At 52.0% G+C, this 115,343-nt stretch carries 66 protein-coding genes and 1 pseudogene (2 of these 67 running past the window's edge); 18 read left to right on the top strand and 49 right to left on the bottom strand.

The window, feature by feature from the left end; translation table 11 throughout:
• Positions 1–271, bottom strand: the 5' end (the start) of a protein-coding gene (locus tag CSR04_RS10270; protein WP_102796195.1) for a LysR family transcriptional regulator. Its footprint begins 623 nt before the window's first position; 271 of the gene's 894 nt are visible here — the first part of the coding sequence; it begins with the start codon at positions 269–271; its stop codon lies beyond the left edge, outside the window.
• A gap of 89 nt (positions 272–360) precedes the next feature.
• Here CSR04_RS10270 and nhaA point away from each other — a divergent pair.
• From nhaA to CSR04_RS10250, 4 genes and pseudogenes are all read left to right on the top strand, one after another.
• Positions 361–1,584: pseudogene (gene nhaA / locus CSR04_RS10265) on the top strand (Na+/H+ antiporter NhaA); the annotation flags it as partial.
• Between the two features lie 25 nt (positions 1,585–1,609).
• The gene (locus CSR04_RS10260; protein WP_102796193.1) at positions 1,610–1,978 is read left to right on the top strand and encodes a hypothetical protein; all 369 of its coding nucleotides are present in this window, start codon (positions 1,610–1,612) and stop codon (positions 1,976–1,978) included.
• 15 nt (positions 1,979–1,993) lie between these two features.
• Positions 1,994–2,653: a Bax inhibitor-1/YccA family protein gene (locus CSR04_RS10255; protein ID WP_102796192.1), complete on the top strand. Its 660-nt coding sequence runs from the start codon at positions 1,994–1,996 to the stop codon at positions 2,651–2,653.
• 150 nt (positions 2,654–2,803) lie between these two features.
• Complete coding sequence (locus CSR04_RS10250) at positions 2,804–3,028, top strand: hypothetical protein (RefSeq protein ID WP_102796191.1); 225 nt, start codon at positions 2,804–2,806, stop codon at positions 3,026–3,028.
• Between the two features lie 142 nt (positions 3,029–3,170).
• Here the strand turns inward: CSR04_RS10250 and CSR04_RS25210 are convergent, their stop codons facing one another.
• The 4 genes from CSR04_RS25210 to CSR04_RS10230 form a co-directional block, all read right to left on the bottom strand.
• The gene (locus tag CSR04_RS25210) at positions 3,171–4,817 is read right to left on the bottom strand and encodes an amidohydrolase family protein (protein WP_102796190.1); all 1,647 of its coding nucleotides are present in this window, start codon (positions 4,815–4,817) and stop codon (positions 3,171–3,173) included.
• Between the two features lie 99 nt (positions 4,818–4,916).
• Complete coding sequence (locus tag CSR04_RS10240; protein WP_102796189.1) at positions 4,917–5,663, bottom strand: carbon-nitrogen hydrolase family protein; 747 nt, start codon at positions 5,661–5,663, stop codon at positions 4,917–4,919.
• A gap of 211 nt (positions 5,664–5,874) precedes the next feature.
• Positions 5,875–6,621, bottom strand: coding sequence for an SDR family oxidoreductase (locus CSR04_RS10235; RefSeq protein ID WP_102796188.1), 747 nt, complete (start codon positions 6,619–6,621; stop codon positions 5,875–5,877).
• A gap of 29 nt (positions 6,622–6,650) precedes the next feature.
• On the bottom strand, positions 6,651–8,105 hold the full coding sequence (locus CSR04_RS10230; RefSeq protein WP_102796187.1) for an amidohydrolase family protein: 1,455 nt from the start codon (positions 8,103–8,105) through the stop codon (positions 6,651–6,653).
• Positions 8,106–8,268: 163 nt separating this feature from the next.
• On the opposite strand from CSR04_RS10230, the gene CSR04_RS10225 reads away from it, so the two are divergent.
• Positions 8,269–9,594, top strand: coding sequence for a LysM peptidoglycan-binding domain-containing protein (locus CSR04_RS10225; RefSeq protein WP_245921519.1), 1,326 nt, complete (start codon positions 8,269–8,271; stop codon positions 9,592–9,594).
• A gap of 46 nt (positions 9,595–9,640) precedes the next feature.
• Here the strand turns inward: CSR04_RS10225 and CSR04_RS10220 are convergent, their stop codons facing one another.
• Positions 9,641–11,269 carry a polysaccharide deacetylase family protein gene (locus CSR04_RS10220; protein WP_102796186.1) on the bottom strand — a complete coding sequence of 543 codons (1,629 nt, stop codon included), beginning with the start codon at positions 11,267–11,269 and terminating at the stop codon, positions 9,641–9,643.
• 358 nt (positions 11,270–11,627) lie between these two features.
• Between CSR04_RS10220 and CSR04_RS10215 the strand changes: the two genes are divergently transcribed.
• Complete coding sequence (locus CSR04_RS10215; protein ID WP_102796185.1) at positions 11,628–12,800, top strand: cellulase family glycosylhydrolase; 1,173 nt, start codon at positions 11,628–11,630, stop codon at positions 12,798–12,800.
• Positions 12,801–12,937: 137 nt separating this feature from the next.
• Here CSR04_RS10215 and CSR04_RS10210 read toward each other — a convergent pair whose 3' ends face one another.
• From CSR04_RS10210 to CSR04_RS10195, 4 genes are read right to left on the bottom strand one after another with little or no spacing between them, the layout of a single operon-like run.
• The gene (locus tag CSR04_RS10210; protein WP_102796184.1) at positions 12,938–13,294 is read right to left on the bottom strand and encodes a DUF2867 domain-containing protein; all 357 of its coding nucleotides are present in this window, start codon (positions 13,292–13,294) and stop codon (positions 12,938–12,940) included.
• A gap of 5 nt (positions 13,295–13,299) precedes the next feature.
• Positions 13,300–13,788: a pyridoxamine 5'-phosphate oxidase family protein gene (locus tag CSR04_RS10205; protein ID WP_146027146.1), complete on the bottom strand. Its 489-nt coding sequence runs from the start codon at positions 13,786–13,788 to the stop codon at positions 13,300–13,302.
• Positions 13,789–13,801: 13 nt separating this feature from the next.
• On the bottom strand, positions 13,802–14,257 hold the full coding sequence (locus tag CSR04_RS10200; RefSeq protein ID WP_102796182.1) for a hypothetical protein: 456 nt from the start codon (positions 14,255–14,257) through the stop codon (positions 13,802–13,804).
• Positions 14,258–14,289: 32 nt separating this feature from the next.
• Complete coding sequence (locus tag CSR04_RS10195) at positions 14,290–14,511, bottom strand: hypothetical protein (protein WP_102796181.1); 222 nt, start codon at positions 14,509–14,511, stop codon at positions 14,290–14,292.
• Between the two features lie 101 nt (positions 14,512–14,612).
• On the opposite strand from CSR04_RS10195, the gene CSR04_RS10190 reads away from it, so the two are divergent.
• Positions 14,613–15,134, top strand: coding sequence for a TetR/AcrR family transcriptional regulator (locus CSR04_RS10190; protein ID WP_102796180.1), 522 nt, complete (start codon positions 14,613–14,615; stop codon positions 15,132–15,134).
• 6 nt (positions 15,135–15,140) lie between these two features.
• On the top strand, positions 15,141–15,554 hold the full coding sequence (locus CSR04_RS10185) for a hypothetical protein (protein ID WP_102796179.1): 414 nt from the start codon (positions 15,141–15,143) through the stop codon (positions 15,552–15,554).
• On the opposite strand, the gene CSR04_RS10180 is transcribed toward CSR04_RS10185, so the two are convergent.
• The 9 genes from CSR04_RS10180 to CSR04_RS10140 form a co-directional block, all read right to left on the bottom strand.
• Positions 15,551–16,324 carry an alpha/beta fold hydrolase gene (locus CSR04_RS10180; RefSeq protein WP_102796178.1) on the bottom strand — a complete coding sequence of 258 codons (774 nt, stop codon included), beginning with the start codon at positions 16,322–16,324 and terminating at the stop codon, positions 15,551–15,553. The two genes, CSR04_RS10185 and CSR04_RS10180, sit on opposite strands and share 4 nt — an antisense overlap.
• 2 nt (positions 16,325–16,326) lie before the next feature.
• Entirely contained in the window at positions 16,327–17,604 is a 1,278-nt protein-coding gene (locus CSR04_RS10175; protein ID WP_102796177.1) for an O-acetylhomoserine aminocarboxypropyltransferase/cysteine synthase family protein, read from the bottom strand.
• Between the two features lie 51 nt (positions 17,605–17,655).
• Positions 17,656–19,557, bottom strand: coding sequence for a hypothetical protein (locus CSR04_RS10170; RefSeq protein WP_102796176.1), 1,902 nt, complete (start codon positions 19,555–19,557; stop codon positions 17,656–17,658).
• A gap of 213 nt (positions 19,558–19,770) precedes the next feature.
• The gene (locus CSR04_RS10165; protein ID WP_102796175.1) at positions 19,771–20,253 is read right to left on the bottom strand and encodes a cupin domain-containing protein; all 483 of its coding nucleotides are present in this window, start codon (positions 20,251–20,253) and stop codon (positions 19,771–19,773) included.
• A gap of 209 nt (positions 20,254–20,462) precedes the next feature.
• A complete protein-coding gene (locus tag CSR04_RS10160) occupies positions 20,463–21,017 on the bottom strand; it encodes a cohesin domain-containing protein (RefSeq protein WP_102796174.1) in 555 nt (184 codons plus the stop codon).
• Positions 21,018–21,032: 15 nt separating this feature from the next.
• Complete coding sequence (locus tag CSR04_RS10155; protein WP_102796173.1) at positions 21,033–24,917, bottom strand: ExeM/NucH family extracellular endonuclease; 3,885 nt, start codon at positions 24,915–24,917, stop codon at positions 21,033–21,035.
• Between the two features lie 338 nt (positions 24,918–25,255).
• A complete protein-coding gene (iadA, locus tag CSR04_RS10150) occupies positions 25,256–26,428 on the bottom strand; it encodes a beta-aspartyl-peptidase (protein WP_102796172.1) in 1,173 nt (390 codons plus the stop codon).
• The gene (gene yfcC, locus CSR04_RS10145; protein ID WP_102796171.1) at positions 26,425–27,921 is read right to left on the bottom strand and encodes a putative basic amino acid antiporter YfcC; all 1,497 of its coding nucleotides are present in this window, start codon (positions 27,919–27,921) and stop codon (positions 26,425–26,427) included. Before yfcC ends, iadA begins: the two co-directional genes overlap by 4 nt.
• A gap of 72 nt (positions 27,922–27,993) precedes the next feature.
• The gene (locus CSR04_RS10140; protein WP_102796170.1) at positions 27,994–30,927 is read right to left on the bottom strand and encodes a TonB-dependent receptor domain-containing protein; all 2,934 of its coding nucleotides are present in this window, start codon (positions 30,925–30,927) and stop codon (positions 27,994–27,996) included.
• A gap of 391 nt (positions 30,928–31,318) precedes the next feature.
• Here CSR04_RS10140 and CSR04_RS10135 point away from each other — a divergent pair, with 391 nt between their 5' ends.
• The gene (locus CSR04_RS10135) at positions 31,319–33,058 is read left to right on the top strand and encodes a cyanophycinase (protein ID WP_102796169.1); all 1,740 of its coding nucleotides are present in this window, start codon (positions 31,319–31,321) and stop codon (positions 33,056–33,058) included.
• Between the two features lie 50 nt (positions 33,059–33,108).
• Here CSR04_RS10135 and CSR04_RS10130 read toward each other — a convergent pair whose 3' ends face one another.
• A complete protein-coding gene (locus tag CSR04_RS10130; RefSeq protein WP_102796168.1) occupies positions 33,109–34,299 on the bottom strand; it encodes a GGDEF domain-containing protein in 1,191 nt (396 codons plus the stop codon).
• Between the two features lie 124 nt (positions 34,300–34,423).
• Here CSR04_RS10130 and CSR04_RS10125 point away from each other — a divergent pair, with 124 nt between their 5' ends.
• A complete protein-coding gene (locus tag CSR04_RS10125; RefSeq protein ID WP_102796167.1) occupies positions 34,424–35,278 on the top strand; it encodes an alpha/beta fold hydrolase in 855 nt (284 codons plus the stop codon).
• A gap of 124 nt (positions 35,279–35,402) precedes the next feature.
• Here the strand turns inward: CSR04_RS10125 and CSR04_RS10120 are convergent, their stop codons facing one another.
• The 3 genes from CSR04_RS10120 to CSR04_RS10110 form a co-directional block, all read right to left on the bottom strand.
• A complete protein-coding gene (locus CSR04_RS10120) occupies positions 35,403–37,046 on the bottom strand; it encodes a response regulator (RefSeq protein WP_102796166.1) in 1,644 nt (547 codons plus the stop codon).
• A gap of 115 nt (positions 37,047–37,161) precedes the next feature.
• Complete coding sequence (locus tag CSR04_RS10115; RefSeq protein ID WP_102796165.1) at positions 37,162–39,414, bottom strand: patatin-like phospholipase family protein; 2,253 nt, start codon at positions 39,412–39,414, stop codon at positions 37,162–37,164.
• 94 nt (positions 39,415–39,508) lie between these two features.
• A complete protein-coding gene (locus tag CSR04_RS10110; RefSeq protein WP_102796164.1) occupies positions 39,509–41,542 on the bottom strand; it encodes a winged helix-turn-helix domain-containing protein in 2,034 nt (677 codons plus the stop codon).
• Positions 41,543–41,697: 155 nt separating this feature from the next.
• Here CSR04_RS10110 and CSR04_RS10105 point away from each other — a divergent pair, with 155 nt between their 5' ends.
• The 4 genes from CSR04_RS10105 (at position 41,698) to CSR04_RS10090 (ending at position 48,844) form a co-directional block, all read left to right on the top strand.
• Complete coding sequence (locus tag CSR04_RS10105; RefSeq protein WP_102796163.1) at positions 41,698–43,953, top strand: CocE/NonD family hydrolase; 2,256 nt, start codon at positions 41,698–41,700, stop codon at positions 43,951–43,953.
• Positions 43,954–44,094: 141 nt separating this feature from the next.
• Positions 44,095–45,510, top strand: coding sequence for a 30S ribosomal protein S12 methylthiotransferase RimO (gene rimO, locus CSR04_RS10100; protein ID WP_102796162.1), 1,416 nt, complete (start codon positions 44,095–44,097; stop codon positions 45,508–45,510).
• Positions 45,511–45,684: 174 nt separating this feature from the next.
• The gene (locus CSR04_RS10095; RefSeq protein WP_146027145.1) at positions 45,685–47,616 is read left to right on the top strand and encodes a tetratricopeptide repeat protein; all 1,932 of its coding nucleotides are present in this window, start codon (positions 45,685–45,687) and stop codon (positions 47,614–47,616) included.
• 109 nt (positions 47,617–47,725) lie between these two features.
• Entirely contained in the window at positions 47,726–48,844 is a 1,119-nt protein-coding gene (locus CSR04_RS10090) for a PQQ-dependent sugar dehydrogenase (RefSeq protein ID WP_102796160.1), read from the top strand.
• An 87-nt stretch (positions 48,845–48,931) separates the two neighbouring features.
• Here CSR04_RS10090 and CSR04_RS10085 read toward each other — a convergent pair whose 3' ends face one another.
• Positions 48,932–51,130 carry a DUF6359 domain-containing protein gene (locus CSR04_RS10085; protein ID WP_102796159.1) on the bottom strand — a complete coding sequence of 733 codons (2,199 nt, stop codon included), beginning with the start codon at positions 51,128–51,130 and terminating at the stop codon, positions 48,932–48,934.
• A gap of 257 nt (positions 51,131–51,387) precedes the next feature.
• Between CSR04_RS10085 and CSR04_RS10080 the strand changes: the two genes are divergently transcribed.
• Positions 51,388–53,430: a bifunctional 2',3'-cyclic-nucleotide 2'-phosphodiesterase/3'-nucleotidase gene (locus tag CSR04_RS10080; RefSeq protein ID WP_102796158.1), complete on the top strand. Its 2,043-nt coding sequence runs from the start codon at positions 51,388–51,390 to the stop codon at positions 53,428–53,430.
• A 36-nt stretch (positions 53,431–53,466) separates the two neighbouring features.
• Here the strand turns inward: CSR04_RS10080 and CSR04_RS10075 are convergent, their stop codons facing one another.
• Positions 53,467–53,964 (bottom strand): DUF2059 domain-containing protein, encoded by a 498-nt coding sequence (locus tag CSR04_RS10075; RefSeq protein WP_102796157.1) that lies wholly within the window; start codon positions 53,962–53,964, stop codon positions 53,467–53,469.
• A gap of 144 nt (positions 53,965–54,108) precedes the next feature.
• Here CSR04_RS10075 and CSR04_RS10070 point away from each other — a divergent pair, with 144 nt between their 5' ends.
• Complete coding sequence (locus CSR04_RS10070; protein WP_102796156.1) at positions 54,109–54,738, top strand: DUF2799 domain-containing protein; 630 nt, start codon at positions 54,109–54,111, stop codon at positions 54,736–54,738.
• 15 nt (positions 54,739–54,753) lie between these two features.
• On the opposite strand, the gene CSR04_RS10065 is transcribed toward CSR04_RS10070, so the two are convergent.
• From CSR04_RS10065 to CSR04_RS09975, 19 genes are all read right to left on the bottom strand, one after another.
• On the bottom strand, positions 54,754–56,091 hold the full coding sequence (locus tag CSR04_RS10065) for a sensor histidine kinase (protein WP_146027144.1): 1,338 nt from the start codon (positions 56,089–56,091) through the stop codon (positions 54,754–54,756).
• Positions 56,092–56,200: 109 nt separating this feature from the next.
• Positions 56,201–56,995 (bottom strand): substrate-binding periplasmic protein, encoded by a 795-nt coding sequence (locus CSR04_RS10060; protein WP_146027143.1) that lies wholly within the window; start codon positions 56,993–56,995, stop codon positions 56,201–56,203.
• A 163-nt stretch (positions 56,996–57,158) separates the two neighbouring features.
• The gene (locus CSR04_RS10055; RefSeq protein WP_102796153.1) at positions 57,159–58,478 is read right to left on the bottom strand and encodes an amidohydrolase; all 1,320 of its coding nucleotides are present in this window, start codon (positions 58,476–58,478) and stop codon (positions 57,159–57,161) included.
• A gap of 110 nt (positions 58,479–58,588) precedes the next feature.
• Complete coding sequence (locus tag CSR04_RS10050) at positions 58,589–59,455, bottom strand: hypothetical protein (protein ID WP_102796152.1); 867 nt, start codon at positions 59,453–59,455, stop codon at positions 58,589–58,591.
• A 35-nt stretch (positions 59,456–59,490) separates the two neighbouring features.
• Positions 59,491–60,822, bottom strand: a complete 1,332-nt coding sequence (locus tag CSR04_RS10045) for an ATP-binding protein (protein ID WP_102796151.1) — start codon at positions 60,820–60,822, stop codon at positions 59,491–59,493.
• The gene (locus tag CSR04_RS10040) at positions 60,816–61,505 is read right to left on the bottom strand and encodes a response regulator transcription factor (protein WP_102796150.1); all 690 of its coding nucleotides are present in this window, start codon (positions 61,503–61,505) and stop codon (positions 60,816–60,818) included. Before CSR04_RS10040 ends, CSR04_RS10045 begins: the two co-directional genes overlap by 7 nt.
• A gap of 122 nt (positions 61,506–61,627) precedes the next feature.
• A complete protein-coding gene (locus CSR04_RS10035) occupies positions 61,628–64,750 on the bottom strand; it encodes an efflux RND transporter permease subunit (protein ID WP_102796149.1) in 3,123 nt (1,040 codons plus the stop codon).
• Positions 64,747–65,949 carry an efflux RND transporter periplasmic adaptor subunit gene (locus tag CSR04_RS10030; protein WP_102796148.1) on the bottom strand — a complete coding sequence of 401 codons (1,203 nt, stop codon included), beginning with the start codon at positions 65,947–65,949 and terminating at the stop codon, positions 64,747–64,749. Before CSR04_RS10030 ends, CSR04_RS10035 begins: the two co-directional genes overlap by 4 nt.
• Positions 65,946–67,415, bottom strand: a complete 1,470-nt coding sequence (locus CSR04_RS10025; protein WP_102796147.1) for a TolC family protein — start codon at positions 67,413–67,415, stop codon at positions 65,946–65,948. The genes CSR04_RS10030 and CSR04_RS10025 overlap by 4 nt, the downstream gene beginning before the upstream one ends.
• A gap of 67 nt (positions 67,416–67,482) precedes the next feature.
• Positions 67,483–68,412: a sterol desaturase family protein gene (locus tag CSR04_RS10020; protein ID WP_102796146.1), complete on the bottom strand. Its 930-nt coding sequence runs from the start codon at positions 68,410–68,412 to the stop codon at positions 67,483–67,485.
• A gap of 92 nt (positions 68,413–68,504) precedes the next feature.
• Positions 68,505–70,166, bottom strand: a complete 1,662-nt coding sequence (locus tag CSR04_RS10015; RefSeq protein WP_102796145.1) for a cyclic peptide export ABC transporter — start codon at positions 70,164–70,166, stop codon at positions 68,505–68,507.
• 33 nt (positions 70,167–70,199) lie between these two features.
• Positions 70,200–70,979, bottom strand: a complete 780-nt coding sequence (locus tag CSR04_RS10010; protein WP_102796144.1) for an amidohydrolase — start codon at positions 70,977–70,979, stop codon at positions 70,200–70,202.
• A gap of 5 nt (positions 70,980–70,984) precedes the next feature.
• Positions 70,985–71,677 carry a DUF3108 domain-containing protein gene (locus CSR04_RS10005; protein WP_102796143.1) on the bottom strand — a complete coding sequence of 231 codons (693 nt, stop codon included), beginning with the start codon at positions 71,675–71,677 and terminating at the stop codon, positions 70,985–70,987.
• A gap of 13 nt (positions 71,678–71,690) precedes the next feature.
• Entirely contained in the window at positions 71,691–72,926 is a 1,236-nt protein-coding gene (locus tag CSR04_RS10000; RefSeq protein ID WP_102796142.1) for an SDR family oxidoreductase, read from the bottom strand.
• A gap of 12 nt (positions 72,927–72,938) precedes the next feature.
• Complete coding sequence (locus CSR04_RS09995; RefSeq protein WP_102796141.1) at positions 72,939–73,703, bottom strand: SDR family NAD(P)-dependent oxidoreductase; 765 nt, start codon at positions 73,701–73,703, stop codon at positions 72,939–72,941.
• Positions 73,700–76,810, bottom strand: coding sequence for a PfaD family polyunsaturated fatty acid/polyketide biosynthesis protein (locus CSR04_RS09990; RefSeq protein ID WP_216362543.1), 3,111 nt, complete (start codon positions 76,808–76,810; stop codon positions 73,700–73,702). Before CSR04_RS09990 ends, CSR04_RS09995 begins: the two co-directional genes overlap by 4 nt.
• A gap of 19 nt (positions 76,811–76,829) precedes the next feature.
• Entirely contained in the window at positions 76,830–81,191 is a 4,362-nt protein-coding gene (locus tag CSR04_RS09985; protein WP_102796140.1) for a polyketide synthase family protein, read from the bottom strand.
• Positions 81,192–81,230: 39 nt separating this feature from the next.
• Positions 81,231–88,037 (bottom strand): type I polyketide synthase, encoded by a 6,807-nt coding sequence (locus CSR04_RS09980; protein ID WP_102796139.1) that lies wholly within the window; start codon positions 88,035–88,037, stop codon positions 81,231–81,233.
• Positions 88,038–88,363: 326 nt separating this feature from the next.
• Positions 88,364–90,769 (bottom strand): penicillin acylase family protein, encoded by a 2,406-nt coding sequence (locus CSR04_RS09975; RefSeq protein ID WP_172449310.1) that lies wholly within the window; start codon positions 90,767–90,769, stop codon positions 88,364–88,366.
• Positions 90,770–90,927: 158 nt separating this feature from the next.
• Between CSR04_RS09975 and CSR04_RS09970 the strand changes: the two genes are divergently transcribed.
• Together CSR04_RS09970 and CSR04_RS09965 are read left to right on the top strand one after the other, a co-directional pair.
• Positions 90,928–92,028 carry an alpha/beta hydrolase family protein gene (locus CSR04_RS09970; protein WP_102796137.1) on the top strand — a complete coding sequence of 367 codons (1,101 nt, stop codon included), beginning with the start codon at positions 90,928–90,930 and terminating at the stop codon, positions 92,026–92,028.
• A complete protein-coding gene (locus CSR04_RS09965; protein WP_102796136.1) occupies positions 92,021–92,743 on the top strand; it encodes a 4'-phosphopantetheinyl transferase family protein in 723 nt (240 codons plus the stop codon). The genes CSR04_RS09970 and CSR04_RS09965 overlap by 8 nt, the downstream gene beginning before the upstream one ends.
• Here CSR04_RS09965 and CSR04_RS09960 read toward each other — a convergent pair.
• The 5 genes in view from CSR04_RS09960 to CSR04_RS09940 are tightly spaced (at most 17 nt apart) and all read right to left on the bottom strand, a layout consistent with a single transcriptional unit that may run on beyond the window.
• On the bottom strand, positions 92,726–93,703 hold the full coding sequence (locus tag CSR04_RS09960) for a hypothetical protein (RefSeq protein WP_102796135.1): 978 nt from the start codon (positions 93,701–93,703) through the stop codon (positions 92,726–92,728). The genes CSR04_RS09965 and CSR04_RS09960 overlap by 18 nt on opposite strands.
• Positions 93,700–95,373, bottom strand: a complete 1,674-nt coding sequence (locus CSR04_RS09955) for a condensation domain-containing protein (protein ID WP_102796134.1) — start codon at positions 95,371–95,373, stop codon at positions 93,700–93,702. The genes CSR04_RS09960 and CSR04_RS09955 overlap by 4 nt, the downstream gene beginning before the upstream one ends.
• Positions 95,374–95,375: 2 nt before the next feature.
• Positions 95,376–99,899: a type I polyketide synthase gene (locus CSR04_RS09950; RefSeq protein WP_102796133.1), complete on the bottom strand. Its 4,524-nt coding sequence runs from the start codon at positions 99,897–99,899 to the stop codon at positions 95,376–95,378.
• Positions 99,900–99,903: 4 nt separating this feature from the next.
• Positions 99,904–106,401: a non-ribosomal peptide synthetase gene (locus CSR04_RS09945; protein WP_102796132.1), complete on the bottom strand. Its 6,498-nt coding sequence runs from the start codon at positions 106,399–106,401 to the stop codon at positions 99,904–99,906.
• A gap of 17 nt (positions 106,402–106,418) precedes the next feature.
• Positions 106,419–115,343 carry the 3' portion of a non-ribosomal peptide synthetase gene (locus CSR04_RS09940; RefSeq protein ID WP_102796131.1) on the bottom strand. It continues 3,678 nt past the right edge of the window, so 8,925 of the gene's 12,603 nt are visible here — the last part of the coding sequence; its start codon lies beyond the right edge, outside the window; the stop codon is at positions 106,419–106,421.

Raw genomic sequence — 115,343 nt, 5'->3', positions numbered from 1 at the left:
TGCCTGGGCTTTTTAAGCGCAACTGGCCCTGTAACTCTTCGCCCAGACTAAAGATCTCCTCCGCATACTGATATGCGGTTTTGCCCCTGGCATTGAGTACCAATCGTTTGCCCTTGCGCTCAAACAGCAGCCCACCCAATTGATGCTCAAAGGTGGTGAGCTGGCCGCTGACCGTCTGTGGCGTGACGTTCAGGCAGTGTGCGGCACGGGAAATGCTGCCTTCGCGGGCAATAACATAAAAATAGTGAAGATGATGGTAGTTAAGCTGCATTGGTTATCAGGTTTTAACTGATTAAAATTCAAATATATTCGAATTTATTTGTTATTGAAACTGCTCTATAACTCAAGGTTGAACAAACGGAGACAACTATGTCCCAGTTAAGACACATGGTGCAACAAGGCACATTGGGTGGCGTACTGCTGATTGTAGCGGCACTACTTGCCATGATTATTGCTAACAGCCCGCTGGCCGGGGCCTATCAGCGCTGGTTAGACGTACCTATTGTTGTCAGCATTGGTGGCTTTATCATCAACAAGCCGTTACTGCTTTGGATTAACGACGGTCTGATGGCGGTATTCTTCTTTGTGATCGGCCTGGAAGTGAAACGTGAAATCTTCGCCGGTCATTTATCTTCCAAAGATCAGGTAATGCTACCCGCCGTGGGGGCCGTTGCCGGGATCCTGGTACCCGCACTGATTTATGCCTTTTTCAATTATCAGCAGGCAGAAGCAATAAGAGGCTGGGCGATTCCGGCCGCCACGGATATTGCCTTTGCGCTGGGTGTTTTCAGCCTGTTTGGGCGTTCACTGCCGGTCACCCTGAGACTATTCCTGCTGTCGGTGGCCATATTTGACGATATTGGCGCCATTATCATTATTGCCCTGTTCTATTCGGGCGAGCTGGCCGAAATCTCTTTAATTATCGGTCTGTGTGGCCTGGCGATTCTGTTCGCCTTTAACCGCCTTGGCATCCGCAGCTACGGCCTGTATCTGCTGGTCGGCATCGTGGTCTGGGCTGCGGTACTTAAATCCGGGGTGCATGCCACCTTGGCAGCCTTTGCTGCTGCCTGGTTTATTCCGCTAGATGGCAAGGATGAAGACGGCCATAAAATGTTGTATCACCTGGAGCATAAACTTCAGCCCTGGGTCGTGCTGTTTATTCTGCCGGTTTTTGCCTTTGCCAATGCTGGAGTTTCGCTGATCGGCACCGATCCGGCCACCCTGCAGATGAATGTGATTATCGGCATTGTGGCCGGTCTGTTCCTGGGTAAGCAATTGGGCATTTTTGCGGCTTGCTACCTGGCCGTCAAGCTAGGCTTAGCCAGACTGCCCAAAGGTGTGAACTGGAAACAAATGTACGCGGTCAGCATGCTGTGCGGTATTGGTTTTACCATGAGCTTATTTATCGGTTCTCTGGCATTTGAAACCAGCCCGCCAGCTTACCACGCCAGCGTTAAGCTCGGTGTGCTGGCTGGCTCTGTGCTGTCTGCCTTGTTTGGTGCAATAGTGATCAAGTGGAGCTGCGGCGCGCCCAATACCGCGCCGATAAAGCCCACCAATCCGGCACCAGACAATGCGCATTAAGGTGTAAACACTTCTGGAGGTGACTATGCAGCTTATCATCAATGCGTCAAACCTAAATCTGAGCAAGCGGCTTCGCCGCTCCCTCAGCAACAGGATCGTCAAGGGGTTGTCCAAACTGTCGGGGAGAATACGCCGGGTCCAGGTGTCCATCACCGATATGAATGGCCCCAAAGGCGGAAACGACAAGCAATGCCAGCTTAAAGTGGAGATGGATGGCATGCCCAGCGTTCTGATTATCGAAAGACGCGCATCAATTCCCCAGGCTATCGCTCAGGCAGTGGTAAGGACGAGTATGGTATTGAAACGAAAACTGTCACGTGCCCGTCAGTTTGACCGCCGCGCCACCCACCTGGCAGTGGCGGACCTGACCAGCAGCCAGGCCATTAACGCTTAACATCAGGAGATAAACATGAATCAGAATACCGCCATCTTACAATCGGCTCAGAGTAGCCAATCCGTTTCGCACAAGGTATTACGCAATACCTATGCACTGCTCTCTCTCACCGTACTGTTCAGCGCCGGCGTGGCAATCTTCAGTATGGTCAATAACTTTGCTCATCCAGGCTTGCTGGTTACTCTGGTGGGTTATTTTGGTCTGTTGTTTTTAACCGTAAAAACCCGTAACAGCGGTTGGGGACTGGTCAGTGTGTTCGCCCTTACCGGCTTTATGGGTTACACCCTGGGCCCGCTGCTTGGTAGCTACTGGGCTGGCGCCCCCGCCGTTGTGGGTCAGGCACTGCTGGCTACCGGGGCTATTTTTGCCGGGCTGTCGGCTTATGTGCTGACCACCCGCAAGAACTTCTCGTTCCTCGGCAGTGCATTATTTGTAGGCATATTGGTGGCCTTCCTGGCAGGTTTAGGGGCGATGCTGTTTGACATTCCGGCCTTGTCACTGGCCGTGTCTGCAATGTTTGTGCTGCTTATGTCGGGCCTTATCCTGTACGAAACCAGCAATATTCTGCATGGCGGTGAGACTAACTACATTATGGCCACCGTCTCTTTGTATGTTGCTATTTTCAACCTTTTTACCAGCCTGTTGCAGTTGCTGGGCTTTATGCAATCTGAATAGCCAAAATACGCAGCTATCTTGTTCTGACACTTCCCAATCGTCAGTTTGCCCCGCATTGTTGCGGGGCTTTTTTATGCTTGCCAGGATAGATATTAAGGCTAATATTTATACCGACAAGGATTTTCCATTCTTTCAGATCAGGGACAGATAATGCTAAGCAACGCTGCAACCGACACCGCAATGCATTTTAATGCCACCCAAATCGGCACCTTTATCGGCATCCTGGCGGTTGTTGTCAGTTTACTGGTGCTAACCACTTTTTATGTACGCAACAGGCAGCTCCGGTTGTTTGAAACCAGTCTTTGCCTTTTGCTTGGCCTGTTTCCGCCACTAAATGTGCTGTATGCCGCCATTATCCTGCATAAGAACAAGTAATAAGGGCTCGACAGCCTTTCATTGTGTCAAGCAGAGGCCTGAAGCTAGCGTGCTATTCAGGCCCAAAGCCACCTATGTTAAGCACTTTGCAGATTGTGATATGCCTGCCTGATCGTAAATAGCTGGGCTGCTATGTTTCTGCTTATCGGAGCGCGGCCAGGCATTCCACTTCCACTTTGGCATCTAATGCCAGCCCGGCTGCAGCAAAGGCACTACGCGCCGGCAAAGCAGATTGAAAGTAGCTTTTATACACCTCAGACGCCTTGGCCCAATCGCCAATATCTGCCAGCATCAGGGTGCATTTCACCACGTCGTTAAATCCCAGATTATGTTCTTTAAGCACCGCGCCAATATTTTGCATGGTCTGATGCATCTGCATGTCGATGCCCTCTCCCGCCAGCGTCAGAGTGCCAGGGAAGTTGCCAATCTGCCCTGACATATACAGCATACCTGCCGCTTGCCGGGCGCTGACAAAAGGTAAGCGCGCATCATCACCGCGATAGACAAAATGGCCATGTTTGATCACTGCATAAATATCCCGGCTGTGCTGGATGTTCTGGCTGGGGTCCTGATTCAGCACCAATAAATTCGCCATTTTCCCTTTACCTATGCTGCCGATACTGTCCTGCATTCCCAACACTTTGGCACCATTCAATGTGGCCGCCTGCAAAGCTTGCAGCGGTGTCATACCGGCATCGTCCACCAGCAGTTGTAACTCGTGGTGCAGCATCGGATAAGGCAATCCGGCTTTATCCGCCTGAAAATCCGTACCCGCGGCAATGGTCACACCGGCCTGGTGGGCCAGCCTGGTCAGCATGGCGGTATGTTGGTAGACGCTGGCGCTGTTGTTATTACGGTCTTTTAACTGCTCAAATACGCTGATAGTGGCATCCAGGATGGTGCCTTTGTCGCGCAGGGTATTCAGCAGGTCGGTATAACTGGCCGATGCCAAGGATGCAGCCAGGGTATTATTATCTACCGGTAGATCTTTACGTCGCCAGTTTTCATAGTGTGGAATGATTTGTGCCGATAAATCCGGGGTATGAGAAATGGTTTCCACGCCAGCCTCTATCACGTCACTGGGCTTATCCGGGCCGATATAGGCATGAGACCAGACTTTTACGCCATGCCGTTTGGCCGCGTCACTTAACTTTCTGATCAGATGGGCCGGCACCTGAGCATAAATTTTAATGCCGGTGGCACCTGTACCCAGCGTGCGTTGCATCAGCGCGTCAAAATCGGTGTTGTCATCCACCGCGCGCATCCAATCCACTTGCCCTGGTATGGCACCTTTAGCGGACGCCTGAGTGCGCGGATCGCTAAAAAAGCTGGCGCCACCGATAATCACAGAGTAATAAATATCCGGCGATTGGATCTCGTCCAATTGCGCTAGGCGCTGCCAGTGACGCAACACACGAATATCGCCGCCCATATCCCGCACTGTGGTTACGCCACCTCTTAACAGCGCCTGCAGGCGGGATTTGGTGAGCTGGGGATTGTCTCCCCTTTCAGGCTCGGTGCCATGGTGCGTATGCGCATCGATAAGTCCTGGTAAAATGTACTTGCCGCTTAAGTCGACCCTGGTGGTGTCACTGTCCAGTTTAAGCGATTGGCGCGCCCCTAATGCCAGGATTTTGGAGCCTTCTATCACCAAAGTCTGGTCCCTGACCACCTCGAGGTTTTCCATATCCAGCAGGTTGAACCCCACCAGGGCAATTTTTTGCGCCTCAGCGCCATGGGCTGACAATAGCAGACCAGCCGCGAACAGTAGTGATGTGCAGGTTTTCATAGCGTTCTCGTTATTCTATTTTTCTTCAACTCCCTGCCACTTTACCGCGATGCACTCGTCATGAAAAAGCCACTTACCGCATCCAGCATTCTGTATGCATTAAATAGGCACGCGCCGGGCTGCGCTTTGTCCATCGCGAATATCACATAACACCAGACACGCACTATCATCAGCGGCAAAAACCTGTTTCCCCTGGCTGTTCCAGATGGCGCTTTGCCCACAAGCCTGCCAGCCGCCGGTTTGCCCAATATAGTTGGCCAGCAGCACCTGACATTGCCCTTGTTGCGCGATACCGGCGAGGATCTCGCTGTCAGCGGCGTAGCCACCCGCTGTAATCAGCGCACTGGCCAGATAAATGTCGATGTTGGCTTGTCTGGCTTGCTGAGCATGGCGCGGGTCGGCAAAATCGGCACAAATCGCCAGTGCCAGATTGTGGCCTTTAACCTCAAAATGGCAGGGTTGTGAGCCCGGTGCACAAAACTGTGCTTCGCCCTGGTGTAGATATTGTTTTTGGTAGCTCAGCACCCGCCCGTCGGCAAAACACAATAATGCACCAATATGGGCTTTGCCCTGCTGTGCTGGCATTGGACAACCCGTAATAACTAATACATTGTGTTCAATCGCGGCGTCAGACAGGGTCTGAACAATTTGATGCTGCTCGTTAATGGCCAGCTCAGCGGCCAGATCCAACTCATAGCCGGTTAAAGATAATTCGGGAAACATCACGACATCGGCCTGGTGCTGCGCCGATAAGGCAATAGCCCGCAAATGGGTTTGCAGATTAGCTTCCAACTGTCCGCGCAGACTCGCCATTTGCACCAGACTAATACATATAGAAGAACTCATATTTTTCCTTAAAGAATGCCACTTCTACATAGTCAGCAAAGATGACCAGGTAGTCTGGATGAATGTTTCACCACCCGCCGCAGTGACCGTTAAGAGGACTTAACATTTTTCTGCGAATACTCTGTTAGCTCTGCGGCTCAGCGGTAAAACTTTTCTGTAGTTCGTGGTTTTCGTGGTTTTCGTGGTTTTCGTGACCTGTATCAAACCGGCATTAGCGGCCGCCCGCCACATCCAACAAGCTACCTGTCATATACGAAGCCTGGTCGCTAAGTAAAAAGGCAATTACATTGGCCACTTCATCGGGATGGCCGCCACGTTTGAGTGGAATCGCACTTTTGACCCGTTCAATGCGGCCCGGCTCACCGCCATCAGCATGAATATCGGTGTCGATGAAACCGGGGCGTACCGCATTAACCCGAATGCCCTGCCCGGCTACTTCACCAGCCAGGCCTAGCGTCAGGGTATCCATCGCACCTTTACTGGCAGCGTAATCAATATATTCATTGGGCGAGCCGTATTTAGACGCCGCCGATGAAACATTGACAATAACGCCGCCCAAACCACCAAACTCCCTGGACATGCGTTTCACCGCCTCACGGCTACAAATAAAGGCGCTGGTTACATTAGTGGTCAGAATATGATTGATACGCGCGGCATCCATATCCACCAGCCGGCTTTGGTGCTTTAACACCCCCACATTATTGACCAGGGCATAGAGCGGCCCCAATTCCTGGTCGATACGCTGGAACATGGTCACCACCTGGGCTTCATCCGCCACATCAGCTTGTACAGTGAGCACGCGAGCACCGCTATCCTGCAGTTCTGCCGCCAGCGCTTCAGCCGCAGCGGCTTGCTGACGGTAGTTCAAACACAGATCATAGCCCTGCTTGGCCAGTAACCTTGCCGTTGCTGCGCCAATACCCCGGCTGGCACCGGTCACTAATGCAATAGGTCGCACACTTCACTCCTGTTGGTATTTAAGTTCGGTTATTGCGTAGCGGCCAGACTTTGCCTGTCGATGACTTCGCCGTGCAAAATAATCTTGTCCAGACTGTCGTAGGCCTGGATATTCTCAAGTGGATTGGCATTTAACAATAACAGATTGGCCACCTTGCCTGCTTCAATGCTGCCGTAGTCCTGGCTAAGGCCAAAAGCGCGGGCATTGTTGATGGTCGCGGCGGCAAGAATATCTTTGAGGCTGATCCCCACCTGATGCATATGCTTGAGTTCATTAAAGGTGGACAACCCAGGCTGGGCCACATAGGTGGGCGAAGACGGCGTGTCCGACGCCAGCACCATGGGATGGCCTTTGCCATAAAGGTACTTAATCACCCTTTCGCCTTGCGAAATAGTCTGCTGTTGAATCAGCGCAATCCGCTCTGCCGGTAATCCCTCAAAATCCCTTAACAGTTCCTGTTTAAACCACTGTGCAGGTTCACTGTGATACCAGGTCAGGATATCCGCCGGTACCACCTTGGTGTAGTTGCTATCGGCCAGGGCGTTGGGCAACATAATGTTGGTCAGACCGTCCATCACATTAAAGGTCGCCTGGTACGTCATGCCACTTTGCAAAACCTTATCCAATATCTGACGAATAGCATCGGGTACATCCTGTGCTGCCCGATACTGGTTCCAGTTCCACATACCATGGGCCATGATATCCAAATCCGCATCCACGGCGATTTTTTGCATATCAATGGCGTTAGCATGTGCCATCACCGGCAGATTATATTGTTTGGCGGCCTGCTTCACTCTGGCCAGCAACTCCGCACTGATATTCGGCCAGTCGCTGCGCGTTCCAAAACCGTCTTCAATAAACACTTTTACGCAGCTGGCGCCGTCTTCAGCCATTTTTGCAACCACGGCTTCAGGCGTATGCTCGGCTGGATTTAATCCTGCTGGAATAGGTTGCTGCACATCGGCCTGAATAATCATATAGCTGAATATTTTGCTGGCCTGCTCAGGGCCGGTAAACACCGTAGGGTAACCTCCCAAAATGGGCGTAGCGCCGCAGTGATAAATATCAGGGTGTTGTGGCTGACGCTTAAATGTGGCGAGTTGGGCAGCGGATTGCGAAGGGTCCAGCAATTGGGTTACGCCGAAATACAAGTAGCTACGCGGCTGCTGGATTTCAAACTGTTGCTGCAGGGCCTTAGGCTCACCATCTGGCAACAGGCCCGGCATTTGTGATACATGCACATGGCTGTCCATCAGGCCGGGGATAAGAAACTGATTGCTCGCATCCAGCCTGATTTCGCCTAGCTTTGCCTGAATCGGCGCGGATGACACCTGTGTAACCCTGCCATTTTCCACCCGCACATAAGCAGACGTCAGTGGCTGGTTTCGTTCTGGTGACAATACAGTGGCGTTTTCGATCAGCAACGACTGGGCTGATAGCGTCAGTGGCAAAAGCCCCATAAGGCCTAAAAAGCGATTTAGCATCGGTTGTCCCTTTATTTTTATTTTACTCAATCTTACCCGCGGCCATATTGCCAGCGTTACCAAGCAGTTGTAAGCAGGTATTGCACTTTGACGCTGCCTGTTCTGTTTAACATGACGACCATGCTATAGTCCCGCCTTTGCGATTTTAAAGCGGTAATAGATTTTGTTGTTAATCAAACGCTTAGCTATTTTTATGGGGTCAGGCTGGTTGCTGCTGGGGTGCCAGAGTACAGAAGTACCAGAGGTGCCCGTCAGTGTGAATCAACCTGAGACAGAAATTTATACAGCGCCAGCTGTTGTTGAAAAGCCTGAGCCTGCTCCAGTTGTACTAAGGCCAGAGCAAGTGGACGATGTGTGGCAACGAATCCGTATGCAACTGCAAATGCCGGTGTCGAAACACCCCAAAGTGCGCGAGCGCATAGATTGGTATCTGCAGCACCCCAACTATATGCAGGTGATCAGTGACCGTGCCGCGCCCTTTTTACTCTATATAGTGGAACAGGTAGAAGCGCGCGACCTGCCCCTTGAATTGGCGCTGATCCCTTTATTTGAGAGTGACTTTAATATCAAGGCTTGTTCTGCCGCCCATGCCTGCGGCCTGTGGCAACTGACGCCGCTGCTGGCCAAACATCATGGTATTGATATTGACTGGTGGTATGACGGCCGTTTGGATGTAGTGCAAGCCACGGATGCGGCGCTGAGCTTCTTTGAATACCTGCATGGCCGTTTTGATGGCAACTGGTTACACGCCCTGGCAGCCTATAATGCCGGTGAAGGCAGAGTGGCCAGGGCTATCGAACGTAATAAAGCCAGGGGCAAGTCCACCGACTTTTTTGCCCTGGACTTACCCCAGGAAACCCGCCGCTACGTGCCTAAATTACTGGCCGCCGCGGCCCTGCTAAAACATTCCGAAGACTACGGTATGCACTTCCCCGCCATTGCCAATCAAAAAGCACTGAGTAAAGTGGCCTTAGAGTACCCGCTGGATCTGAGCCTGGTGGCAACCCTGACAGGTATCTCCAATCAGCAATTAACGGCTTTGAATCCTGGTCATAAGCGATTTCCGGCGATGGCCAAGGACGCCAACCATCTGCTGATCCCGGCCGATAAAGAGCGCTTGTTTGCACAGCAACTGGACAACCTGCCGCCCATGCAGAATGTCAACTGGCTGAGGTATAAAATTCAACCGGGTGACAGCCTGAGTGTGATTGCCCAGCGCTACAAACTGGATATCCAGGACATTAAATTCCTGAACCAGTTAAAATCCAATCATATTCGCGCAGGCCGCACCTTGCTGCTGCCAATTCCGGCAGGTAGCAGTAGCCAGACGCTGGCTACCAATGAACTGCAGTATCAGGTGCAAAGCGGCGACAGCTTATGGAAAATAGCCCGCCGTCATGGGGTTAAAACCAACCAGTTAAAAAGCTGGAACAATCTGGATACTGACCACATTGCCCCGGGTAAAATTCTGATAATTTACCCGCAATAACCCGCAACACATCCCCGGCCAGGCCGGGGACAGTTCGCTAAAAGGTTCAGGGAGTCGTTTGCTTAAAGCGTACTTTCAGATTGGCATCCGCATTCACCGGTCCCAGGGTAAAGCTATTGGATGAACCTGGATGTGGTTGGATTATCCCATTGACCTCAACATAGTCCACCTCATAGCCTGAGTCAGGCACAAAGCTGAAAATTTGCGTCTGGCCTTCTTCCACCGCCACAGCTCCGGCAGGCGAAACACTGCCGTAATACTCAATCACTGTACCATTGCATGCTTCAATATGATTCCATGGGCCCCAACTGGCAGCGCCTGGCTCATCACCTTGAGTCCACCATTTGGCTTGCCAGATAGCATTACTGTGAGAGACTCTGCTGCCGCCCACATACACCGATGACGCACCCCAGGCCGGTTCAGTGCATTGATTACCAGGTACTTCGTGAGCAACTACTTCGGCCGACACCTGGTAATACACAGGTCCATTTGGATCTAACGCAACCGGGGTGCGCATCCAGTCCAGTAGTTGGTCATAGCGCACAAACCTGACTTCGGGTTTACTCATGGCATAATCGACAAATTCTGCAATAACTTCCCTACGCATGGCAGCGTCAGGACTGTTGCTGTCATTGTAGTAATCGGTGTGTGCACCAATCATCATCGGTGCCCTGTTACCTGCCAGCCGCACATCCAGGGTATGCTTGAATACCGCCAGCAACTCTTGCTTGTTAAACGGATAGAAATACATCAGGTTATAATCAAAGCCGGTAATCTTGCCGGTATTCACATCAAACCAGGACACTGCCGCCGCGGCTTTGTCACGTAGTGAATAATTGATGCCATACGCCGGTGCACTGGCATCATCAGGAACAATAAAAGGGTAAACGGGGATCTCCCAAAACCCTGGGTAAGTACTGATAGGCTCTGAATTCCCCCAGCCCACTTTCACTTCGTTACCAGGGCTACCAAAGTCCAATGTATATGGCCAATTGTGCTGGCCACCGCTTTGCCCAAACTGCCAGCCTTCTTCGATACTGCTGTCATAAGTGAAGCCCGCTTGCTGCATGGCTTTAAATGTATTGTCGTTAAACTCCAAAAAGGGCGTGCGGAAACCTTTTATCTGGTTAACAGGTACACCTATTCCCGAATTGGGGTTAATCGCCCCTGGCTGTTCATTGGCATCGAAAGGCGCGGTGAGAAATTGCTGACAGTCGTTTATCTGCTGTTGCCAGCCGGCCTCACTGCGGGTGCGCCCGCCAGTGGCATGGGTCATTGTGTGATTGCCAATCTCATGCCCGTCCGTATAGGCTTCGCGCCAGATCTTCTTCACATAGTAGGGACTTTCCACCGTAATGTTGGTGGCATAGCCACATGTCAGGAAAAACGTTACGCGCGCGGGCATACCGTCAAAGGTGCCCGGGTTACCAACGCCGGGCGGGTTGGTACGGTTTTTAAATAGCTCAATCGCCCATTTCATGCCGCCTGTGCCATTGCCGGCGGCAGGATCACCACTAAAGCCGTTATCATCAAAGCCAAATGAGACAAACATCGGGACTTCCTGGGCAATTAAGCCGCCAGGAGGCGCAACAGAGGGGGCAAGTTGATCGGCAGCCTGCAGGTTCGCGCAGATAGCCGCCCCGGCAAACATCAGTCCTTTCAATATCCTGTTCATTATTAATTCCTAAACAATGAGAGTGAAGACAGTGTCAAACGCATGGTTCAAACATGGTTTGATGAACCACACCGTGATTGGTGGATAATTAACCACCACGTGTTATATTTGAACAAGAAACACCTTTTGTAAATGTAATTTACAAATTAATAAAGAGAATGACGGAATGAAAATAACGTTATTAAACATATAGTAACAAATATAAACCGTTGTTTTTAAATGTTACTTTTCAAGTTGCAAATCGATAAGTTTACATATCAATAACACTTGGGATGATAGTCAGCTTTACCCTGAACTGATCTGAATGACACAGATGCCAGGGCTGAATACATGTCCAATATCAGAGGAAGGACTCACTATGTATCGTTACTGTCTTACTTTCATTTTAACCGCACTGCTTTATTCCACCGTTAGCTATGCCAGCCCTTGTACCAGCGATCTATGGCAAGCCCAGACCATTTACCTGGGTGGCGACAAGGCAGTATTCAACGATGTCGAATACCAGGCAGCCTGGTGGACACAGGGGCAGCAACCCGATCCGGACGCCCAATGGGGTGTATGGCGGTTTGTGCAGCAATGTGACACTAGCAATCCCCCAGACCCTGTTGACACTCCAGTACAGCGCCATGGCCAGTTACATGTCTGTGGCAACCAGCTATGTGGTGAAAATAATCAAGTGGTACAGCTGCGAGGCATGAGCACACATGGCTTGCAGTGGTATGGCTGGAATAACTGCGTAACCCCTGCCTCGCTGGATGCCCTCGCTCAGGACTGGCAGGCGGATATCGTCAGAATCTCCCTCTATGTGCAGGAAGGCGGTTATGCCAGCAACCCGGCCGCCTTTACCGCACAGGTGAATACCATTATTGACGAAGTAACGGCCAGAGGAATGTATGCGCTGGTGGACTGGCATCAATTGACGCCGGGCGATCCCAACGCCAATTTACAACTGGCGCAGCAATTTTTCACTGATGTGGTCACTACACATCAGAATAAGATTAATGTGATCTACGATATTGCCAACGAACCCAATAATGTGTCCTGGGCCGCGATTAAATCCTACGCTGAGCAGATGATCCCGCTGATCCGCCAGATAGATGCAGATGCGGTGGTATTGGTAGGTACCCACGGCTGGGCGTCAATGGGGGTGTCTGACGGTGGCTCGCCACAGGATATTATCAACAACCCCATCATGCAGCCCAATATTATGTATGGCTTCCATTTCTATGCGGCTTCGCATCAGCAGGTTTATCGCGATGCGCTGGCTTATGCAGCAGACCATCTGCCGGTATTTGTTACAGAATGGGGTTCACAAACCTATACCGGTGACGGCCAGAATGACTTTGTCATTGCCCAGTTGTACCTGGATTTAATGAAGCAAAAGAAAATCAGTTGGACCAACTGGAATTATTCGGATGATTTCAGAAGTGGTGCTGTATGGAAAACCGGCACCTGTTCCAGTGGCAATTGGACAGTGAATAGCCTCAAGGAAGCCGGAATTTGGGTGCGGGACAAAATCCGCAATCCTTAAAGGCAGGCATAGACTTATCAAAGCATGGAACACAGATTCAATTCATCGTTGCACTGTGTTCCATGCCCACTGAGTGGATGTAACAACCTCATTTTGCGCTGGCCAACTCTGATGCAGCTATGTGATAGGGTAGCAGATCAGGGATTTCTCTGACTGGGCTGGCGGCTGGCCTGCAACAGTACCTCATGAAAACGATTGGCTGCCAGGGTGAAGATCCCCACCCGCTCACCAATCTGATAGTCCGTGTCGATGCGCTGGCTATCCAGTGCACCCAACAGACCTAAGTCTTTCAAACCAAACATGGATACCAGTTTATTGCGCATCCACATCAAGCCATCTATCCAGGCGGGAGTCTGTGCGGCCATTTGTAAAAACAAGCTCAGCGCCGACTGGCCCTGATAAGCAATCATGACACTGTGGCAGTCTGCAAACCAAGACGTTTGCATCTCATCGCGAATCACTGCATCGCTTGGAAGGTTAAGCAAATCTGGCATAGGGGTTACAGCAATCCGTTGGTCATGGCACCAATTCTAACTGGCTCCACGGTATGAAAATGCAGTTCCCTAACCTGACACATGTCTTTCCACATCAGGTCATAGCCCTTAGTAAAAGACATGGCGTTTACCCGTTTAAACCAACGCTGACATTCGTCTTCCGTGGCGTCTCTGCGCTCTCCGGCTATCCCTTTCAGCCTTAACGCCGGCCAGCTGTCAAAACGGCCTTTGAGCAACGATTTCAGCCAAAACCAGCGGCCACTATTTACCGCCAGCACGCAGATATTGGCGTTGTGACTGATATTAATGGGTAGCTGGCGGGTAAACTTTTCAAAGAACAGGCCCTTGCCTGGCTCGGTGAGCATCAATGAGCCTATTGGCGTAACATGGGGTAAGCCGTCCTCCCCTACACTGGCGATGGCATAATGGGAGGACGAGCTGAAACTCTGGGCGAAGATCCGGCGAATCATCGCCCAGTCTTTATGAATATCCATTCTCAAAAAACCTCTATGTTGAGCGCAAGTAAGGCCACTGTTTTATCAGGCCAACACTGTACAAGCAGCCGATCGCCAGACATATAGACGAACTCACCAGCATAAATACCGGTCGTTCTAACACCTGCTCGAAGAACTTATAATCATCCACCACCACAATAAACAGACCATAAAGTCCGCGAAACAAATACACAAAGCTGATTAAACACATCGCCGTACGCAACAGGGGGAGTGGACGAATCCGTCCAGCGGCGCTAAACGCATAGGCTGCCCAAACACCCAATACCGCACTGATAGCCAGGGTTAACAAGGCAGGGTAACTGCTACCCTGCGCCGCCATCTGCGCCATTTGTTCACCTGCACCAAAGAAGCGGTACCAGTCAGGCCCACCCACAATGACCAGCAAATGAGTAATAGCGGCAATCAGGCTGGCGCTACCAGCCGCAATTAACAATTTATTATTCTTCATACTACGCATTCTGCTGCTTACCTCATCGCGACTCAACGCTTAGTTTGTATCAAAGCATTTGTGCGGGATTTTTGTTCTTGAATACAAGCAAGGTATGGCTTTACGCCATCTTTCCAGCCCTGGATCAAAAACAACAACATCAGTCCTCCAGGCACCAATACGGCCTTTAAAACCGGGCCGAGAATATAGCTGTAGAAGAACAGGAAGGGCAGAAACAACACATACCCAAGAATACGAATACAGAAACCCTTCATCACTTAACCTTTAAAAATGAGCGCGCTCATTAATGTATTTTGAGCGCGCTCATTTTTCAACTAGAATATGCAAAACCTGCGGCGCCAGACTGGAAGGAAAGATGGACAAAAAGCAGCAAACCCGTAAGCAAATAATGACTGCAGCCTGGCAACTTTTTGCTGAGCACGGCTATGCACAAACCAGTACCCGGCAGATTGCCAATGCCGCGCAGGTTGCGACCGGAACGATATTCTCTCACTTCCCCACTAAGTTGGATTTATTAAAAGAAGGCCTGCAGGACAAGCTGGATGCCACGCTGGCAAAAGCCGGGGAAACGGATGTAAAAGCTAACCCTAAAGACAGGCTGCAACATTACGCAAGCTATCTATATGATTTTTACCTTGGGCAACGGGAATTCAGCCGCGAATTGTTCAGGGAATTAATCTGGCAGTGGGATGAGCTGGAAGCAGAGCTGGAGGACTTTAAACATAAGTTGTTCTCTCGCACTCAGTATCATGCTATTGCCGCCAACCTGCTGATGGACTGCTACTTTATGACCCTGCTCGACGGCCTGCATGGTCAGCAAACCCAGGAAACCATGCTGACCAATCTGCGTGGCAAGCTGTCCTTAATTAAGCTGTAACCCAGTATGTTAGCCATAGATTTATTTTCCCTACAAAAGCATCAAGACGACTACCATCAGTGGCCCTTATCCTCTTTGCTATATTACCGGGGTAAAAGCCTCGGCATACTGATTCCAGGCTATGTTATCGAGCAGCAGTTTGAGCTAAAGGACTACTACCTGCTATTGCTCAGTTGGGACTGTCCCTTTGAAGAAGGCTGCGAGGTGATAGTGTTAAGTAAACAGCTAAAAGTGGTTGGCAAGTACAGCTTTACCCCTTTTCTGAACAGCTATGTGCTGAGCAGTATCAGGGAAACCGCAACAAACCACTTCCAACTGGTGTTTAAGACAGAATGTTTTTCACTGCGCATCGACTACCCAAAAGCTCACTGGTTTAGCCGTATTATCAGAGTCGAAAAAATCTCTACCGACGTAGGTTAAGTAAGCAAAAAACGTTTTACTACCGGTCCCACTATGTCTGGCGCTTCCTGATGCACGGCATGGCTGGCAAAGGGGACATTGCACAAATCGCTGTGCTGCAACCGCTCTGCCAACGCACAGGCTTCATGCAGCGAAAACAAAAAGTCCTTGTCGCCGCGGATCTGCAATACCGGACAGCGTACCTGCTCCACCAATTTATTGGGGTAACCGGATTCAGCACTATCCAGCCAGACCTCCTTGACCCTGTCGACCAGCAAATCAAAGTCAGGCTCTGGGTTAGCGCTTTGGTACCAGGTTACATCGCCTGCGAAGCGTTGACGCCAGAAATTCGCGGTTAAGCCCTTAAGGATCTCAATTGACGGATCGTCTGGCAAAAGCCGCCACTGCGCGCCGATAGCAATTAATCGCGCGACCCTGCCGGGATGGCTTGCAGCCAGACGATAGGCCACAATACCGCCGTCACTGAAGCCCAGCACGGAATATTGCTCAACACCCAGGTGGTTGAGTAAGGCTTCGGCATCCTGTTGATAACGGGCATAGCTCAGCGGTTGTTGCCCCAAGGTGGAACGACCATGGCCGCGAAAGTCCATGCTGATCAGTTGGTAGTCCTCGGCAACATGGGCCTGCAGGCAGGCCATTTCCCGGCTGGATCCCAAACCACCGTGCAATATCAGCAAGGCTTTCCCCTGCGGGTTGCCTGCCAGCTCATAATAAATCCGGCTGCTATCAACCTCCAAATAACGGCCAGACGGATTCTGCGCACAACTCACTGCTATTTACCTACCGCATCCAGCGCCTGAGCCACATCAGCAATAATATCGTCGATATGCTCGATACCTACCGAGATACGGATAAGATCGGCACTGACGCCGGCTTTTTTCAGTTCCTCGTCATTTAACTGGCGATGGGTGGTAGAGGCTGGATGACAGGCCAGAGATTTGGCATCGCCAATATTGACCAGGCGCAGGATCATTTGCAGTGCATCGATAAAACGCCCGCCCGCTTCTTTCCCGCCTTTGATACCAAAGCTCAGAATGCCGGAGGCTTTACCACCGGTGATTTTCTGACAGCTTGCCTGATAGGGGCTGTCAGCTAAACCGGCATAGTTCACCCAGGACACCTGTGGATGATCAGACAGATAGCGCGCCAGTTGCAGGGCGTTGTCACAATGACGATCCATACGCAGGCCCAGGGTTTCCAGCCCCTGCAGGATTTGGAAGGCATTGAAAGGCGAAATGGCCGCACCGGTATTACGCAGCGGCACCACACGACAGCGACCAATATAAGCCGCCGGTCCCAGCGCTTCGGTATACACCACACCGTGATAAGAAGGATCGGGTTCGTTTAATAGAGGGAAACGCGCCTTATTGGCTGCCCAGTCAAACTGACCAGAATCGACAATAATACCGCCCACGGCCACACCGTGCCCGCCAATGTACTTGGTCAGAGAATGCACCACAATAGCGGCTCCCTGCTCAATAGGACGGCACAAATAAGGCGTGGCCACGGTGTTGTCCACAATCAGCGGTACGCCATGACGAAGGCCGATTTCAGCCAGTTTCTGTATGTCCACCACGTTACCGGCCGGGTTACCGATAGACTCACAAAACAGCGCTTTGGTGTTTTCGTCAATGGCGTCTTCGAAAGCCTGGTAGTCGTCGTGAGAGCACATACGTACTTCGATACCCTGACGCGGGAAGGTATGGGCAAACAGATTGTAGGTGCCACCGTAGAGTTGGCTGGTGCTGACAATATTGCTGCCCACCTCACACAAACACTGAATCGCATAAGTAATCGCCGCCATGCCTGAGGCCAGGGCTAAACCACCAATGCCCCCTTCCATGACTGCCACACGCTGTTCCAGCACGGCCGTGGTCGGATTCATAATGCGGGTATAAATATTGCCCTGTACTTTTAAGTCAAACAGATCCGCACCATGCTGAGTACTGTCAAAGGTATAAGAGGTGGTCTGATAAATAGGTACGGCAGCCGCCTTGGTGGTGGCTTCAGATTCATAGCCATGGTGCAAGGCCAGGGATTCCAGCTTCATGCATCAACTCCTTGTCGGTTATATATAAACAAAGGGCGACATAGCGCCCTGTTAAGATTTTGGTTGGTCCAGGCTGTCATCGGCCGCGGACGGGTCTTCTTCGATACGTCTGAACGCCCCGGCTTCTTCCAGCTTTTGTTGCTTATCGGTATCCAACATCGGGGCGCGAGACGCCTGATTAACCTGGAAAATCGTTTCGGCGTTATGCAGATCTTTTTCATTGGTAATCGATGCGATAGCCTCGCGACCGCGCAGAAAGCCTTTGATTTCTTTGACGATGGTGTCCAGCTCGTCGGTATTTTTTGACAGGCTGAGTACATAACGGGGCATTTCCAGATTACGGGTGCCGCTGGTAGCAAAAGTAGAGGTGGTGATTCTGGAGGTTATGATCCAGGGGGTAATGGAGCTGCGCACCACCACGTTCTCTGAGCGGGTGGAATCATGTATGGCCATACCGGTAGAAATTTTGCTCTCTGTATAAGTGCCTTCGGTTTTCATCCACATCAGCAGGCTGGAAAACTGCATTTCCGACCAGAATAAATGCGTGCCTCGCTCCAGAATACGCCCTCCGGCCAGCACCGTTTGCCAACTGAAGAACAGCACCAGCAGCGATGACGCCAGCGGGCCAAACTCCGCCAGCACCGCCATCATTTGGCTGTCGGCCAGCCTGTCCAGATTGGTCAAACGTTCGCTGGCAAAGGCGTAAACCTCGTAAGCACTGCCAATCATAAAGTAGAACAGCAGGGCTGCCACGACAACCAGGGCCTGCCCAACCAGAGTGGACAGCATGCGAAACTGCTTAAATACATTGCTGTATTCCATTTCATGCACTTCGGGCTGTGTTTCAATTAACAACTGGCCGCGAAAGTTGCCCTTACCCTGGCTTTGTTCCTGCAGTACAGGCTCAAAGCCCTGATAAATGCGATTGGGAATTTCCTTGTAGCGGCGATTGGCCAGCACTATATTTTCGATATTGATAAAAATCTCATTGGGATGCACCGACTCCTGCAGATTCTCACGAAATTCCGCCACTTCGGTCTTGGGCTGAGCCAGAGTGAAGCGTTCGCGGATCATCATGGCTGATGCGGCAATCACCGCCAGACTGATAACAAACAGCAAAGCCAGATTACCCCAGGCGCTAAACACCAGCACATTGTCAAACCACAGCGCCAGTTCTTGGCGGGTTGCCTCACTAAACTGGGCATACAAATAACCCAGCGCTACAGGTATCACTATGGCAATCACCAGCAATTTAGCGATACCGGCGGCATTTTTACTGTGCAACTGACGGTTGCGAGCCGATACCAGTGAAGAGGCCATGGCCCGCCAGGCCATAATCAGATACAGCAGCAGCATCACCGACAATATGGGTGTGATCATCGTCCCGGCATCCCCCACCAGACCAGACACTGAAACAAAGTAGGCAACGGCAAACACCACCAGTGCCATCACTGATGTCACCACCAGACTGCCCAGTTCCTGAACAAAATTACGAATCGGGTAAGGGGTGAAAATCAACCTGGGCAACAGGGTATGAATGAGTCTGGCCGTCCAGCCTATCGGCTCCTTAAAGGTGGAGTTCTTTCGTCCCATCAGCATGGATTCCAACTCTTCTGCCTGGTATTCGGTCACTGCTTCTTCCTGTTGCGCATTTTCCCGTTCACTGGGATTAAAATTTTGCGCCAGAGAAGTGGGCACCGAGCGCCCGACAAAATACTTAAACATCTGGAATAAGCCGATGCCAGACTGTTGCAGCCCCCAAATCAGCAGTATCAAGCCAAGACCCGCATTAACCCAGGCCTTAACCATGTCCTGCTTAAGGGCCTCGCTAATGCCGAGCAGCGGTACCACCGCCAGTGCACAGATAAGCACACCGCCCATCAGTTTAACGAAGCCTTCGAATTTAAAGGGGTTTTTAATCCCCAGTGTGTTGGCGCCAAAATCGTATGCCATAACCCAGTCTCTTGGTAATGGGTCGGAGTGTCTCCGACGCCCTGTTTAGTCCCTGCTACACTTCATCCGCAGCCAGCCCCAGACAGTACCCAGTTAGGGCTTTGATATCAATAGCTTGGCATAGCTTAAATACGCGAGCATGCGAAACTCGCGGGCTAACCGATAGATCTGCCAATGATGTCACCGCAACATTTGCCAGATAGCAGCCTAAGGCTAAATTTTGCGCCCGGCCTGCGGATGAACAATAGCCTCAATATCCACCAGATCCCAGAATTGGCCCTGATTGCGATAAATGCGCTTTTGTTTATCCGGATAATCCGCCATATCGTGTTCACGGCGTTCCCCCACCACAATGCAGCGGAGCATGTCATTGCCATTGTTGTGCAGACTGTGCGCCAGGCCGCCTTTGCAGTAGCCAATAAAATCACCGGGGCCAATGTCATGATATTGCTCACCAATTCTGGCAATACCTTGCCCCTGAAGGACATAAACACATTCATCCTCGTAATAGTGATTATGGTATTCCGTGGAATCACGACCAGGTGCAATTTCGATCAGATGAAAACCAAAACCAGTGAGACCCGTTAAATCGCCCAGGGATTTATTGGTGCGAACCGCATTGGCATTCAGAAAATGTACCTTTTGCAAACCTTCAAAGGCTTCGATATCGGCTTTGCGCAACAAATACTTGTGCATAGAACTTCCTTAATGCTGCTTGGTATTAGAGCACTAGTCTATGCCTGCCTTTCTGCGTCACGCAAGCCTTCGCCGACAAGTGCACCATGCGGCAATAAGATTCTCACCCAAAGATGAAAGGCGTGCAGAAAATCTGCGACTCCATAGAAAAAAGCCCCGCAAAGCGGGGCTTGGACAGACTGCCAAGGGCATGGCAGTTAGGACCAGGTTCAGGCGCGGCGACGGGCGCCCATTAAGCCAAACAAAGCCAAAGCGGCCAGTGCCAAAGAGCCAGGCTCAGGCACGGCATTGGCATCAGTCACATTAACGGTCAGGCCGTTAAAATCCACGTTCAGGGGCGTGAAGTTCGCGTCCGAGAATGATGCCGTCAGGCTGTCAAACATCAGGCTGAACTGACCGGCAGTCTGGGCCACAAAACTGACGCTGGCCAGCAGCGCATTACCCATACCGACCGCTTGTGGCGTAAAAAGATCATCAAAAGCGGTAAATGCCAGAGTCAGCCCAGAGGCGCTGAAGTTCTCATTTAAAAACCAATTCATTCCCGTGTTCAGGTCTGTGCCGGTCAAAGAGCCGCCGGTCAGGGCCGTGGTATCGAACAGCAGGTCAAAGTCAAAGGCACTAACTTCGGCAAAGTCGCTACCGATGATATTCAGTGTGACTGTATCCCCTACCTGATAACTTGTCTGGTCAGTGCTAAGGCTCAGTACGGCGGCCTGGCTATTGGCGGCCAGTAACAGGCCAATTAACGCGATAATTTTTTTCATGATTTTCTCCTTAAATTATTCAGTGGCACAGCCAGTGCGAGTGCACAGACGGCTCATCATTTGTACGTCACGGGTATTCACTACACCGTCTTCATTCAGGTCAAAGGCCATATCAATTTCCTGTCTGCTGGCGATGGCACGCATCAGGGCGCTGATGTCGTTGCGATCCACATCGCCATCACCATCAAAGTCGCCGGTCACAGCCACACCTTGCAGATTAAAGCTAACCAGCACCGGATCGTGGTCAGACACACGATAGGGGTTGGCTGCATAGAACTGCGGATGGTTGTACTGGGTATCGTAATCCAGGGCACGGGGTTCATCGGCATTGATATGCCATTCGGTGACCCCCTGCACTTGTGCCGCCAATACATCGCTGGCGATAGCATGGTCCAGATACCCCATCTCACCGCCAAAGGCGTAAGAATAGGCTTGTGCACCCACATGGGTTTCAACCAGGTTGGTAAAGCCATTGCCTGTAAAGGCACGAATCGGGTCTTCCTTGGCATAGGCGTTCAAGTCACCAATCACCAATTGATTGTCGTTACTGCTTAACTCGGCATCGGTGGCTAACCAATTGATCAGCGCCTGAGCCTGAGCGACACGGGTAGCGTTGTAACAGCTTTGACCATCGCCCTGGTCACTATCGGCACCACTGGCACCGCCACAGCCCTTGGACTTGAAGTGATTCACTACCACAGTCAGCTCTGCGCCATTGTCTGTGGCCGCAAAACGCTGTGCCAGAGGCGGACGGCTGAATACACTTTGGTTGTTGATACGGCTGGCACCTTGCAGGCTGACCGCCTGAGGTTTATACAACAAACCTACCGCAATCTCGTCTGTACCGATTTTGCTGACACCGGGATTTACGTAGGCATAGCGCTCTTCACCCAGATGTTGGTTAAGGGCCTCGGTTAACTGGGCGATAGCGCTGAGCTCACCGTAACCGTCGTTTTCAATCTCCATCAGACCGACAATATCGGCATCCATGGCTGCCAGCGCCAAGACCAGTTTGTCCAGTTGACGTTGATACTCGTTCAGATCATCAGCGCCCCGTGCGGTTGGGAATCCGCCGCCCTGGCCATTACCGTTGAAGAAGTTCAGCACGTTCAGGCTGGCTACCGTGACGTTACCGCGGCTCAGCTCAGGTGCCGGTGTTCTGGCATTGCTCTGTACAAAGGTAGGTGCCTCGGCAGGAATAATGCGATAAGCACTGAAGCTGTAGTCCAGGTTTCCTAACAATGCAGTGACAGTGTCGCCGGTACGCAAAGTATTATTGGCAGACAGATTACCTGTTGGATAAACCACAGGATCCGGGTTCTGAGCACTGATAGTGTCGTCCAGAATAATGCTGTTTAAACGGTTACGCTCGGCCAGGGCAATTGCTTCAGGGGAGCCTGGTACATGCACATTGGTGGGAATGTAGTTACGGCCATTGCCCAGCCCCACATCGCCGTAGCGACCCAGATTATAGTTGTCGGTAACACTCAGAACATGGCTGAAATTTACCAACATACCTTCCAGGGATTCTGGTACACCGGCATGCTCAAACGGCAAGCTGATGGTGACAGGTTCAACCGCTGCCGAGCCACAAGTTAATGGCTGGCCTTCTGCCGTAAGTTGCGTCTTAGTAAAATATTCAGTGACTTTACCTTTAACCCTGACCACGTCACCCACTGCAGGCAAATTGCTGTCGCTGCCCTGATAAACAAAAATCCCTTCAGAGCTGTTGGCATCGTTGTCCCACTGACTACGCTCTTCCTGCACAAAGTAACCACGCAGATTGGCCACAGAATTGGTCACCACGCCTTCGATAACTTTGCTTTGGTCCTGCACAGGTGAGGCCGCACCATTACCCTGAATGGCACTGATCAAGGTGGCTTCATCACCACATTGGCCCAGTTCAGCATCCGGATCACCACCAGGATCGCCACCTGTATCACCATTATGGCTACCCAGATTGGTGAATACATTGGTGCCCAGGCTGATCCACTCCTGGTTGTAATCAAAGGCATCCGAGGAATCGGTATCGCCACTGATAATCTCAGGCTTGCGCACCAGTGTCACATCAACTGCGAAGTTATTGCTGTTACCCACTTGGCCAAAGCTGTCAACCAGTTCACCATTCTTGCGCAGTTCCAGTACGTCATTACCGTTAAAGAAGGTCACTGATGCGGTGGTATCGGCCACTGCCAGAATATCCGCATTGGAGCCGGAGTTGGCAATCACATAAACACCACCAGATGGCAGTGTGCCCTGCAGATCCAGGCGGTTGCCGGCCGAGGTAGAGCCATTGGCATACAGCAGTACCTGGTAACCTGACAGATTCAGGCTGGCACCTGTGGCATTGAATAGCTCAATGGCCTTGTTATTACCACCCGCCCCTTCAATGTATTCGGAGAAAATCAGACTGGCGTCACCCGGCTCCTGCGGCTCACCACCGTTGTCACCACCGCCATTGTCGTTGCCGTCGCAATCGTTGGCTTCATACAGCACGTCCACCCACTCGGGGTGATCGATAAAGGGATTCCTGTTGCCCTGGAACTCATAGATGGCGTCATTGCGCATTTGCTCTGTGCTGTCTACCGGATCAGCATTGTGCCATTCAATCAGACGGCATAGTTTGCCAAGTGCCGCTTCACCAGGCCCGGTCAGGCGGTCCACCAGTTGTAAATCAGGTGTTGTGTCGGCACCTTCATAACGGGTATCCATATAGAACATCATTCGGGCCACATCGCCTTTCACCGCATCGCGGGGCTCAAATGAATCACTGTCAATTCGGTTTTGTGGAGCTTCACTTAAGGGGGCATCGCTGTCATCAAAGTCCAGATTGCCGCGGGATGAATTGACGGAAATGTCGCTGGGGCGCAAATGATGGATATCGGTATAGGCTTCAAACGACTGGCTGCCAAAACCGTGGCTGTTAGGCCAGACGTGTTCACGGTTCCAGTTGTCAGGGTTACTACTCTGGCTGCCGCTGCCATTGCTGGATTTGGCAATGGACGTGCCTTTGTAAATCAAGGTCACATTATCGCTGTTCTGCGGGTCTTGATCGGTTGCCGTCAGGGCTGTCCAGACTTCGCCGTAGCTCAGGACATGATGATTGGCACTGATGGTGTCGCTTAGTACCGCTTTGACTTGTCCGGCACCGGCATTATTGTTTAGCGCTGTGAACACTTGTGCATAGTACTGGCCGTCACTGAATTGACTGGCATCAGCAATCTTATCCAGGTCCGGGCAGTTAAAACATACGCTGCCATCAATACCATCGTCGTTACCGCCGTTGTTGCCGCCGTCACCCGGATCGGTCTGCGGGCCGTAAGATTTAGCCGGGAAAGGCGCACCGGCTGTGGCATTACTGCTGGTACCGTCCAGGGCATTGGTACCACTGAAAGTCCAACTGGACAGATTGAAATTTGTGCCATCCGGACCTGTGTTGGCGCTACGGTAAGCCCAACCGTCCAGATAATCCCATGCTTGTCCGGTGCCATCTACGCTTGGGTCGCCAAAGGTATCCACCACGACGTTGTCACAGAACACCTCAATGGCATCATCACCATTGATAGACGCTGCGCCTGAGGTGAAATCCGGTGCAAAGCCGAAGAAACTGGTAAAGCCTGAGGTTTCAGACGCGACATACAGGAAGGTTCCGGCGCTTACCGACTGAGCGGGGAAGGTAAACTCTTCGCCGTCGGTGCCGCCACCGTTATTGGCAAACCCCACACCACACTGGCTAAGGTCGGCAATATCTTTGGCCACATAAAGCTCTACGGCCTTGGGAATGCCACCGGACAGAGGGCCATCTATCACGCCGGTGAGTACCAGGGAATCAGCGGGGGCGGCAGTTGCCTGCATCGACGCCAGAATGGCGACTGACAACAGAGTCAGTTTTGTTTTCATCGTCTTTCCTTTCAAAGTGTGTTGCATTGAAGCATCCAAATGAACCCGCAGTGGATTCGGCTGTCGGAAACGTATTCAATTTTGTGCTTTGGTATAAAAACAGGAAGACGTCATAAAAATTCATAACTTCTTGTACATATATATTAAAAATCAAAAGGTTACACTTATTAAGTAAAATTACTTAAAGGGATAAGTAAGGCTGAAGGGTTCAGGATGATTAACAATTCTGCAAAGATTGTAGAAATTTATCAGGATTTGTCACCGGTGACAGTTTAATGACAGCTTTGCAAGGACAGGCAGGAAATGTGACATGCCGATGTACCGGCATGTCATGTTAGTTATTCAAAGGTACCTTTAACCAGGGGGACACCTTCCGCCACCATCTGTCGCCCTTTGGCATATACACTGTCGATAGCCAGGGTATCGTCATCGACTAGCAGCAGATCGGCATCTGCGCCTGAGGCAATCCGGCCTTTGCCAGTCAATCCCAGGATCCGTGCCGGGGTTAGCGTGACCGAAGTAAGGGCTTGGGGCAGGGGCACAGCATATTGCTGAACGGCTTCCAGCATCGCCTTATATAAACTGGCAACCTGCCCGACTTCCAACCCAATCAAACGGCCTTGGCTATCAAACAGGGGTAAACTGGCATTACCGTCCGAACTCATGGTTAACTGGCTGACCGGCACGCCCCGCTGCAAACACATGGCCAACGCTTTGGCGGCCGGAATTTCCCCTTCGGCAAGAAACTGTGCATTGGTACTGGTGGTCATATCCACAAAGCCGCCCTGCGCAGCCCAGGCCATGCCCGCCTCTAATAAATCCAGATTGCGATTAATATGGGTGGGATAAAACTGTGACGCCGGAATATCTGACTCTCTGACAACCTGTTCCAATAGCGCCAACCGGCTGGCTCCCTCTCCCACATGAATACTGACAATACCGGCCTTACCACTGAGCATACCGCCAATTCTGGCCTCAGAGGCAAGACGCATCAGTTCCCTGGCGCTAGGCTGTGATGAGCGGTGATCGGCGATAGCTACCTCGCCAATACCAATAAACTTGTCAATCAGCACAATATCGTCGGTGATATTGCCCGTGATAGTTCGTGCCGGTATCTGATAAGAGCCGGTGTAACAGTACACGCTCAAACCTTCAGTGCAAAGTGCGCCGGCTTTGGCAAGCAAATCGGTCAGGGTACGGGTGGTGGCATCGGTACCAAGCGCACCAATCAGGGTTGTCACACCGCCCAGGGTGGCATCGGTCAGGTTCATCTGCGGGGTTCGGGTATGAAATCCACCTTCCCCACCACCACCAGTAATGTGCACCAGGCTGTCCACCAGTCCCGGCAACAGTAGTTTGCCGCTGCCATCGACGACATGAAGTGCGTCGCCTGCAACATCAAGGTGATGACCCACCGCCAGAATCTGCTGGCCAGCAAAAAGTACGTCTTGTCTGCCCATATCTTGTGGGGCAAACACATGGGCATTCTTAATTAGGGTTAAATTGTTCATTGATATCCTATCGTTACTGCAATCAACATAGCTGACGCGGCCATGGCCATCAGCGCCAGCATGGGTTTCCAGGCAAAGCGTGCCCATACCGCCCAGTCAATTCTGGCCACGCCAAGGCAACCAATCAGGGAGGCCGAGGTGGGAATAATGATATTGGTCAGCCCGTCACCTAACTGAAATGCCAGTACTGCCGTTTGCCTTGATACGCCGACTAAATCAGACAGTGGCGCCATTAGTGGCATCGTCAGGGCCGCCTGGCCCGAGCCCGAGGCTATAAAGAAGTTAAACAACGACTGAAAGCCCAGCATAAACAGCGCGGAAACGCTTTCAGATACGCTGGACATGCCGCTGCCAACATAGTGCAACAGCGTGTTCAGCACCGAGGGGGTGGTGGCATTATCGCCACCAAGAATCAGCACAATGCCCTTGGCCATGCCAACAATCAGGGCGGCAGGCAGCAGATCTTTGGCGCCTTGCTGAAACGCCTGAGAGGCCTGATTCAGTGTCATGCGCCCGGCCAGCACCGCAATAAACGCTGCGGCAATACCCATGGCAAAAAACTGACTTGCAATCTGCGGAATATAATATTGATGGAAAGTAACGCCCCACAATACCCATAGAATCCCGGCCAGCAGGCTCAGCAGTATAGCTGCATCGGCCTTACTGAAATGATTGCTTAGCTGCGCTTGCTGCTGGGCACGGAAATAGTTGTCTGCGCTTTGACTGAGACTGGCTGCAGGGTTAGCCTTCACCCTCGCGGCATAGCGCAACGTAAACAACATACCGCATAAGGTAAACACCGCCCACAGGATCATCCGGTAACCACTGCCAGACATCAGCGGTACATCGGCAATACCCTGCGCAATCGCTACACTAAAGGGGTTCATCCAGGAGGTGGCAAAGCCAATTTGCGTGGCAATATAGGTAATAAGCACGGCGGTAATGGCGTTATAGCCCATGGCAATCACCAGCGGGGTCAGCACAATACAAAAGGCGATAGCCTCTTCGCCCATACCAAATACGGCGCCGCCCAGGGAAAACAGTAAAAACATCATCGGCAGGATCAGCCTGTCGGCGCGTCTGGTACGGTTGATCAGGGCGAGGATGCCGTTATTCACCGCGCCGGTTTGCATAATGATGCCAAAGGCGCCACCCACAATCAGAATAAAGGCCACCACCCCGACAGCAGCCCCCCATTTATCCCCCGACACCATGCCTTCAAAGGCATAATTCAAAAAGCCCTGGCTGCCCTTTGCATCAAACAGCCCGGCCTGCCCCTGCGAATCTTGAGCAAAGCGAAAACTGTCCGGCCTGATAAGCTGGCGAACCTGAGTTTGGCCATTGATGTTTTGCGTCACTTCTTCTAATTCAAAGTAGCCAGCAGGCAGCAGATGAGTCAGTAAAGTGGCCAGGGCCACCACAAAAAACAGGATGACAAAGGCATCCGGCATGCGACTGGAAAGCCCCTTGGCTTGATCGTTATCTTGTTGCATAGCATATCCCGGCCGTAAACGTTGGCCTGATAAGTGAAGAATTTTGGGGAAGCAACCCTCCCCACACTAAACCTAGAAACGGTAGGCTAACGATACCTTGTAAAGGGTGCCGTAGGCATTATGATTAATCGAATCAAAGCCTCTGGCCGAGCCATAAGCTTTGGGTGGTTCACGGTCAAACAAATTGTCTACCGACAGGCTGATACTGGCGTTATCAAACTCATAACCTAAGGTTGCCCTGACTGTGGTCCAGGCACTGACATCGCGCTTGCCATCGGCGTCTAACTCGCCCAAGGCGTCCAGTTCATCCAGTTCCCGGCCCCGCAAGCGTTCGATATCATCCTCATAAGCGCCTGTGTAGTAAGCCGTCAGACCTGCGTACCAGTTATCCTGATCCCAGAATACACGTGCGGTAGCGATATTCTTTGGATAACGCCAGGTACCAGCCAGCTCTTCAATATCATCCGAGCCCGGTTTATTGCGTTCATAACTGATGTAATGGGTGGCATCCAGGCTGAAGCTCAATGCACCGGATGCAAATTCGAGGCGATGGTCAAAGGTCAAATCCAGTCCGGACACGGTTTGCGTACCGGTATTTTCCAGCAGCAGTACATGGTCGCGATACAGTTCCAACTCGGCATAGCGTGGGTCGGCATAATCCACCCAGGCATCCAGTATTTCACTGAGGTTCGCCCCCTGCTGTTCAATGGTCAGGCCCTGACTGTCGGTTACATCACACATTTGTGGATCGTAGGAAATCCCCATTTGTCCTTCCGGCACCAGGCCGCAATGACGCAGCGATGCATCAGTGATGGCACGATTCAGTACCCCTGTCATATCCGTGTCCACCAGCTTCTCGTGATCAAAGCGCCAATAGTCCAGTGTCAGACTGGTATTGCGGGTGGGGCTATAGCCGAACCCCAGGCTTAGCGATTCAGACTCTTCGGCCTGCAATTTTGGATTCCCCAATTCCAGTACATTATGACCACGCAAATCCCCAAAGCCTTCACAATAAAGGTCGGCCACCGCCTGGTTCGCCGAGCAATCAAAGGATGCACGGGTGGTGCGCAGTTTCACCCCCGCCTGAGTGAGTGAAGGTGCCCGGAAAGACGTTGCCCAGGATGCCCGCAGCACCCAGTCTTCGCCCGGCCGGTAGGTTAGCGCTACTTTTGGATTAAGGTCGCCACCAAAATCATCATAATGGTCATAACGACCCGCCAGTTGCATTTCCAGTTGCTCCGTTAACGGGATATGTAACTCAGCAAAAGCGCCCCATTGGGTTCTTTTCGCCTCGGATAAACTGGAACCAAAACCAAACACATCCACCAGATAACCGTTATCGAATCGGGCCCTGGCATTCTGCGACGGTACATCGGTAATTTCTTCCTGCCGCACCTCCACGCCAAAAGCCGAACGAATCATATCGTCGTTAAATTCAACCAGGTCGCCGGAGAAACGCAGATCCCAGCCATAAACCCGACTTTCGCCTTTGCGGGTAGGCTGTTCCTGAGCTGTGGCCAATATGCTGTCATTGCTGGCATCACCACTTAGAAACGGGTTATAAAGGCCAAGCAAATCGCCGCTGTTACAGTTTAGGTTTTCCCCATCGTAACTGGCCAGGCTGCCATCTGAGCAAAGCTCACCGGCCAGGGCTGCATGATATTCGTACCGGTTATACACACCCGCTACCGCCACCTGATCAGACTCAGATTCTGACAGCGTCAGGGCCGATTCCCAGTCCCAACGTCCAAGGGTGCCAGACAAACTTGTTACCAGGCGAAACGCATTGCTTTCAATCTCCACGGTCCGGGGGGTGGCAAAGCGCCCATCGAACATAAAGCCCCAGATTTCACGGCCAGCTTGGGTATCAAAACGCTGAAAATAAATGTCATCCATAAGCTGGTTGCGAATGGCATCAGGAAAAATATCAATGGCGGTTTCTTCAGTAAAAGGCCCTTCAGAATCATCAATTCTGTTAATAGGCGATGGGCTGGAATAAGACGTGGACTTGGTGCGGGTATAAAAGAAGTCGGTTTTCCAATCCAGTCCGCCCAGACTCTTTTGATAGGTGAAACCTGCAGACAGGCTTTCCAGCGGCGTTTCCAGCCAGTCATCTTCGTTACCATAATAGGCACAAATGTCTTCACCGAATTCTGTCTTCACCAAAGGGGTGGCGCAATTCGGATTGGCAATTTCCAGATAATTGCCGTCGGCATCCGTCACATTGGATGAGTTGTAGTAGATATTCGGGGTTTTAGACAAATAGGAATAGCTGCTTTGCAGCACTGGCATTCGAGTTGACTGTCGGTCGGTGGCTCTAAAATCCTTGCGGTCATAATAGTCCATAAACAGCATCAAATCGCCGCCGGCCAGCTTGTCGCCCCAAATGATATTCAGGTTCAAGCTACCTTCATCAGTACTGGCAGTACTATTACCGTAAACGGCATTGAACTCTGCCCCCTGAAAATCTTTTTTAAGGATGTAGTTAATCACCCCGGCCACCGCATCAGCACCATAGGTTGCAGAAGCGCCGGTTGCCAATACCTCGATGCGTTCGATAGCCGCCAGGGGAATGCTGTTGATATCGACGAAGTTCTGCGTACCAGAAGCAAAAGAACTGGCCGCAATACGCCGACCATTAATCAGTGTCAGGGTGGCAGAAGGCCCTAAGCCACGCAGTGAAGCGGCAGCTTGTCCAGCGGGGGTCGAGGTTGACGTCGCACCACTTTGTGAGGTGGAAAAAGATCCTTCGCCGCCACGGGTCTGAGTCAAGGTACTCATCAACTCAAACACCGTGGTGGCGCCGGATTTGCGAATATCCTCGGCGCTGATAATGGTCAGTGGCTGCGCCCCTTCCATATCCACCCCTTTGATGTGAGTACCTGTGACCTGAATTTTCTCCAGATCACTTCCATCCTGCAGGGTTGGCAGATTACTGGCCTGCTGAGCCAGTGCATAACCCGAAAAGCTGAAGGCCAGCGCCATGGTTAATTTGCTGAATTTCATGTTCGAATACCTGTCGCATACCGGGCGCATGAACGCCTCAAGGGCAGTCCAGTGCGACCAGAAATTAATCGTTATGTTTTAAATGCAGATGCAGTGCTGCCTGAAGCAACACTCAGCGATAACGCGAAAGGCAGTTTCTACTCGTCAAACCACTCTGACAGGTAGAAGCTCTTGTAATAGTAGGTGGTCAGGTTGACCGCTTTTTTTAACATGAAATCTTCTGGTTTTGGCTAATAAGTCGTCAATATTTATTCAGTATCAGACGGTCGTCTGGAGGAACAATTAATATTTGACACCCAATTAGAGATACCCGTAGCGTAAAATCATGTCAACAAAAATTTAACTAAATAAAATGAGCATATCTGCTAAAAGATTCGCCTCTTTAATACTTTTGTTTGCATTAAACAACATCGAGGTACATGCCGCCAATGGCAGCGAAAAAGAGACTAAAACACAGGAAAACATCAAGTTAAATGCAAAACAACATCAGCTTATGCTGGTGGGTGGCGGCCTGAAAACCTGCTCCAGCCTGAGCCAGAAAAATTGTCTGACTGCCCGGTTTGATGAACAGGACAAGCAGCATAACCTGTATCAATTTTCACCAAATCGGCTAACCGCCCTGTATGCTGCCCCGCCCTTTTTGCAGCAAAGTGAAAATTATCGGCAGGATTTCAGCCGGGTAATACAGCATATTTATTCACGCCAGCAGGATAAACTGCTGACCCGAACACAACTTCGCGATGCCTTTGACCGCACCCAGTTCCAGCATATCAACGGCGCCATTTTCTATGATGAGATTCCCGCCATCTTGTTTGATGCCATGCTGGATTATCTGGAAGTGGCGCAAACAAACAGCCACGGCCAACGCAAAAAAGAACGGGTGGATCTGGCCAACAACAGTAATCAATCCGCCCTGAGCATTTACCAGCATTTTGTCGCCATGGCCCAAAGCAGAAGCCCATCAGCCACGCACGGCAAGGCCAAAATAGCTGTTATAACAGCGTCCAGTCGCGATCCCTTTGAATCCGCAGATTTTTATACTTCGGTATTAACCCAGGCCGGTGCCGATGTCTTGTGGTTACCACTGGACCAAAGCTACCAACAGGCCCGGGCACTGGAAGCTCTGGGGTTACCCGGCTGTAAACAGCTAAGCACCGTGCGCGCACACAATGGCAGTTACAACCGCGAAGCCATTTACCCTGAGCGTACCCAGCAGCAACAGCACTTTTGCCAGCATCCCGAGCTGATGCTGGAACAGTTAAGTCAGGTGCAGGGGGTGTTTTTCAATGGCGGAGACCAAAGCCGCACTCTGGCGGCCCTGACCCTGCCAAATGGTGCAGATAGCCCGGAACTGACACTGATAAAACAACGACTTGCCGCTAACCTTATGGTGGTCGGTGGCACCAGCGCCGGCACGGCGGTGCAAACAGGCGGGGTATTCTCAGGCAGGCCCGTGCCGATGATCAGCAGCGGTACCTCAGAAATGGCCTTTAAACGAGGCGCATTTGCCGCAGCCCCACCACCCGAGTCCTGCGCCAATAACAGTCCTTGCATAAACGGCCTGATGGGCGGTGACCTGACCTACCGGGCGTTGGGCGGAACCGGGCTTTTCCAGCTAGGTATTCTGGACACACATTTTTCAGAGCGTGACAGAGAAGCCAGGCTAACCTTATTGGCGGCACAAACAGGCAGCCGCTTCGGTTTTGGTGTTGATGAAACCACGGCCTTGCTGGTCGGTTGGCAGAACAACGATCTTGCTATGCAGGTCATAGGCCAAGGCGGTGTGTTTATTGTGGATCTGGCCCACAGCATTTATAAATTGCAAGGCTCAAAACGCCAGGTGGTGGGTATGAGCCACTATCTGACTCATGGCGATAAAGTCGGCTATTACGATAAAACCCAAAGCTTGGACTTTACCCTGGCTCAGCCTCAGCCATTTGAAGCCAGCGAGGATGGTGTATGGCGCAACACAGTGCGTCAGGCTTGCGGCGCCACAGAGCCGCTTCGCTGGCAACAAGGAGATATCGCCATCGTACTGATGCCCAGTGAAGACACGCATTTCAGTCACGCACAGCAGCAAAGCAACCTGACCTGCAGTTACCATAGTTTGCCATTTGGCATGGAAAACTAAAGCGCATTGAAACTTGAAAAACAACCAGATAACGCCAAAGCAAGCTGGCGTTATCTGGATGGTTGCAGTAATGGTTTGTTCACTATTTGTTGTTCAGATATCTGGGCGATTTCCACCCGGTTTTTACCGAGTTTTTTGGCCTGATACATAGCGGAATCGGCCCGAACTATTGCTGCTTCCAGGTCTTCCAGACTATATACCTGGCTGACTCCAATGCTTAAGGTAATGGTTCTGACAGATTTGGATACGCAGCGCTCTGCCACCTGAGCGCGCATCCGCTGCGCCATCAACGATGCCATCTCCATACTGGTATTGGGTGCCAGAACCAGAAATTCCTCGCCACCAAAACGTACCAGTACATCCTCGGTTCTGACAGTCTCTTTAAGCACTTGGGCTACAGCTTTAATAGCCTGATCTCCTTCACTATGACCAAACTCGTCATTCAGCTTTTTGAAATCGTCGATATCGGCCAAAATCACACAAACACTGAATTGATAACGGCTGGCAGATGAAAATACGCTGGCCACAATACGTTTAAAGAAGCGGCGATTCTTAAGACCGGTCAAATTGTCGGTATAGGCCTGCTCTTTCAGCTTATCAAACAGGTCATGGATATAACTCATTGCGACACCTGCAAATAACAGGCACTCCAGGGTCAGAGCTAATAACGTCACCACAGGTAATATTCCCCCTACCGGATTAACCATTCGGTCATAAAAGGGCATAGCAACCAGCACCAGCATCCAAATCATCAGTAAGGTGAGCTGGATTAAGCGATCTCCTCCGTTATGCGCCTGACGGCGTACAAACAAGAAACGCTGCGCCAGTAACAGCGGCACACTGTGATTAATAAAGGCAGAAATATCACGTAAGTGACCTGGATCTCCGGCATGCCACAGCCATAATGCCAATGCTGGAAACAGCAACAAATGTAAGGCCACCAACACACCACCGCGGCGATTTAATGGTGCATTAAATCGTAACCTGACTCCCTGATAAAACAGGTAAAAAGCCGCCAGCAGAAACAGATTCACCATGCCAACCGACAACGCCTGCCACTGCATATACCTCAGCGTGTAGCCCACAAAGGCAACAAAGCTCAGTACAAAGGCATACTGAAAACAAATCAAGGCTTTATGTTGGTGCTTTCGCGGCTGCTTGGGGAGAAGAAAAATAAACAGATAAAATGCCAGGGTGGCAATGGTTAAAACAGCAATATGGAAAACAACGGTGTCGGCCATGTTCTTCACAATTCACCCCAGGCTTCTTCATTATGTTCACAGAGTGATTAGAATTGCCAGTTTAGCGCCGATTTGATTCAATGCGTTTATCTACCAAAGCCTGGTGCGCAGTGACGGTTGTAACATGGATGCCTGGTTGCTTTACTTGTTGATTTTACTGGCCCTGATACTGGCCTTTTACGGTTCGTCTTACATATTGTTGCAATGGCAGGTCAGCCGTTACTACAAACTCACCGGCAAATCTTATGCTGCATTGGGGTTCGTTGGTAGTGCACTGATGTTTGCGCAAATCATCCGTACCCTGATTATACTGAGCTGGTATTTAGTCAGCAAAAACAGACATGGCCTGAAACCTTTGAACTCCGAACCGGGGCAGAAAGTCTTACTCATCCATGGTTTGCATATGAATGGCAACTGCTTCTGGGGATTCAGGGAGTATCTGGAAAAAGCCGGATTTCGTACTTACAGCATTAACCTTGGCAAACCCTACACTCCGGTAGAACGTTATGTGCAACGCCTGCATAGGATCCTGCAGCGTATAACAGGACCTGACGAGAAAGTGCATTTGGTTGCTCATTCCATGGGCGGACTGGTGATCCGCATGCTGCTGAAAGCACACCCGGAAGACGAAAAATATCTGGCCTCCATTTCTACCCTGGGCACACCGCATAAAGGTACTGCCATTGTTGGCGATTTTGCCCTGCCCTGGCTGAAACAACTGTTTCACCCCAACAGTCCGGGCCTTAAAGCACTGCCCAGTTTAGCCAGTCTGGCATCAGATGTGCCTTTGATGACGTTGGGCTCTTACAATGATTTGGTGGTTTACCCACTGGCTAACGCCATGCAACCCAAAGCCCGGCAGATAAAGCTGTATGCCATGAGTCATATTGGCATGCTGACCGAACAGCGGGTACATAAGAAAGTCTGTAACTGGCTGCTATCCCTGCAGCAAAACGGGCACAACAATTCAACGCAATAACTTTCAACAACCACAGAGGCACAGAGAGCAGTCATGAGTCCAGAGCTCCGTGTTCTCTGTGCCTCTGTGGTAAAATCAGCATTTCCAAAGTATCGACGTCAATAAACAGCTTACTGTACGACCATTAGTGGGCGATGCCTACCACAGTGCCTAATTCCTGTTTAAAGTCGCTGAAAATGCCCTGTTGTTTTTCATCCAGGGTACTTTTCGCCAGAATTTCAAAGGTGCGCTGTGCCAGTTCCTTCTGATCTTCATCCAGCCCTTCCTGCTGATGAATGGCCAGCAGCACTTTGAGAATACTCAGCGACACCCGTACATTTTTCGGCGTCAGTTGCAGTGCCTGTTCCAGCGACTGTAAGGCCGGTACCATCTTATTGCGTTTAAACAGCTCCACCGCCATGGCGTTAAGCTGCTTGGGGGTAAAATGGATTTCGCTACGCTCGCTGGTTTCCTGTTCGATATATTTACCAACGACCTGGCTGGCCAGGCTGTCGCCGGAAATCTGTTTACGCACCGCATCCAGCAATGACACGGCTTCTTCACGTCGGCCCAGCTCGTGAAAGACTTTAACCTTATCCAGATTGTCCTCAACCGACGGCGTGGGGCGAATAGACACATGGGCATCAATCAGGCGCTCTGCCCGTTGACGTTCGTCTTTAGCAGTATGCAGCCGCGCCCTGACCACCACTAGCTGCTCTTTAAACTGGCCGATATCAGGGTAGCCTTTTTCCATTTCCGTGACATATCGCTCGGCCTGTCGCAACACCCGCATCGATGCTTCACCACTTAAGGTACAGGCCAGATCAATCCCCGAGCGAATCACATTGAGCATCAACATGGGTGAATCGTGCACCGAGTTTTTGGCATATTTGGCCATGGCTTGTGTGGCTTTGTACTGCCCTTCATGGTCATGGGTCAGACGGGCCAGGTCCCAAAGCTTCTTATTGCGTTCAATATTGCGTGGTGACAACGCCGCCGCCTTTTTAATTTCTTCATAGGCGCGTTCATAATCCTGGTGGTCGATAAAATACTGTGCCAGCAAATCATAGGTGGCAAAGCGGGTATCGGCTTTGTCGGTCATCTGCGTCAACAATTCCTGGATTTCATCCATTTTGTCTTGTTTCAGCAACGCCTTGACGTAGCCAAGATACACCCAGGACATCTTAGTTTGTTCCAGCAATTCACCAAAGTAGCGCTCTGCCTCGGCGAACTCGGTAATGGCCAGTAAGCATTCCCCTTTTATACGCCGAAGTTGCATATGATATTTTGCCAGTTCAGGATTCAGCAGATGACGTTCAACAAAGTAAATAGCTTTGGAGAAATCCCGGTTATCAATAGCTTCATTGACGTTGTACAGTTTCTTTTTCACTTCCAGCACATGCGGCAGGCGTTTATTCACCTGCGCTGGCGACAGGGGTTTTACCCAGAAATCGTCGGGTTGTAATTCCACTATGCTGTTAACCAGGCTCTCATCGGTTTCTGCACTAAGAAAGATAAGCACGGTGCGCTTGCTGACGTGACCTTTGAATTTGAGTTCTTCCAGCAGATGGAAACCGTCTTTGTCACTTTTGACGTTAAAGGCACAAATGACCACATGGAAGCGGGTCTGTTCGCAAAGCCGCAAACCATAGTAAGCATTTTCAGCAAACTTGATATTACGAATACCAAGGTCATAAAGGGTGGATTTAAGGGTATCGTGAACCATGGGCTGGTCGTCGATAATCAGCACATTGAGTGCTTCGTAATGGTTTAACTCTTCTTTTTCCATCGGCTCGACCGCACACTACAACCAAAAAATACAGGATCAACCCTCATAGTATGGCTGAAAATACTTGAATGCCAGTGGAATTATTCACAATGCCACGCCAATTTACGCCATTGGGTTAGTAACTTTGCCCCAGGGATAAATACACTTGATAGGCCTTATCCTGATAAGCCGCTTCGGCCTGACCATAGCCCAGAAATACCGGGCCGATGGGGCTGTCCCAACCGGCAAAAATGCTGCCGGCCCAAATCCAGGGCGCAAGATTGTTGATATCGGGTTGCAGCCAGTTATCTTCGACCCTGCCGCGCTCCAGCGACACGCCTAGATACAGCGGTGAATTAAAGAAGCCAAACTTATCTTCATGCAACTTATGCATGTATATCAAACTGCCAAACTGAATTTTAGGGCCGAACAAGTAGTTCTTAGGGTATCCGGACAGGTTAAATAAGCCGCCCAGGGAATATTGCTCCAGGGCAATATCACCGCCGTTAGAACGATACTCTTCAAAACGCCAGCGGGTCTTGAATAAGTGCGCCTGCCATTGTCGTGCCGCCACCAGTTCCCAGGACTGATTAATACTGTCTGAGTGCTGATTGGCAAAGCTGTCGTTTAACCACTGTTGCTGCGCCACAATCTTAAAACCACGGGTAGGAAAGGCGCTATTGTCGAGGCGATCCCAGATAAAACGCAGTTGTGGGCCCTGGCGGTTGTAGTGCAGGCGGTTAAAACCAAATTCATCGGCCAGACCGGACGGCAAACGATAACTGCCCTTTTTATCTATCCAGCCACCACTCAAGGTCGCATGGTCAGATAAATTCCAGCCCGCTACCAGGCTTAGCAAGGTTTCTTCGTTATAAAAATCCCCCAACGACAAACCACGACTGTCTTCCACCACCAGCAAACTGGTCTCTCTTAGCAGTTTTGTGCTAACAAAGGTTTGGCTGGAAAACACCGGCCAGTACAGCTCACTGCTAAGTAATTTGTCGGTACCAAGGGCCAGCTCTGAATGCCACTCGGCACCGAGCTTGGACAAGTTTGTCAGGGTGTAAGAAGCCCCAAGCTGCACGTGACGGTTACTGCGAAAATCATCTTCCAGCCAGAAGCGAAAGTTCAGATAACCGGGTCCCCAGCTTTTCTCTTCCGCCTTAAGCACCATGGTGGTTTCATTCTCATCGGTGTGATAAAGCTGATAAGACACCCTTTCCAGGGTATCCAGGCCATACATACTGCGGATGCCTTCCCTAAGCTGCTTTGAATCCAGGCCTTGTACGTCCCTGTAGCCCAAGCGCTCAAGCAGTACTTCATCATTTAGTAGGCTCTGATTATCGAGGATCAGGCGGTTGATATGCAGATCCGGTACCTGGGTCAGCCTGTGCGCGGCCAGCCATTGCTGATAGCTGTGTGCTTCCTGACCGAAATCTTGTAACTCTTGCCCATGCAACTGGGCAACACGCATACCCGCTGCGATAGCCTGGCCGAGGCTGGCGAAATCCAAGGTACTGATATCCTCGACGTCCGGGCGCAAATGCACATCCTGTTCGCTTAGCAGACTGAGTTGCCTGAGCACCCCCTGACGTACCAGAAAACTGGTCAGTTGCTCGGTAATGGCGAAGGCTGAATCCAGTTGCTCGGCATTTTTCAGTGGCCCGTCAATATCCACCGCAATAACCCTATTCGCTCCCAGTGCTTTGGCGACACTAACCGGTAAGTTATTGGCCACACCGCCGTCCACCAGCAGTTTGCCATCCAGTTTCATCGGCCTTAATACGCCGGGCAGCGACATGGATGCCTGTACGGCCGCCAGCAAACTGCCTTTTTCCAACACGACTTCATCGCGATTGGTTAAATCAGTGGCTACAGCCCGAAACGGTATGGGCATACGATCAAAATGAATCAAATCAGACTGTACGCCAAAGGCCTGCTCTACCAGGTCTGCCATGGCCTGCCCGGCTAATACGCCTCTGGGCAGTTTGACACCATCCGGCCCAACCCCTAATTCAAGATGGATAGGAAAGTCATCACGTTGCTGCTTGCGGCGCATCGGCATTTCGTCCCGGTACACCCGGTCACGAAAACCTTCGCCCCAGTTCAGGCCACGCAATATGGCTTCAATCTCATCCGGACTTTTACCCGACGCATACAAGCCACCGACAAAAGCACCAATACTGGTGCCCACTACCAGATCAATGGGGATCTGCCGGGCTTCCAGCTCGCGAATCACACCAAGGTGTGCACCACCGCGTGCACCACCACCACCCAGCACCAGTGCGATACAGGGCCGCCCTTCAACCTTATCACAAGGTGACAAAGGTTCTGCAACAACGGGTGATATCGTCGCAATCAACATTAAAATCAGGGCAACGCGCAGCATCCTGTCATATCCATCTATCTACATTTTGGCCAGTGTAATCAATTTTACTGGCATTGACGCCCAACAATCACGACCGCGTCGGTAGTCAACCACATCAAGGACGGGTCTTTACCCGATAGATATCAACATTGTGCCCTTGTGGCAAAGACAGCACCAAATGCTGACCAACCACATCAAAGTCGGGTATCCCGGCCGAGTCAGGACTGCTGATCAGCACTTGTTGCTGGTCACTTTTGAGTTGGTACTGAATCACCTGGTATTCATCAGCCGTTCGCGTCAGATAGAACAGGCTGTTCCCTACTTTCTTTATCCGGTACTGGCCAATATTACTGACAGGTAAAGGTTGAATTGACGCTTCGTCCCCTTGGAACCAGCGCTGCTGTTGATCCTGCCACAAGTTATCTGCGGAATCCCTGGCATGGTAAGCCTTAGCCCAGGTCTGGCTGTCTTGTGGTTCAACAACCTGGTTGGCAAACAAGTAGTAGAAGCGTTGCCAGTGCCCCTGTTGTTGCTGACTAAAGGCCAGGATACTGTTATCAACAAAGGATATGGCACTGATGCGCGCCGCAGGAAGTGCAAGCTTATGCATTTTGGCGCTTGCCACCTCGATAACAAACAGGCTGTTCAGTGTTGCCAGCGCCAACCGCCTGCCATCTGCGGACCAGGCCATTTGCGTTAAGAACTCAGGCTTGTCGAAATGGCTTAATCTGCGACGCTGACCGGAGGCAAGCTCTACAAGCCACACTTGTTGCTTACCGCCCGTTAAGGTGACATAGGCTAGATACCGACCGTCTTGTGACAAACGTGGCAGACTGTCATCCAGACTGCTGTCAGCTAAGGTTGTCAGGGGACTGTCGTTAGCCAATCCACGAATAAAAATATCCCGGTTGATTTGCCCGCCCGAATACAAGTAATCCGCGCCATTGGGATGTCGCACCGGCGTGGCAATACTATGGGTGGCGCTATAAACAACCTGCTGTTTAGCACCATCCAGACTAAATCGTAGAAGTTGATTGGACGGCGGAGCACTCATCATCACAATGCTTTGTCCATTATGATCCCAGACAGCGCAGCATACATAGGCATCCAGACTAAATAGCAAACTGAGTCCACCGGTATTCAGATCCAGTTTGTAAAAACTTTCCTGCAACTCGCCATCCGGGCTGGAAATAAGCAGCCAATCCTGTTTGGGATGCAAATCAAACTGACTGTTTCCAGCCAGAACAGGGGTTGGCTGGGGCAATAACTGCTTGTCACCTGTTAGGCTGTTCAGGCTGTATAAAAGATAGGGAGCATCACTGTTTGCCCGCTCAGCCAGCAACATTTTGCCTGGCTGATGGCTAAACAACATTTTGCCAAAGCTGCCAGCGGGGCAGCGGTAGATGACATTCTGGTCCTTGATTTGCAGGCCATCTAGTGTGACCAGAATATATTGACAATCAGTGTTGTCGGTATGCAGATACACCAGTTGCGAACCATCATGTGACCAATCGGCCGGTCCGCTCCAGCCGCTCTCAATGCTGAGTCTGACGGTTTTTTGCTGCTGAAGATCACTAAGCTGCAAGGTCATGGCAGTTGGTCGACGTTCAGAAAAAGCCAGATACCGCCCATCGGCTGACACCGCCGGAAAGTATTCCTGCCCACCTTCATGGGTGATCGCTTCCACCTGCACGACCTGAGCATCAGGTGTCAGGTCGATATAAATCCCCCCCAACAGAACAAGCAGAAACAACGGTAAAAACAGCCATAGATACGAGCGCTGACGGGATGAAGGCGGTTCTGTGGCGGGCTGCTCAACAACCGGCAAGGGACTATTGTCCATTGCCACTGGCTCAATAATCAGCCGATAACCTTTTTTGGGTAGGGTCAGGATAAACTTAGGCTGGGTTGATGAGTCCCCCAACACCTTGCGTAATTTAGCAATGACCCGATTGACAGCATTATCGGTCACAATGCGCCCGCGCCATACCTGTTCAATCAAACTATCACGGGAAATAATTTCGCCGGGATGGCGGCAAAAATACCCCAGTACTTCTGCCAGCATTGGCTCGAGCTGCACAACCTGGCCGTCGTCAATCAGTTGTTGCTTGCTGTCACAAAATTCAAATTGTCCAATCTTCCAACGCATTGTCTGTCACAGGGCGAGTGTATCCTTGTTATTGGCGAGGAAAGGTATCACCGCACTGGCGCCAAGTCACTTTTAGTCACCTTAAATCACCTTTTTATCATGCAGTCTGAACGGCTGCTCGGCATGCTGTAGTCATCCCATCAATAAGGAACCACATGCAACGTCATTACATTTATTTGCCATACTGGCTGTTAATGGTGCTACTGCACATCTGCCCGATATTAAACGCCGCTCCCCAACAACACTTGGAGGTAAAGAACAAACAACAGTTGGCACAGGTGCTTAACAGCCCAGCCTTTATCCAGTGGCAGCAGCAACTTGCCACAGAGTTACTTAGCGGGCAGAAAGGTTCGCTGAGCACTGATGAACAACAAAAGCTCAGGTTGTTAAGTGGCCAGCGTTTAAGCGCGGATATTGATGCACTGGCCACCGGTCAGCCTGCCTGGTCTGCCTTTGCCTACCAAGTCTATCTGGCTGCCAGGCAACATCCAAAAGAGCGCGACCATTGGCACAACGTATTTAAACAGCATGTCGCAGCATTATCAGATAACGAGTTTATCCATATCAGCAGACTAAGCGGTTATGACCAGGATACGGGGCTGAGCCGACTGCTGTATTTACTGCAAAACATGCAGACTGAAACGGTATCGCCGCATTCTCGCACAGCCAGGGCCCTGGCCACCGAGCTACAGGACTTTTATGTTTATCAAGCTCTGCTACCCCAAGCTAAAACCTGGCTGAAAGACGAATACAAGCGCCGATTTTGGGTGCAGGACAATTTGCTGATAGACACAGGTAATGCCATGGTTTCAGCGATACTGGTGCGTAGCAAACAGTGGAAGAAAGCGATGCCCACGGCCATGCAAATGAGCATCTACAGTGACGAAATGGCTAATCTGCGCGAGGCCGCCACCGCCTTGACTTATGGCTATGTGGGCCTGATTGTGGATAGCCGTGGTAAAGGCTTAAGCCCGAACAGCATTGTGCCTTACCAGTTTGACGGACAGGACGCAGCAGCCGTGATTAACTGGGTTACCCAGCAGCCATGGAGTGACCAGCAGGTGGGCATGTACGGTGGCAGTTATCTGGGTTTTACCCAGTGGGCCGCCGCCAAATACATGCCCAGCGGGTTAAAAACTATCGTGCCCTTTGTACCGAATAACCCGGCCCAGGGACTGCCCTATGAAAATAACGTGTATATCACCGCCAACTACCAATGGCCCTTTTATGTCACCAACAACAAAAGGCTGGATAACAGCCAATATGCAGATCCGGGCAAATGGCGGAGCTTGATGAACCAGTGGTACTCAAGCGGTAAGGCATTTGCCGAGCTGGACAAACTGGCCGGTCAGGCTAACCCCTGGTTACATAAATGGCTTGCTCACCCGGGCTATGACGAATATTGGCAGGCCATGCAGCCTCACGGCGAGGATTTTGCCAATATCAACATTCCGGTCCTGTCCTTAAATGGCTATTACGATGATGGCAATTTTTCGGCGCTGTATTACTACCATGAACATCTTAAATATCGCCCGGATGCCGAACATTATTGGCTGATTGGCCCTTACGATCATACCTTCTCACTCAGCGACCCGCTGCGAGGCTACTCCCTGGATAAGGTTGCCCATATTGACAGGAACAAACTAACCTTTGGCTGGTTTGATTATGTGATGAAAGCCGCTCCACGCCCCGCCCTGTTGAAAGATAAGATTACCTACCAATTAATGGGGGATAACAGCTGGCGTTATGCCTCTTCAATGGCGGCCTTGCACGCATCCTCAACGCGCTATTACCTGTCTAACCAGCAAACAGATAAAGGTTTCCTGCTCAGTGAACAACAAGCAACGCAGCAGACCTTACAACAACAAGTGGATCTGGCCGACCGTACCAGCAGCAATAACACCGACGCTTACCCCTGGCCGATTATTCGCGACCAGTTGGATGACCAAACCGGCTTGCTGTTTGTCAGCCCACCTTTTACTCAGGACATGCAAATAGCCGGTAGTTTTTCCGGGGAACTGGTAGTAACCATCAACAAGCATGATGTTGACTATGGCCTGACCTTCTATCAGCAAATGCCGGATGGTCGTTTATTTCACTTAAGCTACAGTATCGGCCGGGCCAGCTATGCCAAGGACAGACAACACAGGCAATTGCTGACCCCAGGCAAGCCAGCCCATATTCCTTTCTCACAGACCCGTATGACCGGCCGAAAACTGGCGAAAGGCAGCCGTTTATTGGTGGTATTGAATGTGAACAAGAATGCCTCTGCCCAGGTCAATATGGGCACGGGTCAGGATGTCAGCCAGGAAACCGTGGAAGATGGCAAACAGCCGCTGCAATTGCAATGGCATAGTCAAAGCTATATTGATGTGCCACTTCAGACGCTGGCGCCCGCCGGGGCACCATAAGATTTCAGGTAAAACAACACAGAAACTGTGCATTTTTTAAGCTACCCTACTGCCATTGCCCAAGGCTTTGTGTATAATCCGCCGACTTTTTGCGGCCCACTCAGCGGGCCGTTACCCTAGCCTTCTAGCCAGCGAGACAATATGACCGTAGAGACCTATACCCCGAACCAGACCACGACACTGGATACCCCAAAAAAAGTCTTGGCCGAACAAGCCAAACAGGGACAGGAAGTCGAGATCAGCGGCGGTAACCGGATCGGTTTTATTTCCCTGGGTTGCCCTAAGAACCTGGTGGACTCCGAGCGAATCCTGACCCAACTGCGCACCGAAGGCTATGATGTGGTGAATACCTACAACGATGCCGACCTGGTCATTGTTAATACCTGTGGCTTTATCGACTCTGCGGTACAGGAATCTCTGGATACCATAGGTGAAGCGCTGGCCGAAAACGGCAAGGTCATTGTGACCGGCTGTCTGGGTGTCAAAGAAGATGAGATCCGCGAAGTGCATCCCAATGTGCTGGCCATTACCGGCCCGCATGCTTATGAAACCGTGGTCGAACAGGTACATGACTACCTGCCCAAACCCGAGCACAATCCTTTTGTTAATCTGGTACCGGATCACGGTGTCAAGCTGACCCCCCGTCACTTTGCCTACCTGAAAATTTCCGAAGGCTGTAATCACCGCTGTACCTTCTGCATTATCCCATCCATGCGTGGCGATTTAGTCAGCCGTCCGGTGGGCGAAGTGCTGGATGAAGCCAAGCGTTTACAGGCGGCTGGCGTGAAAGAGTTGTTGGTGATTTCCCAGGACACCAGTGCTTATGGTGTGGATGTGAAAAACCGTACCGGTTTCTGGAACGGTATGCCGGTTAAAACCGGTATGACCGAGCTGTGCGAAAAACTGGCCGAAATGGGTATTTGGGTGCGGCTGCATTATGTTTACCCTTACCCTTCGGTAGACAAAGTGATCCCACTGATGGCCGCTGGGAAAATTCTGCCTTATCTGGATATTCCCTTGCAACACGCCAGCCCGCGTATTCTCAAGCTGATGAAACGCCCGGCTGCGGCGGAGCGCACCAAAGAGCGCATCAAGGCCTGGCGCGAAATCTGTCCCGAGCTGGTAATACGTTCCACCTTTATTGTTGGCTTCCCAGGTGAAACCGAAGAAGACTTTCAAATGCTGCTGGATTTCCTGGATGAGGCACAACTTGATCGGGTTGGCTGCTTTAAGTATTCCGACGTCGAGGGTGCAACCGCCAATGATCTGCCTGACCCGGTCTCAGAACAACTGAAGCAGGAGCGCTATGAGCGCTTTATGCAAAAACAGCAGGCCATCAGTACTGCCAAGCTGGCCAAACGCATTGGCACCGAAATGGATGTGCTGATTGATGAGGTGGACGAAGAAGGTGCCATCGGCCGTACCTACGCCGATGCCCCGGAAATTGACGGTGTAGTGTATTTGAATGGCGATACCGAACTCAAAGCCGGCGATCTGGTGCGGGTGATAATCGAACACTCAGACGAATACGATCTATGGGGTAGCAGAATCGCCTGATTCTGACCTTTGGTTAATTGAAACGCCTCATATGAGGCGTTTTTGTTATCGGCCCTGGCATTTGACGGCCTGTTTAGCCCGACAGCAAACTTGCCAACGCCACTGCGTCTGGGTCAACATATTGGGTTTACGCATTATTATCAGGCAACAAAGCATTGTTCTGGGGTAACCAATATGCAAGATAAACTGGACAGTGCCAGATCCTTGGTTCGTCAGGGAAAATATAAAAAAGCCCTGCAACTACTGAAAAAGTACCAGCAGAAAAACCCACATCCCTGTTATCAAAGCCTGGTATTGGAAGCTCAATGCCTGACCCATCAAGCCAGTTTCCAGCTCGGCTATTTAAAGTTTCAGCAGGCCCTGCAGCTTACAAAGGCTGCCCTTGAGCAAAAATACTGCCTGGAGCAAATGGCAGCCAATGCCAAACTAATGGGCAAGCCGGAGGATGCATTGGATTGCCTGAAGCGGTCGCTACAACTGGATGGCTCGCCAGAATCTGCCGGTCAGCGATTTGCGCTGTTGCAGCTTGCCATGGCGCAGAACGACACCGCAACGGTGCAGGAATTTGCCCCTCCTTTACTCGGACTTAGCCAATATCATCTGACAGCTACCCTGCTGCTGGCCCAGGCAGCCAGTCACAGTGGTGATGGGCAGCAGGCGCTGGGCTATTTGCAGCAATTAACCAGGGATATTGTTGCCGGAACCAGATTCAAAGCCAGCGCAGTTGAAATACAGCAGGTGATAAACGTTTGCCAGCAGTTGTTACCAGAAAGTCAGGCTAAAGCCCTGCAACAGGCACTAACCCCGTCTGATGCAAACCCTGCAACGGCGACACTCAATCCGCTAAATGTGAATGCAGATAAGCTGGCCAGCTCAGTGCCCAATACCGCTCACCAGGTTGAGGTTCTTGGCAACAACCCGGCGGCACAAAGCATACTCACAGAGCTGGTCGCGGAATTACAACACCGCGGGGCAGAGTTACACCCTGACTTGCAATTGATAGTAGACGGCGGCAACTTGTCTGTCAGGCTCAAGAATGCCAGCGAATTGGCTGGGCAATGTATGGCCATCCCCTTTACCGCCATGCCTATTGCTTCGGATTACCAATTTTCGGTAGACAAGCATCTAAACCTACAAATGCAGCCCAGGACCAAGATGCTGAACCCTTCCGCAGTCAGGGTAATGCAGCTATTGGTGGCACTATACAACACCTGTCATAAGCTTAAGGACTGGCGTGATAGCTACCCGCTATTTGCTTTGGCAGGCCATAAGGCAGTATTCCATAAGCTGGTCAGTGCCCGAAGCGACCAGGACAAATTCCAACATTATTATGCTGACACACAGGCAGAGCTGGATAATAAAGTTCTGCTGGAGAGCTTCTTTGCATCCAGAGTGCTAGGCGTCGCAGCACAGCAAATATCACAGTGGACCGGCAATCCTTGTGATACCGAGCAGCGTGTATTTATTCCTATTGCAGAACTGACCAATCATCAAACCGGTGCCCCACGATTCCAGTTCAACAGCCACAAACGGCTTTTCTCCAGTCACTACCCAGCCGGTCCGGCAGGCAGGGAAGTCTTTGCCCAATACAATCTGGATGATCCTGTATTGAGTGTCTTGCTGTACGGCTTTGTCGATACCTCAGCAAACTGGCTTTACAGCATACCCTTGCACTTCACCAGCCAAAGTGGTCTTAGCATCAGCCTGGCCAATGAGTTGCAGGTGGCGGATGCTGCGAAATTACCCGCACAGCTCGCCGATCTGGCTGAGTTTCTGCCTGGAGTGGTCAAACGCACAGACCAGCACTTATATTTAAGCAAGCTGGTGATCCCCGACGCCAGCCGCACAGATACGCTCAAGCGCAGTATTGCAGCGTCGTTAAAAGTGGTCGACATAGACGGCCGTTTTAACGACCCAGCCATGTTGGCAACAGAGGTCAGACAAATAGAGCAACAGATAATCAAGGCTAATCTGGCATATTGGCGGGAGTTATCCAATCTGCTTAGTGAGCACACTGATAGCATAGCTGCAGACACATTTGAAATGCTGAACAGCCTATGCCAATTTTGTATCACGCATATACGGGCATACAAAAGCCAATGCTAGGGACCTGGTAACTCAGCCTGCATTTTTTCACTTTTAACCTGCGGGCTGTGTACCAGGTTAAAAATCTGGCTAGTATCTGATGACGCGATAATCGCCTTTAAGGAATCTCATGAAAAAAAGCCTTTTGGCGGCCTGTGTGGCTGCCCTGTTGCTTAGCCAGGTCGGTATGGCGGCGACACAAATCAATAGTGAAAAGCACGCTATCAAGGTGGAAAAAGTCACTGATGGTCTGGCCCACCCCTGGGGCATGACATTCCTGCCAGATGGCAGGCTGCTGGTTACCGAACGCAGTGGTAATTTGCGCTACGTTGGACTGGATGGCAAGGTCAGCCAACCCATTCAGGGGGTGCCTAAGGTACGCGCTTACGGTCAGGGTGGTTTGCTGGATGTACAGATAGATCCTGAGTTTCGCCGTAATCAAACCATTTATCTCAGTTTCAGCGAGCCGTCTGAGAATGGTAAGGACAGCAGTACGGCTGTAGCCAGCGCGACCCTGGATGGAGATAAACTCACCAATGTTAAGGTTATTTTCAGCGCCAATCCCAAAATTGACAGTGCATACCATTTTGGTAGCCGTTTGATATTCGACCGCCAGGGCAATTTGTTTGTCACTTTGGGGGACCGCGGCTCCAGACGCGATGATGCGCAAACACTCGACACGCATTTAGGTAAGGTGGTGCGAATTCAGACCGACGGAAGCGTACCGGCGGATAACCCTTATATAGATAAGGGTTATGCGATGCCAGAGGTTTGGTCTTTTGGCCACCGTAATCTTCAGGGAGCGGCCCTTAACCCAGTTACCGGTGAGCTTTGGACCCATGAACATGGCCCGCAGGGCGGTGATGAAATCAACATTGCCAGGGCGGGGAAAAATTACGGCTGGCCGGTGATCACCTATGGTGAGGAATATGGCGGCGGTAAAATTGGCTCCACCGTTAAAGACGGGCTGGAGCAGCCGCTGTATTATTGGGTCCCCTCCATCGCACCTAGCGGCATGACCTTTTATACCGGTAACTCATTCAGCCACTGGCAAGGAAATCTGTTAGTAGGCTCATTAAAATTTAGTCAGCTAGTCCGTCTGGAACTGGAAGGCGAGAAAGTCAGCCATGAAGAAAGACTGGACATAGGCCAGCGCGTGCGGGATGTGGAACAAGGGCCGGATGGGGCAATTTATTTGCTCACCGACCAGCCCAATGGTGAACTGTTGCGCCTCAGCCCGGCGAAATAATCCGCTGAAACCATCAGCGCTCTTCTACCGGTTTATAGCAGGATAAAGATAAAAAACGGCGGGCCAAGCCTGCCGTTTTTGTGTCGATTAGTTACCAATCTGCTCAATCAGGGTCACATATTCAATACTGGGGCCCGACATATAAGTATCACGTCTGCCGGTGATACGCAGCGTCTTACCCAAGATTGCCGGATTTAGATTGGGGCTGAACTGACTGCGCTGGCTGGACTCCAGCTTCACATTGATAGTGATGCTTTGGTTGCTGCTGTCAGCCAGCAGCAAAGCATAAATGCCGTTCAATTCAGCTTTGACCACACCGGCGACCACCACATCGGTACCATTGGGCTGCGCCAGGGCCTGGCTGACGGTTAAAGCACCGCCGGTATCTCCGCCACCGTTGTTGCCGCCGCTGTCGCCAACGATTTGGATGTCTGTGACATACTCAATGCTGGGACCCGACATATAAGTGTCACGCTTTCCGGTGATACGCAAGGTCTTGCCAACAATGGCAGGATTTAACTGTGGGCTGAAATCATTACGTTGGCTGGCTTCCAATTTGACGTTAATGGTCTGGCTGGGGTTGGCACTGTCACCCAGCAGCAGCGCATAGATACCATTTAGTTCAGACACCACCACACCTTCCACTGTCACTTCAGTGCCTTGCGGCTGCGCCAGCGCCTGAGTGACGGACAGTGCAGCGGAAGCAATTTGAATGTCGGTCACATTACGAATGCCGGGCTGACTCATATAGGCACCACGCGTACCTGTTACCAGCAGCGTCTGCCCTAAAACAGACGGGTTCAGTTGCGGGTTAAAATCATTGCGCTGCGCCGCTTCCAGCTTGACATAAATACCAGTGGCGCTGTTGTTGCTGTCCACCAGTTCCAGGCCATAGATACCGTTAATCGCCTGGCTGACCACACCGCGCACAGTTAATGCTGTGCCATCTGCGGCAGTAAGGGCCTGAGCAACAGACAATACGGAACCAGGATCCGGGTTACCATTAGAATCACAGCCGCCAACCGGACAAGGTGCAGCGTAAGCGCCGTTATCAAAGGTTGCTTCGTCCCAGGGGTTATAACCACTGCCGGGTTGGCTCCAGGGCTGGCCATTGTTGGGATCCGTTTTCTCAGTGTCAGCCAGCGGCGTGGGGGTTAATACACCGGCTGGGTGCGCGGCGCTGCCAAAACCAATGTAGTTTTCCTGATTGGCCAGCCAGTTAACAATATTCACCGCCAACACTGAGGCATGGCCCGGATCCGTCCAACCGGGGTAGGTCTTCTTGGTGGCACCGCTGTCCTGACGGCGATACTTGGGCGTCGCATCTTCAATGGGCGAAGAGTCACCGATAAAAGCCGCTTTACCTATACTGGGTTTGGAGATGGCAACATAGGGTCCTTCCGCTTCTCCGCCAAAATACAAGCCTGCATCTTTAGCATGGTTCCATTTCACCGGATTGTCCTGGGCAGAGAAATACACCAGGCCCTTGGCTCGCGTATGGTCAGTAATGGCCAGGGTGGCACCGGCTGCCATCAGGATCGGGGCAACCCCCTGGGTCAGCCCTTCCACTTGCGAAGGAGCCACAATACCACTGACGCCGCTCTTGTAATCCACCGCATTAAAGCGGAAACGCAAACCAAAGTTTTCTGCCAACCAACCTGCGCTGGCCGATTTAGGGTTACGTAAATCGCCATAGTGATTGTGCAAATTGTATTTGCTCAGGTCAGAACGGTTGTAACCGTTATACACCTCGGTGGCATCCCAGGTATTGAGATTACGGTCTGCATCGTAATGATCGGCAATAAAGAAAATGCCTTTACCCGCATCCACGAGTTGCTTTAGTGCTGCGTACTCTTCGACGCTGAATGGACGGTTGGTTTCAGCCAGTACCAATACATCGGCATCGCTGATAGCGTCATAGGTGATTACGGCTTCATTCAAGCCGACCTTACTGGCGTCATTGTAATCATCCACAAACTGAATGCGGCCGTCACCATTTAAATCCACGCCCCGGTATTCTTTTACCAGATAGCCTTGCGCAACCAGCGCGTCGGCGAAGTCTGAAAAGGCACCATCAATAACCCAGTCAGCATTTCCTTCCGTGCCCCCATGAGACACATCAAATAACACGGTTTTACCGTTGGCATTGCCAGGAAGTGGCGTTTTAACAGGTGCAGATTGGTTCCACTCATACTCGCCAGCAAAAGCGGCGGAGCTGAGCATCACCCCGAGTAACATGAGCAGTCGCAACAGCGACACTCTCAATTGGAATCTAGCGTAAAGCATAGCTTGAACACTCCTTTTCATAGGGTCGGCTGACCCGGTTGGATCGATAGATAAGTTGCATACCACCGGACCAGATTAGTTGCCTAAGATTGCGGAGTGATTAAGAATTCATCACAAAATTGTGCCAGTTTTACGACACCTCAACTCTTAATAAAAACTTCACACGAAGTTAATTTTGCTTAGCTATTACGCCCCTACAATCGTGCAACGATATCGCAACTCAACTTGAGGAAGACATGAAAGGTATAGGAAGAAAAATGAGAGTGGGCATGGTCGCGGCGATGGTCACCAGCGTACTGGCTGGCTGTTCAGACAATGATTACGATACACCGCAGCCCACCCCGCCTCCAGTGGTAAAACCGGCTCCGGCACAGGTGACATTAAGAGTCATGGAAACCACCGATATTCATATGTATCTGGCCAACTACGATTACTTTGCCCAGAGCGCCTCTGAAACCATAGGTTTTGCCAATACCGCCACCTTAATTAAACAAGCCCGGGCTGAGGTCGACAACAGCGTGCTGGTGGACAACGGCGATCTTATCCAGAACAGTCCTTTAGGCGATTATGAAGCCCTGGTGCGCCGTGACGACATTCTGGCCGGCAGCACTCACGTGGTTTACAAAGCCCTGAACCTGCTTGACTATGATGTGGGTAACCTGGGTAACCATGAATTTAATTTCGGCCTGGATTTTCTTGATGCCACGATTCAGGGCGCGGACTTCCCTTACATCAATGCCAACGTTTATAAGGCGGACGGGGATAACGATGCCAGCAATGATGAGAATCGCTTTACCCCTTATCATATTCAGGAAAAGCAGGTAGTGGATGCCAATGGTAATACGCAGACCATCAAAATCGGTTACCTGGGTCTGACCCCGCCACAAATCATGCAATGGGATAAAGCTAACCTGGACGGCAAAGTCGTCGCCCATGATATCGTCGAAACGGCCAAAAAGTTTGTGCCTAAGATGAAAGAAGAAGGTGCGGATATCATTATTGCTATTCCTCACTCGGGTCTTTCCGGCGCACCACACAAAGAGATGGCGGAAAACACCTCTTTGTACCTGGCCAGCGTGCCCGGTATCGATGCCATACTGTTTGGCCATGATCACCGACTTTTCCCTGGTGACGCCGCCTATAGCAACTTACCAGGCGTCGATAATGAGGCTGGCACCATTAATGGTGTGCCAGCTGTGATGCCAGGCTTCTTCGGTAATCATCTGGGTATTATTGATTTGGTATTAAAACCCACCTCAGATGGTGGCTGGGAAGTAGCACAGTCCAAGGTAGAAGCCCGTCCAATCAGCTCCGGCAGTGCAGCCAAAGGAGACTTTGTTGACCTGGCTGAAGCAGATGATGAAGTGTTAAGTGCCATTGAAGTAGAACACCAAGCCACCATTGATTGGATTAGCCAACCCTTTGCGAAAATTTCTGCCCCTATATACAGCTTCTTTGCCCTGGTGCAGGACGACCCATCCATTCAGGTCGTGGCCGATGCGCAAATCGACTGGGGTAAACGCTTTATTCAAGGCACCTCTTTGGATGGCTTACCTGTACTGTCAGCGGCGGCACCGTTTCGGGCCGGACGAAATGGTATTGAGGACTACACCAATGTGGCGGCAGGCGAGATTGCTCTGCTCGATACCGTCAGCCTGTATGTTTTCCCTAACACCATTCGCTTGGTTAAGTTAAAAGGGGCAGACGTCAAAGAATGGCTGGAACGCTCGGCAGGCCAGTTTAACCAGATTGATCCTACCAGCGGCGCACAGCAGAATCTGTTGAACACAGCCTTCCCAACCTACAACTATGATGTTATTGACGGTGTCACCTACGAGATCGATGTCACCCAACCGAATCGCTATGACCTGGATGGTAAACTGGCCGATGCCAACGCTCATCGTATCGTCAACCTGCGTTATAACGGTGAACCCGTGGATATGCAGGGTGATTTTCTGGTGGTGTCCAATAACTACCGCGCATCAGGTGGCGGCAACTTCCCTAAAGTTAACCCCACAGATAGTGAAGTATTTGAAGGTCCGGATGAGAACCGTGGCGTGCTGCGCAATTACCTGATTGGCCAATCCCAGCAAAACCCCAACGGCTTCGACCCATCGGCCGATGGTAACTGGAAGTTTAAAGCCATTGAAGGCGGTGAAACCCTGAATGTGGTGTTCCGCACTTCCCCTACCGAGGCCGTAAAGGCCCTGGCAGGAGATCTACCGGCCGTGACTCCCACCAGCCCAGTGCAAACCGATGAAAATGGCTTTGCCTTATATCAACTGGATCTGAGTAAGTAAGCCAAGATTAAAAAACGCCTCAAATGAGGCGTTTTTTTATTGTCCGGCTTTAACCTGGCTCATGGTTGCCTGCTGCAATTGCTGAATTTGCGGCATGATATCCATCATCTGGCGCTGCATGGCCTGCATACTGGCTTGCATGACCTGAGGCATTTTAGCAATCACGGCTTTACCAACATCGGACTGGTAAAAAGTAATCATGCCGTCGATTTCCACCTGATTAAAACTTTGCTGGTAAATCTCCAGCATCATCGGCTGCATCTCCTGCCAACTCATTTTCTGGTTAATCAGTTCAGCGGTTTTCTTCAGCATGGTTTCCACTTGCTGCTGCTGAGCGGGTGTGTATTCAACCGAGCTGGACATTTGTTGCCAACTGGACAGCATGGTTGCTTCAACCTGATCCTGAGCCTGTTCCAGCATATTTCTTGAACCAGTCAGTTCCAGTAATTCCAGGACAGAGGCATCTGAGGGAACCGACTGGGCAAACACCGGTAAAGACAAACAGGCAGTCAGTAAAATCATTGTACGTTTCATAGGATTATCCTTAATCAGACATTAACAAGCGTAAAACAGCATAGTTGGCGGGGACTCATCCAGGATTAAGATTCCATTCAGTGTCAGTCGCTACTCTGGCATAATACATCGCTCTGTTTGATAAGAAATATAAAGGACACCATAGTGCACACAGCTTCCCCCACCAAACTATTAGCGCCTTTGCTTGCCATCTCGTTGCTATCTGGCTGCGCCAGTATCAGCAAAGAAGAATGTATGGTGGCCGATTGGTATGCCATGGGCCTGACAGATGGCAGTCGCGGCAAAGCCTTGTCTGAATTTCGCGACTATCAGGCCGATTGCGCCAGGCATCAGCTTTCCAGTGATTTTGGCCAGTATCAGGCAGGCCATAAAAAAGGAGTGGTGCAGTATTGTGTGTATCCGAACGGCGTGACATTAGGACGTAGCGGCAATAGTTTTAATCCGCTATGTGAAGATGCCGGTTTCGCCGATTTCCAGCAAGGCTATTTTTTAGGTCAGCAACTCAACCAGGCAGAAGATCGGCTGGCAAACCTAAAACGCGACCAACAGCAGGTTGAGGACAAGCAGCAGTCATTAGAAAAAGAGTTGGCTGACAACAAAGACAGGATTGTGGATGACACCAGCAGCAAGGCCGAACGTGAAGAATTGCTGCGCGACAATGACCGCCTGCGCCGTGAGCTGCGGCGCTTAGCTGCCGAACTGCGCAGCCTGCAATATCAGGCACAGTCAACGCAGGATGAAATTGACAGCAGGCTGGCGGAGCTGCAGCTATAGCCTCTTTATCAATCTCTAAGAAGCGTTTGCAATAGTTGCCAAGTCCAGCGGCAGTTGAATTTCCATGGCGAAACCTGTGTCTGTGTCTTTCAACCGGACTTGGCCCGCTAATTTCTGGGTAACCAGATTAAACAGAATAGACATCCCCAATCCGGTGCTACCCGCCTTTCTGTCTGTTGTAAAGAACGGCTCAAACAGATGTTGCCGTTCTCGGCTTGATAATCCCCTGCCGTTATCACAATAATCCAGCAGTAACATTCCCTGTTCTTCGCGCAGTTGAATGATGATTTTGGCGCTGCCATGCTTGTGCGAAAAGGCATGGGTCATACTGTTATTGATTAGGTGCGTCAATATTTGTGCATGGGCGGCGGGAAAGGTGAGCACAGGTCGCTCAACCTGACAGTTGAATTCAACATCAATGTTTTTTTGCTGAATCCTGGGCGAAAGCAAGTGCAGAATATTGCGGTAATACTGAACCAGATCCACCTCTTCCATTTTGAGTTCTTGCTTGCTGGCAGCGGTTTGCTTAAAGCTGGCCACCAAATCTCTGGCACGGGTCAGATTATTCCCCAGCAGTCCCAGCGCTTCAGTGCAGCGCTGTTCAACCTGATCTACATCGGAACGCTTTAATTTTCCACTTCGTAACGCAGGCCAAAAAGATTTGAGACTGTCATTAACCACGCTGGCGGACGTAATAGACACGCCAAGTGGCGTATTAACCTCGTGTGCCAACCCGGCCACCAGGCTGCCCAGTGCGGCCATTTTTTCCGATTCAATCAGGCGCTCCTGAGTTTGCTGCAAATTATTGATCGCCTCTTGCAAGGCATTGGTTCGCTCATCCACCCGTCGCTCCAGTGTGGCATTCAAACCTTGCAACTTTTGCTGAAATTCAAGCCGTTCCATTTCACCGGAAATACGTCCGGAAAACAGCTCAAACAGGGTTTGAGTGGTATCTGGCGCTGCAATAGGATGCTTATACAGTGCCACGACAATACCCATCACCTGACCGTCGGAGGCATGAATTGCGGTCCCCAGATAACCCGTAATCTGCATATCGACCAACAGTTGATCCTCAGGAAAAGCACTGCAAACTTTGGTTGGGTAACAGCAGGTCGTGGTATCCAGCACGCCAGCACAAGGGGTGCCTTTTAGGGAATAGGTAATGTTGTCTACTATTTGGTTGTCGGCCACTAACGCCAGGGTCTGCGCTTCATTACGATGCTTATCCAACTTGGCGATAAAGGTATAATCCGCTTGAATAGCCCCGCTTAACGCCAGGCAGATCTGTTCGAAAAATGCTTGCCCGTAGGTATTGGAGACCCCACGAATAATGTCCTTGATAATTCTTTCCACAGCATCACTCTCAGTGATTTCCGACACACCTGCAAAAATGCGCCTGTTAGCCTTCTAAGTCAACTTGTCATGGAACTTCGAGGTTTAATGATGAGTGCGTGAGACAAGCTTAGTCATCTTTGCGGGTTTGCAGCATTTGTTGCAAAGGTACAGGTCGGTAACGGTTTTCCAACCCGGCTAGCACACCTTCCTCACGCAAATCTTGAATGGCTTGATTAATTGCGAGCAAATCCTCAGCTTCAACCGCATTTTTTCTTAGCATCAAATGTGCCGGAGTCACCATTAATCTGTCTTTCATCAACTGCACCAGATGATGTCTTTCACGACCAAGATGGTGGAAGAAAATATCCGCATCTACCAACACCAGCTCACCACGTGAAGGGGTGGCAAACAGCAATTCCGTTGCCTTAGCGGCGTCTGGATAAGATGTATACAAGCCTGATTCACGCCAGCGTTTGCGTAGTTGTTCGAAATATTCGCCATACCAGCCGCTGGCCGGCCCAATCAGACGCAGTTTCTGCGCCAAGGCCGAATCCAGTGTCAAAAATGGCTCAAGACCAGATTCTTTCAGACTGAATACGCCTACCACCTCCTGGCGATAGGGGGTGCTGAAATAAGCATACTGTTGACGTTCGGGGGTGTTGGATGCACGAATCATCACATCAAAGTGGCCATCTTGCAGGCTGCGGATGATTCTTGCCCCGGTCATAGGTTGTAAATGCCAGCTCACCTTGCATCCGGCTCTGGTCAGGATTTGATACGCCATATCCGCATCCATTCCTTCCACCTGAGCCTGGCTGTTTAAATAAGCGGACGGCGCGTGCAAATCCAGATGCACCCGCAAGCTCTTATCGCATGCAGGGGCTGAAACCTCGGTCTGGCCGCCGACTGCGACCTTAGGCATCAGCCACAGGAAAACGATGACAAAAAGAATAACAAGACGGGACAAATCCGTAACCCAAATGCTCAGGACATTGGCATTATGCCTGAGTTTTTATCCGTATGCGGACAATTATACCAGTCTGTTGGGCCAATCCACATGAATTGGCCTTTACCTGGTCTGGCATTTATTTAGCCAAAAGATGCAACGTCGCCACCGTTAGCGCTTCGGTCGCAGTGGCCACCACCTTGTCGGCTTGCGGAGCCCAGAAAGGGCTGTGCAATGAAGGTAGTTTCTCGCCCGTCTGTTGAGCCTTATCCCAGCGTTCTTTTGGCACGCCCCCCACCCAGAAAATCATACTCTTGATACTGTTGTCTGCCCGATAGTAACGTCCAAAGTCCTCCCCTGCCATGCTAGGTTTGCCTTCCTTTACCCGCTCACTGCCGAAATGCTGACTCAATAAGGCCGCTGTACTCCGGGTAAATTCAGGATCATTCCAGGTGGAAGGCGTATATTCCTGCTTCCAGGTTACCTCTGGCATCAAGGCTTCTGGCAAACCTGCTGCAATGGCTTCACCTTTGGCGATACGAGCAATACCGTCCAGCAACTGCTGACGGGTTTGATCTGAATAACTGCGCACCGTCAACAACAAAGTGGCTTTATCGGAAATGATGTTATGTTTACTGCCAGCCTGAAAACTGCCGACCGTCACAACCGCTGGGTCCTGGGGATCCAGTTCACGACTCACCAGCGTTTGCAACGCACCGACGATTCGGCTGCCCAGTACGATAGGATCTTTAGTACTTTGCGGGTAGGCGCCATGGCCGCCAACACCATGAACCACAATATTCACACTGTCTACATTGGCCAGGGTATAACCTGGTGTATAACCAATTTCACCTGCCGGTGCGGCAGAAGAATTGTGAAATGCCAGAGCATAGTCAGGCTTGGCAAAGCGTGTAAATAAGCCGTCATTCAGCATATCCCTGGCCCCCCGGCCACGCTCTTCGGCCGGTTGCAAAATCATCATCAGGGTGCCTGACCATTCACTCCTGCGTTTGACCAACTGGCGGGCAGTCCCCAGCCAACCTGCCATATGTGTGTCATGACCACAGGCATGCATCACACCCGTTTCCATCCCCTCCTCGGTCGTCGCCGTTACTTTGGAAGCAAATGTCAGGCCGGTTTGTTCGATAACAGGTAAGGCATCCATATCGGCCCGAATCATTACCACCGGACCGGGGCCGTTGTTCATCATCGCCACCACCCCGGTCCCGCCAACGTCTTCGGTCACTTCAAAACCCAGTTTACGCGCTTCGCCAGCAAGCATGGCAGCGGTTTTAACTTCACGGCCACTGAGTTCCGGATACTGATGCAGATGACGATACAGCGTCATTAACGAGGGAAGATCGTTATCAATGGATTCGGCCAGTGTGGCGGCCACTAAAGGCTTATTCAGCAAGGCACCACATAAGGCCAGAGTGAAAAGCAGGGGGCGATGTCTCATCAGGACTCCTTGATTACCAACAGTTGCATATCTGGCAGCATATCAGTCAGACAACAGTAAAGGGATTCCATTTATTCCATCGCCCATAACCGCCTAAGCCATCATATAGTTCAAAGCGCCGGGGCGGACGTCCCCCACTCTTTCAGCTTAATCAGGTATGGCGTATCGTCCTCTTCGCCTTTAAGTTGGACAATGGCCGGTCCCTGGGGCGTTTGACCCAGCCAAATCTCCAAATTTTCCCCTTGTTTATTCTGGTAACGATAATAGCGGGTGGCAAGTTGTTGCCCTTGCACCGTCATATCCTGCTCATTACTTTGCTGTAACTGCATATGCCGCAAGTAAATTTCCTCACTATCCAGCAGCCTCAGCTCATCAGGCAATTGTTGTTTCACTGTTAGCCAGTAGCAAGGCAGGTAAAGCAAGCTGCTGTCGATATCCCCTTCACTAATACGCATTCCGCTGCTGCTGGGCCTGGCGGGTTCGGAAAACAAACTGAGTATCGTCAACGCATCGCCCAATCCTGGCACCATACCGGTCAGCACACCACTGGTAGCATCAACCAGTGCCTGCTCTTCCGCTTCAGAGGCTGTTGCAACTCGCGATGCACTTAACCAATACTCGTCTGTTTCCCTGCTCACGCGTTTCCATATCGTCTTACCATCTTCAATGGTGCGGGTATCGGCTTTAACAAGTGAAGCCTGATGTTCCTCGGCCGTGACCGAGCGAACATCATAATCTCCCCCCCATGAGGGCACCTGTAAATAGGTTCGACTGACCAGCAGCAATGTCTGATCCTGCTGTTGCCGCTCAATAGACATACTCCCCACCAGATCACCGTCAACCTGAACCTCATAACTGGCCTGCATGGCCGGGCACTGGGCCATTCCCTGCGTGGAAAACAACGCTAACACCAGCACCATCACACCGCGCATCTTGCATTGAGTGCCGCTAAGGATGAATTGCCTGTTATCAATCATAGACCTGTCTCCTTGTCTGTGGCCTGTTCGGCCGGCTATTGCGCCAGGGTTGCCATTCGGGCGGCCCCCTGAACGGGTTGAAGAGGAAAATACAACTGGATACTGGCGCCACCAAATTCATTACTGCCGATTTCCAGACGCCCGCCATGCAAGGCCATAACCTTATTTACTATGGCCAGTCCCAGCCCCACTCCGCCAGTATCCCGGCTGCGGCTGTTTTCAATCCGATAGAAAGGTTGCAAAACCGCCTGTCGTTCAGATTCAGGAATGCCAGGACCGTCGTCATCCACAGTGATACAGGTACAATCTGCCAAGGCTGTGGCTGTTATCCTGGCATAGCCTTTGGCATATTTATGGGCATTGGTGAGCAAATTGCTCAGGATCTTAAGCAAGCTCTTTTCTTCTGCCAGCACCACCACCCCGGCGTCACATGCCATTTCAATCACAAATTTGTCACTGTAACGACTGGCCTGCTCCTGCGCCTGTTCAATAACAGGCAACAGATGTAAGGGCTCTGGGTAGACTTTGGCTGAGTAAAAACTGAATTTTGAATACGCCAGCATTTCCACCACCAACTGCTCAAGCTGCTCGATGTCCAGTTTCATGCTACGCACATGTGCCTTTAGTGCCTCAGGATCATCAATGCGATCTGCCAGTTCCAATGCAAAGTTCAACCGCATCACAGGCGTATTCAATTCATGGGATGCCGCACTGATCATCACTTCCTGTTCCTGGATTAACTGGCTTATCTGATTGGCCACAAAGTTAATGGCGCGGGCCAGCTCGTCCAGGGGGGCCGGAGCATCTTCGTCGGCCTTGGCATCAAAGCGTCCATCAGCAATCGCCAGACTGGCGCTGACCATGTTGTTAATGTGCTTGATAATCGGCCAGGCCAGCATTAACACCGCCAGGGCAAAACTGATCAGGACAAAACCCAAGGTGACACCAATCAGTACATTGTAAAAGGAGTTGAAATCCACATTAGGGATGTAACGTATCACGCCCCGGCCACAGGGATTAGGGTAATAAACCCGCACGGCATCCTTGATAAAACCGCTTTCTACCGATACCACCACTCCATCGCTGACCAGCGCCAGTTGCTTGGCCGCAGGCAGGCTATCCATATCAGTCAACGCAATGGTATAGGCATATTCGCCGGCCAACTGCTCAATCTCAACCGGCCACTGCTGTTCAGGTACATGACACATACGAGTGGATAACAGCCCCGTCAGCGCCCTGGTCAGGCGCAGATGTTCCTGACCAATGGCATCCTCATATTGATTCTCGAAAAAGAAACCAATCAATACCAGGCAAATCAACAATGTCGAGCTTACCCCTACGAAAAAACGCAGGAAAAAGATTACCATTTGTTACGCGGAAACAAGTAACCCCGTCCTCGAACCGTACGAATATATTGGTGTGGCGGATCCTGATCACCTAGCTTTTTACGCAATGTGCTGACCCGCTGATCGACAGAGCGGTCCGTGCCGTTATATTCAAAACCGCGTAATGAATTGAACAGTTGGTCACGTTTCACAATATTGCCCGCCGACTTCACCAGTTCCACCAGCAGATCAAACTCGGCATCAGTGGCGTCAATTTCCAAATCCCCTTTGTAAATAACCCTGTCAACGACATTGATACGCAGGTCCTGGGCAAAAATCACATTTTCATTGCTGGCTTGCTCTTTACGTCGGCGCAATAAAGCATAAATTCTGGCCATCAGCACATGAGGACGAAGCGGCTTGGCAATATAATCATCTACACCACAGTTAAAGGCGGTCACTTCGGTAAAATCATCATCTTTGGCGGTCAGCATCAACACTGGAGAGCTGTACCTTGGCCTCAGACACTTGCAGATCTCAATGCCGTCCATTTCTGGCAACATATAATCCAGAATAACCAAATCCGGACTGAGGCGCTGAATTTCCTCACAGGCCCCCAATCCAGTATGCAGTGGGAATATTTCAAATCCTTCGCTTTGCAAAAACTGACAAATCAGCGACGACAAGCGTTTGTCGTCTTCAACTAAGACAATGGTCCCTTTCATCTCTCTTTTCCATTGGTGACAATCCGATGCAGCCTCTTGCCTTCAAATAGCCAAGACAAGCTGTCATCACAGTAAGATATGACCAAATGAGAATCAATCTTTTCCGCGCGCTACCCATACCTTCAAGCTCTCTCAAACGCCTCAGGCAATGGCAAAGCCTCGTTAACCTTGGTGCTCACAGGAGCAACCCGGTAAAAGCTGGCCAGTACCGGCACTAAAATCAGGGTCACCAGGGTGGCAAAAAGTTCACCAAAGGCCAGGGACACGGCCGCAGGAATAAGGTACTGAGCCTGTTCTGAGCTTTCCAGCAGGATGGGGGCCAAACCTATGACGGTGGTGGCCGTGGTCAGAAATACCGCCCTGACCCTGCCGGTTGCAGAACTCACCAGTGGATTCGCTTTGCCCTCGGCACAATAGCGGTTATAGCTGGTCACCAGTAGCAGACTGTCGTTAACCACCACACCGGTCAGAGCCAGCATGCCGAAAAATGACAGCACACTAAAAGGCAGGCCCATCAGCATATGCCCAATGGCCGCTCCCACAAAACCAAAGGGTACCACTGACAAGATGATCAACGGCTGCCAATAGGATTTAAGCGGAATGGCCAGTAGCACATAGATGAGCAAACAAGCCAGAATCAAGGCGCGCCAGAGTTTGTCTGCCATTTCCTCTTCGCGCTTAAGCTCGCCGGCAGGCATCACTTTGATTGAGGGATGTGCTGACAACCAGTCAGCCAGTTGCCCTTGCATTAACTGCCCATACACTTCAGGTGAAGCGCTGTGCCGCTTGTCGATATTGGCGGTTACGGTAGCTGCATCCTGAAAATCCCGTCGCCACATCCAACGCGGCACATAGCCCGCATCCAGTTCAGCGACACTGAGCAAAGGCACCCATTGTCCGCCAGGTAACTGAATTTGCTGATGCAGCAGGTCAGACAGACTGTCTCTGTCCTCTTGCGGATAACGCAGATAGACCTTCACCTCGTCCATTCCGCGCTGGAAACGCTGCAGTTCCAGGCCACCATAGGCATCACCCAGTTGTGCCGCCAGTAAAGCGACGTCCACCCCCAGATTCATTCCGGCCTGGGTTGGTCGCAAACGTAATTCTGCATTACCGGACTGTAAATCGCTGGCCACATCCGAAACGTGTGGCACTTGGTGCAGCCCGTCAACCACTTGTTGCACTGCCGCCTTGACACCTTCAGGATCCGGGCCAAACACCTCAAGCTCAAAACCACCAGTGGTTTCTTCGGCCACCGTAAACACCACTTTCTGCGCACCTTCCAGTTGCCCGGCATGATCCCGCCAACTATCCAGCATGCTCATGGTATCCATTGGGCGTTCACTTGTGGCAGAAAGTTCTGCATAGATTTCGGCACTGGAGGGTCCAACAACGGCCAGCATCAGTTTGGCAAAAGGCGGCGTTGTCAGGCCAAACTCATTGGTCCACTGCTGATTCAGTTTTTCAGCCTGATGCAATATTTGCCGGGCATTTTGTAACGTGACTTGCTGATTGAGGCGACTGTCGGTTTCCAGTTTCACGCTGATGATATTGCCGGGAATATCGGGAAAGAACGTGGTACGAATAGCCCCAATTGACAGCAAACTAAACGCAAACAGCAACACCAATGTGAACAGGATCAGTGTGGTGGCACGATAGCGAAGGCAATGTTGCAATAAGGGTTGATACCAGTGTTCGGTGACATAGGACAACCCCCACTCAGCCTTTAATTGCAGAAACTTCAGCCCCCTGGCAAACATATTTTCCCGTTCGTTGCTGGCAAAATTGGCGGAAGCCAGGTGACTGGGCAAAATGAGCTTACTTTCCAGTAGTGAAAACACCAGGGCAATCATTACCACCACCGCAAAGCTACCAAAGACTTTGCCAAAAGGGTCCTCTAGCACCGTCATGGGAAAAAACGCTGCCAGGGTGGTAAATGCGCCAAATACCGTGGCGGTCGCCACTTTTTCCACCCCGGCAACCGTGGCTTGGTGCGGATCGCCACCTGACTGTCGACCGTGATGCACGCTCTCACCTATCACCACCGCATCATCCACCAGGATCCCCAGCACGATAATCATGCCAAAGGTGGTAATGTCATTCAGCGAGTAACCAAAATACAGATCCATTATGGCAATGGTACCGGCCAGACTGACAGGAATACCCACCGCCACCCAAAAGGCGACTTTAATATTCAGAAACAGACTCAGGATCAAAAACACCAGAATCAGTCCCTGCAGCGCATTGCTTTGCAGCAAACTCAGGCGCTGCGTGGCAAATTCGCTTTGATTGGCCCAGATATCCGCTTTGATGCGCTGAGACAGAATGTCTTCGGATTCTGCCACCACCTGCTGAACAGCCTGATTAATGTCCAGCAGATTGTCCTGCTGCCCCATCATGATTTCAAAACCAATCGCCGGATGGCCGTTAAAGGTGACCAGCAGATCATCGTCTTCGGGTTGGTCACGAATCTCGGCCACATCGGCCAAACGCACCACATGGCCCTCGGCACTGGTAAACAACGGCAACTGCATAAACTCACGCACATCACGAGCCAGATGGTCAGCACGAATTTGAATGCGCCCACCGACGGTTTTCAACTGCCCGGTGCGGTATTCAAGACTAGCCTGGCTCAGCATCTGTGCCACCTGTTCGAACCGCAAACCATGAGCCTGTAACTTGTGATGGCTGATCTCAAGAGAAATCTCATGGGGGCGTTCCCCCCATTGATTTATCTGCGATATTTCCGGGCGCAGTAACAAGCGCTGCTTAATGATCCTGGCGGCTTTTTGCAGCTCCTCCTGTGCCACGTCACCATAAACCTGCACAATCATGGCCGGATAACTGAATTCAGCGCGCCTGACCTGGGGGCGTTCAGCCGCCAGCGGCAAGGTCGTAATATTGTCGATGCGCAGTTTTACATCTTCTAACAACCGCCCCAGGTCATAGCCGTCCTGCTGACGTATATAAACCGTGGCCAGACTGTCACCGGACAAACTGGAGATCTGTTTGGCACCTGGCAGACCTTCCAGGGCCTGTTCCAGACTTTGAGTGATAGATTGATGGACCTGTTGGGTACTGGCACCGATTTGCACCACACTCACTTCCACGGTATCGGGCGGTATACGCGGAAAACCTTCTATGCGCATGGTCCAGGCGCTGAGTAATCCAAATGCCAGTATTACCAGCATCAGCATATTGGCGGCCACCGGATTGGCCACAAACCAGCGTACCAGTCCTTTCATTGTATGGCCCCGGACAGGGCTGCGACCTGCGCCGCATTGCCGTTCAAACTATCCGGCTCGGTTGGGTTGACCTTAAGACCGACGGTAAACTGAGACTGGGGAAACAGGGCAATTCGGAAAGTCCCAGGCGATTGACCTGGTGGCCTTACCACCAGGCTATCGTCCATCACGGCCAGGATTTCCGGTGTCATTTTCTCCAAGCGGTTATCCTGTCCCAACAACCAGATATGCGCGTCTCTGGTGTAGGCCGATTCGGGGATCTGCAGCACATCCTGCACTTGTTGCCCGGGCAAACTGACTTCCAGTAATCGCCCGGGTAACAAGCCGCCATCAGCACCTTGATTGGCCATGCTCAGATATAAATTACGTAACTGGGTGTCGTTGTCGTAGAAGTAACCGGCATTGCGGATCCCTGCCTGCCAAACCTGCCCGCTGAGGGGATCGCGCAGCCGTGCCTGTCTATGTTGCCAGTCGTCAGCCAATAACTGCCATTGTTTGTCATTCAAGGCCACGACCAACTCAAATTCATCCACAGACATGATCTCCACCAATGCCTGGCCACTGCCAACCATTTCGCCGGGGTTAACATGTCGCTTTAACACCACGGCACGGTAAGGCGATTCGATACGGGTATAGGACAACAGCGTTTCAGCGCGCTTTAAGTTAGTACGGGCTGCCTGCTCAGTCATTTTCGCCGCTTCAAGTTGCGGCTGTCTGAGAACCAGTGGCGAGTCAGGTTGGCCTTGATTGCTTCGTTGCCAGTCTCTGGACGCCTGCCTGGCCATACGTTGCTCGGTTAAGAACGCGACCTGGGCCTGAGCATGCTCCATTTTGGCCTGGTCAAGCTGTGCCTGGTATTCACTGTCATCAAGCTGCAGCAGTGCCTCACCGGCTTCAACAACAACGCCTTCCTGCAAACGTTCGCTAAAACCGACAATATGGCCATCAACCTGACTGCTGATAAGACTTTGATAGCGTGGTTTTAGCCTGGCCAGCACTTTGACATCCAGCGTCAACTGGCGCGGTTTAACCTGAGTGACACTGACTACCGGCAACACAGCTCCTGTCGGCTTGGCCTGCTGCCTGACCTGCAGTTGGTGTTTTTCCACCTCATCCAGCACCACCAACATGACACACAGCACCAGCGTCACAATAGCTATGGGCCAGGCCCTTTGTTTCAACCAGCCAGTTAATTTCATAAGGCCGTGTTCTCCTTTGCTTTTGCCACGGAGTCTGGTTCACCCAGACCCATTGCCAATCCCAGCAACACTCGGTTGTGCACATGCTGAGCCTGGTTTTCCAACAGGGCTTCTCTGGCTGCCAGTGATTGTTCCTGAATAGTCAGCAGATCCAATAAGTTAACCAGACCACTTTGATAACGCGCGCGATAATCCTGATACAGTTCATCTGCCAGTTTGACGGCCTGTTGCAATTGTCGGCCCTGGGTGACCAGAGAACGCTCCCTGAGCAGGGCATTTTCCACTTCCAGCATGGCATCCAGTACCACCTGCAGATAGCGCTGCTTCTCAGCCTGTTCCTGAATGCTTGTGGCTCTCGCCAACGACAAGGGGCCAGCATCCGCCAAATCAGCCAGCAGCAGGGACTGGCTGATACCGCCTACCAGTGCCCATACCGTTTCTGCGCCACCAAGCCCGCCCAGGCGGTCCGCCTTTCTGGCCGTATTGGCACTGAGACTGATGGTCGGTAGCAGCGCTCTGTACTGCGCCGTTTTTTCGTATCCCTTGCCCATCAGGCGCTGAAATGCAGCCTGCACATCGGGACGACGGACAAGCACCATGGCCGGTACAGATAACACCGGGGAACGAATATCCGGCAAGGTGGCAGAGAAGTTCAACGGACCCGGCGTTTTTCCAAGCAGCACCGCCAGTTGCATTTCGCTGGCCTGGAATTGCTCTTCTAATGCGGTAACACGAACCTGTGTTTCTTGTACTTGCAGGGCTGCCAGTGACCAGTCCTGCAAATTGCTGAGACCACTTTTATATTGCTCTTCGGCAATCTGCTGCAACTCGGTATAGATAGCCAACCGCTGGCGCTGTAGTTCCAGCAATGCCGACAATTGCCACATATCCAGGTAGGTACGGGTTACCAGAGCAATCAGCGACTGTCTGGCGGCCTGATAATCGGCCCGCATGGCGTCCAGCTCAGCCCGCTGTGCCAGACTTTGCTGATGCAAGCGTCCCCACAGGTCAAGCTCCCATTCCAGCACCAGACCAAGGGCATATCCTTTGGTATATAAAGGTTCCTCTTCATACAGGGCCTTTTCCCGGTCAGCTTGTCCCTGCAATTGAATATCCGGCAAGCGTTGTCCATCCACCTGTTTACTGGCCAGTGCAAAGGCCAGCACATCCAGTCGGTTTCCTTCCAGGGCAAAATTGTTATTCAGTGCCTGATCAATTAAGTCCTGCAGTTGAGCTGATTGAATCTGGCTGAAGATGGTTGTTTCCACTTGTCTGGCAACAGGCGTAACATCCCGCGCATGTTGCCAGCTATCCGCTAACCAACCAGCGGGCAAGTGGTTTTGCTCATCATGTGCAGGATGCGATACGCAGGCGTTTATCCCGCACAGCAATATGGCCATGACAAGGCATCTGGCGGCCGCTGTTAACGGGGCCTTTGCTTGGCTGACAAACAATGCTAACTCCATAATAGTATTGCGTGGTGTTCAATACGCTTGACCACGGGCTGAGCAGTTAAAAAGCAGATTAAAACAGTTAGATGCTTGAATCTGTAAGTTTGCTGTCAGCGATTGTCAGCACTTCAGGTCGGCGCCCTGGCGGGGCAAACAGCACGGCCAGTTTGTTTTTCCAGCCTTTTGCAGAGCAACAATCCTGTGCCATACGCCAGTACTCCACCAGATTTATCCACACAGGATTGTTACTGTGAATATTGTCTGTCAGGCCGTAAATTACCGGCTGGTCTTCGCTCTGGAAGGTACCAAACATGCGATCCCAGATAATCAGAATGCCACCGAAATTCTTGTCCAGATGATGCCTGGCAGTGCCGTGATGTACCCGGTGCGCCGATGGTGTATTAAATAAGTATTCCAACCATCCCAGGCGACCTATTCGCTTGGTATGGATCCAGTTCTGATATTGGCTGACCAGCACAAATGCGATCAGGGTCTGAAATAGATCAAAGCCCATTAACACCATGGGGATCAGGAAGATCCACTCCTGAAAATCCTGTACCCAGCTTAATCTGCCAGGCACCGACAGGTTATAGTCCTGTGAGGAATGATGAACACTATGAAAGGCCCAGAGGATCCTCACCTTGTGTTCCACCCTGTGCATCCAGTAGTACAGAAAATCTGCCACCAGTACGGCCAGTACCCAGCTCCACAGCGTTCTGGGAATTTCATACCATTGCAGCAAAGTAAAGGGGGCCAGAAAAATGACCGCGGCCACCCCCAGGATAGTACTGTTAATCAACGTCTGGCCTGCCAGGATCGCCAGATTACCGGCGGTATCCCACCAGCGACGCGGTTTTGACTGCCCGGCATCCAGCAGCATCTCTGCCAGCATAATAGCTATGTTGAAAAGGAAGAAAGCACTGACAAAGGCCATCACAGGCTCACTGATAAAGTCCTGTTCCACATTCGTCAGCACCCTGTGCAATACGTCGTCAAAATGTTCACCTTGCATACACCCACTCCTGAAATTGAAAAGTTGCCAACGGCAAAATTGTTGATTTCAGGTGTGGGTAATACAAGCCAGCGTCGGTACGCCTTTGTCTGTCAGGCTGTATGCTGACTCAGGCTTTGGTCAGCGTTGATAATGGATTTTGTCAGCATCGGTTGCAAACGCCCTTCGTCCAGTTTGTAGACCTTGTCTGCCGAATCAAAGTAACGTTCATCGTGAGACACCACCACCACTGTTTTACCCTGAGCTTTAAGACTGGGCAAAATTTCCTTGTAGAATATCCGCTTGAAAGTGGGGTCCTGATCCGCTGCCCATTCATCCAGCAACACTATCGGTCTTGACTCAAAATACATCAGCAGCAGCGCCAGGCGCTTGCGTTGTCCCTGGCTGAGTTCCAGTTTATCCAACACCGCATTTTTACAACTGACCACTTTATCCAGTTTCAGCTGCGTCAGCATGGCGGCAACCTCAGCGTCCTCACAGGGCTGTCCGTTGGCATCCAATACATCTTCGAACAGGCAAAAATCCGGCATAATTAACGAAAAATGATCACGGAAAGCCGCCATATTTTGCGCGCAGACCGGTTGTCCTGCGATCTGCAATTGCCCGGATTGCGGCGGATACAAACCACAAATAACCTTCAACAAGGTAGACTTACCGGTGCCATTACCACCGATAATTAACGTGACCTCACCAGGTTGCAGTTGCAATGACAAAGGGCCCAGTTGAAAGGCTTTAACCTGACCATCGTCTTCCCGCTCATACCGATACACAACATCGTGCAACGACAAGGTTTTACCCTGGCTGTGGGTTAATAAAGGTAAATCTGTCTGACGCTGAGGTATGGCTTCGGCCAATTTCAGCTTGTCGATCTTGTCGAAAGCGACCTTAGCCTGCACCAGTTCATCGAGATGCGAGATGATCACCTCTATGGGTTCAAGCAGAAACAATAAGGTAATCACAAAGCCAACAATGATTTCGCCACTGACCGGCACCAGATGGCTGGCCAGAAAAATAATTGTTCCCAGAATGGCAAATATCGCCAGTTGCCCCCAGCTTTCCATCCACGCCAGTAAGGACAAAACCCGCTGAGTCCGGCCACGAATATCTGCCAGAATGCCGGTCAACCGCCCGGTGAAATAACGTTGTCGATGACGATTTAAGGTCAGTTCCTTTGCACCTTTAACCAGGCTCTGATAGTGCCCCATCACGGTGTCCAACTGCTCGCGAATGCTGACCCTGTCTTTGTGTGTTCCAAGTACCAGCAAGGTAATCACCACACCGGTCAATAACAGGCAAGCCGCCACTAACCCAAGCACCGGCAGAGACAAGTAAGCCATAAAGGCCACACCACAGAGCACAATGGCAATGTTGACACACAGCTCCGGCAACACATGAAAGTAACGCACGGCCACCGTCAGGTCCTGTGTCATAGTGGCAATCACTTTTGGTAAACCAACCCGCTCCACCTGCTCAAGAGAGGTCGCGCTCACCCTGGCAATCATACGTTGCTGTATGTCGTAACTGACCCGGGCAGACAACCGCGCACGCAGCAGTTCGTTACCTAGTCCCAGTAAGAACAGCAGTCCAATGGCACAAAAAAACACCACGGGACCGTATTGCATATTGTCCAGGCCATTGCCCAGCGCGTCACTGATTATCGCGATCACGCTCATGCTGGCCATCCCCAGCAATAGGCTCATCGGCACGGTAAAAATCAGATACCATTTGTACTTAAAATACAAAGACGTCAGCATGGCAACATGTCCTTTGCGGTCAGCGCGGTCTGTCTACAACAACACCACATTGTCGGCCTCCCTGAGAAAGGCGAAGGTTTCCCGGGTACGTAATACAGTTTCACGGCGCAGTTGCCAGACCAGCACTCTGTCCTGCAAAGCCGCCTTGCATTCCACCTGCCCGAGCGGGTCGATGACCTGCGAATCGCCCTGGTAGGCCACCTGGTTGCCATCCGTTCCTACCCGGTTAACGGCAGCAACGTAGCACTGGTTCTCGATGGCCCGAGCCTTGAGCAAGGCGTTCCAATGCGCTGCTCGAACCTGCGGCCAGCTTGCGACAAACACCGCGACATCATAGGGATTATCCTTGTCATTACGACACCAGACCGGGAAACGCAGATCAAAGCAAACAAACGCCGCTAATCGCCAACCGCGAAACTCCACCACCAGTTTTTTATCGCCAGGCTGATAATGCTGGTGTTCACCGGCAAAACTGAACAAGTGCTTCTTGTCATAAAATTGCAGGCTGCCATCAGGATGCGCCCAAAGCATGCGATTGTAGTACCCACCTGCGTCCTCAATCACCAGACTGCCCACCAACATGGCATTCTTATCTCTGGCGGTTTGTAACATCCAGGTGACCGCTTCTCCGTCCATGGCCTGGGCAACTGCACCTGGATCCATGGTAAAACCAGACGCAAACATTTCTGGCAGAATAATCAAATCAACCTCTTGCAACCCAGCCAAACGCTTTGTAAAGGCCTGCAGATTGCCGCGGCTGTCATGCCATAACGGGTCCGCCTGGCACAGCGCCAGTGTCAAATCCTTTGTCATTTTCTTTACCCCTTACGGTTTTGATATTCCACCAATTCAATCCTGTAGTCACCATCATTGTCCCGGCCAGACTCACTGCCCAGCCAGATGCCAGTGTTATCTTCCACCAGATACATACAACCGGTTTTGTTGTCACTGGCAAACGTCACCTTATGACAATCAAACCAGCCTTCAGCCAACTGCACATGTTGTTTACCTTCGTAAACGTAGCGAACCTGGCGTATCTCCAGATCGTCCAGGTCCAATACCCGCAGTGTCTGTACTTGTTGCCCTTCGCACAGAAACAGCCAGGCGGCGGTTTCTGACGTGCAGTCAAAACTGTCCAGCGCCGTACTGATTTGCTCAACGACACCTCCAGCCTTGCTCTGTACTTGCCAACTGATGTCCTGCTGGTTACGCAGCAGACTCACCTTCGACTGCCTGCCATCCTCTTCGGCGGTCAGTCGGTAACCAGCCAAGCCATGTTGATCAAGCTGCAATTCTTCTTCACTGTGCAGGTGATAACCACCGAATAAGCGATGAATGTCCACCTTCATTTCATCCGAAATGCCCAGCTCAAATCCTTTTTCAGTGCCGCACAAGCGCCGGCTGCTAAGCAAGCTACCGATCATCTGATCATTGCTGAACAGCTGATAACGGCATTTGCTCCAGGCACCAGCAGGACCGGGAGGGGCTCCCATCAAGACTAGATCGCGCATTGAGGTTCTCCGATTAACCTGCCAGGGTCTGCTCAAACAACTCGTCCATAAACACCTTGGTGTGTACTTCGTCGGTCAGGCTTGCCAGTGGCCCCTGTTTATCCACGCTGGCAATCCAATTGCGCCGGGCCGCATAATCCAGATAACGGCTCATCAGCCGCTGGTCAGATCGCGCGCAGCGAATATCCGTATCGGCCAGCAGCGCATCAATCGCCGAAGTGTCCCATTTCGCCTGTTCTTCTAAGTCAGTATCAGCTAGGAACAGGGTCAACAGATCAGTAAAGGCGGAATGATAAGGGCGTCCGTCACGCACCATTCGCTCCTCATACAGTGCACCGAAATAGTCTTCCTGGCTAAGCTCACGAATCCGGTAACCATGCCCGCGGATCAATCCCACCAGTTGGTTGAAATTCACCGGCTTGGGGTTGGTCAGATGGTAAGTCTGGTAGCAGCATCTGGACGGATTCATGGCGACATACAGACTGGCTCTGGCCACATAATCCACCGGCGAAATGTCAAAATCTTCTTCGCTGGGGTAGCTATAGCCAGTTTCCACCAGTGCCCGGATCATTTCGTAGTAAATGCCGCGAACCTTGGTTTCAAACAATGGGTAGCAACCTGTTTCACTGTCTCCCCAGATATTGCCGGGCCGCACAATGCTCCAGCGCAGTCCCTGCTCGCTGGCTTTTCTGACCAGTTGCTCAGCACTGAACTTACTGCGTTCATAGCCAAGATCCTCAAATCCCTGGCCAATATCCAGCTGTGACTCCTGCAATGTCACCGGGTGATACAAGTGATCACCAATAACACTGAAGCTGGACACAAACAGCAGGGATGCGCCGCCTTGCAGGCAGAAATCCACTATCCGCTGCGTTCCGTCCAGATTAACCGGTGATAACTTTTCAAAGCTGGCCATCAAGCTAACATTTGCCGCACTATGAATCACTAAATCCATGCTGTGCGCCAGTTCCTGATAAACATCACTGCTTAACCCCAGGTTTGCCTGGCTGACATCGCCGATGACTGGGATAACCCGCCAAAGGTGTTCTGCCAGGCTGCCCTGTGGGTCATACACGGCCAACATGCGTTCAATGTCCGCCTGCGCCTGGCTGGGCTCAGAAGCGCGGCTGAGACAATAAACACAGGCGTGGGTCGTCAACAGTATTTCCATCAACACACGTGCGCCCAACACGCCGGTGGCGCCGGTTACAAAGATATTTTGCATCTGGCTTTGGTTGCGATAATCCATATGTCCTCCCGGTTATAACTGGCCGACACGCATGCCGCCGTCCATTTCAATCACGGTGCCGTTAAGGTAGTTGGTTTTGCAGGTCGCCAGGAATTGCACCACTTCGGCGACATCTTCAGGCTCTCCCAGTCGCCCCACCGGCACAATGGATTTGACGATTTTGATTTCTTCCTTGCTTTGAATCTGTTCTTCTTCCACAAACTGACCGAACATCTTGGTTTTGCAGATCCCCGGCGCAATGGCTGTGACAATGATATTCAACGGCCCAAGCTCCCTGGCCCATGATTCCGATGCTTTAATCAGACCGGCTTTAGATGCGGCATAAGCCGAACCTCCAGAAGCCCCCCAAATACCAGCCACTGAGGCGATATTGATAATACGCCCGGCACGTTGTCTGGCCATATTGCGGGAAAACACGGAAGTACAGTTGAAACAACCGGTCAGGTTGATATCAATAATGCGTTTAGCTTCGGCGGGCCCTTGTTCCTGCAGACAGAAGTTCTTACCAATAATGCCGGCATTGTTGACCAGAATTTCCACCGGGCGGCCGAACTGCTGCATGACTTGCTGTGCCACAGCTTCAATCCTTGGCACATCACAAACGTCCATTAGATAACAGCTTAAGTTCGGGCTGTGCAGATGCGCTGCCAGATGCTCCAGGGCTTGCCCATTCACATCGGTGGCCACCACCACAAAGCCGCAATCCAGCAAGCTGTGACAGATGGCGCTGCCGAATCCACCGGCAGCGCCTGTAACCAAGGCTATTGGCGAGCTCACGCGCTTGCCTCCTCCTCAAAGGTGATATCAATGAGCTGCTTGGCACTGGCCATGGCATCATGAATACGTGACTCGAAGAAGGTCACATCATCGTCATTGATCATCAGATTGGGATACAGGCGTGACAGTGGCGAGAATTGCAAACCGTGGCGTTTGGCCACTTCACGGATAATGATGTCGCAGAATTTGACCCGGTCGGTATAGCCTTCTGAACGGTCCACCAGATGCGCCTGCGAATGATACACCAGCGCGGTTGGCATACCTTGGACGACCATTGGCATACCCACATCCCGGGCTGCGCGAATGAAACTCTGACTGATCTTGGCCATGATCCCGCCCATACGCTCATAGCAACCAGGATCCTGCTCAACAATTTCATAAGTGGCTTTAATCGCCGCCAAGCCCAGCGGATAACCGTTAAAGGTACCGGCATGAATCACCTTGCCGCGGGTATACAGATTCATGATGTCTTTGTGCCCGGCAATAGCCGACACAGGCATTGAGCCTCCCGCCAGGGCTTTGGCAAAGGTTGACAGGTGTGGCGTCACGCCGAGGATTTTCTGTGCGCCGCCAAGACCCAAGCGAACACCGGTGATGATTTCGTCAAAGATCAGCACCACATTATATTTCTCACACAGTGCCTTACTTTTTTCCAGATAGCCTTTGCATGGCAGAATGCCTCCGCCATTCATGCAGATAGGCTCCATCAGCACAGCAGCAATGTCTTCATGGTGCTGGCTTAATACGGTTTCCAGTGCATCAATGTCGTTCCAGGGCAGCATAAAAGACTGCTGTTCAAGAATATCCCGTGCGCGTCCCTGGGTGTCCAGCATGTCGCCGCGAAACAGTTCCGGGGTGGGCCATTGCAGGTCTTTCTTCTTACGTCCGCCCATCACATTATCGGCATTGCCATGATAGTGGCCATGGAAACGCACAAAACGATTTTTACCCGTATATGCCCTGGCCAGACGCAAGGCATTTTGTACCGCCTCGGTACCACTCAGGCTGAAGCGCACCATCTCAGCGCAAGGGATGTGGTGAGTCAGGGTTTCGCACACTTCCAGTTCCAGGTCACAGGTATCCACCGATGTAACCTTTTCCATATACTTCATCAAGGCCTGGTTATAAGTGGGATTGTGGTGGCCGACAAACAACGCACCGAACTTACAGAACATATCCAGATGTTCATTACCATCCAGGTCCCATACCCGTGCACCTCTGCCTTTGTTAAAAGGAATGACCAGCGCGCGTTCAGGATCGGCAAAATTGTAATGTGCACCGCCCGGCAACAAATCCCAGGTCTTTTTGTAGTATTCCTTCGAACGGGTCAAATCCAGACTGATCTTTGCTGATTTGTTCATCACTGCATTGGGATTATTCATGGTTACTTGATCTCTTTGGTTGATGTTTTGCCGCTCCCTGGCTACCACATTGGTCGTCACGTTGTCGGCGGATTGAATAGGCTGGCTGGCACTAAGCCAGAAAGCCTGAAGTTCGGACAGAGGACGGGGTATCACTTGCTGTAATTCGCTGCCGAGCTCGCCCCCAAACTGACGCAACTGGTTCAGTCTGGCCAGGTAGGCCGCGCCAACCATCAAATTGGCGGCTAACTCTACACAGGAACGGCGCTCGGCCAGTTCGCTACCCGCCAACCAGTTGTTGCAGGCACCCATGGCCGGCCCGCACCAGATTTGATAATCCACTTGCCGGTCGGCCTGACCATCTATGGCCCATTTGGAAGACTGGCCGAGATACCACTGAAAAATCAGCGCCATTTTGCGTTTCGGTTGCTTCTGTGCACTGGCGATCTGCTCTTCCATGCCACGACTTTGGAAAAACTCGCAGGTTTCCTGCCACACCTGTTCAATGGGGCGTTGAAAATACTGCTTTTCCAGGATCTGGCGATCTTTGTCTGACAGGGCGTTAATGTCGTCATGCGCCTTGTATAATTGGTAAAGCTTCTGTGCCCGCACCCCGTACATGGAATTACTCTTCAGCACTTGTACTTTGGCACCAAGCTCAAACATATCGGCACAAGGTGCAGACACCACATCGCTGACCCCCGCCTTCTTCAGTAAGTTTTTCACCGCATCTGAGGTACCCGCTTCGGCACAAGCCTGGTTGACAGAACCTGTCACCACATAATCAGCACCCAGTGCAAAGGCTGCGTAAACGGCATATGGCGTCCCCAACCCACCAGCAGCGCCAATTCGGGTTTTTCTGGCATAGTCGGTGCGGCGTTGTAACGCATCGCGTTCAGCACGGATTTCGGTGAAAATGCAACTCAGCACACCGTGATCGGTATGGCCGCCGGAGTCTGATTCCACTGTGATATCGTCGGCCATCGGCACGCTTTGCGCCCATTCATACTGTTGCGCGGAAATAAGCTTGGCTGTCAGCAGTTTGTCCAGCAATTTCCTGGGCGCCGGTTGCAGAAACTGACGAGCCACTTCGGGGCGTGACACTTTGGCAATCACATGATTATTAACCTGGATCTGACCGTTTTCTCCACGTTCTAATCCCGCCACCCGGTAATACACTATCGCAGCACTTAAGTTGATATAGGCCGAGGCTTCCACCACCCTGACACCTTTCTCCAGACAGTGGCGAATACATTGCATTTCCCAATCCGGGTTACCCGGATTGTGCAAAAGATTGATGGCATAAGGGCCATCCGGTAACGCCGTCTGAATCTCATCAATCGCCGCCGCCACCCGTTGTGCCGATAAGCCACCTGAACCAAAGGCGCTTAACAGCCCCGCGCGTCCCATGGCGACCACCATCTCCACCGAGTTTATACCGTTGGCCATAGCCCCTGCGTAATAAGCCGCCTTGACCCCATAGTCGCGACAAAAAGTACGACTACCCAACATGCCGGGCAGACAGGGATTGATCATCCCCAGGCAGTGAATCGCCTGAGGATCGTCAGCAACGGCCATGCCCTGTTCTTCCAGAATCTGATGACCTTCAATATCCAGCACATATAGCGGTTGTGACAATTTGCCCAGCAACTCAGCCTTACGGCTGGCAGATTGCGGCAATGAATGGGGGCGCCCCAGCCAGCCAAAGGCGGCCGAGTTACCAGTCGATGTCAGGGTCTTGTCCATGACAATCTCTCCTTATAGGTCAGGATGCATCAGCAACAAACCTGGCACCCAGGTTGTCACACACGCCGATCACCTTGTTGCGATACAAGGTTTCAGCAATGAATAGGATCTCCAGGGAAGCAATTCGGCCATCTGCCGCTGACTTGCATTCCAGGTGTTTTACCGACAACCGGTATTGCAACTTGTCTGTTGCACATTTCACTTCGCCGCGGAATTTGGCGCTGTATGTGTGCTCGCAGATAAGCTGTGGCTTGAGGTAGTCGAGGCTATGCAGGCCCAGGTAATAAAGATAAAAACGCACCAGTTGTTCTGCACCTTCTACTATCAGGGTGCCGGGCAACACCGGATCGTTTTTAAAGTGGGCAGCAAATGCCCAGTGACTGGGATCAATATCCCGCTCACCCAGCGCCTGCCCCAGTCCCCAGGGCCCGCCATTGGGGTCAAGGGACAATACACGATCCAACATTTGCGCTTTAGCGGCATAAAGACCTGGTGCCGGCGTGCTACCGAAATGTGCACCAAAACACCCAGCCAGATCGCCGGCCTGTACGGCCTGTAAATCCTGGTCGCTAAATTGCGTTTTTGCACAAGGTAGTAACGGCGCAAAGCTTGGCTGTGGCGTGGCTTTGGCAAAGAGTTTTGAGGTATCAAAGGCCTTAGCCTGGTCAATTTCTTTGACCGGGAAGAAACCCGATGTGGCAGTCAGTTTGAAGCTGTGCCGATCCCCTACATAACCATCGTATTCATAGCGGATCAGCACATTTTTACCTACCTTGGTGAAACCGTGGATCTGCACTTTGCCACGCAGTACTTCACCCGCTTTGGGCAAATCGCTGTATATAGTGGTTTGACTGTCTATCGCCCGGTATTTCAACTCCCCTTTGAAGAGTTGATCACATCCAATGCAGGTGAACGCCACAATCATGGCATGGGAGGATTCCAGTGAAACAAAGGCCGGGACCAGATTGTGATAGACAAACCAATCCGTTGGCTCCAGATCGTATTCCCACTCGATAACACAAGGCTCCAACTTGCCGAATTCGGCAGTCAGGGTCAGGATCCTCGACACAAACAGATAAGGAGGAGACGGCATTCTGGTGCGAATAGGATACTGATCTGCTTCGGCGTATTGTTCGCCCAGCACCTTAGCAACACGACCATCGGTCATTTCTTCCAAATCGGCGCGATTAAACAGCACCTTGCGATTCACCAGACTCAAGTCAGCAGCAGGACGAGTGACAGAAGGCACAGGTCGAGCCGAGCGACTGCCCCCACTTGCCAGCATTTTACCCTGCGCCAGTGAGGTAAGCTGATGGTAAAAACGCTGTTCGGTGCGAAGGTAAGCCAGATGCGTGGACAGATTTCGCGCGGCTTCTCGCCCGCGCATATACTGCAGCAAAGAAGCCACACTCCCGGCCTCAGCCAAGGCTGTATCCGCCACTTCCCTTACCGCAACGCTGCCAGCTTCGCCCTTGTGTTCCAATCCAAGCCGTTGCCGACTGGCGTCACACAGGATCATTTCACCGATCGCTTTTTCCCTGCCAACGTGGATTTCTTTTAACAAGGAGCCGCTGCGCAGACTCTCTGAATCCAGTTCGTTCAATTGACTGCGTCTGGCCTCAGGTTGAGGGGCTTTTAACACCACATGGGCATAAGTCAGGTCGCGTCCCATACTGCTGATCGCAGCATAGCCCTGACCTTGCAGAGCATCCGCCCAGTCCTGACTCTGGCCAATGACTTTCAGACCACTGTTGTCCAACTGCTCTGCGGATTCAGCACCTTGCCAGTTTGGTGTGGCAGGCAGATAGCCCTGGCTCAGGCACAAAGCGGATTTAACCAAGCTCACCATGCCAGCCGCACAGCCAAGATGACCGAAGTTAGCTTTGGCTGACCCCAGCACCGTGGTTTTGCTACTCTGTGGCGTCGTATAGACCCGACAAATGGCGGCCAGTTCGGCCTGATCTTCTGCTGCGATGCCACTGGCATGGGCTTCCAGATAGCCGACATCTGCGGCTTCTATCCCCGCTTCAGACAGGGCCTGACGGGCACAGCGATCGATCCCCTCGGCACTGGGGTAAGCCAGAGCCTGCTGCTGTACTTCAGCGGTTGCAAAGGCCAGAGATTCGATACTGGCGTACTGCTTATCCTGGCTCTGAGCGGCGCCCGTTTCAGACTTAAGCACCACCACCGCACCGCCTTCACCTACGTTCCAGCCGGTCGCCTGATGGTCGAAGCTGAGCGTCATGCGCCCTTGATTGGCCGGTTGCTGCGGATTGCTCAGCAATACATTTTCCGGGCCGCCACAAAAGCTGCCACTACCGACAATGACGGCTTCCAGGCCATCCAGGCTGAGTAGAAAACGTGCCAGTTCCAGGGCCCGGAATACTGAATTTTCCTGGGCACAAACCGTAAATGCCGGGCCACTCAAACGCAGGCTGGCCGATATACGGCTGGCGACGACATTGCCTATGCCGCCGGTTATTCCTTCAGCATAGGGTTCGGGGAACAGGCTGTCTTTAACGATCCCTTCCAGGGTGGCTACCTGCTCGGCCGACAATTCCACGCCAGATTTGGCCAGACTGTCTCTGACCTGCCAGGCCGCTTCATTCCTGGCCTGATAGCGATAGCACAGATAATCGCTGTCAGCGGCCACAATCACCGCAATATTGCGTACTTTGCTATCGACCTGATAACCGGCATCCACAAAGGCCCCGGCCGCCAGTTGCATCAGCGACAAATGCGACAATAAATGGATACCAGCCATATTGGGCGGCATCTTGAAGCGCTTGCAGTCAAACTCAAATTTTTCAATGTAGGCCCCGAGTGGCGGCGTTGTCAGACCATACTCGTCAAGCAGATCCTTACGCTGCTCCAATCCAGACCAACGGTTACCCGGCAAGGGGGAAAAATGCTGTTTGGCATCGCGGATACTGGTATTGAATTGATTGACGCTATGCGTTTCTGCCATGGCCACCGACATACCGGTAATCACCATTTTTTCAAGTTGCAGCCTTTGTTTGTCCTGTGCAGACTCGCATTTCACTGCATCCCGCAGCACCATATGTCCATTCACACCGCCAAAGCCAAACGCATTGATACCAGCGCGGCGCTGCCCGGCAGGGGTTGGCCAGGCCTGAGCTTTGCGCACCACCCGATCAATATTCAGATTGCCGCCTTTGGTGCTGACCATTTCCTTAAGATCAATGGTGGCCGGAATCTGGCCGTGGCGCATGGACAACAAGACCTTAATCAAACTCGCCATACCCGACGCTGTCAGCATATGCCCGACATTGCCTTTATTGGCCCCTATCAGTGGCAACGGATGGTCCTGACCAAAAAACTGCTCAATGGAATTCAACTCCACCTGGTCCCCCACCGGCGTGCCGGTAGCATGGCACTCCAGATAGTCCACCAGACTGTTGCCGTTTGCGTAAGCGCGGGACAGCGCCAGTTTTTGTCCCTGAGTATCAGGTACCAGTATATGCTTGGCGCCGGCGTCATTAGACAAACCGATAGACTCAATCACCCCGTAGATACGGTCTCCGTCACGCTCAGCGTCTTCCAGTCGCTTAAGGGCCACCACCCCGGCACCTTCACCGGCTTTGAGCCCCTCGGAATGACGGTCAAAGGGGATGGATTGCTGCCCAGGCGAAGGAAACGCATGCAGCATATTAAAACCATGATCGATATAGATATGATCTGCATGGCAAACCGCCCCGGAAAGCATCACATCAGCTTTATGGCTGCTCAGATAGAAACAAGCCATCTGAATGGCATATAACGCCGAAGAACAGGCCGCATCGAGAGTGTAGACCGGTCCTTGCAAACCCATTGCCATCGCCGCAATAGTGGCGTTGTAACTGGTGGTAGAGAGGTTATCTGCATCCTTTTGCCCATCCGGCCAGTACTGAGCAAAACGGAACCTTTCATCACCGAGCAAATCACGGATATAAGGTTCAAGCACCTTGTTATAAAAGCCGTTCAGGTAACGTTTACCTGCATGGGTCGGCATGCCGATATTACCCAGTACTAAGCCACAACGCCCTGAAGCGCTGTCGGGCTGCTGCGCATCCCGCCACGCCTGGTTTGCTGCGTACAAGGTCCATTTAAACAGGTTATCCAGCCCTTCCAGCTTATCTGCGGGTAAACGATAGCCCTGCGCATCAAAGCGAAAGCCACGGATATGCCCATTCTTATGGTAATTAATCTTGTCCGGCGTCCCCGGCTCATCTGCTACATAGTGCTGTAAAGGCACGCCAAGAAGGTCGTCACTGAGAAAACTGGTGGCATCCTGTTCTGCCAGCAGATTCTGCCAGTATTCCTGTGGACTGGCTGCACCAGGAAACAGACAACCCATTCCAACAATTGCTATAGGGCGCATAAATCATCCTTATATCCGTAGTTCCAGAAGACTGCCCGACTAGTTGTCGGGCAGCAGCTTACTGCGCAGGGATTTTGAACGGGTGAACACCAGCTCAGTGAAACTGGCCAGCAATTGGCCCTGTTCATCGCAGATATCCACATCCCAGCTTACCTGGCTGGCACTGCTATCCTTGCAGCGCCCCTCCACCAGCAGCGTCTGGCCAAACGCCGGGGCAGAAAACTGGCTGTAATGCCCCACCGCCATAGGTAACCCACCGCTGTCCGTTTGCTTAAGTAGCCACAAGTAAGGCCCTTGCAGGAACACATCTGCCAGGTAAGGATTGATGGGACCCTGAGCAAAGATCTCTTGCTCCACGCCCTCTGGCGCAGGCAGGCAAACCAGTGCCCGGATCCCCTGGCCGTCACAACTGAGAATCTTCTGCAAGCCCTGCAGGCTGGGACCATGGAACAACCAGCCGGTATGACCTTCACGGCCATATAGCGGACGTTCCCCCAAATCCAGCTGCTGTGCGGATAATTCAGCAACTGCTCGCATGGGGGCATTCAGCGCTTGTCCGGCAAAACGTACCAGGCCTTTATATCGCGGTTGCCACTGCCCGGATGCCAGGCTGCCAATTTCCGCCAGGAGCAAAAATTCACCTTCCGGCTGTGCAGCTTGCTGCGGGGTGACACGCACCTCAAACGACTCTTCAGGTTGCTCAAATACCACGCCCTTAAGTACCTGGAAGTCTTCCACCGCCAGCAGCGTCGCCCCCGGCAACAGCCTGTGTGCCGCTTGCGCCAGCCAGCTCATCGCAAAAGTGGCCGGCAGTACGGGTTTGCCCTCTATGACATGGTCACTGAGAAAGCCATGCTGCTGCTGACACACCAATCGGGTGGACTGATGACTGGTGGCGGTTGGTGCACTGATTTTGGGCTGTTGGTACTTGTCATTACCAATCAACACCTGAGTGGTATTGGCGGCCAGCTCTGCAACAAAGCGGCGTGCTCCGTCGTCACTGGGAATGATACAAATACCGCGTTCCTGATAGGCCCGTTTGAGGGTGTCGCTGACCATGCCGCTATCCCACGGCCCCCAATTGATGGCACAAACCCTGGATTGCGGATAATAAAATTGCCAGTCATGGGCAAACTTACTCAGCACCTCATTAGCCATGGCATAATCGGTCTGGCCGGCGTTACCAAAGAAGCCGGATACTGAGGAGAACAGGCAAAGTAACTTGAGTGAACCAGGTGTCAGGACGCGAACCAGGTTTTCCAGTCCCCGCACTTTGGTGCCAAATACCGACTCGAAGTCTTCTGCGGTTTTCTTGTCCAGCTTTTTGTCAGCCAGATTACCCGCCCCATGCACTAGAGCTGTAACCTTACCTAACTGCTGTTGCGCCTCAGTCAATGCCTGCTTGAGCCGCTCTTTATCGAGAATATCCACCGCCACATAGCTGGCACGACAGCCAAGTTCCTGCAACTGATTGAGAGTTTGCTGCACTTCCTCAGCCTGCAGAATTGAACCCAGCATTTTGTCTATTTTGACCGGGGTTGGCAGTTCGCCCTGCTGTTTAACAGCCTGAATGGCGGCAGCCCGTAACTGCGCGACATCCTGGCAGTCTTTGGCCCATTCGGGCCGCTGGGCATTGATATCCGTGCGTCCCAACAACATAAACGCCGCGCCGGTTTGTTTAGCCAGTTCAAGCACACAGGTGGCCGTGATGCCGCGCGCGCCACCGGTCACCAGCACCACATCTTTGTCGTCTAATGCCGGCTTGGATTCTGCCAAAGGCGCATCACACAATACCAAAGTGGTACGTCTGCCCTGACCATCCCGCCCAACTTCCAATGGCTGGCAGTCAACATCATGTAATTCCTGCCATAGCGCATGCAGCGCCTGCTCGTCGGCCATCTTGGGCTGAAGATCGACATAACGACAGCGTACCTGCGGCCATTCGTGGTGCAGAGACTTGACCAGACCACTGACACCGGCAGATACCAGCGGATAACCCCGCACACCGCCTAAGCCAAGCATGCCATCCAGTTGGCCTGCCACCAGCAAACTGGCATGGCCCTGAGCGGCACTGTCGAGTAAATCGCTTTGCAACGCTTTGACCAGCATGAAAAGCTGCTGCTGCACGGCATATTCTTTGGCCACAAAGCAATTGCGAATGGCTTTGGCATCTACACCGGCAGTCTGCAGGCAAATAAGTCCGCCGATCTGACCATGCTCAGCGCGAATGCTAGCCAGGGTCTGTAGCAGACTATCTTCGTCACGCGCTGCCAATGTATAGGCCGGATGGCTGGTTTTCGCCGGTTTGTCGGCAAGTTGCAGCAGCACGGCTTTATGGCCTGATGCAATCAGCTTATCCATCAATGATTCAGCGGCGGTGCGCCCACTATCAGCAACCAACCAGGTAAAACCTTCCGGCAAATGTATGTGTTGCTGGTCCGGTAATGGCAATGGCTGCAACTTGACCTCATAACGGCCCAGCCCCTGAACAGGTGCAGTTTCATGCACCTGTTCCTCTGCGAGACGAATAACACTGGCACCCGCAGGCTCAGCACTGGCGACTGGCGCTGCGCTTGCGGGTTCAGACTTTGGGTGCAGCACTTCTCCATCCAGATCGGCGGATGAGGCAACAAAGCCGATGGACGTCATGACGTCTGCCACTTCCTGATTGACCTGTTGGGCATTTTCGGCCACTTCGCAGCGCTCAGTTTCTTCGCCCTTCAGCGCGGCCTGACTATAGCTTTTCACCTCGGCAGGTTTAGTGGTGTCGGCTTTGCTGTCCAGCGCTTCGGTAATGCTACCGCCCTGTTCAAGATGCGCGATCATTTCCCCAATCTGCTCTTGCAGGAAGGCCACCAACTTATTGATGGAGCTGAATTGCTCAACATCGAAAGTTTCCATATCGGCGTAATCTTCAGCGTCTTCCATTAACTTAAAGTCGGTTTCGAAAGACTTGAACATGGCACCGATAATCTCGATACGTTTAATGGAGTCGATGCCAAGGTCAGCCTCCAGATCCATATCGCCCCCGATCATGTCCTCTGGATAACCGGTTTTATCGCTGATGATCTTAACCAGTTCAGCGGCCAGACTCTCAGCGCTGACTTTGCGTAATTGCTCCAGAGCCAGACGGTCAGTTTCATTAAGACCATTTTCCGCCTGCGAGGCTTTCACCTGAACAGCGGCAGTCTGCTGCTGCACCTTAGGCTCATGCATCGCCGCGCCGTGAGCATGCCCATTGCTTCCATTCACTGCAACGCTATGACCATTACTGCCATTGGCGGCAACTTTCGGTTGTGCATATCCATTGCCAGCGCCATTGGCCTGGCCATTTGTATGGCCGTTGGCTTGCGCGTGGCCATTGCTATGTCCATTGCTATGACTATTGCTGACAGAGCGCGACTCACCGTTAGATAGCGGCGCAGATGCAACAGCACTGACTTCGGCATTGTGAACAAACTGGGGCTGCTCACCATTTGCCAGCAATTGTCCCTGATTGGTGAAGTAACGCTGATGATTGTCGTGATAGCTGCGCTGATTTTGCTCCAGCAGGCTGAAGCTTTGATTGAGGCTGTCTATCATCTCGCGGAAATGATTACTGCCCTGATGCTTGTCAAATAAGTTGAATTGCTGATGTACCAGCGAATCAAGAAACTGAATGTAGTCGCGCTGATTCTGTTGGAATTGCTGATGCACTTCATTGGTTAGCTGCTGAGCACGGATTTGCTGGCTGATTGGGCCAAGGTTGTCAGCGTTGTCTTGTGTGGGAGTCGCCATGATTACCTCTCGTCCTTCATATATATAGGTTTGACCTGTCCCTTCCACTGCATAGCGGGACGCCGGGGAATGTACCTGGTAGGCCGCAAAGGCCTCAGATTCTTCAATAGGTTCGTAGTCTGTGCTGTGGAGTTGCTGCGCCAGATGCTGGGCAACAAAAGCGTCGATCAGACTGGAATCTGGCCGCTTAGCCTTTTCACGTCGTTGTTTTGTCGCATCAAAGAAGAAATAGCCACCGTTCATACGATAGGTCAGGCGCTTCTCTTTGTTTTCTGGTGCTGCGGGCCTGAGTTGATACGGATCCTGGTGCGTCTGTATCAACCCCAGAGCAGCCATTCTGGCGATGGCTTTACGCAACTGCTGGCCGTCGTGTGCTTTCTCACTGGGGTCCAGGCAAATGACCTGGTGTTCACGGTCACCCAGAATATCGGCCACCAATTTGCCCAATACGCCCTTGGGCCCCATCTCAACAAAATAGCGGCCACCGGCGGCATACAGATTTTCAACCATCTGTTTAAAACGCACGGTGCTGGTCAACTGCTCGGTAAGTGCAGCCTTGATATTGTCAGTATTTTTGTCGTGGGCCGTGGCAGACACATTAGAGAAAACCGGCATCGTCGGCTTTTTCAGTTGCATGCCAGCCAGCACGTCGCCAAAGGGTTCACTGGCATGGGCAACAAAATCGGTATGAAAAGCGGCGGAAACCGGCAGTACTGAGCAACGCACGTCCTGTTGCTGCAAAAAGTGCTGGGCATCACTAATCACCTGGCTGCTTCCGCCAAATACCACCTGGGTATTAGAGTTGAGATTGGCAATCACCAGACCATCAAACTTCTGCTGGCATTGCTCTGCCTGTTGAGGCGACAGAGATGCAGCCAACATGGCACCACGGTCAGCCGTTTCATCACCATCAGGCACGTGTTTCATCAAACGGCCGCGGGCCATCGCCAGGCGGTGAAAGTCTTCATCACTCAGTACTCCGGCCACATGTAAGGCGGTCAGTTCGCCAAAGCTGTGCCCTGCGGCAAAGTCAGCTTTAAAGCCCAGTGCCTGCAAAATACGGTAATAGCCCAGACTGACAGCACCAATAGCGGGTTGCGCATTGTCTGTGCTTTTCAGCCTCTGTTCCTGATTTGAACGCTCTTCAGCCGTAAAGGCCGGAGCGGGATAGATAAGTCGGGATAATGATTCAAGTGCCTGCGCCTGGCGATGGTCATCCGCCTCTGCCAGTACTTCCCGCATCAGGGGAAATTCATTGGCAGTATGCAGGGCCATATTGACATACTGCGACCCTTGTCCGGGAAACAGCGCCACCACTTTGCCCTGAGCTGTCTTATTGTTAACACTGGGATGAAAATAAACACCCAGCGGGTGCTCCCAGGTATTATCTGAGATGTCATTCAATTGCTGCTGGGCAGCGGTCAACGCACTGATGGCCTGCGCAGAGTTCTCCGTGGCGAAAGTCAGCCTGGCACAAAGCTGCTCATTAAGCTGTGGAGACTGTCTGACCAACTCATCATAAGCCACCTCAACGTCTTCGCCGTTTAGACGGGTTAGCCAGCTCTGCACCTGCTCCTGCACGTCCTGACCATCCCGTCCTTGCAATACCACCACGTCAGGCACGTTATTCAGCCGATATGGCCCTGATTGCTCATGCTGGTATTCTTCAAGCACCATATGGTAATTGGTACCACCAAAGCCAAAAGCACTGATGGCTGCACGTCTTGGGCCTGCTTTTTGATGGCGGATCCAAGGGCGATTGAGGGTATTAACATAGATGGGACAATCAGGCCCGGTCAGCAGTTTATTGGGTTGATCAACATTAATGGTGGCAGGCAATATTTTGTGATGCAGACCCAGCGCGGTTTTAATCGCCGATGCTGCGCCTGCTGCACAGCGAGTATGACCAATTTGCGATTTTATGCTGCCTACCGCCACGGATTGAGGTAACACATCATGCTCAGCAAAGACCGAAAGCAAACTGCTGAGTTCTGTCTGGTCACCTGACAAGGTACCGGTACCATGTGCTTCCACCAGCTCAATGTCACCAGGTTTAACGCCCGCCGCCTCATAAGCGCGTTTAACCGCCAGGACCTGCCCTTCCATGCGCGGGGCAAATATGCTTTTAGCGCGGCCATCACTGGAACCCGCCACAGACTTAATCACGGCATAGATCCTGTCACCATCACGCTGTGCGTCTTCCAGGCGTTTCAGCACCAACAAACCCACACCATCCCCCAACATCATGCCGTCAGATTTAGCATCAAAGGGTTTGCAACAGTTGGTTGGTGACAGTGCTGGCGTGCGACTGAAACACAGGAAAGAGAAAATCGAGTTTTCCAGATTCACGCCACCGGTCAACATCACGTCACAGCTGCCAGATTGTAGTTCACCAATGGCGGCTTTCATGGCCGCCAAACTGCTGGCGCAAGCCGCATCCACCATATTGGATGTGCCACCAAAGTCGTAAAAACTGCTGATTCTTCCGCAGGCCACATTGCCGAGGAAACCCGGGAAGCTGTCTTCGTTCCATTCCAGGTATTGATCCAGCAATCGCTGAACGACTTCTTCAACCAGTTCTTCGGGCAGGCCCATATTGCCCAGAATTTCGCGGATAAATGGCGTTTGCTGGCGGGCCGCCAACATAAATGACGTATTACCATTGCCCGCTCCACCAAGAATCACCCCGACCTTGCTGCGGTCCACCTCAATGGGATCATCGCCAATAATACGGGCATCCAGTAGCGCCTGCTTTGCCACATGTAAGGCAAATAACTGAGCGGTACAAATAGACTCCAGCATATTGGGTGGAAGCTTGAATTCCACTGGGTCAAAATCAATGGGGGGGATCCAACCTGCCTTGTAGGCGTAGGTCATGTCTTTGTCAGTGGAATTAGGCCGATAGAAATCTTCTTTTTTCCAATAGCCTTCAAAATCGAGATTTTCAGTGACAGAATCTTTACTTGAGTAAATATTGCGCCAGAATTCAAAAAGATCCGTGGCATCGGGGAAATGACTTGCCATCCCAACGATGGCGATAGGTTGTGTACTTTGCCGCTGAGTGTCCATTGCGTCCCTCGCTGTTTTATCTGGTACGACGGGACGGTTTGTATCACTCCGCCCAAACCTTGATTCCCGCCCTTGAAACTAGCGACGCCATCCTAGCAACAAAAAAATCCCACAGGTTGAAATTCGCACAATCCCTTACAAAACCGATTTTTGTTGAACAAAAGTCAGGAATTGTACGTCGATAATTCCTTTACCGGCCGCTATGCGACTGACATTCGTTAGCATTAATTGGTGAACTGACTATTGCTGACAATACTTCATGACCTTGTCACAAGGGGGGTAAAACGGGGGAAAGTCGCCATCCTTGGCGGCTTTTAGTTATTGAATTATTCAGACGGCAACAGCCTGAGCACCTGCTGTGTATGCTGTGCCACAGCGGCATCAGAATAGAGCAGCGGCACCTTTTGCCCGCTCGCCCAAGGTTCAAACAGATCCCGGTAGAATGGACTGTCGATATTGCCTGATTGGCCCGGACTGTTAATCATCAGGCTATTGTCCCACTGACCCACGTCCACCACCATGCTCCAGGACGGCCCCAGTACGGTATTAAAATTGCCGGTATAATTGACCGCGTGCATATTCGCTCTGACCGTATCACCCGAACCTCCCAGCGCCCTGACAGGACCGACATTCACCCAATCCTGCAATTCAGGGGGCAACAGAGGGCTGATGGGATGGGTAAAATCGGCACCATGCAGTTGCCCCCAAGTCACATTTTCCAGTCCGCTATTGAGCATGTATTGATGAGCCGATTGCAGACTCTGAGACAACCACGCCAGGACCAGTGCCGGGGGAATCTGCCCTTGCCCACTGGCGGCCAGTTCAAGCATATCAAGCAACTGTTCCTGATCGCCTACCGAGGACAAATCGGCCAGCAGTTCAAAGGATTCCTGCCCAACCAGTTGCCCTATCATGGCCGGGCGCATATGTCGGTTCCACCACAGTTCGAAAAATGCGGCAATATGACTGTCCGGGTTCAAATGCTTATCCCAGTCTCGCATCTGTTGCCAGCGCTGTCTGGCCACGGCATTGATGAAGTCATCACTATCGTAAAGTGCCAATATGCGCCTGGCTGGCAATGACAGTTGATCATTTTGCAATGATGCCATGTCCTGCAGACTGAGCTTTCCAGGTGCCGAGAGCTTTTCTGCCAATCGATCATAACGGTGCGGGCCTGGCCACTCATAACCCAGATGTAAGGGATAATGTGCGGGCAAGTTCATCTCATTGGCAGACGCGACCCAGCCCTTTTTAGGGTTATGCTGCCAGGGCAACAGGAAATGAGGAATATGTCCAAGCCATTCATAACGCCCTTCCCCCGGCACCGGTAGCAAGCCATCCCAGTTTAGCCGTAAAGGCACCCGACCAGCGCTGCGTCTGCCAATGTTGCCCTGTACATCGGCATATACATGGTTCTCTGCCGGATTCGCAAAATGTCGCAGGGCCTGCAGATAATGCTGTATGTTGTCTGCCCGCTGATAATGCAAACTGCCAAGATAGGGCACCATTCCCGCTTGCAACCAGGCAGCCCGCACTGCATAGAGCTGGTTGTTGGCCTGGTCGTGATAAATAACCGGGCCATGGCGGGTATAGGCAAGCTCAACCTCCATCGCATCCGCATCTTTGATCTCTATCTGTTCGCGGATCACCTTAAGTGACCGCCAGCCCCCCCGGTAGCGGTAGCGTTTGGCCTCGTCAGTGACATAGTGGTAAAGATCTTCCTGATCCGCAGAAAAAATCGTAAAACCAAACGCAATTTGGCCATTGTGCCCCACCGAAATACCAGGGACATAAGGCTCACCAGCGCCAATCACATCTAAACCTGGGGCTTTAATGTGCACCGCATAACGACCGGATGGCAGGGTATTCACCCTGTGCGGATCGCTGGCCAGTATGGCCCGCCCAGTATGGCTTTTTTGCGGTGCAAGCGCCCAGGCATTGCTGCCCAGATGCCGTTGTAATGGCAAGCTTTGTACATCACGTAGTTGCGTTAGCAGTTGACGGCGAAATGTAGCAAGGTCCGTGGCGTCCTCGCGACTGAATCGGACTGCACCAGTGGCCAATTGGTAGTCGCGTAATACCTCGGCGCTCAGATGCTGATAATCACTGCCCTGAGGTATTTGCAGACTATGCGCCGGGGTCAATTTTTGCCGCAACGATTCTGCCTCATTGCCGAGTTGGTTCAGGGTCAGCGCCCGGGTCACCTCACTGCTAAGGTTGCGCGACAGTCCATGGCTGCGGATTTTAAGGATATCCTCTGCCTGCCATGGCTCTGGCATGTATCCCAGCCATTGAAACTCTTTGGGCAAGGGTTGCTGTTCGCTATGAATCAGACTGATATAGGCGTTAATCCCTTGCACAAAACGCTGTAGTATCATTTGACTGTCCTGTCCATAGTACTGCCATTCCTGGTGAATATCTCCGCGAAACAAAAACAATCGGGAGGCGCGGTCCATTTCAACAAAATCAGCACCAAACACGGCGGACAACTTTCCCAGTCCTTTTCGACGCCACAGGTCCAGTTGCCAGAGCCTGTCGCGGGCCACATTGAAACCCTGTACAAAAAACGCATCCTCCTGGCTTTGTGCCTGAATATGGGCAATCCCCCAGTTATCAATCCTGATCCCGGCTTGCTGTTTTAACCCTTCCAGATTGAGGGTCGTCTCCTGGGCCGTCGCTCCCCAGACCGTCAAAGCGAGCAACCAGGCACAACCTGCAACTGTCTTTGTCATGTTTATCTCCTTTATCAACATAATGTCATGCACCATGTTACCCGTGGGCTGCCGTCTATATGTGCAAGGCTATGTCAGCGTTTGTCGCTATTGCAGCACAGAGGTGCGGTCTTGGCGGCATATGCTGCTGACACAGCGGGAATAGTTAAGGCATATGCTTGTCAGCCCAGGTACAACTGGATAAGCTGCTGGCAGATTCGCTGCAACAAGAACAAGGATGCATACGCATGACAAGGATTTGCCGTGTTTGTCTTGGCCTGGCGCTATTGTTAGCGATGGCGGCCTGCGGTTTGGCGCCGGATTACACCCAGGAGCGCGTCCGATTCCATTCAAAGCAGGACGAGTTGTATGGCACGCTAATTCTGCCCACTCAGGGCCAGGGGCCCTTTCCGGTTATCCTGTTTGTACATGGGGACGGTGCCTTACCATTCGATGCCCAAGGCTATTATCGCCCCTATTGGCAGGCGCTGGCACAGCAGGGCATTGCCGCCTTTGCCTGGGATAAACCCGGTGTCGGGGGCTCAAGTGGAGACTGGTTAGCACAGAGCATGCAGGACCGGGCCAATGAAGTGCTGGCCGCCATCGATGCCCTCAAGCAACATCAGGACAAAGTGCAGGCAGAGCATGTAGGCGTGATTGGATTCAGCCAGGCCGGTTGGGTGCTACCCAAATTGGCACCTGACCAGCACAAGCTGCAGTTTATGATACTGGTATCTACCGCCATAAACTGGGAGCAGCAAGGCCAGTATCATCGGCAAAAACGCCTGGAAAACCAACAGGCAGACGTGTCACTGGTGACCGAGGCCCTGCAACAAAACGCCGATTATGCGCAATATCAACAACTGTTCAGCCAGCATGCCGATAAGGATGACAAACTGCTGGACAAATCACGCTATGACTTTGTCCGCGTCAATTGGCAATCTGATGCCTCGCAGGATCTGAAAGCATTGCACCTGCCGGTCCTGGCGGTTTTTGGCCAGGCCGATCTGAATGTTGACATCAACAACAGTCAAACCACCTATGCGGATATTTTTTCGGCGCTGCCAGCTCAGTGTTATCAGGCCAAAGTCTACCCGCAAGCAACCCATTCAATGACCAAAGCCAATTGGTTAAATCAGCAAAGTCCGGGGCTGGCCACCTATGCACTGATTCAACTGACGGGACAACATTTCTTCGTGGATGGCGTACTGACAGATATCAGCCAATGGGCTGCGCAGCGCTTTGCTTCTCCAGCCACTGAATGCCGCAAAAATGGTTGATTGCTTTATTCGCCATATACAGCCACTGCATGTGGCGACACCAGATGTTATCGGATTTCGCTGCCAATTTTCCCTGGCAGACTATCAACCACAAATGATGCAAATGCTGCCCCCGTCAGCACAACCTGGTCAGCAGGCGGTAGCCAAACGCCAGGCCGAGTTCCTGGCTGGGCGACTATGTGCCAGGGCTTGTCTTGAAAAGTTAGGCACACAACAGACCTGGATATCCATTGGCTCACACCGCAGTCCTTGCTGGCCAGAGGGTATACGAGGTTCCATCACCCACACCGATCAGAACGCTCTTTGTATTTGTTCGGCCTCCCCCAGCATCGTGGCACTGGGCATTGATCTTGAACAACATTTGTCACCTGACACAGCCGATGATATTGCCGCTCAGGTACTGACCCGAGAAGAACAGGCCTTATTGTCCGGACAGAAGCTGGATGCAGCCCTTTTTGTCACCCGGGTATTTTCAGCCAAAGAAGCCATATTCAAAGCGCTCTACCCCTATGTACAGGCGTACTTTGGCTTTGAAGCAGTCAGCCTGCGCTGTATTGAGGGTGAGTATCTGGGTTTTGTACTGAATAAAAACCTGCACCCTGACTATCAACGTGGACAGTCGTTATGGGTGCAAAGTCTGAATGAAAATACACATATCCTGTCATTGTTGATTCAATCGCGTAGCCATAAGGCTACTTCAGGCGTCTTCATTTAACTGAGCTTGTCTGGTGCTGCAGGCCCAGGTAACACCCAGTATATTGGCACCGGCGCCGCACAGACATACCAACAATGCACCAATGATGATCAGGTACAGCTGAGAGAAACCTTGTGGCCACAGCCAGTACCCCAATATGTAAGTAATTCCGACGGCAGCGACCACCAGCAAATGAATCAAAAAAAGCAGCTCCGTACTGTTAATACTGTCCTCGCTATTACCTTTAAAACGGCCCAGTTTCAAATCCACCCTGGTTTGACTAACTGACTCATAGCACATCCATAAACAACTGATATAGCAGGTACTTCCGACAAAAAGGGCAGACTGCAGGATATCCAGCCGTCCAGCGCTGAACAGGCTTTCTTCAGACATTTTGTACAGAATCAAAATACTGGTTATCAGGGTGACCGGAAGCCAGGGAAACACGTGGTGGGTAAAATAATACTCCTCACGGTTATCTTTTAACGCCGGGCTATTGGCTGAAGGGGAAACGGTACTTTGATACAAGGGCTTAAGGTATTTGCGGTTTAACAAGACCACCAGCGGCAATACAGTCAGCAATGATGCAGCGGCCAGAACGGCAATCACCAGCCAGGTCGGAGTGAAAAACCACACCTGAAAAAGGGCCAGTCCCGTTGCCCCAATCATGGCCAGTGGCAGAGAGTACGGCAGCAATATCCGCCATAAGTTGATCTCCCCGCGATGGGTGTGAGTTGCCGGATTGGCCGCTATTAACCAGCGCTGTGCATATTTTCCTGCCAGTTCATATTGCACCTGCACCGGCACCACAAACACAGACAAAGCATAAAACGTGGCAAAGAATAGCCAACTGGTATCCAGGTTGGTGTTTTGGCCCAATAACCAGAAATACACCACGAACAGCACCACAAATTCGAGCACCATCCTGACCAGCGCATTGATCATTGCTTCAATGTGCACTTCATCACAGGAAAACGTCATAAACCACCTATACAAGAATTAGAAGAAGATTGAGGTCGCAGCAAAAGCGCCAGACTCTGGTTCAGCTGACGTTCCAGGGCATCTATCCCCAATGGGCTGAGGCAACTACAGGTAATACGAAACATGGTTCCCTCCACGCCATCGGCAACAATATAGAAATTAATGGTTTCGTCCTCCCATTCGCCATCCAGGGCCTGAGCAGGCAAAAAACGGTGTTTGTCGGTTAATACTTCGATGATTTGCTTTTCCTCACCACTTTGTGGCTGGTAGACACTTTGCAGCATATTGACGTTGATGATGGGATCGGCCACCTTCTTACGTCGGTAACCGCGCGGCAGTGTCGGATCGTTAAACGGCGGATTGAGCGTGAACAAATAATCGGCCCAATAACTTGGATACAGGTTGGCGACCGGCATCAATTTGGCAAGAGCACGACTCAGGCGCATGATCATCCCGGCAAGCCAGCCATTGTATTTGCCGCGCCAGCGTTGGCGGGCTACCATCCCCAAGGGCACGCTAAAAGGAATGTCTAGCTTGTCCATAGCTTCAACATTGTGTTTCTTAACCTGTTCCAGTAACGCTTCTATTTCTCCCCCCAGATGCAACGGCACAGGCAACTGATACAGGCAAGGCGCCAGTAAAGTGCGCGAGCCATCAGCAACGCGGTTCTCAAGAACAGAGTTAAGCAATACCCTTGGTTGCTGCGTGACCTGCCCCACCGCATGAGCGACCACAGCCACCAGCAACATCTGTATGGAACAGCGACTGCTGACAGACAACTCATGCAGGTATTGCATCATGTCCTGAGTTAGTTTGACGTTACGATCAAAATGCTCTGACGGCCCTTTGTCCGCCAAGTGCGTCAGCGGCCAGATAGTGCGGGAAAAGCCATCCAGACGAGCCTGCCAGAATGACGATTGGCTGGCGAAACTGCACTGTGCGGCGCGGCGCTCCCTGGCCACCGCCGTGGCAATCTGCAATGGACGTTTCTGCACACTGGCTTGTCCAGTCAGCGCCTGGCGGTATGCTGACATCAGTTGTTGTTCAAACAAGTACAACCCGGCGCCATCAAGAATGATGTGGGCAAAACTGCACAGCAGCAGAGATTGATTATCTGTCAGTTGCACAAGGTGACTTCGCAGCAAAGGCGGTTTACTCAGATCAAAAGGCCGCATAAAGTCGCTGACCAGTTGCTGCACAAAGGCCTCCTGCTCTGCCTCTTCCATATGGCGTAAGTCATTAAAAGGTAAACAAAAAGGGGGTAAGGTCTGAACTTTTTGCCTAGGAATAAGGCTGCCGATGCGAACTCGCAGGCTGTCATTGGCAGCCACAATGTTGCTGATACAACGCTCCAGCAAGGCATGCTGAGGCGGTCCATGTATGATTAGCCGTGACAGGTTGTTGGCTGTTTCTCCCATCATGAAATAGACAAACCAGAAACATAACTGAGCATGACTTAAGGGAAAGCTGCCTGCCGGTTGCAGCAATGGGTGTTGCTCATCCTGCAGAAATTGCTTCAGTTGCGTTTTATGCTGGCTGAGCCTGTCCCTTATGCTGTTGTCCAGTGCCTGCTCTGGTCCCTCTACCATCAATTCATCGCCTTCCAGCCAGACACGGATCTGCCGCTGCGACAACTCATCAAGTAACGCATTGAATGCCACCATATGCATGCCTATAACCTGATAGTGGTTTTGTTCACTGACGTTACACCGTCACCCTGGGCGGCCAGACGCTGCGCCAACAATAGGGCCAGCGAAGCGATAGTAGGATGCTCGTACAGCACGCCTGATGGTAACGTCACGGCAAAGTGCCGCTTGATGTCAGTAACGATTTGCACGGCCATCAGTGAATGTCCATGCAGCTCAAAAAAATCATCTTTGACACCAATGGGCGCGATGCCGAATCTATCCTGCCACAGACGGGCAAGGCGCTCTTGTAGCTCCCCCGCCGGTGCCTGAAATTCAGACGCCAAATCTGGACGTCCGTGGTACTGGCTGTAAACGTCGCTATCATCCGCACGGGACTCGGCACTATCCTGTCCGGCATATACCTGTGCTAATGGCCGCGTTGATACGGCAACATCCGGATAGTCATAGGCCAGAACACGCTGAACCACCTCTATCCCTTCCTCGGGCAGTATGCCGTGGCGAATGGCTTCCAGTGCATCTTCTTTATCACCGCGCTGAGCACGCAGACTGTCTACCGCCATGCCGACCTCACGCCAGGAATCCCAGCCAATACTCTTTATCGGTAACTGTGCCGCGTATTGTTGCGCTAACACTTGCTGATAAGCGTTTGCAGCACAATAGGCAACCTGTCCGACAGGACCAATCTGAGCCGACAGTGAAGAACAGAGTACAAAAAAATCCAGTGTGCTGTTGCGAAACAGGGTCAGTAGCGCCTGGCTACCCATCACTTTAGCGCTGAACACCTGCTGTGATTCCAGCGCCTGACGGGATTGGATCAATGCTCCATCAGCAATACCGGCACTGTGAAAAATGCCATGCACCGGCCCGGTCTGCCGGACTACGACACCCATGGCCTTTTTGAGCGCTTTAAAGTCGGACACATCCACATCCACTGCCACCGGATGCCCCCCCGACTCGCGTAATTCCTGCATCAGGCGGATATTTCGGGTAATAGACTCCTGTTCGTCATGACTGTCCAGCCAGCTTTGCCATTTGCTCTGTGGCGGCAGTGCGCGTCGACTTAGCAGGATCACTTTGGCCTGATAGGCTTTACATAAATGTCTGGCCAATGTGGCACCAATGCCGCCGAAGCCGCCACTGATAAGGTAGCAGCCCCCCTGACGATAGGGGCTTTGGTTATCCACCGGCTGCAAGTTAACCGCTTGATATTCCTCCATATAGCGCTTTGCCTGACGGATGGCGACATGGGGATACTGTGCCCAGTTTTGCGTTTGCCAATGCAGTAACTCGCGCACCACGGCCTGTCGGTTGGTATTTTCTGCCATCGCCCGCTCACCGGGTAAATCCAGCACCCGACAGGACAGCATATCAAACTCCCTGGCAATGACCCGACAAGGGCCAAGCACCAATGCCTGAGAAGCGTCGCAGGGCTCGTGGCCATCCGGCGCAAAAAGCTGACGGGTCAGAATCAACAAGGCCATTTTCTGCTCTGCAGCATGACTGCTGAGTGCTTTGGCCAGATACAACAAACTATGGAAGGTATGATCCTGTAACTGCGCCTGCCCTGACTGGCGACCAAAGGCCCAGGTGTGCAGGATCATTGAAGGAACACGCCCCTGGCGTGCCAGTTCAGCAGATAAGGCCTCAAAATCCCCATAGTGGCCTGGATTAATACTGAAAAGAGATTGCCCTTTTTGGCTAAATGCCCTGCCACTGTACACCAAGGTAACGCGCAGTCCCTGGCTCACCAGATTGTCCAGCAGCCCCTGCCAGCGTCTGGGGGTGTCGACCAGACAAAGGATATCGCCATCCAGCCTGGCAGACGCCGGCGGCAACTCGTTGCGTTGCCAGGTGGCGCGATAAAACCAGTTATGCAGTGGTTGACGACTATGCTCATTGCGCACTGAATTTGAGGCACTGCGCCGCAGCCAGTATCGGCCTTGTTCAAAAGCATAGGTCGGCAGGGCTACCCGGCGACGTTGCTGCCCCTGATAAAAGCGCGACCAGTCAACATTAACGCCGTGTCGCCACAACGCACCGACTGCACTGGCGATTTGTTCAAAATCCGACACTTGTTCCTTGGCACCAGGCAGACAATATGGCACCGTACCGGCACCCGGTTCCAGTTGCATGGCAGCCAATGTCGCCAAGGCTTTACCCGGTCCCACCTCCAGCAACTGATAACCTTCCGCCAGCAAGGTTGCCACTCCCTGGCTGAAATTGACACTGTGACGCAGGTGGGCCGTCCAGTAAGCAGATTGACAGACATCTCTCGGGGACGCCCACTGACCGCTCAAATTGGAAATAAAGGGTCGGGTTGGCGGGCACAGCGTCATACTATCCAGAGCGGCGCCATACTCGGCCAGACAAGGCTCCATCATGGGTGAATGAAAGGCATGGGAGGTTTTTAGCCAGCGACAATCCACGTCCTGTTGTTGCAGACGCTCAGCAACCTCTTCCAGGGCAGGAGCCGGCCCGGCCAGCACCAGTGAAGCCGGGCTGTTGCGGGCAGCAATCACCACATCTGCGCAACAAAAGGGTAGTAAGAAGTGCTCATCGGCTTGCACCGCCAGCATACGGCCAGGTGCCATTTTTGCCATCAGGCGGCCTCGTAAACAAACCAGTTCAATGGCTTGCGACAACGTAAATACACCGCACAGACAAGCCGCGACATATTCACCCAGACTGTGACCGATAAAGGTTTGCGCCTTAACGCCAAGGCTTTGCAAAAACATGGCCAGAGCGTACTCCAGCGCAAATAAGCAAGGCTGGGCAAAAGCTGTATCGGTCAGTCGTTGTGCATTTTCCGACGTTTTATCAAACATCAGGGTGAGCAGATCGTAGCCCTGCAAATGCGGGGCGGCGAGGCGCGCGCATTGATCAAGAATGGCCCTGAATTCAGGTTCAGTGTCATACAAATTTGCCCCCATCGAGACATATTGGGCGCCCTGGCCGGAAAACATCATTGCCAGTTTGCTGTGACTTTGCTTAGACAAGGTGCGTTGAATGTCTCGCATGCCGGGTTCATTGAGTTTTTGCAACGCCTGATTCACATCTGCAGCGGTTAGACTGGCGCGATAAGGCAGCAGGGTTCGCCCCACATGTAAGGTGTAAGCCGCATCCGGCAATGACAGTGGTTTGTGCTCAGCCAGATGCCTGGCAAAGCGGGCCATATTTTCCTGCAGCGCGGACTGACTGTTGGCAGAAAAACACAGCAGCTGCACATGTCTGGCCCAGGCAGAGCTTTCCTGCACGGGGGGTTCCTGCAGAATTACGTGCGCATTGGTGCCGCCAATGCCAAAGGCACTGGCCGCTGCCCGACGGGGAACCCTTTCCCAATCGCCAGGCTGGGTATTCACAAAAAACGGCGACGAAGCAAAATCGATTTCAGGGTTAGCACGGGAATAATTGATACTGGGCGGCAACTGTTTACGTGCAAATGCGCCACACAGCTTGATAATGCCCGCCATACCAGCTGCAGTATCCAGGTGTCCGATATTGGCTTTTACCGAGCCTATGGCACAAAACCCGGTTTCAGCGGTGTATTGTCGGTAAGCCTTGGTCAGCGCCTTCACTTCAATAGGGTCGCCCAGCGCGGTAGCCGTGCCATGGGCTTCAACATAGCCAATACTTTGCGGCTGCACATTTGCCGCATTCAGGGCCTGGGTGATCACATCGGCCTGTCCGTCCACGGAAGGCGCAGTAAATCCCAGTTTACGCGCGCCGTCATTGTTGATAGCAGAGCCTTTGATCACCGCAAAAATAGGGTCGCCATCCATCAGCGCCTGATCCAGTGGACGAAGGATAATGGCACCGGCACCGCTGCCAGAAATAGTGCCAGAAGCACCGGCATCAAAGGCTCGGCACTTGCCGTCACGCGACAATATGCCGCCCTGGGCATAATGATAACCACTCTTTTGCGGCACACTCACTCTCGCTGCACCCGCAATCGCCATATCGCACTCACCGGCAATAAGCGCCTGGCAAGCCTGGTGTATTACCACCAGAGAGGTTGAGCAGGCCGTGCCCAATGTCACCGCAGGCCCCTTCAGATTGAGCTTGTACGCCACCCGGCTGGCCATCAGATCCGAGTTATTTTCATAACAAAGGTCCCGGATCTGTTCAGCGGACAGGCCCTGTCCGCTGAGCGCATCGCTCAGGTATGAGCTACCTGAACAGCCAGCATACACGCCAATACGCAATGGGGTATTGTCCGGAGCATGGCCACAGCTTTCCAAGGCTTCCCAGGCGGTCTGCAAAAACAACCGATGCTGGGGATCCATCAAATCGGCTTCTTTTGCTGAGTAGCCAAAAAGCGCTGCGTCGAACTGATCGATATCATCCAGAAAGGAACCGCTGTTGACATAGTCAGGATCCGCCAGCACAGCCTTATCTATGCCAGCTTCCTGTAGCTCTTCATCGCTGAGTGTCCTGATGGATTCATGCCCTTCGAAAATATTACGCCAAAACGTCTGCGCATCACTGGCATCGGGGAAGCGGCAGGCCAGGCCGGTAATGGCAATATCCAATTCAGTATCCATATCCATCTTTTTATTCCTTTAACAAAACACCAGAACGGCGCTGCGAGGCTTGATTTTTGAGGCGGTTGCGGCCATGTCGTACATCAGTCTGAGCACAAAACTCGGCTTCACTGCCTTGTAAATACTGACAAAGCGCATCGACACTAGGGTGTTCAAGCAAGTCCAGCATGCTCAGTGTCAGACCTTGTCGTCGTAGCTGTTGCAGTAGTCGCATCAACAGCAGGGAGTGTCCGCCCACATCAAAGAAGTTGTCTTTGCAACCGATATCCTCACGCCCCAGCAGGGATTGCCAGGTTTGCAGCACTTGGGCGGCCAGATTTGATAAAGGCAGATTGTCATCCTGTTGCTCCAGAATGACAGGTGCGGGCAATTTTCGTCGGTCAACTTTGCCATTCACATTCAGCGGCAGGTTAGACATAGCCACAAAATGCTGCGGCAGCATATAACGCGGTAACTTTTCAGCCAGCTTGCCACGCAGCCAGTCTTCCGCCAATGACTGGTCATATTTGCCGACACAGTAAGCCACAAGGTGGCGGTTGGATCCGTTACCCTGCACATCCACAACCGCCTGAGCAACGCCTTCTATTTTCTGCAGTACCGCTTCCACTTCTCCCGGTTCAATACGGAAACCGCGGATTTTAACCTGCGCATCCAGACGTCCTACAAACTGCAATTCGCCGGTGGTCAGCCAGCAAACCTGATCACCAGTGCGATACCAGCGCCTACCTGCCAGTTTGACAAATCGCTGGTTGGTTAACGCCTCCTGATGCAGATACCCCAGCGCCAGGCCATCACCGCCCAGATACAGTTCACCCGGTGTGCCCACCGGTACCTCCTGGCCTAGTGGATCCAAAACCTTGGCCCAGGTACGATTGATTGGCAGACCAATGGGAATACCGTTAGTCTGATCACCTGACAAGGGCGCGATAGCATGGGTCAGGGCAAAGGTGGTGCATTCGGTGGGGCCGTAGGCGTTGTGCAGTTGCACATCGGGCAACCGTTGTTGGCAACGCAAAACATGCTCAGTGGAGCAAGCCTCACCACCGATCAACACATGTTGCATGCCGGCTAAGACCTCAGCGTCTTCATCCACCAAGGTATTAAATAAAGACGTGGTAAAAAACGCCGTAGTAATGCCAAACTCGCGGATGTATTGGGATATTAATGCAATGCTAGGTACGGCAGGCGGATAAATGGCCAACTGACAACCACAGAGTAATGCCGACCAAATTTCAAAGGTTGCAGCATCAAAGGTCACCGGTGCCAGATGGAGTATTCTGCTTTGATGATTCAGTGGTACATAGTCTGCTTCATGCAGTAACCTGACCACCCCTCGGTCTGGAATGATCACCCCTTTGGGATGACCGCTGGAACCAGAGGTAAACATCAGATACAACGGATCTTCTGCCGTCCGCCGGATACCAGGGTCATCCTTGCTGTAAGCGCTAATTACAGAGACTTTTTCGTCCACACAGCACAAGGTGCTGCCAGCCAGTACCGTCAACCTTTCTGCTGGCCAATGACTTGAATGTGACAACACAAAAGACGCAGCACTTTGTGTCAGTATGCTTTGCAACCTGGCATCGGGTTCATCTGGGTCAAGGGGAAGATAGGCGGCCCCGGTTTTTACGATGGCCAGCATGGTGACAATAAATGCCGTGCCTCTGGGTAACATCAAACCAATGTATTGGCCCTTGGCGACGCCCTGGGCCAGCAAAAAATTGGCCAGTCGATTGGATTGGGTTTCCAGTTCGGACAAACTTAAACGCTTGTCGGCTTCCAGAATAACCGGCGTATCTGCCGATAGTTGTCGCTGCGCATGATATAAGGCCAGGATATCGGGAACGTCCGGATAATCCTGCTCCATACAGGGCGCCTGCCACTGGCGGGGCACAAGTTCGCTATCCAGGTGCAGGGCCCCCGGCTGACGTGCCATGGCAGACAATACCGCATTGTAGGTATCTGCCAGTAAATCGGCCTGCTGCTCGGTGAGCTTATTGGCGTCATAATCGATATCCAGTGACAGCTGTTTGCGCTGCAGATTGGATGTCAGTGTCAGATGCTGAAAGTGCACACTCAGGGTAAAGTTGGTGCCTTCATTCACCTGCTCTTTGTCCAACGGGTTACTGGCCGTCAGCCCCAGTTCCGGATCCAGTTCGTTGTATACATGGAAATCCAGAAAGTTAAACAGCACTTCATCCAGCAGCCCTTGCCCGCCGGCATCACGTTGAATGGCGGCAAAAGGATAGCGCCGGTAAGGGAGTAACTTTCTTTCCTGAGCAAACACCTGCTGACAAAGTGCCTGCCAACTGCATTTTTTTAATTTGAACCGATATGGCAGCGTGTTTAGAAACAACCCTGCCAGCCTGTCACCACCAATTTCCTCCGGTCGCCCGTTTGCCGGTATGCCCGTCAGGATATCGGTCTGGCCACTGAGGATATTCATCACCTTGATGTGCGCGGCCAATGCCACACTTTTCATCGGTACTTCGGCCTCACGCATCAGCCGGCACAGTCCCTGATAATCAGCGGCAGACAAGGTAAATCTGCGCAGCCGAATATCCGGCACCTGATTTTTAACGTTCTGGGGTTTCATTCTTGGCAGGGTCAGAGCCTGCGCGTCCTGCAACTCTGCACGCCAGAACGCTGTTTGCGCTTCGGTCGCTAAAATGCGTTGCTCCAATGCAACAAAATCGGCATAACGGTAGTCACATGCCTGCGCCTGCTGGTACATTTTGCCGCTCAGCCTGGCCTCGTAGCGATTGAAGACCTCGACGATCATGGAGTGATAACTCCAGCCATCAAACACCGGATGGCACTCTGTCATGGTGAACTGGATACAGCGTGGCGAGCGCAGATGTATAAAAAACCTCAGCAAGGTTGGCTTACTCAGATCAAAAGGATGCTGGCGCTCCTGTTCCAGCAACTGCAAAATCACCTCATTCTGAGCCGCCAAAGACAAGTGGCTGATATCTTCAATCTGTGTGGGCAGGGTGGCGCTGGGCAACACCAGTTGCAGAGGCTCACTGAAATTTTGCAAGTCAAAGGCGGTACGGTAAACCTCATGAGCATCCACTGTGTCCTGAACCGCGGCCTGAAATGCCCCGGCATCAAAGGGGCGGCTCAGTTGAAACTGCGTGGTGCCGGTACAGTGATAAACATTGGAGTCCGGAGCGATTTCCATATGGTAAAACATGGCCGCCTGCATCTGACTAAGTGGATAGGCATCCTGCAAATCCGGGTAGGCTGACAACAAACTGGCTTTATCCTGCTCACTCACTTGACTGAATGGTGCGGTATGACGATATCCCAGCTCTTCATCGGTCGCGCCATGCTCGGCTGCCAGCGCCCGCACGGTTTGATGCTGAAACAACCCCATCATTGTCAGTTGCAGGCCACGGCGCTTGGCCTGGTCAATCACCTGTACAGCCCTGAGTGAGTCACCTCCCAGGGCAAAGAAGTTATCCAGTACGCCAATGCGGTCAATACCCAGCACCGCCTGCCAAATTTCACATAAGCACTGTTCCTTGTCACTTTCCGGCGCCTGATAACGGCTGGCCAGCCTGGGACGCAGCCCAGAGGGTTCAGGTAAGGCCGCCAAATCCAGTTTGCCGTTAACGGTCAGTGGCATGGCATCGAGCATCATGAAAGCGGCTGGTAGCATGTAATCCGGCAGCCGTTTTGCCGCCTCGGCACGGATCTGCTCTACGGTGGGTGTTGCTTCACCACAGACCAGATAGGCAACAATCTGATTCAGGCCATCAGCCTGGCTTTTGGCTACCACTTTCGCGGACTCTACCATCGACAGTCCCTGCAATACCGCCTCAATTTCGCCCAATTCAATGCGGAAACCACGAATCTTCACTTGTTGATCGGCACGCCCCAGATACTGCAAGCTACCGTCGGGCAAGCAACGGCCCAGGTCGCCGGAACGATACAGGCGCGGATGAACGGAGGCAGGTAGCGGATTGTCAATGAATCGCTGAGAAGTCAGTTCGGGACGATACAGATAGCCCCGCGCCAAGCCAGCGCCGCCCACATAAATTTCACCTACCGCGCCAGGCGGTACCAGATTTGCGTGCTCATCCAATAAATAGATACTCAGGTCTTCAATCGGCCTGCCTATCAGGCTGCCATGGCTTTTCTCAACAATTTGCCTGTCGATGGCCTGATAAGTCACATGTACCGTCGTCTCGGTAATGCCATACATATTGACCAACTTAGGTACGCAGTCGCCATGTACTTCAATCCACGGACGAAGGGCTGCGAAATCCAGGGCTTCGCCACCAAACACCACATATCGCAAGGACAGTTGAGCCCTGAGCTTGCTGTCTTTGCCAATAAACTGAGAAAAGGCCGACGGGGTTTGATTCAGTACCGTAATGCCTTGCTGGGCAACCAGTTGGTAGAATCGGTCAGGATCTCGGCTGATGGCTGGCGGTACCACCACCAGCTTGCCCCCATACAACCAGGCTCCCCACATTTCCCATACGGAAAAGTCAAACGCACAGGAGTGAAACAAGGTCCATACGTCATGCTGATCAAAGGCAAAATCAGACTCTGTCGCCTTGAATAATCGCAGCACGTTACCCTGGTTGATACACACCCCTTTGGGTTGACCGGTTGAACCAGAGGTATAGATGACATACGCCATTGAATCTGCATCGCTGGCCAGCGGGGGATTAAAATGATGCTGGTCCTCGGCGGCTGACACATCATCAAGCCAGATGCATTCTGGATGATTTTCCAGTTTTGCCAGCAATGGCGCGTGCAGATGGTCGCTGATGAGCAGCGACACTCTGGCATCCAGCAGATAGTAATCCAGACGCTGACTGGGATGGGCCGGGTCTAAAATCAAATAGGCCGCCCCACTTTTCAACACGGCCAGAATACTGACCAACAAATCAACCGATGGGCTGAGACATATCGCCACAATGGAAGGCGACGCCGGATTGATTGATGCTTGCTGGCGGGTGCGAATCAACTGTGCCAACAAATTGGCCTGCTGGTTAAGCTCGGTATAGGTCAGTGTCTGGCCATCACAGCTAAGGGCCACTCTTTGCCCGAATCGTTCGACACTTTGCTCAAAGCATTCCACCAGCCCCACAGGGGATTCATGTTTGCGTAACACCTTCTCGGTGTGCATCACCAGGGCCTGCTGGGCCTGAGGATCAAGCATAGGTAAGGAAGAACAGGGGCGCTCCAGATTACCCAGTAAAACGCTTAACAGTTGCTGATACCATTGCGCCAGTTTTTCCATACTGTCAGGTTCAAAAAGGTCCCGGCAATATTCAATCACCCCATCCACTTGTCCATCGGTTTCCTGTAACGAAAAGGTCAGATCAAATTTACTGGTGTCAATGGATGGTGGAAGCGTTTCGACCTCCAATTCTCCCCACTGCACTTGTGCGTAGTCACTTTGGTAAGCGAACATGACCTGGAATAAAGGGGTGATACTGACATCTCTTTCACCAACCAGTTCGTCCACCAGTTTTTCAAATGGCAGATGTTGATGTTCCAAAGCGTCCAATATGCTCTTTTGCACCAAACGTGCCTGAGCCTTAAAACTCAGACTGGGATCCAGGCGGGTACGTAACACCAGGGTATTAACGAACAGCCCTATCAATCCTTCAGTATCCAGGTGATCGCGACCGGCGACAGGGAAACCAACACTAATGTCCTGCTGTCGGCACATTCTGGATAGCAACAATTGGAAGGCGGTCATATACAAACTGAAACGGCTTAATCCATGGGCAGATGCAAAAGCGCTCGCCCTGTCGGCCAATGCCTTGGGCAGGCAAAAGGGTTGCAGCGCCCCTTTCAGGCTTTGTATCTTGGCCCTGGGTTTGTCAGTAAGTAATGCCAGTGAAGGCGCACCGCTCAGCATTTTGCGCCAGTATGCCAGGTCGTCTTTGTGTCGCTCTGAATTGAGATTGTCCTGTTGCCACTGTGCATAGTCACCATATTGCAAAGGCAATTCAGGTAGTTGGGGCGGTTCTCCTTGTTGGTAGGCTTGATAGCAATGAGCCAGCTCGCTGACAAATATGTCTGCCGACCAACCATCTGAAATAATATGATGCATGGTCACTGACAACAGCCAGTCTGCGTCATTGAGTTTCAGCACAGCAACGCGAAACAAAGGCAGTCGGGACAACTCAAACAGCTTTTGATATTGGTCTGTGGCAAATTCGGTAATCGCCGCTTCAGGCTCTGACAGCTCCGCATCCTGCCTGTCCACCCCGACAGCATATTGCGCCAGACAACGCTGATACAATGCACCGTTTTCATAGACAAAACGGGTACGTAAGATCTCATGGCGCGCCACCAGATAGTTAACGGCCTGTTCCAGGGCCGTAACATTCAGGCAGCCTTTGATCCTGAGTAGCTTGGGAATATGGTATTGATGGCTATCCGGTCTCAGTTGCTGCAGCAACCACATCCGCTGCTGCGCTGACGAAGGCGCAAACTGATACTCTTCCGTGTTTGATGTCGTCTCTAATGTAGTCATACCAAAACCTTGTATTGTTAGTAACTGTCGGATGGTTCATCAACCCGGCGAGCCTGCCGGTTGAGTCGGGGAATAGCGCCGGCAAGCTGTTGCTTTGCATCTGAGTGGTGTTCAGGCAGACCTGCCAGACGCTCAGCCAGTTGCCAGACCTTTGGAAAATCAAATACTTCGCGCAGCGTCAAAGCCTGTTGACTGCGATGACGGATACGTGAAACCAGGCGGGTGGCCTTAAGGGAATGTCCTCCGATAGCAAAAAAGTCGTCATTTCGACCGACCCTTTGCTGGCCTAGCAACTCGGCATACAGTTCACACAGCATCTGCTCTGTTGGGTTACGTGCAGGCTGATAATCACTTGCCAACTGCTCTGGTAACGCAGTGGTGGCCAGCGCTGAACGATCCAGCTTGCCGTTTGTGGTCATCGGCAGTTGCGGTAACACCACAAATTGCTCGGGCACCATATACAAGGGCAAACACTGGCTCAGATGCTCACGCAATGACTCGGCGGACACCTCCTCCCCGTCTTGTCGGGGGGCAACAAAGGCCGTCAATCTGACTTCCTGCTGCTGATGCATGACCAGTACGGCAGCCTGTGCGATCGCCGGGATGGCCAGCAAGGCACTTTCCACCTCTGCCGCTTCAATACGAAAGCCACGAATCTTCAGTTGGGTGTCCTGACGTCCCAAGTACAGCAAATCCCCCGAGGGCAGCACTCTGACCAGGTCACCACTGCGGTAGAAGCGCCCGCTGATAGCGGACAAAGACAACGGCACAAACTGCGCTTGCGTTTGTGATGGCCGGTTTAGATAGCCCAGCGCAACGCCATCCCCACCAATCAAGAGTTCAGCAGCCAAATCGGTTGTTGCCGGCCCGTTTTGAACATCGGCCAGGTACAAACAGGTATTATGGATGGGCTTGCCTATGGGTACTGGCCCTTGGGTCAGGTGTGCGTCAAGACGATAGACACAACAGCCCACCACGGTTTCTGTTGGCCCGTATTCGTTGTAGAAAGTGGCCTGGGGCGCCAACTGTCTGAGCAGTTGAACCTGACTGTAATCCAGCGCCTCTCCGCCGATGACAACAGAAGCCAGTGCCTGACATTGGCCGGGCAGTAAACGCTCAGCCAGTAATTGCAAATGCACAGGGGTAATTTTCAGTAGCAACGGATGTCGAGCTGCCATCACTGCTTCAGCCAAGGCCCCCAGCTCGTCCCGCTCAGACACCAGCTGCACACAACCGCCCAGGGTAAGTGGCAAAAACAGACTAGTGATAGTGGCGTCAAACCCAATCGAACTGTGTACACAGCTATCTATGCAGCCGTGCCTTGCATATTCCTCACGAGCATAGCCAAGATAATTGCGCAAACCGCCATGCGTAATCCTTACGCCTTTAGGCTGCCCGGTGGAGCCCGAGGTGTATATCAGATAACAAGGATCTTGTGCTTGTATCTGCGGCAAGGAGGCTGACGAAGGCTCAGGTAATTGCGCTCCGACAAGGTCCAGATCACATCTCGGCACCTCGTCATCAAAGCGCTGGATACCTGTCTCACTTAACAACAAGGCCGGCTTGGCGTCGCTGAGCATAAACTGCAATCGCGCTGCTGGTAGACTGGGGTCAAGCGGCACATATGCCGCGCCACAGCGCATGACTGCCAGCAGTGCAACGATAAGCTCCCGGCGCCTTGAAATGCACACGCCGATATGGGTGCCCTTAGCAGCGAAACCATGTTGCTGCATCCAGGTCTGGAGCTGACCGGCCAGATAGTCAACCCGACAGGCCAGTTCCTTGTAGGTCAGGTCCCCCATTTCATCGCGAATGGCAGGTTGATGGGGAAACGCGGCTGTCGCCTGCTCAAACCACTGCAAGCTGTGTTCTGCGTCATGCACTACCCTGCTCCCCTGCAGCACCTGAGGAAGTCCGGACGCCACCAAACAGGTAGTTGAATCTGCAGCACTGAATCGCGCCAGAATGTCTACCAGTGTATCGGCCAGGGTATGAATATCACGCACGCAGGTGGTGTCATACACCAGGTTGAAACGCAGCTCCTGCCCCTGGCTGCCATCGTCTCCCACCACCAGGACCAGCGGGTAGTTTGTGGTCTCTTTAGCTTTGAGTAAGGTGTAATTCAGCACCTGATCAACCGCTTTGGGTATGGGGTAGTTTTCAAACACCAGGATACTGTGAAACAAAGATTGCCGCGGATTTGCCGCACAGTGCTGCTGAATATCGGCTAATGAGTCATGAACATGGGGCTGACATGCGAGCATGCTTTGCTGAATATCGGTCAGCCAGTTTACTATGGGTTTGCCGGGCTCAAAGGTCACACTACAAGGCAGGGTATTGATAAACAATCCAAGCATTTCCTCCACCCTGGGCAGCTCGATATTCCGTCCTGAGTGGGTAACCCCAAAGATCACCTGGCGACTGCCACTGTATTCATGCAGTAGTGTTGCCCAAGCCGCCTGAACCAGCGTACTTAGAGTAAGATGATGGCGGCGGGCAAAGCTTCGAAGATGTCTAAAGGCCTGACCTTTCAGGCAATGATGATGTTGCGCGAGCTCCCTTCTTTGCTCGGTTAAGTTCTGTGTATCCGCCAAAGGTAAAGTGGTGGGCTGACATCCTTTGCCTAACCAGGCTTCCCAGAATGCCAAATCAGACTGACGGCCATGCAACCATTTAAGGTAATCACCATACTGTGCATTGGCCTCGACCCGGTCCTGCATGTCGGCATCAGCCATGCCGCACAAGTGTCTAAATTCCGCCATCAGACGGGATAAGGACCAGCCGTCCAGAATGGCGTGATGATGGCTGACCAACAGCCAGTGCAACTGCGTATTGAGTTGAATGTGGTAAACCCGCAGTAAAGCTGGCTTATGCATGGCAAAAGGTTGACTCAAATCGTCCGCCAGAAGCTTGTCCAGTGCGGCGTCAAGGTCTTGTGCGGGCTGTGCCTGCCAGTCGAGATAGTGCCAGTCAAGCTCAGCTCTGGAGTTAATGACCTGCACGGGGCCTGAGGGTAAATCCAGCACAAAGGCGCTACGCAGAATGTCATGACGGGCCACCAGCGAGTTAAATGCCTGGCGCATTCTGTCCGCCTGCCAGCGGCCATTAAGGGTATATACAATTTGTTCATGATAAACGCCGCTAGCGGGCGCATAGCGGCTGTGAAACAGCATCCCTTCCTGCATCCACGACAAGGGCAGTATCTGGCTAAGCTCGGGGTAATCTTGTATTAACAGCGCCAGCTCGTCCTGTTCCAACGCCACCAGATCGAAGTCGGCCGGTACCGGCAATGGCGTATCACCGAGGGTAATTAACACCTTGATGTTATCCAGCATTCGCTCAGCAAGTTGTTGGGCCTGAATAGCAGGCAAACAAGCCGGATCATACTGCCAGTGCAGGGTCAGCCCTTGCTCATCAAGCATGGCATCCACTTCCAGTTGATGAGCACGCTGAATCGCACTGTGATGGCGACCCGGTATTGGCGTATTGTGTGCGGCGATAAAAGGCAAGCTCAGATTCTGCTGTACGCTCAAACGTCCCAGATAATTGAGACAAACCTCGACTGGCTGACTATCACGCAGCTGTTTATCTTTATGCAGGTATTTGAGACTGCCGTATCCCACCCCTTGGGCCGGAGTTTCACGTAAACGTTGTTTGGCTTCTCGCAATACCTGCAATGGGCTGCAAGGCCATGGAAGCTCAAATAGCACCGGAAACAGGGCTGTCAGCCATCCCACCAGACGTTGCGGGTTTACCGCCATTCCCTCCGCACGCCCATGGGTTTCCAGATTAAATCTTAGTGCTCCACGGCGCTGCATCTGCATCAGCGTCATGGCCAATGCCCCACTGAGCACCTCATCAACCCGCGCATCTACGGGTTGTTGGGCCATGCTCAGCAACTTATCGCTCTGCTCCTTATCCAGGCGGATCTGCAAGCTGGCGCTTTGTCCGTAACTATGACTGTCTGTGCGGGCAAATAATGGAGGTAAACGCGTCGATGCTCGGTGATACCAAAGCGCCCTTTCCGCCTCGGCAACCTCACGTTGTTGCAAACAACTTACCCAATCTATTACTGACGGTACATCAGACAATGACTTATGCGGTTGCTGGTAATAATCAAGCAAATCCTCAATCAGCACCGTCCAGGACCAGTTGTCAATGATGCTGTGGTGGGCCACCAGCAACAGCCAGTCCTCAGCCTCTTTGGCCCGGATAATTCGCAGTGCCTTAAGCAAAGGGCCTTTGTCCAGCGCAAAGCCCTGCTGCTGCTGTTCTAACAGTTCATTTAACCCTTCAAGGGAGGAAGGACAGTCGACCTGACTCAGCAAAACCTTTTGCCCTTGTGGTAACAGCCTGGGGTGTCCGTGTTCAGTCTGAAGATCAAAAATCTGGCGCAGGCCGGCATGCTGATTCAGCACCTGAGCAAATGCCCGCTCAAATCGCTGAACATCAAGGTGTTTATCCAGACTGAACAACATTGCCTGGTTAAACTGCCAGTGCCCATGACCGCCGTGTTCAAACAGCCAGCTCTGCATGGGAGAGAGTCCGACATCATTTTGGTTTTGCGGCACAATGGTCCGGGGAGTCAGAGGAGTAAGGCAAAGGGCTATCTGTGCAATGGTCTGGCGCTGAAATACGTCTCTGGCCTGCAGTGCATACCCGGCTTCCCGGCAACGAAACACCAGTTGCAAGGCCAGAATAGAGTCTCCTCCCAGCTCGAAGAAGTTATCCTGCAGCCCGATTGCCTGATTATCAAATAGTTGCTGACACTGCCTGACTATCAGACATTGCTGGGTATTGAAACTGTCGTTTGCCGCCCCTTTGGTTTGCGGCAGTGGCATTTTCTCTAACGCAACACGGTCGACCTTGCCGTTGGCCGTCAGCGGCAGCACAGGCAAAGCCAGCATCAGATTGGGTAGCATGTAATCCGGCAGGTGCGTGCAAAGATGGTCACGCAGCACAGATTGCCACTGGGCCGGCCGTTCATGCAGTACCAGGTAGGCCACCAGTATCTGATGTTGGCCCTGCTGACGAACACCAACACTGGCCTGATGCACCAGTGGAGACTGACAGGCAATGGCTTCAATTTCCCCCGGCTCAATACGAAAGCCTTTGAATTTAAGTTGTTCATCTATGCGGCCCAGATACAACAGGTTACCGTCATTCAAATACCTTACCCGGTCCCCGGTACGATAAAGCCGGGCTCCTTTTTCCTTCGCGGTAAAAGGGTCAGTGACAAAACGCGCATGGGTTAGATCGGGGCGGTTCAGATATCCTCGTGCCAGCCCGCTTCCGCCGATGTACAACTCGCCGTCCATACCTGGTGGCACGGGCTGCATAGCATTATCCAGCACATACAATTTGGTATTGGCAATAGGCCGGCCAATGGGCACCAGGCCACCTACATTATCCGGCCCTTGCCCGAACTGATAGACACAGCAGCCCACCGTGGCTTCTGTCGGGCCATATTCGTTATACAAAACGGCATCAGGCAACAGCGCTTGCAGGCGGCTGGCACTCTCGTACTTTAGTGCTTCCCCACCAATTACGAAGTGGCAATGCTGCAGGTGCTGCCTTTGTTGCAGGCCTTGCAGCAGTTCCAGATGCGCGGGGGTCAGTTTGAGAAAGTCCTGATCAGTACCTATGGTCAGTGTTTCCAGCAGTTCCTGAGCACCGGCATCCGGGGCCAGTAAATGTAAGGTGGCACCACGCAGCAGCGGAACAAACAAACTGGTGACAGAGGCATCAAAGCTGACAGACAAATGCATCAGGGTGTCAGCACCCTGCTGGCCATACTGATGCTGGGCGTGGTACAAATAATTACTCAGTGCGCCGTGCTCAATCATCACCCCTTTAGGCACCCCGGTTGAGCCGGATGTGTAAATCACATAAGCCAATTGTGACGCTGGCAAGGGTAAAGCACTCGTTGCCATATCCACTGACTGCCAGTGATTGCTGTCCAGGTTAAGCAGGCTTGGCTCCTTGCCAGCTGCCGCATAGGCGGTACAGGCCAGCTCCCGGGTCTGCTCATTGCAAATAACCCCGCAAACGCCGGCATCTTTGAGCATAAAGGCTATTCTGCCGGCAGGCAGTGCCGGGTCCACTGGCAAGTAAGCGCCTCCGGCTTTGAACACTGCCAGTACACTTAGTGGTAGTGCCAATCCTCTGGGTAACAATATGGCAACCAGCGATTCTGGCTGTACTTGCCACAAGCGCTGCAGATGCGCAGCCAATTGGCCACTTTGCCTGTCCAATTGTTGGTAGCTTGTCGAGGTATCCCCCATTTTCAGCGCTGTGGCATCACCTCTAGTGTTAACCACCTTACTGAACTGAGTGAGTACATCTTTACCCACCGGCTTTGCAGGACCAAAAGCCCAGCGTGCCAGCAACGCATCGGCATCGGCTTTTTGCCATAAGCCTAGCTGACTGACGAGCTGATTCGGGTAAGCCGCTCCCTGTGCAACAAAGTGCAACCAGCACTTGGCCAGGCTATCCACTGCCTGGGACGAAAAGGCGCTGAGGCGGTACTCAAAACGACAACTGATCCGGCTCTGTTTCTGGACAACAAACAGCGTTAAATCAAACTTAGCCGTATCATTGTCCAGTGTTTGTACCGGGTAAGGTGTTTCAAGTTCCTCACTCTGATAAACAAACATAATGTTGTAGGCAGCCAGATCATGGCCCTGCTGTCGACCCAATGCTTTGAGTAATTGCTGCAAAGGCCTGTCAGCGTGCCGCATAAGTTGCGGTAAGAGAGTCTTTAAACGGCCCACCACCTGACCTGTGCCGTCTTCATGTCCAATGTTTAGTCTGACAGGCAAGGTATTGATAAATAAGCCGATTGTATTTTCAAGACAGGATAACGGACGCCAGGATACCGGCGTTGTCACTAAAATATCCGTCTGGCCCGTCAACCTGTGCAAAAAGGCCATAAACAGCCCCAACCAGGTTTGCATTGGCGTACTTTGTTGCGAATCAGCAAGCCGCGCGACCGACCTACCTACTGACGAATCAATTTCGCAGGCCACTACTGCGCCAGCACTGACCCCCTGTATCTGACTGCTGTCACTGTTGCGGCCTGCAAAGGGCAACGACAAGGCCTGAGGCGGGTCTTTCAGTTGCTGTTGCCAGAATGCCTGACTTTGCGGATTACCGGTCTGGCTCTGCTGCCAGCGGGCAAAGTCGATGTAGGCCGCATCCGGCAATTCCCCCTGTAGCTTAGCTGCCGCGGCATTGATAGCCTGATGCAGCTTCGTCAACGACTGCTCATCAATAAGAATATGGTGGATGCATAGCAGCAGGGCTAGCCTTTCTGAATGAGTCTGATAAAGGGTTAACCGGTAAGGCTGGCTATCAGTAAGGGCAATAGGGATTTTCGCCTGCGCGCGGGCCTGGGTTAAAACCTCCGCCAATGTTGCATAGCCATACTCAACATCCTGTTCTGTTAGCAGCCCGCCAGGGACGGATTGCAAAGACTGTTGTGGCCTGCCGTCTTCGAAACGAAAATGCAGGCGAAAGATATCATGGATGGATAACACCTGATTAATGGCCTGAATAAGCTCCAATAGCGGGTAACGCTGACCAACCAGGCAAAGCTGACAGATATTGTAATGACTACTCTGCTCCTGCAGATGGCAGTCCAGCCAGATGGGTAACTGTGAGTCGCTCAGATTAACCCATTCACCAGCCCTTGTGGGAGTCGGCCAGGGCCGCTCGGTGCGGATAGGCTGCGGGCTTGCCAATGGTTTGCAGCGTAAAGCAATATGTTGAAGTTGAGGGGATTCAAAGAATGCCTCGACAGGAAGTTCCAGCCCATACTGTTTAGCCAGCCGGGCCGACACTTGTACAGCCAGCAATGAATGTCCCCCCTGGGCAAAAAACGAGCGCTGCAAATCCAGTACTTTGCCGCCCAGCAGTTCCTGACAAACCGCCAGCAGGGCACTTTCTTCGTCGCTTACATCCGGCGATGAAGTCAGATTATCGGGGCCCGCGCCGGGCTGGGGTAAGGCAGCGCGATCAATTTTGTTATTGGGTAGCCGGGGAAATCCATCCATGATCAGTATGTGATTGGGCATAGCATGATCTGGCAGTTGCCTCATCAGCAATGACTGCAGTTCGTCCCGAGGGAAGGATGCGGGGGTGGATGCGACCACATAAAGGAGAATCTGTGCCTGCGCGGCGCTTCCTTGTATCAGTGCCAGCGCATCCAAAACCTGCGGGTGGCGCCTGGCCAACTGCTCAATTTCACTCAGCTCAAGACGAAAGCCACGAATCTTAACCTGGTGGTCAACCCGCCCCAGAAACTCCAGATTTCCGTCCGCCAGATAACGCACTAAATCGCCACTGCGATAGACAAGATGGCTGCCCAGCTCGCCCAGTTCAACCTGAACAAAGCGTTCGGACGTAGCATCGGGCCGATTAAGATAGCCCATGGCCAGCCCTACACCACTGATACACAGCTCGCCGATGGCGCCTATGGCACAAGGTTGCAAATGGCTGTTCAGCACCCAGCATTGGGTGTTGGCCAGCGGGCGACCAATATGGGCTTTTGCACAGCCCGGCATCAACCGGGCGTTGGTGGCACTGACCGTGGTTTCGGTCGGCCCGTAAGAATTGATAAAGACCCGCCCGCTTGCCCATTGCTCCACCAATTCCGGGGTGCAAGCCTCACCAGCGACAATCAGCACCTTAACGCCAGACAAGCTGTCGTTGGGCATAACAGCGAGGGCTGACGCGGGTAACGTAAGGTGCGTGATCTGTTGTTTTTCCACCACCCTGGCCAGCCCCAGCCCTGGCATTAACGCCAGTCGCTCATCTAACACCAATGCCGCGCCGCTGATGAGGGTAACGACAATCTCCCACACAGACGTATCAAAACTGAATGAGGCAAATTGCAATACCCGGCTGTCTGGCTTGACCTGTAACAACTCAATTTCATCTTC

Origin of the sequence: Bowmanella denitrificans (assembly GCF_002887595.1) — a bacterium.
GTDB lineage: Bacteria > Pseudomonadota > Gammaproteobacteria > Enterobacterales > Alteromonadaceae > Bowmanella > Bowmanella denitrificans.
This window is presented reverse-complemented; position numbering and strand designations above follow the sequence as displayed.

Coding starts and splice junctions, on each gene's coding strand:
- CSR04_RS10260 (WP_102796193.1), top strand. CDS start 1,610: ATGCAGCTTATCATCAATGCGTCAAACCTAAATCTGAGCAAGCGGCTT.
- CSR04_RS10255 (WP_102796192.1), top strand. CDS start 1,994: ATGAATCAGAATACCGCCATCTTACAATCGGCTCAGAGTAGCCAATCC.
- CSR04_RS10250 (WP_102796191.1), top strand. CDS start 2,804: ATGCTAAGCAACGCTGCAACCGACACCGCAATGCATTTTAATGCCACC.
- CSR04_RS25210 (WP_102796190.1), bottom strand. CDS start 4,817: ATGAAAACCTGCACATCACTACTGTTCGCGGCTGGTCTGCTATTGTCA.
- CSR04_RS10240 (WP_102796189.1), bottom strand. CDS start 5,663: ATGAGTTCTTCTATATGTATTAGTCTGGTGCAAATGGCGAGTCTGCGC.
- CSR04_RS10230 (WP_102796187.1), bottom strand. CDS start 8,105: ATGCTAAATCGCTTTTTAGGCCTTATGGGGCTTTTGCCACTGACGCTA.
- CSR04_RS10220 (WP_102796186.1), bottom strand. CDS start 11,269: ATGAACAGGATATTGAAAGGACTGATGTTTGCCGGGGCGGCTATCTGC.
- CSR04_RS10215 (WP_102796185.1), top strand. CDS start 11,628: ATGTATCGTTACTGTCTTACTTTCATTTTAACCGCACTGCTTTATTCC.
- CSR04_RS10210 (WP_102796184.1), bottom strand. CDS start 13,294: ATGCCAGATTTGCTTAACCTTCCAAGCGATGCAGTGATTCGCGATGAG.
- CSR04_RS10205 (WP_146027146.1), bottom strand. CDS start 13,788: ATGGATATTCATAAAGACTGGGCGATGATTCGCCGGATCTTCGCCCAG.
- CSR04_RS10200 (WP_102796182.1), bottom strand. CDS start 14,257: ATGAAGAATAATAAATTGTTAATTGCGGCTGGTAGCGCCAGCCTGATT.
- CSR04_RS10195 (WP_102796181.1), bottom strand. CDS start 14,511: ATGAAGGGTTTCTGTATTCGTATTCTTGGGTATGTGTTGTTTCTGCCC.
- CSR04_RS10190 (WP_102796180.1), top strand. CDS start 14,613: ATGGACAAAAAGCAGCAAACCCGTAAGCAAATAATGACTGCAGCCTGG.
- CSR04_RS10185 (WP_102796179.1), top strand. CDS start 15,141: ATGTTAGCCATAGATTTATTTTCCCTACAAAAGCATCAAGACGACTAC.
- CSR04_RS10175 (WP_102796177.1), bottom strand. CDS start 17,604: ATGAAGCTGGAATCCCTGGCCTTGCACCATGGCTATGAATCTGAAGCC.
- CSR04_RS10170 (WP_102796176.1), bottom strand. CDS start 19,557: ATGGCATACGATTTTGGCGCCAACACACTGGGGATTAAAAACCCCTTT.
- CSR04_RS10165 (WP_102796175.1), bottom strand. CDS start 20,253: ATGCACAAGTATTTGTTGCGCAAAGCCGATATCGAAGCCTTTGAAGGT.
- CSR04_RS10160 (WP_102796174.1), bottom strand. CDS start 21,017: ATGAAAAAAATTATCGCGTTAATTGGCCTGTTACTGGCCGCCAATAGC.
- CSR04_RS10155 (WP_102796173.1), bottom strand. CDS start 24,917: ATGAAAACAAAACTGACTCTGTTGTCAGTCGCCATTCTGGCGTCGATG.
- iadA (WP_102796172.1), bottom strand. CDS start 26,428: ATGAACAATTTAACCCTAATTAAGAATGCCCATGTGTTTGCCCCACAA.
- yfcC (WP_102796171.1), bottom strand. CDS start 27,921: ATGCAACAAGATAACGATCAAGCCAAGGGGCTTTCCAGTCGCATGCCG.
- CSR04_RS10140 (WP_102796170.1), bottom strand. CDS start 30,927: ATGAAATTCAGCAAATTAACCATGGCGCTGGCCTTCAGCTTTTCGGGT.
- CSR04_RS10130 (WP_102796168.1), bottom strand. CDS start 34,299: ATGGCCGACACCGTTGTTTTCCATATTGCTGTTTTAACCATTGCCACC.
- CSR04_RS10125 (WP_102796167.1), top strand. CDS start 34,424: ATGGATGCCTGGTTGCTTTACTTGTTGATTTTACTGGCCCTGATACTG.
- CSR04_RS10120 (WP_102796166.1), bottom strand. CDS start 37,046: ATGGAAAAAGAAGAGTTAAACCATTACGAAGCACTCAATGTGCTGATT.
- CSR04_RS10115 (WP_102796165.1), bottom strand. CDS start 39,414: ATGCTGCGCGTTGCCCTGATTTTAATGTTGATTGCGACGATATCACCC.
- CSR04_RS10110 (WP_102796164.1), bottom strand. CDS start 41,542: ATGCGTTGGAAGATTGGACAATTTGAATTTTGTGACAGCAAGCAACAA.
- CSR04_RS10105 (WP_102796163.1), top strand. CDS start 41,698: ATGCAACGTCATTACATTTATTTGCCATACTGGCTGTTAATGGTGCTA.
- rimO (WP_102796162.1), top strand. CDS start 44,095: ATGACCGTAGAGACCTATACCCCGAACCAGACCACGACACTGGATACC.
- CSR04_RS10095 (WP_146027145.1), top strand. CDS start 45,685: ATGCAAGATAAACTGGACAGTGCCAGATCCTTGGTTCGTCAGGGAAAA.
- CSR04_RS10090 (WP_102796160.1), top strand. CDS start 47,726: ATGAAAAAAAGCCTTTTGGCGGCCTGTGTGGCTGCCCTGTTGCTTAGC.
- CSR04_RS10085 (WP_102796159.1), bottom strand. CDS start 51,130: ATGCTTTACGCTAGATTCCAATTGAGAGTGTCGCTGTTGCGACTGCTC.
- CSR04_RS10080 (WP_102796158.1), top strand. CDS start 51,388: ATGAGAGTGGGCATGGTCGCGGCGATGGTCACCAGCGTACTGGCTGGC.
- CSR04_RS10075 (WP_102796157.1), bottom strand. CDS start 53,964: ATGAAACGTACAATGATTTTACTGACTGCCTGTTTGTCTTTACCGGTG.
- CSR04_RS10060 (WP_146027143.1), bottom strand. CDS start 56,995: ATGCCTAAGGTCGCAGTCGGCGGCCAGACCGAGGTTTCAGCCCCTGCA.
- CSR04_RS10055 (WP_102796153.1), bottom strand. CDS start 58,478: ATGAGACATCGCCCCCTGCTTTTCACTCTGGCCTTATGTGGTGCCTTG.
- CSR04_RS10050 (WP_102796152.1), bottom strand. CDS start 59,455: ATGATTGATAACAGGCAATTCATCCTTAGCGGCACTCAATGCAAGATG.
- CSR04_RS10045 (WP_102796151.1), bottom strand. CDS start 60,822: ATGGTAATCTTTTTCCTGCGTTTTTTCGTAGGGGTAAGCTCGACATTG.
- CSR04_RS10040 (WP_102796150.1), bottom strand. CDS start 61,505: ATGAAAGGGACCATTGTCTTAGTTGAAGACGACAAACGCTTGTCGTCG.
- CSR04_RS10035 (WP_102796149.1), bottom strand. CDS start 64,750: ATGAAAGGACTGGTACGCTGGTTTGTGGCCAATCCGGTGGCCGCCAAT.
- CSR04_RS10030 (WP_102796148.1), bottom strand. CDS start 65,949: ATGAAATTAACTGGCTGGTTGAAACAAAGGGCCTGGCCCATAGCTATT.
- CSR04_RS10025 (WP_102796147.1), bottom strand. CDS start 67,415: ATGGAGTTAGCATTGTTTGTCAGCCAAGCAAAGGCCCCGTTAACAGCG.
- CSR04_RS10020 (WP_102796146.1), bottom strand. CDS start 68,412: ATGCAAGGTGAACATTTTGACGACGTATTGCACAGGGTGCTGACGAAT.
- CSR04_RS10015 (WP_102796145.1), bottom strand. CDS start 70,166: ATGCTGACGTCTTTGTATTTTAAGTACAAATGGTATCTGATTTTTACC.
- CSR04_RS10010 (WP_102796144.1), bottom strand. CDS start 70,979: ATGACAAAGGATTTGACACTGGCGCTGTGCCAGGCGGACCCGTTATGG.
- CSR04_RS10005 (WP_102796143.1), bottom strand. CDS start 71,677: ATGCGCGATCTAGTCTTGATGGGAGCCCCTCCCGGTCCTGCTGGTGCC.
- CSR04_RS10000 (WP_102796142.1), bottom strand. CDS start 72,926: ATGGATTATCGCAACCAAAGCCAGATGCAAAATATCTTTGTAACCGGC.
- CSR04_RS09990 (WP_216362543.1), bottom strand. CDS start 76,810: ATGGACAAGACCCTGACATCGACTGGTAACTCGGCCGCCTTTGGCTGG.
- CSR04_RS09985 (WP_102796140.1), bottom strand. CDS start 81,191: ATGCGCCCTATAGCAATTGTTGGAATGGGTTGTCTGTTTCCTGGTGCA.
- CSR04_RS09980 (WP_102796139.1), bottom strand. CDS start 88,037: ATGGACACTCAGCGGCAAAGTACACAACCTATCGCCATCGTTGGGATG.
- CSR04_RS09975 (WP_172449310.1), bottom strand. CDS start 90,769: ATGACAAAGACAGTTGCAGGTTGTGCCTGGTTGCTCGCTTTGACGGTC.
- CSR04_RS09965 (WP_102796136.1), top strand. CDS start 92,021: ATGGTTGATTGCTTTATTCGCCATATACAGCCACTGCATGTGGCGACA.
- CSR04_RS09960 (WP_102796135.1), bottom strand. CDS start 93,703: ATGACGTTTTCCTGTGATGAAGTGCACATTGAAGCAATGATCAATGCG.
- CSR04_RS09955 (WP_102796134.1), bottom strand. CDS start 95,373: ATGCATATGGTGGCATTCAATGCGTTACTTGATGAGTTGTCGCAGCGG.
- CSR04_RS09950 (WP_102796133.1), bottom strand. CDS start 99,899: ATGGATATGGATACTGAATTGGATATTGCCATTACCGGCCTGGCCTGC.
- CSR04_RS09945 (WP_102796132.1), bottom strand. CDS start 106,401: ATGACTACATTAGAGACGACATCAAACACGGAAGAGTATCAGTTTGCG.